The following is a 97,710-nucleotide window of genomic DNA, read 5'->3' as shown; positions in this document are numbered from 1 at the left end:
TAATCAGTAATCAGTAATCAGTAATCAATAATCAGTAATCAATAATCAATAATTACTTTATTCTGGCAACTAAAAAATCTACTGCTGCTTTTACTTTTGGTACTAAATAGCGTTGTTTTTGATATAACAAATAAACTGCCATATCAGAATGTTGAGTTATCGCTAACTGATGCTCAAACTTAAGTTCTTGCAATTCTCCTGATTCAAGATAGGAAGATAACGCCCATCGTGTTGACATTAAAATGCCTTCACCGTCACACGCTTTTTTCGCTAACCATGGTCCGTTATTTGAAATTGCTATCGCTGGTCCCGAAACATCATGCCATTGACCGTTCATATTGCATAACCAAGGCGTTGGTCCTGTTGGGGTTTTAAAATAAACGCCATTATGTTCTTTGAGTTCCATTGCGTTATTAGGTACGCCGTGCTTTGCTAAATAACTTGGCGAAGCGACAGGAATAAAGCCATTGTCCATTAACCTTATGGCTAACACGCGCTCATTTGGCGCGTAACCACCGCGAATAGCAATATCGACATCATCACGCCCTAGTGTCGATAACTCGTCACTTAAACTAATATCTAAGACAATTTCAGGGTATAACGCACTGAATTCATCAAATAAAGGAAGTAATATTTTTTCGCCAAAACCGACCATTGAACTGATAGATAAACGACCCATGGGGGTTGTTTGATAACTACGAACCGTTTCATTGCTTTGTTCTAGTTGATTCAATATTTGCTGGACATCGTTATAATAAATTTGTCCTACTTCTGTCAGTTTAACGATTCGAGTTGAACGCTTTAATAGCGTTGCTCCTAAACTCTTTTCTAAATCAGCAACGCGTCTCGACAACGATGAGGGCGGCACATTTAAAGTATTCGCCGCTTTGGTAAAACTGCCCGTTTCGACGACTTTACTGAAATAGCGTATTGCACGTAGTTGATCCAACTGGCTTCTCCATTAAATAAATACTGAATGCTTTTGCTTGATTGTTGCTTTAAAAGCAATAGTGATTCGCATTTTCCCTTATATATAACCAAATTAAAACCAGTAATAATACGTTTAACTTAAACATTACCACCCTGCTCTTATGACAAGGTATTAAAAACAGAGGCTTTAATTGCATTTTCGGCAACTGAGCATAATTAAACACAGTTAAACACAGTTAAATACAGCTAAACACAACTTTCACGTTAATGACGGGACACTTACTTATGATAACTTTGCACGGTTTTGCCGCTAGTAATTACTACAACCTAGTGAAACATGTATTGCTACACAAAGAATTGCCATTTAAAGAAAACCTACTGTACGCGGGTAGTGAAGAATTACTCGTAATGAGTCCTGCTGGCAAGGTACCCGTTATCACAACGGCTGAAGGCCTTGAACTTTCAGAGTCGAGTGTTATTTGTGATTTTATCGAAGAGACTTACCCTGCAATTCCGCTATACCCTGAAAATGCAGGAGAACGTGCTGTTGTCCGTCAAATGATGAAAATAGCAGAGCTTTATTTTGAACTGCCAAGCAGACGACTGATACCTTATGCATTTTCAGGCACAGCAGTGCCTGATGCGATTAAAGCTGAAGTACGTCAAGTATTAACGCGTGGCATTACAGCTTTAAGTCGCTTGTGTCAGTTTTTACCTTGGGTTGCAGGTGAACAATTAACCATGGCAGATATCTATCTTTATTATGTAAACACTATTGTTAGCGCTTTTGGCTCTAGCCAGCTTGAGTGGGATGTACTGGCAGAAGTACCAGGAATGAAAGAATGGAACAATGCCATGAGTCAATCTGCCATTGCCCAAGAAGTAGAGGCCGACCGTCAGGCAAACATACCTGAGTTTATACAAAAGGTGACCGCTCAAATTAAAGCGGAAAACGCGAGATAACATGTAGTTAGCGATCAAAAAAGTCAATACCACATTTTTACGTGAATTCAATTACGAACAAAGTATAACCAATACAATAAAGTTATTGGTTGAAAAAATTCATTATTTGCAGGAGCAAACATTATGACAACGTCAAATATCCAACTTACTTCAACCATCAGTGAAGACAATAAATTAACACTTGCCTTAAAAAACATCGAAATACCACAACCTGGTGCCGATGAAGTGGTTATTCGTCTTGAAGCTGCGCCATTAAACCCGTCTGACTTAGCCGTTCTTTTTAGCGCTGCAGATATGACAACCGCGCAGCAATCAGGCACTGAACAAAGCCCAGTGATTACGGCAGATGTACCAGCTAAATTTATGCCTGCGGTTAAAGCGCGTGTTGGTAAAGCAATTCCTGTTGGTAATGAAGGCGCAGGAACCGTTATAGCGGCGGGTTCATCAGCTGCGGCACAAGCATTAATGGGGAAAACCGTTGCCGTTATTGGCGGTGGCACGTATCGTCAATTTATCTCCGCCAACATACAAAGCTGCTTACCATTAAAAGAAGGTACTACAGCTAAAGAGGGCGCATCTTCTTTTGTTAACCCGCTTACGGCATTAGCTATGGTTGAAACTATGCGTGCTGAAGGTCATAAAGCCATTATTCATGCGGCGGCTGCGTCTAACCTTGGCCAAATGCTAAACCGTATTTGTATTGCTGATGGCGTTGATTTAATTAACATTGTCCGTAAAGCCGAACAAGAAACTTTATTACGTGATATGGGCGCAAAATATATTGTTAATTCTAGCAGTGCTACTTTTCTTGCTGACTTAACGGCGGCAATTATTGAAACAGGCGCAACTATTGCGTTTGACCCTATTGGTGGTGGTAAGCTAACAAGTGACATTCTTAATTGTATGGAAGTTGTTGCGGTTCGTGATATGAAAGAACACAGTGTTTATGGCTCTGACACGTTCAAACAAGTGTACATTTATGGCGCATTAGACCGTGGCCCTATAACACTCAATCGTAACTTCGGTTTTGCTTGGGCTGTCAATGGCTTCTTATTATTTAATGCGCTAGGTAAGCTAGGCACTAAAACGGTAATAGCGATGCGTAAACGTGTTGCAGATGAAATCACGACAACATTTGCTAGTCACTACACACATGAAGTGTCGTTAGCAGAAGTATTACAATTAAAATCGATGGCAGCTTATTCAAAACAAGCGACAGGTGAGAAGTTTTTAATCACGCCTCAAAAGTAATTGTCCCTCAAAATTAATTAATTTAACTGATTGATTTTAAGGTACGTAAAAGCAGATGCTGATGATGGTATCTGCTTTTTATTTACTGGCTCGTAAGAGAAAGCATCAAGCTATACATCGTTTACGCTAATAGTTAATTGATTAGAAAATATATGACAAGATTTTTAGCTAGAATGTCAGGAATGCGCACAAAGTGACTGATAATAATTTAAAAGTGTATGACATTGATGGTGGTTAAGCGGACTATTTACAGTGTTGAACTTTAGTCAGCTGACCTAAGAAAAGGGCTATAGCTAACTTACGTTTAACGGATAGCATTGTGAGCTTCCAGCTTTAGTTTATTTTGCCTATTGGGTGTTTCCATGTTTATTTAGATTCTTTCAGCTTTATTCAACTTTATTCAGCTTCTACATCGAGCTTCATATATTGCTTTGTGTATTTTTTTTCAACGGTGAAAAAGTACTGCGGTGTAATTGCCAACAGAGTAGATAAATCAAACTATAAAGCACCATTCCTCCAGTAAGTACGCCATGCCAAGTGCCATACTGCCAGCAGGCAATTAAGTAAAAACCACCTAGGCTACCGCCAATATAATAGTGTACAAGGTATAACGCAGTGGCAGTAGCTTTCGCTGTACTCGCTTTTTGACTTACCCATGCATAAGCAAGTGAGTGGGTGAAAAAAGCGCCAGAACTAATAAACAATAAACCCATAAGCATTGCTGGTAATGAGTCATAAGCTGAAACCCACATGCCTATCGCACTGATTGTGGTTCCTAATACTATGCCACTAATCGGGCTGTATATTTGGCTCCAACGGCCACTTAGCTTTGCGGTAATTGTACCGGTGAGATAACATAAAAAAATCATCGAGGTTAAGCTGATTGATAGTGAATAGGGCGGTGCGACAAGACGAAATCCCATGACCGTATAAAGGTTAACAAACAATGAGAAATTTAGTCCACCAATCATCATAGCCAACCATAATTTACGCTCTTTCAAATGACCAATAACACGACGACTATGAAGGTTAAATTGCCCCTTTGTTGGAGTGAAATTTTTCTGCTCGGGTAATAGTCGGTTAACGAGTAACGCACCGAATAAACTGAAAATAGCCATACCTATTACCGCGAGTTCCCATCCCCAATATTCAGTGATAAAACCACCATATAAACGCCCAAAAATCCCCCCTAATGAATTAGCACTAATATAGCCACCGATCGCAAGTATTAAAGCTGTTGGGCTAAATTCTTCAGCCATATATGCCACGGCAACTGCTATAAAACCAGCAAGAGAGATGCCCATTACCGCGCGTGTTAGCGTTAACATTAGCAATGAATCGGCTAGTAACATGGCTATACCCGTAAATGGCAATAAGAACAGGCTCAGTATCATGACCTTACGATGACCAATCATTTCTGAACTGATAGCCCATGGCACAAGAGTAAGCGCTAACGTTAACGTACATGCCGCCAGTAACCAGTTAATTTCAATGGCACTGGCGCTAAAGGTCTCAGCCATTAAGGGCAACATAGGTTGGAACATGTACAAGTTGCAAAATACGAGGAAAGACCCTAAGGCTAATGCAAAGCTTGCGCAGCGGTAAGCGGGTGTTTTTATTTCAATCATGGTGATGAGACTCAGACAGTGACATTTAATAACGATCACTATTAAAAAAATAATTAAACAGTAACAATACTATAAAGATAATAAGTGTGTATTGATAACGATAACTTTTATAACCAAGCTTATCGTTATTAAAATTAATAACGGCCATAGTTAATTGCAAATTATCAAGCCCTCTTTAGAATTAGCATATCAGCCAAGGTCGAGGGGGATTCTTGATAATTATCGCTAGAGAAAGCCTTGATAGATTTATGATGCACTAAAGGGGATTTCCACCTGATATTCGCTGTAGTTTTCTTTGCAGTGAAAGTAAACTTAGTCGCAAAATTGTGAATACCAAGGTGATAAGTGAGAAGGTGAAATACTGACTTTAGCTCCAGTTTTTTGATGTATGCGCTTACGGCAACTATGAATACACATTTGCGGTCACTATGCGAGCACTATGTGGGTGCTATTGGAGCAGTGGTGCATGATGAATAGTTCGAGTAATTTAAGCGAATAATATACTTGTGGTGAAGTTATCGTCGGTATTAATTTTTAGGGTGTATTATTTGCTTTATCAATGCCATGTGCTTAATAAAAATAAATAACGGCTATTATGTTAATTTTTCTTTAACTGCTTATCGGCTAATACTTGCTGCAACTGATTATTGGCCTCATCAGTGAAAAGTAATGAGGTAGATACTTCTTTAATATATTCATCATCAATGGCACTATGCGCGAGTCTTAGCTCAAGTTGGCTAATAATTTTTGCTTCATAAACATAACAGGCTAGGGGCATTTTATGGTGCAATGTGGGTAATAATGCTGCGCGTTTAACTTTTGCTTGTAAGGCTAGTGCGTCTAATATTGAATCAGGAAAATTCCAATGCTTAGCAATAAAATAAGTCAGTCTTTTTGATTCTTTAGCCATCAAATTTTTAAATAAAGTAGAATTTGGCTGACAATCTGGATGAACAATAGCAAACGCATCGGTGAGTAACTGATAAATGACAAGGTCGCCTAAATTACAAATTAAACCAATAAAGTAAGCTTGAGCTGCACTGTCTTTTATGAATGATTTAGCTACCAGTGCTTTTGCTGTTATGCCGGTAGATAAGCTATGTTGCCATATTTTCTGACCATATTGTCTAAAGTAGATAGTTGAATTTGGTACTAGCTTATTAACAAAGCCGTTAATAACGCCTTCTGATAAACCGTTGGCACCTAACAGCAAAAAAGCAGATTTAAGGTCCGTAATCTCTTTATTGTTACGATTATAATAAACCGAATTAGCTAGCTCGATAACCTTTGCGGCAATGGCAGGCTCTTGCTGAATTAATTGGATTAAAGCTTCGGTATCAAAGTCTTGGTTATTTATCTGCTCAATAATTTTTGTTAAAGATAAGGGTAATATAGGTAATACATCTAAAATTAATTTTGGGTTTTTCAATAAACTTTGTATTTTTGATGATATAAGTTGTGATAGTTCATGATCATTTGGTGACTCTACTCGGTTAGATTCGCCTAATAGATAGTCATAAAAATTTTGTTGATATTCATCTTCAAATGAATGAAACATGAGTCCGTCGTGGTTTATATTATGATTTGTATTAGCCTGTTTATTTTCAACTTCTTTATCTGAATCAACATCTTGTCTGCTTTCTTCGAAAAAATACACATTAGGAGTGCTACTTTCAGGTTTTTGAAATAATTGACTTAATAGTTTGTTGAACATAGCTATAAAAAACACTTAAAGGGTTAAAAGGATGTCAGTATTGAAAAAGGCCACTAAGTTAACATCCAAGTTTTGTCTGAGCTTTTTTCTTATTATTGTAATTTTATTTTGCTTGATAATAACTTAATTTTGTAAACAAAATTAGTTTTATTTACGCTTTAATAAACAAATATTTGCGTCAGATAAATATAAAATTTAGCCTGAGTTGATGCGGAAATTAATAGCTGACTTAATGAGTAAATTAAACAGTGAATTAAGCGCTTAAAAATCAGCCACTATAGCGATTAAAATCTCAACTGGAAACTGGCGTTAATTACATCATCACCCTGAAAAAAATTTTCTTGGCCCAGATGCTGTTGCACTAGTGCTTAATGCTAATTTTGGTAAAGCCACTGAGCTGAAACTATTGTTTAGTGGCGGCATTATTAGTGCTGTTACTAGTACTGTTAATATTAACGTCATCAGTGTTATTTTTAGCACGTTAGTGAACAGGAGAAAACATTAGCTCGAGCTCAAAGTTAGCCGCAAATTATTATTTTAATTACCCTGAGCAAGCTATGACAACATTATTGCTCCTATCTTGGACATTATCAGGGTATTTTTCTTGTCGCTTGTTTTTACCCGTGTAAAATACCGCTATTATTTCTTTCTTGTTTATTGTGTAAAACTTATCTATGTTCGAATTAAAATATCAAACCCCTAAAGCTTGGGCCGATGTAGTGCTGAATGACTTCGACACTTTCTTAACTGATCATGCCGCAGCAGAAAAAAAAGCTTCAGGTATGGCCATGTCGATGATCTCTCATTATCCAGATCGAAAATCAGTAGTGAAAGCGATGGCGGACTTAGCTATTGAAGAACTTATTCACTTTAAACAGGTACTAAAATTAATTTATGCCCGTGGTGGACAATTAGGTGCGGATGAAAAAGACCCTTACATTAACCAAATTAGAAAGGTTTTTCGTAACGGCAGCGATGTGTTTTTTATGGACCGATTAATCGTCGGCGGGGTCATTGAAGCCCGTGGTCATGAACGATTTTTTTTGATTGCACAAGCGCTACCAGAAGGCAAAGACAAAGAGTTTTATCAAACGATCGCTAAATCAGAAGAAAAGCATAAAAATTTATTTATTGAATTAGCTTATGAATATTTTCCTAAAGCAGAGGTTGATCAGCGTTTGGCCGAAGTTTTAGACATTGAAGCGGACATTTGTGCAGCGCTACCGTTTCGTGCAGCCTTGCATTGATGTGCAATGCGTATTTGGGGTATAGCTTTGAAACTGACTTTTCTTCCAGTATAAAGGCATGTAAGCTTTTAAGGTAATAAGTACCATGACTAACAACAGCGCTACGCAACATAAAACATGGGCTAAATATTTAGCCCATTATGCTGAGCCAGAAGTACTATTGCTGGCGTCGTTTCCAGAACAGGGCAACTATCAGCACGTGCTTGTTATTCCAGCGTTTGAAGAGTCTGCGCAATTTATTGACCGATTTATTGCCTCGACATTGGTCGAGCAACCGTGTTTGTTAATCGTCGTGGTTAATCAGCCCGACAGCGATTTTGGCCGTCAGCACCAACAAGCGCAAAGTGACTTAGCGCAGAGTATTACTGAACGCGGTGAACTGATTTGGCAGCAAGGTAATTTAAGCTTAATTAACTTGTGCCATTCGAGTCGCCATAACACGGTTAATGCGTCAATCTTAATAGTTAATCGTTACAGCCAACCTATTCCATCCGATCAGGGCGTAGGTTTAGCAAGAAAAATTGGCGCCGACTTAGCGATAAAATTATTTACTCAAGGTCATATTAATTCTTCTTGGGTACATTCAACAGACGCTGACGCCTATTTGCCGGATAATTACTTTACAGCTCATGCTGTTAATAATGTAGCGCTTAAGCATGCCGTTGCTACTTGCTGTGATTTTTATCATCACAGTGAACACCAAGCCATTCATCAAGCCAATTTACGCTACGAAAACGCTTTACGCTATTACGTTGCTGGTTTGCACTATGCGCAATCACCTTATGCTTATTTTACCATTGGCAGTATTTTATCTTTTGATATGCTTGCCTACTGTCAGGCGCGGGGTTTTCCTAAACGCAATGCCGGTGAAGACTTTTACCTGTTAAACAAGTTGGCTAAATTGGGAGAGGTGGCTTACTTAGACGAGGTAAGGATAAAGTTAGAGGCTAGACCTTCACAACGTGTGCCTTTTGGTACTGGGCCAGCAGTGCAAAATATCATGCAACTTGTCGAACAAGGGCAAGATTATCAATACTATAATCCAGCAGTTTTTGTGCAATTAAAAGCCTGTTTACAGGCATTTAAACAGCTATGGCAATATCGACAACAACCTGAACTATGGCTGGTTTTTTTACCTGAAAAGAGCCAGCAGGCTTTAATCAACATAGGCTTACTGAATTTTGTGGTTAAGCAACAAGTGAACAAGCAAGCACAATTTAACAAACAACTGACCGTATGGTTTGATAGTTTTAAAACTTTGAAGTTTATTCACGCGCTACGCGACTTAGGTTTAGAGGATATAGCCTTAGAACAAGCGATATCTGATGCACCATTTGGTATTGGTTAGTTACCTCAGGTTTTTTATCAATGACCTATTAATCAGCTTTATCAATAGGGTCAGAGTCGTTGATATGTTCAATCTAAAGAAGTAGACCAGTGTAAGCTAAAGTTTATTTTCTTGAGTTAAATGAAATCAGTGTTACCGCAAAAATATCAAGTTAAACATTAACGGCTTTATAGCGCCGCATTAATCCAGCGTAATCTGACTTTTTATCACGTTAATCAAACTGATAGTTATTTGCTAGTTATTGAGTAGTGATTATTGACTTATTTTTAGCAAAGATAGCTATGAAAGATAATTATTGCCGCTATTAACCACATAAAATAGGCAATCGGAACGGGCAATATGGCTTTGATTTGACGCCATGAAAATTTTCAAGTTGGTTGCACAGAGCAATTTATTATCAACCATTTTAAAGTACTGTTCGATCACGTTTACCCCCTGGTCGTTTAACATTTCAAGGTTTTCTAAACCCTCATCATCAAGCCAGCCTAATAGCAGTCCCTCACAGCATCCACCGTAGTTAAATTGTTCAATATTTTGTCGCAAGGTTACGCCACTATAGCCTTCGTCACGTTTGCTAAATGATAGTTTTCGCTCTGCTTTAATGACTAAGCGCAAAGGTTTGTAAAGAATTTGCACTGCCTTATCTTGTGGTAAAGTACAATGACCATCGAAAAGGGTAAATTTTTTGATACCATTATAGGCAACATCATGTGCTTGGTCATCAAAACTACCACCACACTCAATCATAACTACAGGGCAGGAGAAATTAAGCTCCATCATAGCGCCGATACTAATATCAGATAAAATCAAGGTATCGCAAAAATAAGACGTAATTGACAACACATTGGGGTTAATCAGCGTACTAACGGCAAAGGCAGGGCCATTACCTGAAGTATTATGTAAATCAATAATAGCTGTAGGGTTAACCTCGCGGATGGCATTTTCTATTAATTTCGCTCGTTGAATATAGCCGTCAATATTTTTATTTTTTCCATCAATACCGCTTCGGATACTTTTTTCGTTAAAACAGCGATTTAAATCAACCCCATCGGGCAGGTATCTGTGATGCAGTAAATGCTGATAAGTAGCCGCTTCAACAGATGAAATAACGATGCGAATATTCGTTTTAGGTCGAGGTAAAAAATTTTCTCTGGTCAGCCATCGATGTATGGCAATAAGCCCTGACGGTTCATTACCCTGTAATAATGTTGAAATAACTCGCCATTCATTATTGTTTTCGCCATGGATATCTATAACGGTAGGGCTAATTAATGATAACAAAAACTGCTGATGATCGGCATGTAATGTAAGATTAGATGGGTTAACTAAATAGCTTATTTCGCTAAAATCGACATCCATAACTTATCTCCGAAATGCGATCTATAATCGCGCATGTTTGCTGAGTTAGTTGCTGTTAATGATAAAGGTAAACTCGACCATTATTCTGCCACTATTCGACCTATATTTGAGAGTGAAAGCATAACTGAGCTAAAAAATAGCGATATATCAAAAGTAAATTTATGCTTATTTACTGTCTCTATTTACACATCTGGCTAGCATGCCACAAGGCCATATTGTCGTTTGTTGATTAAGGTCAAATAAGCGGCTTTTTTTTGCTCTATTCTTTGGCTAATGACAGTTTTTTTGATTTCAATACTATTTCCAGGGTTTTACTACTGCACTTACTGCTGCACTTACTGCTGCATCTACTGCTACATTTAGTGTACAGATAATCTAATGAGGGTTTATTTAACTGGGTATTCGTTAAATAATTAATTATGCTAATTTTTCAATAAGAAGGAACGACAAGTATGCAAACTGTGGTTGCCAATATTTTGGCTCAAATCGAATCTGTCGTTATTGGCAAACCTCATCAAGTGCAATTAGCCTTGGCGTGTTTGTTTGCTAAAGGCCATATTTTAATTGAAGACTTACCTGGTATGGGTAAAACTACCTTAGCTAACACCTTAGCCTTAACTTTAGGTTTGTCATATCAACGTATTCAATTTACTTCAGATTTGATGCCCGCCGATGTTATTGGTGTTGCTATTTTTGATAAAGCGACAAAGTTATTTCAATTACATCCAGGCGCGATATTTAATCAAGTGGTGTTAGCAGACGAAGTGAACCGCGCCAGTCCTAAAACCCAAAGTGCCTTGCTAGAGGCCATGGAGGAAGGGCGAGTGAGTGTTGACGGTGTAACCCATCTATTACCTGAGCCATTTTTTGTTATAGCGACACAAAATCCCATGTCACATGCGGGCACTTATCCGTTGCCAGAGTCGCAATTAGACCGTTTTATGATGCGAATTTCTTTAGGATTTCCTAGCATAGATGCCGAGCGTAAAATTTTACAATCCATAACATCACACCGTGATGTTATGGATATTAAGCCTTTTCTTGGTGTTGAGCAATTACGGGAAATACAACAGCATATTGCTACTATTTGTGTTGCGCCTGCGATTGTAGATTATGTGATTGCACTATGCAGAGTGAGTCGACAAAGTGAGTCACAAGCTAAGGTGTTATCGCCACGTGCAGGAAAATCATTGCTGGCTGCCGCCAAGTCATGGGCTTTTATACAAAATCGTGATTATGTTATACCCGAAGATATTCAAGCGGTATTCTCCCCAGTATGTGAACATAGACTAGCGCCACAACAACATCATATATTTGAGCAAGCGGATGAAATTTCTCAGCAAATATTGTCGCAGATTGACCCAACTAACCCGTTGTTTTAAATGTGCATTTCAAATCAGCGCGTTAAATGATAGCGTTAAATTAAGCAGTTTAATTATGAAGTTAAGTTATAAAGATAAGTGATTGCCATCGAGTAAAAAGGGGGCGTTAGTTATTAAGCAAAGGAAAAAAATCGTGTTCTCTTCGATAAGCTCAGGGTCGATAATCGCTAGCTTGAAAAGCGAAGTGCATAAGCACTTTAATGCTTGGCTAACTCGTCGAATTCCGCAAGCCAGCCGACAACAAATTAATCATCATAATATTTTTATTATTCCCACACGTTTTGGTGCGGGTTTGTTAATGTTTATGCTGTTGCTGTTTTTACTGGGCACCAACTATCAGAATAATGTCATTATATTGATCAGCTATTTATTAGTCAGTTTTTTCATTGTGGTTTTGCACCATAGTTTTTTTAATCTTTCTGGCTTAGAGTTTCAAGCGACAAATTCATTGCAAGGCTTTGTTGATTCACCACTATATTTTCCCCTAGTGATAACCAGTAAAAAAGTTCGTTTTACTATTAGCTTTTCTTTTGATCAAGCAAGGGTAAAGACCGAACAAGTACTTGATCACAGCGTGAACGAAAATAAACCAAGCAAGCGTAAACCAAGCAACAGTGCGCTTAGCAAAATAACATTGGCACAACTCGAAATAGGTGAAAACAACATTTGGATACCTTATCGGGTTTGTCAGCGAGGGCAATACCCACTGGGTCGCGTGTTAATTATCAGCGAATTTGGCTTTGGGTTATTTAAAACTTGGACCCGATTAGACTTTGCTCAGCAAGTTACCGCTTATCCAAAGCCTATCGCCAATGCTTGGACCGATAAGCAACAAAACCGGGCGATTGAAGAGGCGGAAAATAACCTTGAAAGTTACCAAGATAGTTTTCAATCGGGCCAAGATGAATTTCACCAATTGCAACATTATCAGCTGGGTGAACCCCTGAGTCGTGTGGCATGGAAGCATGTGGCACAAGGACAAGGTTGGTTAACAAAACAATATCAACAAGCCTTATCAGGTAAGTTGCAGTTAGACTTTGAGCGCCTGCCAAACGGCACACTTGAACAGCGTTTAAGTTGGTTAAGTTATGCGATTAAAGACTGTAGTACTAAGCAAATAGCCTTTTCATTGAAACTCCCTAACCAAGTCGTTGAGTATGACTATAGTGCACAACATACCTTAAAATGCTTAACCGCATTGGCACGTTATTGAGGGCACGATGACAAAAATAATTAAACCTAGCGTTGAACTAGGGCCTAAGCACAGCCTTAAACAAAAGCTTACACCTAGCAAAAGTAAAAGTTATAGCGAAAATAGTGCGCTACAGCTTACTAGTCAAATGTATTTTTGTTTATTAATTTTTCAGCTGCTTAACCTTGCAAGCTTAGTTTTACAGTTGCACCTGGTATATTTGTTGTTTGCCACTTTTGCCTTGGCGCTGCAGTTTATTGTGTATTTGAATATTGCCCGCAAAGGCGCTCTGGCATCAAAGCCGAGCCAATCGATAAAAAGCTATGTAACAGCTAAAATACTACCGTCTTGGTTGATTTTATTATTAGCTATTTCAGGCAGTGTGGCTATCGCTGTTGCGGGGCAAACATTAGGGATTTTGCTGAGCATGATGCATTTATTATGCTTCGCTTATAGTTTAAAGATGTTTGAAATACCGAGGCGAAAAGATTTATATCAACTGGTGGTATTAGGCATTTTTGTTGCCACCTCTTCATTAATTTTTATTCAATCTATTTATTTTTCATTGGCTGTTATTGTTTTGGTTTTTGGCAATTTCATGATTCTACTTAACTTATTTGCACCAACAATGGCGGTATTAGCACAAGCTAAATTAGTCGCTAAACTGAGCTTATATTCAGTGCCTTTAGCGGTGGCGTTATTTGTCGGATTTCCCAAGCTCAGTCCCTTTTGGCAAGTGCCAAGTGTTGAATCAGCAAAAGTGGGTCTGTCTGATAGTGTAAAAATTGGCGATATTGCGCAATTAGCTTTGTCGGATGAATTGGCGTTTCGGGTCAGTTTTCAAAATAGTAAGCCTAAACATGCACAGCTGTATTGGCGGGCGATGGTATTAGATGATTTTGACGGCGTAACTTGGCGACAAAGCCGTCGAGACGAAACTCAAAATAGTCAAAGTGCTCAAAGTAGTTATGGTTCAGCTACCTTGGAGCATGCGAACAGTTCAGCTGATATTGAATTACCTGGCAGAGGATTAACCTATCAGGTGATTGCTGAGCCTAGTTTTCAATCTTGGTTATTTGCACTCGATTTCGCCACCAGTGAGCAAGGTAATATTGGCCAGCGTAATGACTTTGCCTTGTTTTATCGCGGTATTATTAGTCAAACATTAAGTTATCAAGTCACCAGTTATCCAGCAGCCAAAATGTCAGCGACATTGTCTGATACTAGCCGTGCTTTAAATTTGCTATTAAGCACTGACAATAACCCTAAATTGCTCGCTAAAGGCCAACAATTACGTCAGCAGTATCCTGATGACCGCCAGTTAATTAATCAGGTGTTAACTGAACTTAATGAAGAAAACTATTATTATACCTTGCAGCCACCTCGGCTGAATAACCATAGTTTAGACCAGTTTTATTTCGACACTCGTGCGGGATTTTGTGAGCATTATGCTAGTAGCTTTACTTATTTAATGCGTGCTGCCGGCATTCCTACTCGCATGGTGGTTGGTTACTTAGGTGGCGAGTTCAATCTCAGCGGAAATTATTTAAGTGTTTATCAGCGCAATGCCCATGCTTGGTCTGAGGTTTGGTTACCCAACGACGGCTGGCAGCGCATTGACCCAACGGCAGCGGTTGATCCAGAACGTGTTGAAAGGGGATTTTCGACTAGCTTAATGCAGGAGTATGATGATTTATCTTCCGGATTTTTTTCGCTGCAAGCGTTACGCGCCATGTGGTGGTATAAGCAAGTTAAAATGCAAATTGACGCCATTGATTACCAATGGACACGTTGGGTTATTGGTTATACGGGCCAAAAGCAATCGCGTGTTATGGCGCAGCTGTTAGCGAGTTTAAAGCAGGGTAAAAATGTTTTATATTTTTTGCTGATATTAGCTGGCGCCGTCTTGCTGTTTTATGGCTATAAAGTTGTTAAGGGCAAGGCGAAAGGGAAACCTGAGGATAAAATTAAAGCCCTGTATTTAAAAACCTTAAAATTAATGGCGCAGCATCAATTGGTCAAAGCAAGGTCGATGACCGCACAACAGTTTGCTGATGTTATTGCGACAGCTCGACCTGAGTTGTCAGCGAACTTTTGTGCTATATCAAACGGCTTTGCACAACTAAGCTATCAAAAGTTTACTGATGATATTAGCCAACAAGAGCGTGATAAGCAGTTAATAAAACTACAACTTAGCTATCGGCGACTTCGTTGGCAATTATGGCTAGCCAAGCTGGGCATTGACTAGTATTCATTGGCTAATGTTAAGGGGCAATGTTAAAAGGCAATAGCTAATATTAATGCTGTTTTGATTTTAACCAAACCACTATGCCAACAATAACAAAGAAAAATAGGCTGAAAAATAATATCACCATGACCTGACGTTTTTGTTTACTGGTTAAATCTAAGCGTTCAACCTTTATAACCTTCGCACTTAAAAAAGTCTGATAATCTGTCTCAGCTAACCAGTTGACAATGTTTAGCCCCATTTGGGCATTACTGTATTGATTAATATACACATTGGTTAAAAAATCTGCATCAGTAAAAACAATCATTCGGGTGTCAGAACGGGGCGCTTGCACTTTATTCGGGCTAGCAGTTATCTCTTTATGCTCTTCAAGTACCACATAAGAAATGGGCACTGGACCAGGGGTGTCTATGCCTTGATCATACTGAATTGCTAAATTTCTGTTGGTTTCTGCCCAACTTTTTTCTGTTGATGCCGTCGCGGCAATAACCGCTAACTTAATGCTTGGCCGACGTTGGGCTAACATCTCAATGGAGCGCGGTCTAACGTAAAAGGTATAATCTAAACCTTGGGTAATAGCTTTATGTTTTTGGTAGTTTTTGGTGGCAGGACTGCCAACATCGTTACCGACATGGTTAGTTAAATCAACCACAATGTCGGATTTAACCTTAAGTCCCCACTGATTAATAATGTTATTTAATGACGGGTTTTGCTGTAGCTGTTCTGCGGTTAGTGGCTTATCAGGCGTGGTAACTGTGGTATGTTCAATCAGAAATAAGGCATCACCACCGGCGGTTAAATACTCAATGATTAACTTATCTTCTTGTGTGGTAAGTTCAGTGCGAGCACCGGCAATCACCAGCACATCGCAATCAGCAGGGATCGACTGAGTTATACCTAACATCAGTGGTTTACTGTCCATATTGTTCTCAGCCAATAACTGTTTAAAGGTCGATAAACCGACATTGTCGGTGTTTGCCAGTGAATATTCACCGTGGCCAGTGAGAAAGTAAAGCTGTCTTGGCGGGCTACTAGCGCGAGCAATGGCATTAGTGAGTTTTTCTTCTGTCAGTGCGTCATCGCTAAAATCAACATCTTTGCGGCCATGAATTGACTGCACAATAACTTTACGTTCGGCGCCACTGACCACATTGCCAAACTTAGCAGCGAATGAAATGTTCTCTATCGGGTCAATTATTTGCGTGCTGATCAAGCCAGCAGAAAGCCTTTCATATTCCTTAAATAAATCTTGTAAATATTTGGGTGGCAAACCGACATAAAACGCGGTTAATTCAACTTTTTCTTTCAGTGTGCGAATAAACTCGATAGTGTTTTTAGTTAAGGTGTGTTGTTGACTTGCCGTGACATCCCATCGCGTGGTTATGCTATTGGCCGCATAATGACTGATAGCCAGAAAACCTATACTCGCGATAATCATAGCAAAAATAAGGCAAACTTTTTTCCCTCGCGCGTCAATAAAACTGGGCTTAGTCTTGCCTTGATTAGTATCAGTTGAATTAGTGGCATTGAACGTGGCTTTTATCGCCTTAGCATCCGTATGATTAAGTTGACTGTTTAGCTTGAGCAAAACAAAAAATGCCATACTGCCACCTAATGTAAGGCAGCTAGCAAAGCTCAATGACAGCAAAGAAAATTGCGCATCGATATAAAATAACGCTAAACCTAATATAAATAGCAAGAGCGCTGCGCCAATCAAAGCAGGTAATAACTTTTTAAGGAGTAAATTTTTATTGTTTTTAATCATCATTTATTGCCACAACCTATGGTTGATGCTCAAGCCAGTTAATACCAAGCAGAGCACAATACCGGCTAAATAATAGATAACATCGCTGGCCGTGATAATACCCATAGCGAAATTTTCAAGATGGCTACGCGTGCTGAGTTGGATCAGAAAGTTTTCCGCAAAGCCGGTGAAATACTTGGTAAAGCTGATTGAAAAATACAGTGAGAATAGGATCAGGTATGAGGTCATCGCGGCAATAATTTGATTTCGTGTCCACGACGAAGTCAGTAAACCTATGGCGATGAAAAGTGCGCCTTCTAACCAAATACCCACATAACCCGATAAAATACTGTAAGGGTCGGGATTGCCATAATACTCAACAATAAAATAATAAATGCCAGTGATGCTAATTAACAGTGAGTAAAAAATTAGCATACTAAAGTATTTACCTAACACGATCATACTCGGTGTTAAGGGGGCGGTGAGCAAAAACTCCATGGTGCCATTAGCTTTTTCTTCAGCAAATAACTTCATGGTTAATAAAGGGATAATAAAAATAAACATAAACTCCATCACTTGAAAGATATCTCGTAATGACACTTCTCTATTTTGCTCTATCAGCATAAAAAAAAGTACATTAAATAACAACAAACAAGCAATAAGAATAATGTAGGCCACAGGGCTACTAAAGTAGCTATGTAGCTCTTTCTTGGTCAGTGCGATAATTTTATTCATCAGTAATTACTTACATTTTGGCTTGGCGTTTGTATGGGGGTTTTTGATGAGACAGGTGCTGACCCTTGGTGATGGTTAAAAAATATTTGCTCTAAAGTTAATGCTTGAACTTGGCTGTTTTCATTTTTGGCAGTGTTTTCATCAGTGCTATTTATACTGCCTTTCAGCAAGGTTTTTAATGACTGATCAATAATAAGTTGCCCAGATTTAATCATTAAAATACGTTGGGCTATTTTTTCAATTTCAGGCAAGGTATGTGTGCTCAGTAATACGGTTCTTTGTTCCTTTTGGTTGTTAATAAGTGCTAACACTTGTTGAACTTGCATGGGGTCAAGGCCGCTAGTCGGTTCATCTAAAATAAGTAACTTAGGTTCATGAATAATCGCTTGAGCAATACCGACTCTTTGTTTATAGCCTTTAGATAAGGTTGAAATAGTTTTGTGTTTAACCTGCTCTAATTGGCAGTCTTCTAATACTTTAGCAAGCTGAACGGCTTGTTTTTTCGGGGCAACGCCTTTTATTTCAGCCGCAAACTTTACATACTGCAACACGGTCATATTGGTATACAAAGGCGGATTTTCGGGTAGGTAACCAATTTTTTGCCGGATAGTTAACGAGTGTTTAGTGATGTCGTCGCCATCAATGAAAATTCTGCCAGAAGAAGGGGCAAGAAAAGCGGTTATCATGCGCATTAATGTCGTTTTACCCGCGCCATTTTTACCTAAAAAGCCAACAATATCGCCTTGGCTAATTTCAAAGCTAACATTATCTACTGCCTGCAGAGCGCCAAAGTTTTTACTAATATGCTCAACTGTTAAAATACTCACTCAATAGCCTTATATAATTACGCTTAATAAATCTGACTTCATTATTATTTGATCATAAATATTATTGTTAACACAGATTATCTATGACATTGCTCATGTCTGCTAGTTTTTATACTTAGGTCAATATAAGCGGCAGCCTCTAGTTTGAAGCTATTTTCTAACTGATCGTGTTTTACAAAATTATAGCGATGTAAACCAGCAAGAATACTCATCGTTGGACTTAGCCACTAGTAAAGTAGTATTAATAAAGCCCTGTCAAAAACGCGATTAACCAATAAAAAACACTAAAGCAGTGTAGCACGAACAAACTGTTTTAGTGTTTTATAAACAACACCTTGCTACTATTTACTAGATATAAGTATCAAGGTGTTTTTGCATGATTTTGGCGGTACATTCACTTGGCAATATTATCTATAAAAAGTGATTTTTTCATATTATCCAATTTTAGTCATTGTTGTTATGGACAGTTAGATATTATTTATTTTTGAGATGAAAAATAAGACAAATAGCTAGTTTATTTATAAGCGAGCATTGGTAATACTGGCAAAGTTTTGTTATTAATATATAAAATAAATCAGAGGAAAGTTTCCCCTGATTAAATGCTGAGGTGAATTTAATTATGAAGATAGTGTATTCCAACGAAAGTCTTTTACTGGTTAGTAATGTTAAAAACCTTATTGAAGCACAAGGAATAAGCACATTTATTAAAAATGAATTTTCTCAGGGCGCTATAGGAGAAATCTCCGCTTTCGACTCTTGGCCTGAAGTTTGGGTTACAGATGATGCCGACTTGGAACGTGCGTCAGAAATATTAAACTCATCACAGAGTGACATCGATGGCGAGGACTGGACCTGCACAAACTGCTCAGAGAAAAATGCCCAGTCTTTTGAAATATGTTGGAATTGTGCGTCTGAAAAATCATAATAATACGCCATGATGTGGAGCACACTTCTAGATTTCAACTTACAGCAAAGGTTAATAGTAGCGAGTCACTTGGTTTAATTGTGGCAAATTATTTTCTTAATAAGGTTAACTTACCTGGTCAAACTACCACGAAATAACAGACATTGTTTAATGAACCCCGTTACGATAAGTGTTGGGCTTAGCGCTAACACAGTGAGTCCAACTCGTTTGATAAAGGTCACAAAAGCAGAGTGCAAAGCATTAGCTTTATATTATTTACCTATTTGTACTTTTTAGTAGACGAATCTATATAATGCTATGTGGCAAGTAAATAAATTAAAGGTCGTTGTATGATGTTTAAAAAAGTGTTGTTGTTATTTATAGTCATGAGTTTAACCAGTTGTAAGAGCATACCCAACCTCAGTTCAATTCGTAGTGCTGAAAGCTTAATTAAACAAATAAATGCTAACGATACTGATTTTATTACCATTGCTCATCAAACGGTTGAAACTAATCGGCTTATTCAGCAAGATATTAATAATATCAAGGTGTTGCTTAAAGAGTTAAGTCATCATATAGGTGATGTGTGGGGCGAAGCTAAGCCTCAAATACCGAGTAATAAAAAACTGGTTAAATATACTAACGACTACCAAGCGCGTGCCATTGTTGATTTTGAAAAAGGTAGCATTTTAATTGAAACTTTAGCGGCTCAGTCTCAGGCTAAAACCTTGCACAATTTACAGCGTGCCATTGTGACTACTTTATTAGCAACATCAGATCCTCGAAAAACTGATATATTTTCAAGCGAAGCGCCACAACTCTCCGGCAAACCATATTTGTACCAACAGGTGGTTGATCGCGACAATAAGCCTATTCAATACCCATGGCGTGCTAATCGATTTTCTAAGTATTTAACAGAATTTAATTTACAGAAATATAACAAAAATAGAAAAAAAATTTATGCTGTTAGAATTAAAATGGTTGAAAAACATCAACACTTACGTGAACAAAAATACAGTAAACATGTGCTTGCGGCGGCTAATCGTTATCAAATATCACCAGAGCTGATCTACGGCATCATTGAAATCGAAAGTAGTTTTAACCCATTTGCTGTAAGTACCGCTAATGCCTATGGTTTGATGCAAGTTGTGCCTAGAACCGCTGGAGCCGATGTTTTTCAACGTATTAAAAATAAAAAAGGTATGCCAAGCAAGCAGCAACTTTTTGATCCTGAGTTTAATATTGATATTGGCTCAGCCTATTTACACATTCTCAATAACAATTATTTGAAAGATGTCAGCAATGCCACCAGTCGTCATTACGCCATTATTTCAGCTTACAATGGTGGCAGCGGCAATGTATTAAAAACCTTTCATGGTAATCGTAAAACCGCGATGAAAGTACTCAATACTAAATCGCCTAAAGTGGTTTATTATCTGCTCACTAAAAAGCACCCCAAGGTAGAATCTCGTCGTTATTTAGAGAAGGTAACTAAGGCTGAAAAAACGTATTTGTAAATAGCTTTTTGTACAACACTGCTACTAGGTGATGAAAGTTACTGTTTAGAGGCTTAGAGAGAAAATGAGTATGTTAGCCAAAATGGCTTTTACAGGTAATAATATAGCGTTAGGTGTTTTTTTGTAGGTCGGACTTTATTCCATTAACCGTACAGCCAGTGATTACTGTCATGTGCCAAAAAAAATTGCAGCGATGTATTACTTTTGTTACTCGGTATTTGAGCCAATAACTGTTAAATTTCATTTAACTTGATGGACTAAAGTCCAACCTACATAGTGCTTGCGAGTGATTATGCAGCGATAGGCGTTTTTTGTAGATCGGACTTTAGTCCGACAACCGTAAAGCGGTGATTACTGTCATGGGCCAAAGATAAATAGCTAACTATTTATCACAAGTTATTATCACTAGTCTAGTAAGACGTATGTGAAAAAGATATATTTTGGCAGGGAGTTTTGTTTCTGTGTGGATATCAGTATTAACACAAGCTATGGTTCGTTATAATGCCAGCTCAATAAGTTAGAGTCCCGCATCCTTTTATTTAAGTAATTTTAGGAGGGAATCAACACTAAAAAATACTTACGGGCAGGGCATAGAATTGACAATTAACTGGCATGATTTAATCGCAAAAGCATGGACGGATCGAAAATTTTTACATGAGTCTGATGAATTTGATTGTTGGCGTGTTTTTCATGGTTACGCTGAAGGCGCAAAAGGTGTTGTTATTGAAAAATTTGGTACGATGGCCTTGGTTGAATATAAAGAGGATATTCGTGAGGATCTTGATGCGATTAAAGATGCACTGCTACAGCACTTTCCCTTCACGCTCATTCTCGCCAAAGGTGACCAATTACTTGGGTTACGGTTGAAGGAAAGGATGTTTACGCTGCATGGTGATTTTTCTGACGCTCCAGAATTTGTTAAAGAATATGGTGTTTATTATAGTTTACTACCTGATGCGATGCATAACTGCGGTTTGTATCTTGACGCGCGTCCAGTGCGAAAATGGTTAGCTAATAACAGTGAGGGGCGCCGTGTTCTCAACTTATTTTCATTCACTGGTAGTCTCGGTATCGCTGCTTTAAAAGGTGGTGCAAAAGCCGCTATTCATTTGGATAAATCGAAAGATTTGTTACCCCGTATCGAAAAAAGCTACAAAAAAAATGGCCTTGACCTTGGTACTCGCAGCTTTATACAAGGTGATATCTATAAGCATTTACCTAAAGCGATAAAGCGTGGCCAGACTTTCGACGGTATTATTTTAGATCCGCCGCCAAAAGTGTATAAGTCACCTCATTCAGAGCATCAACCTAAAGGGCAAGATTTTTCGAGATTGGTCAGTCTATGCTCAAAGCTTTTAAACCCAGGAGGCTGGTTGATTTGCATGTTTCATCGCTTTGATGCAACGTGGGATCAGTCAGATGCCGAAATTATTACAGCATCGACTCATACGTTGAAAATGATTGATCGCTTTACCAGTGAGTGTGACTTTCCTGATGAGAATGTCGATCGAAAGCTCAGAGTGACAGTGTTTGAAAAAAATTAAGAAATGTATCGCTAGAGCATAGATCAAAAAATTGTGGCTAAATAAATGATTTTATTTTTTAGCTCCACTGTAAAAATAGATCATAACGGCTGTCGATAAATTAAGTGTATAACAAGGGAAATCAGTCTGATGGGTTTTCCGCTTATTTTATCATGGCTCATCACTGGCTCGGTACTAAGGCGTTGCTCTGAGTTTGGCAAAAAAATTTAGATTGATGTCTTTATAAAGCTAGCACAATAATATTTCAAACCCATGGTATATCTCATTACCGGAAAAATTAATGAGGGTATCTATAAATTAACTAATACATATAGTTAATTGAAAAACCTCAAACCCTCTACTAAAATTAATATACTAATTGAAAGCACCTAGTTACCGGCGTAGTAGCTGATAATTGTTATGCGTACGTTATATTTTTTCTGAAAAATTTAATGAAATTTATAAAGGCATGCGTAATGCAAAGTCAGATAGGCTGTTTAACAGTGCATCTGACATTTAATTTTCAACTTTCTTATTAGGTTTTTCAGGTTTGGACTCAAGCTTATTTAACGTTTCAGCCGTTCCAGAGATAATGCTTACAGTGGGAGTGACAGAACAGTAAATTGTGATTAATCGCTCCCAACAAACCAAGAAATTTTTTAACTTCTGGCTAGCTTATGTTCAGATTATAGCCAACTATGACCAGCCTTTATTTAGGTATTACTTCGTATAATCTAATTATTATTTTTACATGAGTTAACGACATGATGAGAAAAATTAAACGACATGTGCGCTTTAAAAAGTTCATTAATGATATAGCTATTCATACTCCCTTTAAAAAAATGGTGCTTTTATTAGTTGTGTTGTGGCTAATATTTTCTGCGGGTATATACCTGGCAGAGCAGGGTATTGAAGCAACATCAATTAATTCTTATGGGGAGGCGTTATATTGGGGGGTAGCCGCACTTTCTACCGCTGGAATTGCTGATGCACCAATATCTGGTAAGGCTCAGTTAGTTGGAGGCCTATGGATAGTTATTGGTTCTATGTTGTTCTTTGGAACCATAGTAGCAACGGTTACTACCTATTTTATGAGACCAATGCAGCGGCCCTATAAACAGATTATTGATACCATAGAATACAACCTCGAACAGTTAAATGACTTGACGTTTGACGAGCTCGATTTATTAAAAGATACAGTTGACACACTAATTGTTCATGTTGAACAGCTAAAGCAAAAACAGTCAAAAAAGTAATCAATATCTAACCTGACACTTCAGCCGAAATCTTATGTTGGCTGATAAATTTTAATGCTATATTTTTACATCGCTCTAACTCTAGCTGGAAGTGACACCCAACTGATTGATAATTAATGTTATTTTAATTTTAGATGTCAGGTGCAAAAAGAAAGTTTACTTGAAGTTTTGGCTCTGGAGTTAATTATTTTAACCTATTTTTGATATATGATCTGGAAGTATGATGCTGCTAATGACTCTGGTGTTTAAGTTCTGAGTGAGAGTTTTTTCGTATTATGCGCACCTATTGCTGATGGCGGTTTTATCTTAGTTTTTCCTACTTGATTATTATTTAACATTAAGATGACTTATACACAAATAGTGCTTTGGTTTGTTGCTTTAGACATCAATTTTTACATGTTTTCTCAGCACTCAAATATTTATGACTTGGCATTTTTTACTAAATTATTAAAGCATATTTTATTTGAGCCTTATCCATATTGGAGTATTTTACTCATTAGTGCGGTAGTTACATTTTTATCAATATTTTTTGGTGATGAAATAATGGATGCCGCTGCTCATAAAGACAGAACCATAGCGCACAGTGTTTTCTGTTCATTATTAAGGCTTTTTAGTAATAAAACTTGAGTTATTCAATTGAAATCATTTTTTAAAAAAGTCCTCAGTCCTCAGTCCTCAGTCCTTAGTCTTAAGTTTAATAATGACTGCTTTCACATCAACATGATCATAAGATTGGATAATTTTAACTGATGAATTATGTCGACTTTGTGGCAAAACTGAACTCATATTTGTACTATTATTTCTGCGACAATATTCAAAAGAGTAAGATCAGATATGAGCTACTATATACCTCACTGGACACTATGTTGACGTACTTTTCTTTGCTTGAAAATAAAAGTAGTGGCAAAAGCTTTACACACAGACAAGCTTGAGCACAGATAAATGCTTAGCTTTGACAAGTAGTTAACATTGGTGTGAGCGCTTATGTCATGATAAGTAAGTACAGCTATGTAGTGCTTTTTTATTGATGAGGCCAAGGCTATTTATGCTCGAATAAATAAGCGTTACCGCGATGATATTAATGCCCAAGGACATCTTATTAACAGCACCATATTGCGGCGGTGATCCTTGCCTAGTATTTACAGTGACGTTAAAATGATACCGTAAAATTCTCTCCTAGTTGGCTAATGGATATCATTTGGTTGATGCACTTACTTATCCCTATTTGACTAATAAAAATATCGCTAGAAAAGTTAATTAAAAAGCCAATTGCACTGGCAGGCTTTGGTAAGTAACGTAGAGGTTTATATGATTACTTAGCTAAATAAGTGTTTTATATCAGCACATAATAAGTTGATTAAAATACAGGGAATAGTTGGCCTTCGCTCATTTTTCGTTGGCTTTATTGTGCTACACTTTTTTTTAATGATATTTTAGTTTTTGATGAATTCATCTGGTCATAAAAATAGGTTATTTTTACATGATAAAAGTTGGTGTAATAGGATACGGATATTCAGCTAAAACATTTCATATTCCCCTGATAGAAGCATCAGAATATATGGAAATAGTAGCGATAAATAGTTCTCAAAAAAAATTAGTAAGGGAGCAACATCCTAACATTGCCATTTTTGATACGGCACAAGCGTTAATAACGAGTGCAAACCTTGAATTAATTGTCATCACAGCACCAAATAATGTGCATTATTCCTTAGCAAAATTGTGCTTAGAACATGGCATTAATGTTGTTATAGAAAAACCTATGGTTACCACCAGTGCAGAAGCGCAGGAACTAGTAGACCTAGCTAAAAAGCAGGCTTTATTACTGTCTGTTTTTCATAACAGGCGGTGGGATGGCGATTTTTTAACGGTTAAAAAGCTCTTAAAAAACAATCAACTTGGAGATGTTCGATACTTTGAATCTCATTATGATCGTTTTCGCCCAACCGTTAGGCAAAGATGGAGAGAACAAGCAGGAAAGGGCTCTGGAATATGGTTTGATTTAGGCTCACATTTAGTGGATCAAGCAATCAATATTTTTGGTTTGCCTGAGGCATTAACGGCAAGATGTTTACCATTAAGAGCAAACTCTCAAACCACGGACTACTTTCACGTGCAACTTCATTATGAAAATCTTGAGGTTGTTCTCCATGCAAGTTCATTTTCAGCGGCTCCCAATATGCGCTTTCGTATTGAAGGAACAAAAGGAAGTTTCATTAAATATGGTTTTGACCCGCAAGAAGAGCAACTAAAAAAGAGGATAAGCCCAATAAATTCCTTGTATGGTGTCGAAAATGAGGAAAACTATGGTCATCTATACACTGAATTTTCGAATGCAGCGATAGAAACTGAGCGGGGTTGCTACACCCGATACTACTTAGAAATTGCTCAAGCTTTAAAGTTAGCCGGTTTTAATCCAGTTAATCCAGCAGATGCAGTAGAGGTTTTAAACATACTTGAATTAGCAGGAATAAGCAGTAAGAGTGGTAAAAAAATTATGATATCTACAGCTAAAAACGATGAACGACTGAAATAGGACAAATAAAATTTGTTTTTTGCTGCCGTGTCGCTTACTTTAGCCAGCCATATTGTCCTGCTGAAATAGCTGTAAGGTTTAAAATGAATATTCTTTGTCCAAATTGTCAAAATGCACTTATTGCAAAAAGTGATGTAAACAAGTTGTTACCACTTAAACGGTTTGGACTCTCTGAGGTAAAGTGTAAAAGCTGTGGTAGCCTTTGTGTTTCAACAGGAAAGTCCAAAAGTATCTGGTTTGCTATTTTTTTAGCGACATTAATATTTTTAATGCTTACGGGTAAGCAACTAGTAGAATTTAGCGGCTATGACTCAGACGTTCGTATTATAGTACTGCTTGTGGTTTATTTCTTCGTAAATTGGCTTTTTTCTTATATCTGGCCAAAAGTTATCTCTATAGAGTTAAAAACAGGCACTGAGTAACACCAAGCTTACTAATTTTCTGATCATTTCACCTGGTTAAGACAAGTCACTACGGTGTTATTGATTTAATCACAAGCCGCTAAACGTTTGTCCCATTTAGGTTGGATTTCAGTTCATCACGTTAAATGAAATTTAACGGTTATTGGCAGAAATTCAGCTTTAGATGTTGGCTTGACCTATCACGTTAATTGACAGCTAAACGTTTGTCGGACTGAAGTTCGAACTACAAAAAAAATGATAAAACAATGTGTAAAGACAAAATTATCATCAGTAAAAGCAACTTTGGTTCAATACTCATTTTTTTTAACCCTTTGTAATTAGATTTCATAACCTAATAATCGTGTGGTGGAACAGAGAAAAATCAATAATAGTTGTTGTTAAAGCCGGTTATTCGCCGATTTGAATATATACCCATTCCACTTTAATAAGCAGGTTTGTGCAAATCGACAAAGGTTTATCGAAGGTATGGATGACTTCCAGTAATCATGCTTTTCTCCTATAGACTAGGTAAAACTGTTGAAAATTTTTGCTAGATTTTTGTTAAGAAAATAACCATTATCATCGTATCCCGACTTTATCTTATTTTCTCGTTTAACGCTGAAACTACACTTTGAAATGGCTTGGGTATCACACTGATCTTAAAAAATATCTTTGGTTTAACTTCAAATAAAGTGAAAGGTGTTTAGTTTATCTAATATGCTTATTATTCAATGATTTTCAATTCCTATGAGACAACAACCGCTAGTGTTATCGTGCGTGATGTGGTTAAATTTAACTATAAAAACCCTGGCTAAAAAGGCGCGCACTTGTTCTATCTTTATCCCGCTAACAAAATGGAAAATTTGTTAGTGCTACTTGATAAAATTCAGCAACTCTCCCCACTTCCTGTTTTCGCTCAAGACACTGTTATTGTGCAAAATGCCGGTATGCAACATTGGCTGAATATGTCACTGGCCGAGCAGCGAGGCATTAGCATGAATATGCGTTATGCCTTACCATCACAATTTTTGTGGAATTTAATTAGAAATTTAGCCAGCGATGAAGACGTGCCTGAGCAATCACCTTATTCACGAGAAGTACTTGCTTGGCGCATCGACACTTTATTAGCATCAAATGAAGTCATTGATGATGTCTCGTTTCAAGTAGCCAGTGATTATTGGCAGGCTGAACCCAATAACTCTGAAAATGTTAACAATACGGTTAATCGCTCTATTCCTAATAAAAGTGCGGCTAATAAAAACACCGCTGGTCAAAGGTACAGTGATGCTGAGCAGTTAAAACGTTATCAGTTGGCTTGTCAGTTAGCTGATTTATATGAGCAATATTTAATATTTCGTCCTGAATGGATCCACGCTTGGCACCAAGGTGAATTTATCGCTTTTGATCAACAAGCGACTGAGAATTCAACTGTATCAGATGATAATCAGCAACACATTGAAAGTAATGCTATTTGGCAAGGAAAGCTTTGGCATTTATTGGTGCGCGAACAACCTTATAATCCGCGTGAACTGGTCGCACTGGCGATAAAAAACTTAAATAACCTTGATCGATTAACAGCACAAGCGTTGCCGCATCGCTTATCATTTTTTGGCATTAATGCCATGGCGCCACTTTGGCTTGAGTTTATTAATGCCTTAAGTGAAAAAATTGATGTGCATTTTTTCCATTTAAACCCTTGTTATGCTTATTGGGGCGATGTGGTGACAGAAAAAAATGCCATTGAAGCTTGGCTCAAAGGTACAGACTTTTCGGTGGAACAAGTCAATGAGGTGAGTAATGAAAGTTTTGATAAGCAAGGTCTTAATGCTGATTTAGCTGATATAAACCAGCAAGTAGGTAATCCTCTTTTAGCCAATTTGGGCCAGCAAGGCCGAGAATTTATGGCGCTTTTATATCAGTACAGCACAATCAATATTGAGGTCTTTGAATCAGCCGTTGAAGACTTAAATAGTGCTGAGCAAGTCAATCCTAGCCCTGAAGAGATTTCACAGGTCATGTCACAAGCCAACATTTTAGCGAGTGTTCAGCAAGACATTTTATCTTTGTCAGATGCTCGCCATCAAGAGCCACAAAGCCCCGCACAAGCGCCAAAAGTTGATGGCTCAATTTTGATCACCAGTGCTCACAGTGCTTTGCGTGAAGTGCAGGGTTTACACGACTGGTTACTACATCAATTTAATCAAGATAAAAGTTTAACGCCAAAAGACGTATTAGTGATGTGCCCGCAAGTTGAGCAATATGCGCCTTATGTTAATGCCGTTTTTACTCGAGGATGGCAAGATGTTGCTGACGAAGTGCCACCGTTACCTTGTTCGATTGCCGATCGCATTAGTAAAGACGCCGAGCCATTAGTGGCCGCGTTTACCCAGTTGTTAAGCTTGCCCGATAGCCGCTTTCAAGTGTCAAGTTTAATTGCTTTATTACGCTTACCGGCGATGCAGTCTCGCTTTGACATTAACCTTGACGACATCGAAAAAATCACTCATTGGCTTGAACTTTCTTGTGTGCATTGGGGTTTAAATAAAGCTCATAAACAACAAGTGTTAAAGCAAAGCCAAGCAGCTGAGGTGAGGGAAGAGCATAATAAGCAAACTAGTACTGAGGAAGGCGAGCAAGAAAATGAAGCAGTGGCTTCAGATCTAAACAACGCCAGTAACAGTTTTACTTGGCAACAAGGTTTAAGCCGTTTAATGCGCGGTTTTGCTTTTGCAGATTATAGTGTGATTTACCAAAATCAGCTGTTATTGCCTACCATCGAAGGCAGCGACAGTGAGCTGCTTGGCAAACTTATGTTGATTATTGAGCAATTACAACTAACCGCTATTAGCATGTCAAAAGCACGCACAGCCGTGCAATGGCAGCAATTTTTGTTTGATCTATTGCAACAACTTTTTGACGACAAAAGCGATAATGGTTTGAATATTATTCGCACCGCCATTGAGTCGTTAGTGGAATATTGTCAGCATGGTGCTTACGACAGTGTGATTAGTTTGGCGGTTATTCGTGACTTTTTAAATAGTCACTTCAGTCAGCCCGATCCCGGTCGACAGTTTATGATTGGGCAAGTTACCTTTTGTTCTATGCTGCCTATGCGCAGTATTCCTTTTAAAATCATTGCGGTATTAGGCTTGAACGATGGCGAATTTCCACGCCAACGCCAACCACTAAGTTTTGATTTAATGACTACCACACCCGCGCAACTGGGTGACAGATCGCGCCGAGGTGACGACCGATATTTATTTTTAGAAGCGATGATTTCTGCCCGCCAAGCTTTGTATTTAAGCTATCAAGGTAAAAATATTAAGAATAATAAAGACCGTCAACCGTCGTTGGTATTAAAAGAGCTGATGGAATATCTTGCTCGCGGTTATGGTTGGCAGTTACTTGGTTTAAACGCCGAAGCGGCAACTAATGCAGAGGGCCAAATTAGACAATTACCTATGCAGGCGTTTAGCGAGAAAAATTACCTCGGTGCATTTGCCAGCTTTGATGCTAACTGGTTACACTTGCGCCAAGCAAAAGTTGGACTTGGTCATACAGCTACCCATGCATCAGAACATAGTGTTGTAAATATTTCGACAAGTATTCCGACAAATTTTTCAGCAAATAGCACAGAGCATAACCTAGAAGGCAGCGTAGAAAATAATATCACAACAGCCGTTGATACCAATACGGCTGGCAATCCTGAAAGTTTATCAGCTAATGATGTTATTCGCTTTTATCAGCATCCTGGGCGTTACTATGCTCAGCGAGCGCTTTATTTGTATTTAGACACCACCAATACATTGATTAATGACGTAGAGCCTTTTGTACCTAACCGACTCGATAGCTACTTACTGAGACAAGACTTGCTGAGCTATTACCTAGCACCGGCGCAAAGTAAACAAAGCTGTGATGAGATATTGCTTAGCGCTAAGCTGTCAGGAAACTTGCCCGACTTACCTAGTACTGACGAGCTAATACAAGGTTGGCAAAAAGACAGCGAAGACTTCAGCCAATTCATTATCACTGAATTAGCGCAACATGAAGGCTTAACCATTGACCCTATAGATTGTAGCGTCACGCTTAATTTAGCTGATGCTTTAACCAATAAAGTACTTTTTGATGACAGCCTATATTCAAGCAATGAACTAGCTAGCTTAAAAACTGTGTTACCTAAAAGCTTAACCCTTGATAGTAAATTGACTATTGTTGATAACAAGGTGGTGTTTTATCGCAGCAGTAGTGCGAAAGCGAAAGACTTATTTACCCTTTATTTACAACAACTTATTGTTCAAGTTGCACAGGTTGAGGCTTTACAAAGCAAGTCAGCACCAGCGAAAACCCCATTATATACCAATGTGGTCGCTACACATGGTTACTATTTTGACACCAAAAGCCAAAAGCCAAGCCAATTCTACTTTAGTGATATTAATGATGCCAAAGGGCAATTATTACGCTTAATCGTAACGTTTTATTTAGGCCAGCAGCAACCACTATTACTTAATGGTGATATTGCAGAGAAAATACGCAAGAGCAAAATCTTTGAACAAACACAGTTTGAACAGTTTTGGTCTGACAGCAATAGCTTTCAAGCCTTTGGTGACGAAGCCTATGTACAATATTTTTGGCCACAATGTCCTGATTATCAAAAAATTTCACCCAGATTACTTGCTTTGTATCAGCCAATGTTCGATGCCCTGCAGTCAGTAAAGTTAGCAGCAAAAGGGCAGGGAGCTAAAAAATGAAAAATTTAAACGCCAATACTATTGAGCTGCAAGGCAAACATTTAATTGAAGCCAGTGCTGGTACAGGTAAAACGCATAATATCACCCGAATATTTTTACGCTTATTGCTAGAGCGTGAATTACCGATTGAACAGATTTTGGTGATGACTTTCACCAAAGATGCGACAGAAGAAATTCGTGGTCGTATTGATGATTTTATTCGAGAAAGTTTACACAGCTGGGATAGGTTAATTGTTCAGGATGCTTATTTTAAAACCTTGAACCAAAATTTGGTCAATAAAAACATTGGAAGTCGTGAGGTAAAAGCGCGCTTAAGCCAGGCCTTATTGTATATCGATGAAGCCGCTATTTTTACCATTCATGGTTTTTGTAAGCGTGTACTAAACCAATATGCTTTTGCCAGCGGTATTAGCTTTAATGCCCAAATGGAAACTAACACCCAAGATATTACCTTAGAAGCCTGCCAAGACTGGTATCGCGTGTTGGCATTAGGTGCCAAAAATAACAGCCAAGCCTTTAAGTTGGTCAGCGAATTTTGGCCAGAGCCAACTACTTTTATTAATCAGTTTTCTAAAGCGTTAGCGACACAAAACGCCTTGAACGTGCAAGACCCAGAAAATATTAGTATTGAATTTAAAAGCTTAGTTGAACAAGCCATTGCTAGTTTAGATACCAATATAGCCATGTTAACCACCTCACTCATTGAGGTTAAAAAGGGCGTTGAACAAGAAAAACGCCAACAAGAATTAACGCTATTACTCAATTGGTTAGCAGAGCTGTCTGCTGATGTTGCAGGTAAGCACGGCAAAATGCCAGATGCTTTTATTGATGGTCGACGTTATGCCCGATCGAAAGTGAAAAGCGAATTAATTGAAATTTTTACCGCGGTCAATAGGGTTAAAAAACAACATCCTGATTTAGCAAAACAGATTAATCGCGCACAAGCCTTGTTGGTGGTGAGAAAGGGCATTTATCATATCCGCACAGAAATCACCCGAAAAAAACTGCAAGCGAATGTGATGGGCTTTGACGATTTAATTAGCACGTTAAATGATTGTTTGACGCCTAAATCAAGGCAGGAACCTGATCAGGTGTTGGCCAATAGTATATTTTCTCAATTTCCTGTCGCGCTGGTTGATGAGTTCCAAGATACCGACCCGCAACAGTTCTCGATATTAAAAGCGATTTATTATCATCAGCCAAGTGCTGCACTTTACATGATAGGCGATCCGAAACAAGCCATTTATGGTTTTCGTGGTGGCGATATTTTTGCCTACCTTTCAGCCCGAAACGACTGCGACCATCAGTGGTTAATGGATACCAACTGGCGCTCAAGTGCTGCCATGATCACCGGGTATAATCGTTTGTTTTACGGTAATAAATTATCTGATGATGCGGTTGATGTTTTTGGTTATCAAATTCCTTATTTACCGGTTAAAGCCTCAGTCAAGGCACACGAAAAAGTCTTTTCAGACAACGAATTTAATGCCCTACAGTTTATTCATTTTAATGTTGAAGCTGATGCTAAAAGCAAAGATGGTAAGGAAAAAGCGGTTAAACAAGGCTATCGCACGCAAATGTCGGCTTGGTGTGCCAATGAAATTGTCAGGTTATTAGCTTGCCCTGAACTTAACATGGCGAGTGGTGATATTGCTTTATTGGTCCGCGACGGTGCTGAAGCGGCTGATATTAAATTTGCCTTAAACCAATGTGGTTTAGCTAGTGTGTTTATGAGTAATCGCGCCAACTTATTGCAAAGTGATGAAACCAAACATTTACTGCAATTATTAAAAGGTATTTTGTTTTTAGAGAATGACCGTTTATATACCGCCGCATTAGCGAGCCCATTAATGGGCTTTAATCGCGAAAAATTATTGCAACTACAGCACGACGAACAACAATGGCAAGCATTAAAAATTAGCTTTGAAAAATTGCGTAATGAATGGCAGTTTAAAGGCTTTATCAGTATGGCATTGCAGTTAATGCATCAACATTTTCATATTGAGCTTAGCGCTGCAGATAATAGCGCTGACGATAAGCATAATGCGGATAGAATATTAACCAATTTATTGCACTTGTTTGAATTGTTACAAGGGGCAAGTCAACGACATCGTCAACCGCAAGAACTGCTATTTTGGTTTGAACAACAAAGTCAGATAGACAACCCAGAAGTTGAAGCTGAGCTACGTTTGGAAAGTGACGAAAACCTGATCCGTATTATTACGCAACATGGCTCTAAGGGCATGGAATATCCTGTGGTGTTTGTGCCGTTTGCCACGCGTCATAAAGATCCGCTTAAGTTCGGTAATCGTCAAGTCAGTTTTATTGAGTTTCATGATGAAAACGGCGTGCTACAACAGAGTCTAGACGGTAACGACGATGCGAAAACCCGCATGGCATCAGAAGCTTATGCTGAAGCTATTCGGCTGTTATATGTAGCGGTTACTCGCGCGGAAAAACGCTGTTATATTCTCAGCACGGCTTTCGACCATTATGAAAATTCTCCATTAGGTAAAACACTAAAATGGTTGGCAGATACTGATATTGCAACCAACTTGCAGCAATTAGCGCAAGACAATCCTGATGAAATAGCACTCGCAGTGTTAGACAATTATTTAACTGAAGAAAGCTTATCACAAGAAAACTTATCAAATGAAACCTTAGCTAAGCAAATTTCAGTCACTGGTAATACCCATACCCAAAGCACTAATGATGAAATCAATGCCAAGGTTATCGTTGAAAACCAAGCCCAAGTAGCCCGTTTTAATGGTAAAATTGAGCGTGATTGGTGGTTAAGTTCATTCTCCGCTTTGAGTAAAAATTTACGTCATAATGGTGTTTCTTCGCCTGATCGAGATAATCAAGAAACCGAACTTACTGATCAAGCAGATAATACTTACAACGCACTATCAAGTCATGTTAACGAGTTACGTTTTACCTTAACCAAAGGTGCACAAACTGGTAACTTACTCCATGATATTTTGGAACAAACCGACTTTTCAGCCCCTGATTGGCAAAAAAGCTGCCATTGGCCACTGGTAAAATATGGCGCTATAGATGGCATAATAGAAAAAGCGGCAGATAGCACTTTAAATAGTTCAGGAGAAAGTGGCGAAAATACGGCGCAAAGCCATGGCCAAATACGATTAATCAAATGGTTAGAAGAGGTATTACACACGCCACTTAACACTAATAACTCTTGGTCTTTAGCTCAGCTTGAGTGGCAAAATACGTTACGAGAAACCGAGTTTTATTACCCCATGCGCTCGGCAAGTAGTAGCTTATTAACAAAACTGCTGACCGAACATAGAAATAGTAATGCCAGTAGTAAAATAGCTAAAAATCATCGAGTGCATCTGCCTTCTTATCACCAACTTAAAGGTATGATGCATGGTTTTATCGATTTGATTTTTCAGGCCGATGGCAAATATTATGTTTGTGATTATAAGTCTAGCCATTTAGGCGATCACTATAGTGATTATAACGATTTGGCTATGCGTCATAATATTGAGAAAAATCATTACGACTTACAATATCTTATTTATGCTCTGGCATTACATCGTCATCTAAAATATGCCTTGGCTGATTATAATCCCGAGCAGCATTTTGGTGGTATTTATTATTTCTATTTACGTGGTATGAGCAACCTAACTCAGCATCAAAATTGTGGTGTTTATTATCGCCAAATTACCCTCGCAGAATTAGATCAACTTGATGATATTTTTGCTGGAGAAACCACTAATGCCTGAAATCATGATTAATCATAAAGCACAAAGTGAAAATATTTATGCATCGTTTCAACATGCATCAAGTCAACTTGATAGTTTGGTTGCCGTGGATTATTTTTTTGCTAAAGAAATCAGCCAATGTCTGGGTTTTTACCTGACTAATAACTTAGCTGATAAACAGACTGATGACATGTCGAGCGAAGAGCAACTGTTATCAAATCAACAACAATGGTTTCATTTGTTAATCGCTTTAAGTGCGAGTCTGCGAGACGGTCATAGTTGTTTACCTTTAGCGCAAGTAGCAGGTAAACGACTCTTTAATGATGGCACAAGTCAAAGTGCTGATGTAAACGAAAACCCGATAAACAACTTAGTGGTTACAACAGATACTAAGGGCTTTATATTTGCAGACCTTAAAACCCTAACGGCGCTGATGGAAAAACTGCCTTTAGCAAGCTTGGAGCAAAAGATAGAGGCTGAGCAGCAACCGATAGTGTTAAGTCATGAACGGCTTTATTTACGGCGCTATTATCAATTTGAGCAAGAGCTAAAGCAGCTAGTGCGAGAGCGACGTAACAGTCGAGAAAGGCAAGTTGAATCAGCGGAGAATTCCCAGCAAGTAAAATGTGAAATTGATACCATCAAAAGCATTGTCAACACTTTGTTTCCTGATTTAGCCGCACAGAATGAGTTACCAAATAGCGCGATTGACTGGCAAGGTGTTGCTGTAGCCAATGCGATGAATAAAGACTTTGCCATTATTGCCGGTGGTCCGGGTACAGGCAAAACTTATACCGTGACTAAACTGCTTGCTGCCTTGGTAATGTTAGCCATAGCTGATAGCGAAAACTCAAGTCAAGGTAGCCAAAATTTAACGGATGAAAGCTCAAGCGAAATAAACGTAAATAGGGCAAGTTTTACGGCACCACGAATCGCCTTAGTAGCGCCAACAGGCAAAGCGGCACAACGCTTATCAGAATCAATCACCAATGCGGTTCAAGGCTTTCGTGGTAGTATTGCTGACAAAGTATTAGACCTTATTCCAGAGCAAGCACAAACCCTACATAGATTATTAGGCGTTATTCCTGATCAGGTTAACTTTCGCCATCACCAAGAAAATAAACTCGCGATAGATATTTTACTGATTGATGAAGTATCCATGGTCGATTTACCTATGATGACGCGAATTTTTCGCGCCTTACCGGCCACAACTAAAGTCATTTTATTGGGTGATGCTGATCAATTACCCTCAGTGGCAGTTGGCAGTGTTTTAGCTGATTTTGCACCACGCCCACACTTAGGTTACAGCGCTTTAAATCATCAATATTTAGCCCAGGTAACCGGTTATCAAACGCTGACAAAAGATAACAGCGCATTAGCGGCCAATGAGCAATATAGTACCGGAGATTGCGTCACCTTTTTAATGAAAAGTCGTCGCTTTGATGGCGAAGGTGGCATAGGTAAAATCGCCAATTATGTTATTAAAGGCCAATATCAAGAAAGTTGGCAGTTATTGCAACCCAGCGAACCACTGAGTAACGATAAACAACTAACCTTATTATCGGGCACTATTGAAACTTGGCTTACACCCTTGGTTGAGCAGTATTACCTTGGCCTTTGTCAATGCGACAAGGTTGAAGAGGCTTTTGCCTTGTTGGCTAAATTTAGAATTTTATCGTCAACTCGTAAGGGTCCACAAGGGGTCGAAAGCCTAAATGCCTTAGTGATTGACATATTACGTAATAAAGGTGTAATTCCTTTTAATCGCTTTGAATCAGGTAACACCTTATACGCCAGTCAACCGATAATGATCAGTGAAAATGACTATCGCTTAGGTGTATACAATGGTGATATTGGCTTGCTATGGCATAATAGCCAAGGGCATTTAATGGCAGTATTTGAGAATACACAGGGCGGTTATAACTGGATAATGCCATCGCGTTTACCTAAATTTGAAACGGTTTATGCGATGACTATCCATAAAACTCAAGGTAGTGAGTTTGAACATGTCGCTATGGTACTACCCGAACAAAAAGACAATAGATTATTGTCGCGTGAATTATTATATACTGGCATTACTCGAGCGAAGCTGCAGTTAAGTATTGCTAGCAGTCATAGCGTTTGGCAAAGTGGCGTAAGTCAGCAAGTTAAACGCCATTCTGGCTTGGCAATAAATTAGCCTTTATCACCCTAGTTGTTCATCTTTATTGAAATTATAGAAGTAAGTTAAGAAATGAAATTAAAAGACATTGAAAAACCCGTTTACCGTAAACACCTCAATATTATTATTGTCAGCTTTATTGCCAGTCTGCTTATTTTAGCTTTGGCTTATGGACAAGCTTTGATTATGCTATTTGCTGATGTTGGCAATATAACCCCAGAGCCCGCAGTTAAAGCGGCAGGTGATTTGACAAATGATGGTGCAGCATCAGAAAGTAATTTTAGGTATAATTTTATTGGTGTATTATTCGCATTATTAACCTGTGTTTTTGCTTTGCATCGCCTACGAGCCAGTGCGTTTTTTAGTGAAGTGTATTATGTTTGGCAAATTAAGCAGCAACAAAACGCGATATATCGTAAACTGAAAAAAATAAAAGCTGCTGCTGATGACGATGTTAATGCACTGATTATTTTAAATTTTTATTATACCAGTTTAAAGCAAATTTATTTATTAGATGACAACACCTTAACCATGTCTAAACTTGATAAAGATATTAGTGAATTGAATACGCGAATAGAAAATAAAAATTTAACACTCTCTACCGATCAGTTTAATAAATCACTGTTGGTAGATTATTAAAATACCCATGTGAGTGATATGTCATGAGAGGTTAGCTTAGGTCGCAATCTCGTAGTTCAAGCCGTAGCCTTTTACCTTATTATAAGGTCGTAGCATAATTTACAGTAAGGGTTTTAATCTCAGTGCGGTAAATTATACGAATTGATTAAATGACGACTCAGTATGAGTAAGGCTCATTTTTGATCTTAAGGTTAACACCTGAGCTTGTTATTAAATAAAAATACAGGAAAATATACCGCGAATGAAGAAGTTAAAAAATGAAGCTGAATTATTGAAAAAAGCCATTGTTATTGGTGAAGGTTATGCAAAAAACCGTGGCTATAAAGGCTTTTCAACCACTAACGCTGCAAAGGACAAAATTGAAAGCCTATATCGATTGTTGGTCAATGATAAACTTATTCAACCTTTGCCAAAAGATGCTGAAGACTTGGCCAGCATGAAACATAAGTTATCGTTATGGATTGCCAAACAGTTACCCGCAGATCATCCGTTACTAAAATAACGAAGCATTTATCTCAGGTGCTAACTTAGCGGGCATAATGCTTAGCTTAGCTTAGTGGCTTTGATATGAGTGCCGTGTTCATCGTAACGTTTTTACAGTACATTTTTACAGTACTTTTTTATAGTACATCCTTGATAGTCATAGAGAAGCAAACAAGTTATATGAATCGTAAAAAGAAAATTAACCAAACCTTAAAATCAAAAATTAAGAAAATGAATGCTAAGCTGCAAAACTCAAGCAAGCCTAAGTATGTTTCTAAGGCCGACCGCGTGGCTGTTGCAGAAAAAGAAGCTGAAACTCATTTAGCTGATTGCGCAGAAAACTCGCCTGAAAGTGTTGTTGATAGTGCTGTGGATAGCGTTACTGATAGTGGTTCATAATAAACTATAAATTATTAACAAGTGCACAAGATTAGCAAGGTTAAAACCGACTAAAGTCCAACCTACATAGTACCCAAGGCGATACCATCACTTTTAGGTAATATGTAGGTTGGACTTTAGTCCATCAAGTTAAATGAAATTTAACCCTGTTCGCATAGATACAGAGCGATAAAACAATACACCACTGTAAATTTTTACTGGTCCATCAGATTATCACTCGCTTAACTATTGGCGGAGTGAAATCCAAACAACAAAAAATCAGCCAGCACTTTACCACTTTTTACGCGCTGAAAATGGCTTGTGCTGTTCAGCTTTATGGGTTTGATTATGAATTTTTTGATGAACATTTTTTCCCATTAAAATTCTAATTTGATAATAAGATTCACGAAATAGCGCCCAACCTTTGCTACCTTGCCAACTCTTGTTATAAAGCTTTTTATTGGCTGCGATCGCGTCAGGTGACTGTTGCATTAAAGCAAGGGCGAATTCTTGTGCATCGTCTAGAGGGGTTGCTGTGATTTCAGTGACTAAATTTAAGGCCAGTGCCTGTTGGCCGGTAAACGCTTCTGCCGTCATAGCGAGCTTTTTTGCTTGATCAATTGCGAGGAGGTCGCGCAATGCTATTGTGCCACCCATATCAGGTATTAAGCCCCATTTACCTTCTAGGATAGATAATGAGCTGTCTGGTGTAGCAAACCTAAAATCTGCTCCTAAGGCTATTTGTAAGCCGCCGCCCCAACATCGGCCATGAATAGCGCAAATAACGGGTACGGGAATATCCTGCCAACCGGTAGACACCACTTGCGCTAAGTTAGCATGCCAAGGTAAGACCTTAAATAGTAGTTTGATCATGCTCATTGGCGATTTCATGATAGATTTAACATCTAAGCCAGAGCAAAAGTCGTCGCCATTACCTGATAAAATAACCGCACGAATGTCACGGTTTTTACGCAGTGTTTTTATCGTCTGTCGAATGGCGATAAACATTGGCATATCTAAGGCATTAAGCTTATCCGCACGATTAAGTTTAACGTGGGCAATATTATGGGTGATCTCTACACTTACGCGTTGCTCAGTCATGGCTATCCTAGCTCAATAGCCTATTAGGCTATAAATATTATGCTAACGTTATTTGATGGTATGACCAGTACCATAGCGAAAGCGTTTATTAATGTCTACATTGAGTTAGCGTGGTCTAGGCTGAAAACTTGTAAAAGTAGAGAATTTATCGCACATTATTAGCTGAGATGGTTAGCCGATAGGGTTAGCATATATTTTTAGCACCTGATTATTGTGGCAATATTATACAAAGCGTTGCAGCGATATTACATTAAACATTACGGCGAAATCACATGAAAAACAAATTATTGTTATCAACTGTTTTAACCTTAGCAAGCGTGCCGCTATTTATGCATGCTGCTGCGCAAGCTCACCAAGAGCCGGTTTTTGCTATCGCTATACACGGCGGTGCAGGCACAATAAATAAAAGTAAAATGACCACAGAAAAGCGTAACGCCTATGAAACTAAGTTAAAACAAGCGCGTGATACCGGTTATGCTCTGTTAGCAGATGGAGAATCTAGTCAAGCGGCTGTTATTGCTGCTATTCAAATATTAGAAAACTCGCCATTGTTCAATGCCGGCAAGGGTGCAGTTTACACTTTTGATGGCGAGCATGAACTTGATGCGTCGATAATGAACGGTAAAACCTTAAGTGCCGGCGCTGTATCAGGAGTGAAAACCATCAAAAGTCCAATAGCGTTAGCCGAAGCCGTGATGGAAAAGTCGGTTCATGTCATGCTCAGTGGTGAAGGGGCGGAAGTTTTTGCGAAACAACAAGGCTTAGAAAGTGTTGAAAATAGCTATTTTGATACCGATGCGAGATACCAGTCGTTATTAAAAGCTAAAAAGCAGTTAGTAGAGCAAGAAAAAACACTGAAAAACTTTCAAGCTGCTCATCAAACACTGGGTAATGAATATAAATTTGGCACAGTGGGCGCGGTTGCACTGGATAAATCAGGTACATTAACAGCAGGGACTAGCACAGGCGGCATGACCGCAAAACGTTTTGGGCGTATTGGTGATGCACCCATTATTGGTGCGGGTACATACGCGAATAATGACAGCTGTGCTGTTTCAGCAACGGGTCACGGTGAATACTTTATTCGCTATCATGTCGCCGCAGATATCTGTGCGCGTATGCAGTATCAAGGCATTAGTCTTGAGAAAGCCGCAGACGTAGTGATAAATGATGTTTTAGTTCAGGCGGGTGGCTCAGGTGGTATTATTGCGATTGATACGGCGGGTAATATTACCATGCCATTTAATAGCACAGGTATGTATCGCGCGAGTAAATCGTCAAATGGTGCAGAATTTATTGGGATATTTAAAGATGATTAGAAGGTTGATGATTTTGAAAGGTTCAATTACCTTAAGGCGTTTTATTAATGGGTCTCACATAAGCCACATGAAAAACTTTCTAGGCTTATCTATCGCTATGATACTTGTTGGCTGTTCAGATGACGTGGGTAAAGTTAGCCTGGGCTTATTTACCACAAAAGATGTGGTTATCAACGCTAAGCAAGATCCGATTGTAACTGGGGTAACCTGTCATATTAGTCATGTGGAAGCTGATTTAGATTTTTCTGATCCATCAGATATGAGTATTGCTTGTCGACAAACGGGTGAAATATCCGCGCAAGCCTTAGCAAAAATTGATCGCTCAAAAAATGGTGAAGTAGTCTTTAAAGAGTCAAAAAGTATTTTATTTAAAAGCTTAAAAGTCAGACGTATTTATGATGCTGAAAACAAAACTCTTATTTACCTGTCTTACTCCACGAAAGAGTCGTCTGGTAGTCATCACCATTCATTATCAACAGTGCCTTTATACAAGACTAAAGCTTGGCAGTGGGCCTTGGCTCAAGATGTGAAGAATTAGGTGTTTAAGGCCTTTAACTGATGAAAGTTAAGCATTAACCTGTGGGTTATAATCCATGTTTACTTTTTGTGTTGTTAACTTTATAACCCATAAAATCAAAAATTTAAAAAGTAGTATAAATTATGTTAGCAAAACTTTTTAGTCCAAAAGAAATTATTGATGAAAACACCCAGAATTGGATATTTGATACCTTTGCATGGGCTATTGAAAATTTTGAAATTAATGTGCTTAAAAATGATAGTCGTTTAATACTACCGACCAATGAGTTCTATCCTGGCACAGTCAGCAGTATTGATGAAATGGCTCAAGCTATGTTCATAAATACCAAAAACTATGCGGGCATGCAAAAGTGGCCGATACAACTTTCATCGGCCACTCCGACATCAAATACCGCCATTGAAGATTTGAGTTTAGGGCCAATTATTAGAGGCGATCATGCTGAGGTTGCCATCAGCAATGGAGCCTTAATACTGGGATTTACGCCAAATCAGGTGAATCAACCACAAGACTTAATTGCCGCTATTAGCCAAACACTGGCCAGTATTTTGGTGATTTCAAACAAGGTTATGCCGCCAGGAGGTAAAGAGTATTTACCACAAGCGACAGATCTTGTCGCTTGTTTTATGGGCTTTGGTGTTATTTTTGCCAATACAGCCTATCAATTTAAAGGTGGTTGTGGCGCTTGTAATAATGCTAGTTTAAACCGCCAAGCGGCATTAACCGAGCCTGAAACTTTATATGCATTAGCCCTTTTTTGTGTTTTAAAAAAAGAGCCAATGAAAAATGTTAAAGGCCATCTAAAGTCTCATTTGAAAAAAGATTTTGTTAACGCTTATAGAAGCATTGAACAATCGCTTTCAAGCACTACACAACCGGCATTATTAGCTTTGGTAAGTGAATAGTTTACAAAAAATAAAAAACTGTAAATTTTTAGCTATATAGCTCAATAGAGTTGTTAGGTTATGAAGTCAACGCTTAGGGTTAGACAGAAAGTGAGTACTTTAATTAAAATTTTTTTTACGGGTAATTATCAACGTATAGCTATTTTTTTGTCCTTTCTGTAGGTCGAACTTTAGTCCGTCAACCGTTTAGCCAGCGGTTAATCTGATAGGTTAACTCAGATCTGCCACGGGTATTTTTTATTTGGCTATGTGTTAAGCACGGTTAAATTTCATTTAACTTGATGGACTAAAGTCCAACCTACAAAGGCCCAGATAAAACTTATGGGTAATTGCGTAGCGTTTGGCAATTGTTTTGTAGGTCGGACTTTAGTCCGTCAACCGTTTAGCCAGCGGTTAATCTGATAGGTTAACTCAGATCTGCCGCGGGTATTTTTATTTGCCTATGTGTTAAGCACAGTTAAATTTTATTTAACTTGATGGACTAAAGTCCAACCTACAAAGGCCCAGATAAAACTTACGGGTAATTGCGTAGCGTTTGGTAATTTTTTTGTAGGTCGGACTTTAGTCTGTTAACCGTTTAGCCGGTGGTTAATCTGATAGGTTAGCTCAGATCTGCAACGAGTATTTTTATTTGGCTATGTGTTAAACAAGGTTAAATTGCATTTAACTTGATGGACTAAAGTCCAACCTACATCGAGCCTATGGGTGATCAGATAGCGTTGGGCAATTGTTTTTTAGGTCTAACTTCACTCCATCAACCGTTAAGCGGGCAATTTTCAAGTACAGTGGGTATATACTTATTCATTTGCCATTGCTTACCTGTTAATATAGTTTTTTTGTTATCTGTTTTGAGTCTGTCTTGTCTACTGCAATCACCGCAACTTCCACTGCTACTAAAAAAGCTAATAAAAACGTCACCGTAAAGTCACTTTTCAACCTTTTAGAGCAGGTTAAATTATCTGATAAAGCGCGCATTAAAAAGCGCTTATTGGCTGTTAAAAGTATTACTGATCAGAGTAAGCAAGAAAAAAGCTTACAGCAAATAGCGGCATTGATTGAACAATCGATAGAAAATAAACAACTTCGTCTCGCTAACGTACCTAAATTTAGTTACCCAGAAGCTTTACCGGTTTCACAAAATGTTGATATTATTGCTAAAGCTATTAATGAAAATCAAGTGGTTATTATTGCGGGCGAAACTGGCTCAGGTAAAACCACCCAAATTCCAAAGATATGTTTGCAGCTTGGCCGTGGCATTGACGGTATTATTGGTCATACTCAACCCCGACGCATCGCTGCTAGAACGGTAGCAAACCGTATTGCAGAAGAACTCAACACCAAGTTAGGTGACGCCGTTGGCTATAAAGTGCGCTTTAATGACCAAGTAGGCAAGCAAAGCTATATCAAGTTAATGACCGACGGTATTTTGTTGGCAGAGATGCAAAAAGATCGTTTGTTACGGCAATACGACACCTTGATCATCGATGAGGCGCATGAACGTAGTTTAAACATTGATTTTATTCTGGGTTATTTACGCCAAATTCTCCCTAAACGTCCTGATCTAAAAATCATTATTACTTCGGCAACCATTGACCCTGAAAAGTTTGCCAAACATTTTGCCAGTGCTACTGGTGTTCCTGCGCCCATTATTGAAGTATCGGGTCGAACTTTTCCAGTTGAGATGCGTTATCGGCCACTGAACGAGGCAAGTGATGAAAGCAATGATGATGGCGATGTTATTTCAGGCATTCTTAATGCGGTTGATGAGTTAGGCGCCGATGATAGTGGCGATATATTAGTGTTTCTCAACGGTGAACGAGAAATTCGAGATACCGCACGGTCATTAGAAAAAGCAAACTTACGCCATACTAATGTGCTACCGCTATATTCTCGTTTAACCGTTGCCGAACAAAATTTAATATTTAAACCCCATAGTGGCCGTAATATAGTGTTAGCCACCAACGTTGCTGAAACTAGTTTAACCGTGCCAGGCATTAAATATGTTATTGACCCAGGCACCGCAAGAATTTCTCGCTATAGTTACCGCACAAAAGTGCAACGCTTGCCAATAGAGGCTATTTCTCAAGCCAGTGCTAACCAGCGTGCTGGTCGTTGTGGCCGTGTATCGTCAGGGGTCTGTATTCGTCTTTATTCAGAAGAAGACTTTTTAAACCGCCCTGAGTTTACCGATCCTGAAATACTTCGCACTAATTTAGCGACCGTTATATTGCAAATGTTGGCTTTAGATCTCGGCGAGATTGCTGACTTTCCGTTTGTTCAACCACCTGATAAGCGCAATATTACTGATGGGGTGAAATTATTAGAAGAGCTGGCAGCGATAGACGCGAAGGCAAATAAAGTGACCTTAACGCCAATAGGGCGCTCGTTAGCAAAATTTCCTATTGATCCACGTTTGGCTAAAATGATTTTAACCGCGTCAGACTTAGGCTGTATTGAACAAATATTCATTATAGTCAGTGCCTTAAGTATTCAAGACCCACGTGAACGTCCACACGAAAAGCAACAATCAGCAGATGAAAAACATAGCCGGTTTAAGAACAAACAATCCGATTTTGTTGGCTTATTAAAACTGTGGAGTTATGTTGAAGAACAACAAAAGCAACTAACCAACAATCAATTTCGTCGCATGTGCCAAAAAGAATTCTTGTCCTATGTGCGTATTCGAGAGTGGCAAGATATTTACAGTCAACTAACGCATTCGTTACGCGAGTTAAAAATTCCGATGAGCCGCATCGAAGTAGACCTATCGGAAGAAGCTGAAAAAAGCGCTACTAATCCAAATTTAGATATGGTCCATCAAGCAATATTGTCAGGCTTACTCAGTCATTTAGGTCAACAAGATGAAAACCGAGAATATAACGGTGCACGTGGCAGTACCTTCTTTATTTTCCCAGGTTCTGCTTTAGCTAAAAAATCGCCCAAATGGTTAATGGCAGCAGAGCTAGTTGAAACCAGTCGTTTATTTGCCCGTATGGCAGCAAAAATTGACCCTTTGTGGATTGAACCCCTTGCTCAGCATTTAGTTAAACGCAGCTACAGTGAACCGCATTGGGAGAAAAAGCAGGGCGCTGTGATGGGGTTTGAGCAAGTATCACTCTATGGTCTGATTATTGTTGCTAAGCGTAGTGTGCACTTTAATCAAATTGAACCTGATACCTGTCGTGAAATTTTTATCCGCGAGGCGTTAGTTAACGGTGAAAGCACGATTAAAGAGGTATTTTTAAAAGATAATTGTCAATTAGTTAATGAAATTGAAGCATTAGAGCAAAAAGCTCGACGCAGAGATTTTTTGATTGAAGAGCAGCAGTTAGTCGATTTTTATAGCGAAAAACTACCAGAAAGCGTCACTTGTCAACGCAGCTTTTTAGCTTGGTGGAAAAAGCAAAAACAAGCCGACGCCAAACTATTAAACTTTACTAAAGCCTTTTTGTTAAAAGAAAGTGCGGTTAAATTATCCGCCACTGAATACCCTGAAACCTGGCAGCAAGGCAGTTTAACCTTACCGCTGAGTTATCATTTTAATCCGGGCGATATCGACGACGGTATCAGTGTTTTGATACCGCTAGGGATATTAAATCAAGTGGAAAATATTGGTTTTGATTGGTTGATTCCTGCTTTACGACTTGAACTTATTACGGCATTAATTCGAGCTTTACCTAAAGCATTAAGGCGTAATTTTGTGCCTGCGCCTAATTACGCCGAAGCTTGTTTAGCGGCAATCACTAATGCTGATGTGGCATTAACTACCTCCATTGAAAAACAGTTGTTAAGAATGACCGGTGCCCGTCTACCTGAAGACGCTTGGCAAGGTTTAGAGCTAGTACCGCATTTATCGATGAATTTTAAAATTGTTAATGAACATGGAAAATTGATCCAACAAGGCCGCAAGCTTGACGAATTGAAAGACAGTTTACAAGGTAAAGTGCAAGCGTCGATTAAAAAGGTCGCTGACAAAGGTATTGAACGCAGTAATATCGACCAGTGGGACTTTAAAAGCTTGCCAAAAAGCTATGAAAAGAAAGTCGCTAATATCACCATAAAAGCCTTTCCAGCTTTGGTGGATAAAAATAAGTCTGTTGCTATTGAGTTATTTGAACATGAAAGTTTAGCAGAACAAGCCATGCTTGATGGGGTCAGTCGACTTGTTTTACTGAGCATACCGTCGCCAATAAAATATTTGCAGGAAAAGTTACCCAATAAAGCTAAATTAGGGCTGTATTTTAATCCCTTTGGTTCGATAACTGATTTGTTAGATGACTGCATTGTTGCTGGCTGTCAATTCTTAGTTAACGAATACGGCGACTTACCGCGTGCTCAAGCAGAGTTCGAAGCCTGTAAAGAACATGTTCGTGCAGAAATTGCGGATTGTGTCTTAAGTGCGGCGATTAAAGTCGAGCGAGTATTAAGTCTGGCGCATGATGTTCGCAAAAAAATGAAAGGTAAAATGTCATTAAATGTTGTGCAATCTCATGGTGATATTAAAAGCCAATTAGAGACCCTAGTTTTTAAGGGCTTTATCACTAAAGCCGGATACCAACGTTTGGATGATATTGCCCGTTATTTAAGTGCCATGTTACGACGATTAGAAAAGTTGCAAATAGATCCTAATCAAGACAGATTGAAAATGTTAGAGCTTGAAAAAGTGCAAAAATCACTAGATACAGTCATTGCTCAACAGCCTAAGGGTCAACCAATAAGTAAAGCCTTAATGCAAGGTTATTGGATGATAGAAGAGTTGCGGGTATCACTTTTTGCACAAAATTTAAAAACACCTTTTCCAATTTCAGCTAAAAGAATATTGAACTACATCAAAGAATATGCATAATATTAGTCAATAATTTGACAGTTATCGTTAATATAAATAAAAGTGTACTAACGATAAAAATATAATGGAGTAGTGATGACTAATTACGATAATAAACGGAACTTTTATCGCATGATGTTAAACAGTGAAGTAACCTTGACCATCATTGACGATGAATCTAATAGCAAGGCGTTAGTCACATGTCGTGATTTAAGTGCTACGGGAATGGCGATTGAGATGCAGCACCCATTAGAAATAAACACAGCGGTGCGTATAAGTGTTCAGTCGCTCAATAACGCTGTGCAGCACTTAAATGCTATAGGCAAAGTAGTGAGAGTGACGGAAGATAACGCAAACTGTTATCTGATCGGTGTTAATATTACTGAGGTTGATTAAGTTTAGCCACTAATATCTAATGGCTAAAGATTGCTTTATATAGCCAAGTTACTCAACTTGGCAGACCAAACCTTTAAGATAGTAACCTTCAGGGTAATTTGACGATACCGGGTGATCCGCGGCTTGGTGTAATCTATCAACAAAGTAAGCATTTCTTTTCGCGTCTAATGCTCCATCAGCAACCACTTTTTGAAATAAACTTGATTCCATTAAACCTGAGCAAGAAAAAGTTAACAAAATACCATTAGGGTTAAGTAACTGCATTGCTAACATATTGATATCTTTGTAGCCACGACATGCACCCGTCAGTTGGGCCTTTGATTCAACAAACTTAGGTGGGTCGAGAATTATCATGTCGAAAGTACGTTTTTCTTCACGGTATTGACGCAATAATTTAAAAACATCCGCTTTGACGAATGAGATGTTTTTATCTTCTAACTGATTAAGCTCAACGTTTTTCTTGGCTAAGTCTAATGCTGACTCAGAAACATCAACATTAATGACTTCTTTAGCGCCACCCGCGGCACAATGTAGCGCAAAAGTGCCGGTATAAGAAAAACAGTTTAATACACTCTTATCACGGGCATACTTACCTGCGGCAAGACGAGATTCACGTTGATCTAAATAAAAACCTGTTTTATGGCCTTTAGCCACATCAACATGAATTTTAATACCGTACTCTTCAATAATACACTCGGTTGACGCTTGTGGTTCAGTTAACCAACCTGTTACCGGCTCTAAACCTTCTTTTTTGCGCACATCAACATCTGAACGCTCATAAATATGGCAACCAGGATAAAGTTCTTTAAGACATTCAACTAAGGTATAGCGGTGCAAGTCTGCTCCAGCGCTCAGTAATTGGCAAACAATTAAGTTGTCGTATTTATCTATGGTGATACCCGGCAGACCATCAGACTCGCCAGCAATAAGTCGATAGCCGGTTAAACCATCTCTTTCAATAAACCAGTCGCGTCTTTTTTGCGCACTTAACAATTTATTACGAAAAAAACTGCTATCAATTTCCTCATCAATATCAAAACTCCAAACCCGAATTCTAATTTGAGATTCTGGAGAATATGCGCCTTTAGCGAGCCAGTTGCCTTTGTTGTCATAGACATCAACCGTGTCACCAAGTAATGGGTTACCTTTGATTTTGTTAATTGCTTGAGAAAAAATCCAAGGATGTTTTCGGCGTAATGATTTCTCACGAGCAACTTTTAAATAAATTCTTGCTGACATAGGCCTATACTTATAATTACAATAATAATGGCGCGAGTGTAGTCAATGCATGGCGAGGGTGCAATGGTCAATTTTAACTATTTTTCATTTCAAAATTTTGGTGGGAATGAAAGTTAGAAATAACAATAACAATAGCAATAAGCTTATTTTAAGGTGAAAAATAATGGATGTAAGTTACATGGCACATGTCAGTGGCAAGGTTCAAGGCGTTTACTTTCGAGTTTCTAGCCAACAGATTGCGATTGAACATAGTTTAAGTGGTTACGCGCGTAATTTAACTAATGGCGATGTAGAAGTGCTAATGTGTGGTGAAGAGAAAAATATTGATAAAATGCTAAAGTGGTTAGCAAAAGGTCCTCCAGAAGCACAAGTGGTGAAGGTTGACGCTAAGCAAGTACCATTTCAGGAACATAATTTTTTTTCAATTAGCTGATTTTATACCTTTATCACGTTGGTATTTAAGGTTAATTAAGGCAAACTAGCTATTATAAAAGACCGTGGATAAAAGGAAATAAATTGCGTTATATAGCTATTAATGATCAACAGCAGTTAAGTTTTGATGAAATTGACAAGCCAGCAATAGGTAACGATGAATGCTTAATTAAAGTCAGGGCTATTGGTGTTAATCGCGCAGATATTTTGCAAAAAAAAGGCCAGTATCCACCACCGCCTGGTGAATCAAGCATACTCGGCATTGAGGCTTGTGGTGAAATTTTTGCTATCGGTGGGCTACAAGCCGGCTGGAATGTTGGCGATAAGGTTTTCGCTATTGTGCCTGGTGGCGCCTACTCAGAATACGTTAAAGTCAAAACCGATCACTTAATAAAGTTGCCTGAAAATTTAAGCTATGCTCAAGGTGCGGCAATAGCCGAAGTTTATTTAACCGCTTATCAATGTTTATTTTCCATCGCTAACTTACAGTCAAATGCTAATGTACTTATTCATGCCGGCGCTAGTGGCGTAGGCACGGCGGCTATTCAACTAGCTAAACAGCTTAATTGCTCAGTAACCGTTACTGTCGGTCATGAAGACAAAGTATCGGCCTGTAAAGCTCTAGGCGCGGATGAAGCGATTAATTATCACCAAACTGACTTTGTGACTTGGGCAGAACAACAAAAACAAAGCTATGACGTGATTATCGATGTGGTTGCCGGCGAGTATGTTAATAAAAACATTAGGGTATGTGCGCTAGATGGTCATATTGTTATCTTGTCAATGTTAGGTGGCCGTTTTGCGGAAAGTATTGATGTCGCTAAAATGCTTGCTAAGCGAGTAAATCTTCATGCCACCACACTACGTAGCCGAAGTAATGAATATAAAACCAAATTAATTAAAGCATTTACGCAAGACTTTTATCACTGCCTTGAAATAGGCTTAATCAGCCCGGTTATTTACCAGCAATATAGCTGGCATGATGCAGAAGTTGCCCATCAAGTTATGTTGAATAATGAAAATATTGGCAAACTAATACTCATTATAAATTAGTGCAATTAGCATTAGTTCTCGACCGTAAGTTCAGTGCTTAAATTTCGTACTTTAACATTAACACCTGTTGTAACTAGATTTTTAAAAAAGTTATAAATTTGGCAAGATGAAAGTTGTTTGCAAACAATTTCATACTTTAAAATGGCTGGTTTGTGACTTTGCAGTGCCGCCTGATTCAGTCAATAAAGTGCTTTTTTGAGGCTTTTTTCTACATATCGTCCATTAATATACATTTGTGCAAGGTTCACTTGTCCTTGTGCAAAGTTGTAGTTTGCAGAGGTAGTAAATAACTCAAATGCCTGTTTTAAATTGGTTTCACTAAACCGCTGTTTAAGGAAAGCCTCACCCGTTAAATTCTCTCGTCGACCTTTAATAAAAATATTACTACGATATTTTCTTGGCTCAGGCCCTACGCGCTGTCCCAAAATTTTGTTGTTAATAGGTCACATCGCTTGATAAATAGCACTGGGCGCCAATTGCTGTTGAATTTCTTGATGTTCATAATCAAAGCGCTTAGCTTCGAAATAGTCTTTATAAGTTAGCTGGCCATAATAAATACTGTTGATTGTCGCGTGTTGGTTAGGATAACAAAAATTGCCATAAACTAAGGTAATAATGTCACCCGTTATGTCAACTATTTTGGCAATACGATATTTTTCATTGGGTCTTAGGTTGTGGCTTACTATACGAAAATCAAAAAAATAAATATCATTGATTTTTGGTGTTGCTACTATTTGGCGAGTTTTTTGTTGATCACGATTGGTTTTATAAATGACATAATAGCTGTAATAGGTCAGACATAATAATACTGGGATTAATCATGATTTTTTTGAAGATATAAAGTGTTTAAATGATGATATAAAAGCCGATAGCTTGAGTCGCTGAACTTGCCCGTTGTTACTATTTTTGACCCTACTTGCTTTAAACATTATATATCCCTAGAAATATGGGTTTTTTTCCGAGTTCACATTAACTCTAACATCTTCAATGGCAATATTATTAACATCTTGGAAATGCAGGCTAAATAAATCAATAGAGTCACGACAGTAAATGATAGCTGGCGTAAACCCGACACTTTGGACTAGTCTGAAACAATCTAATCTCCATCATTAAACAATTATTATCTTCAAATAGAGCCTTGATTTGATTTCCTCACTTAGTATTGGATGGTTTTTTGTCGGGCGGACTTTAGTCTGTCAACTGTTAAGCTGGCTATTAACGTGATGGGACCAACAAATATTTACAGCAGGGATTATTTTTTGGTCGTTCGCATCGATACTCAAGGAAGTTAAATTTCGCTTACGTGATGGACAAATGTCCAATCTATATTTTTAGTTAACTATCTTAACCAACATATTGAAAGCGTTTGAGCTGCTTTCCATCTCTTTCAATGATTTCATCAAACATAGCAAGTGGCCTAACCCAAATGGCTCTTTCACCGTATTCAGGTTGATAAACCACCATGGTTTCTTCAGTTTCACTGTGCGTTGCTAAGTGTAGTACTTGGTAAAAATTACCTTTAAAATGTTGATAACGTCCAATTTTTAACATGAATAATCTCATTGTTTCTAGTTTGTTAGTTTTGTCGACCATTGTTGTGAAATTTTACTGTCACTGGCTTTGGCTTCTAACCATTTACTGCCTTCACTGGTTAACTCTTTTTTCCAAAATGGGGCTTTGGTTTTTAAAAAATCGATAAGAAATTCGCAAGCAGCAAAGGCCGCTTTTCGATGCGGACTCGTGACACCAATAAAGACAATTTGTTCGCCAAGGGTTAAATCGCCAACACGATGAATAATAATCACCTTATTAAGCGGCCAGTGCTCGTGTGCTTCAGCCTCTATTTCACCCAATACCCTTTCTGTCATGCCAGGGTAGTGCTCTAGCGATAATCCTTGCACTCCAAGCCCTTCATTAAAGTCTCGGACTTTACCAACAAAAGTTACTACAGCGCCATCTTGGTTGTCATCTGCGAGTTTTTGGTACTCATCTGCAACAACAAAATCTTTCTGTTGTACGTTGATCATATTAGCCTCCGGTAACAGGAGGGAAAAAAGCGACTTCATCACCGGTATTGACACTATGTGACCAATCGGTGATCTGCTGATTAACCGCAACAAGTAAGCTATCAGCCGACATAACCTTGGCCCATAAATCATCCGTGTTAGCGAGTTGTTGTCGAATTAGCTCTGTTGTCATATTTTCACTGGCCGATATTTGCAAGCTATCGGTGGATAACTGTTCGCGTAGGCGAGCAAAAAACAAAATTTTTATCATGATTAGATCCTTTCTTGAGTCGCAGGGTTATGAAGGTAGCTACCTGATTTTCCACCTTGTTTTTCACATAAATGGATATTGGTAATAATCATGTCTTTTTGTACCGCTTTACACATATCGTAGATCGTCAAGGCGGCGGTTGAAGCGGCAGTTAATGCTTCCATTTCTACCCCTGTTTTACCTGAAAGCTTACAAAGCGCAGTGATTTTCACCCGGTTTTGCTTTGGCTCTGCGATTATGTCGACTTCTATTTTTGTCAGCATAAGCGGGTGACAAAGCGGAATAAGCTCACTGGTTTTTTTTGCCGCCATAATGCCAGCAATTCTGGCGGTCGCAAATACGTCACCTTTATGATGTTTTCCTTCGACAATCATTGCGAGGGTTTGCGCAGACATTTCAATATAGGCTTGAGCAATGGCGGTACGTTCAGTAACAATTTTTTTAGTTACATCAACCATATGGGCATCACCATTAGCATTGATATGAGTAAATTCGTCGCTCATCAAAAATATTCTCTTAATTATTAGCTATTCAGCTTTATGTAAATTCACCGTTTATAGTACCTTATCTGAAGGTTTATTTAGTGATTTATATTAAGAAAAGTGATTTGATATTAGTATCAAGTGATTAATAAAATATGTAGTAAAAATTGCAGTGAGTTAATTAAATTTAAGGTGTCAGCAGGATGATATTGATTTAGCTACTATTTGAAAAATTCATCGCTGTTACATTAAAATAATATCGAGCTTGGAAAAAATATAAGGGTATGTAAAGTAGGTATATTAGAAGGGTATATAAAATTGGTTGCGGGAGCAGGATTTGAACCTACGACCTTCGGGTTATGAGCCCGACGAGCTACCAGACTGCTCCATCCCGCGTCCGAATGGTTTAAGTAAATACTTAAACAAGCCAAGTTGTTTTAATTCAAACTTAAGAATTGGTTGCGGGAGCAGGATTTGAACCTACGACCTTCGGGTTATGAGCCCGACGAGCTACCAGACTGCTCCATCCCGCGTCCGAATGGTTTAAGTAAACACTTAAACAAGCCAAGTTGTTTTAATTCAAACTTAAGAATTGGTTGCGGGAGCAGGATTTGAACCTACGACCTTCGGGTTATGAGCCCGACGAGCTACCAGACTGCTCCATCCCGCGTCCGAATAGTTTAAGTAAACACTTAAACTAGCCAAGCTGTTTTAATTCAAACTTAAGAATTGGTTGCGGGAGCAGGATTTGAACCTACGACCTTCGGGTTATGAGCCCGACGAGCTACCAGACTGCTCCATCCCGCGTCCGAATGGCTTAATACATTAGCCAAGACAACTTTTTTAATTCTAGCTTAAGAATGATTTAAAATTGCGGTTAGCTGCTTGCCTTAAATCGAGGCGTATAATAAGGATACATCATCTTATTTGCAACATGTTTTATACTTATTTTAGCGATTAATCTCATTTATTTATTACTTGTTGTTTTTTTGCGCGTGAATGACTCGTATTTCAGACGATTAGTTGAAATTAGGCTGAATTTAAAATAAACACCGCTTATCTTGCCAGATATTGTTAGATAGTTTGCGCTAATTTGTAAAAGACCTATAAGTAGCCCGTGTCTTTGTTTATAATCGCGGCATAAATTAGATTGGGAAACCTATATGCAGCAATTTTTAGCATTAACCTCACCAGGTATAGAAATATTACTGGCACAAGAACTTAAAGATTTGAAAGCCGAACAAGTTGTTCAAAAGCCTGAGGGCGTTTATTTCACTTCAACGATTGAACATGCGTATCACATTTGTCTGCGCTGTCGCTTATCCACTCGCATACTGCTGAAGTTGGCTGAAGGTGACGCTAACAATAAAGATGAGCTTTATGCGGTAGCAAAGTCCATCACTTGGTCGGAAATGTTCTCTGTTGATAATACCTTTGCCATTGATTTTGTCGGTACAAGCGACGAAATCAGAAACAGTCAATTTGGTGCCTTAACGGTTAAAGATGCGGTTGTTGACCATTTTCGCGATTTAAACCAAGAACGTCCTTCAGTTGATAAGTCAGCGCCACAGGTAAGTTTTCAAGCACGTTTGTTAAAGCAAAAAGTTGTTATTTATTTAGACTTCTCTGGCCGTAGCTTATTTAAAAGGGGCTATCGAGAGCATTCGGGTGCTGCGCCATTAAAAGAACATTTAGCGGCCGCTATTATTACTCGTTCTGGTTGGTTAGAAGATACCTCTAAGCCTTTAGTTGACCCTATGTGTGGTTCTGGAACTATAGTGATAGAGGCGGTATTAATGGCAGCAGGTTATGCACCTGGCATTGATAGAGCGCAATGGGGTTTTGATTTTTGGTTAGGGCATCAGCCTGCCGCCTGGAAATCAGCAAAGTCTGCTGCCATTGAACAATCACATGTTGGTTTAACGCAGCTTAAAACTAAAGTATTTGGTCTTGATCTTGATAGCCGAGTATTACAAACCGCCCAGCAAAATGCTAAAAATGCTGGCGTGCAAAGGTTTATTGAATTCTCGTGTAAAAATGCTAATGACATAAAAAATGCCTTTGGTCCTAAAGGTACTATCTTATTTAACCCACCCTACGGCGAACGAATAGGTGAGCTACCTGAACTGGTAGAAAGCTTTGCTTTACTAGGGCAGAAGTTTAAATCTCATTTTGTTAATTGGCGAGTGGCGGTGTTAACAGCCAATACTGAATTGTTAGCCATGATGAAAATGGTGACTTTAAAACGTTATAAGTTTAAAAATGGCCCATTAGATTGCCAATTTGCACTTTATAATTTAGATGATAAGCAAGTATCAAGCAGCAATGTTGATACTGAATTTGATGGTAAAGACTCAGACTTTGGTAATCGCTTATTAAAGAATAAGAAAAACTTGAAAGGCTGGCTTAAGCAAGAAAACATAGAATGTTATCGCTTATATGATGCCGATATTCCTGAGTATAATGTAGCGGTTGATGTTTATGGCGATCACTTGGTTATTCATGAGTACACGGCGCCAGCCATCATTGAACCTGAGAAAGTGGCGAAAAGATTACAAGAAGTTGTTTATTTTGCTCCTAAGGTACTTGGCGTTCCTACCGATAAAGTTATTATTAAAACGCGGGCAAAACAAAAGGGCAAAGATCAGTACCAACGGGTTGAACAAACCAAAAAATCCATGGTTGTGCATGAATATGGCGCGAAATTAAAAGTAAACCTTTGGGATTTTTTAGATACTGGGCTGTTTCTTGATCACCGTAAAACCCGCCAAATTGTTGCGAAAAAATCAGCGGGTAAATCATTATTAAATTTGTTTGCCTATACCGGTTCGGTTTCTTTGCAAGCGGCATTGCATGGCGCGGATACGGTAACCACGGTTGATATGTCGAAAACTTATTTAAGTTGGGCACAAGATAATTTTGTACTGAATAATCTCAGTGGTCATAAATATGACTTTATTCAAGCGGACTGTTTGCAATGGTTGAAGAAAAATGAGAAAAAATTTGATCTGGTGTTTATTGACCCACCCACTTTCTCTAATTCAAAGCGCATGGGAGAAAGCTTTGACGTGCAACGAGATCACATCAGTTTAATTACTGATGGAGTAAAATCACTCGCTACTGGTGGTGAATTAATTTTTACCAATAATAAGCGTAATTTTAAAATGGATTTTGACGCTATTTCTGCCTTAAATTTACAGGTGCAAGAAATAAGCGAGAGAACACGAGATAAAGACTTTCAACGCAACAAGCATATTCATAATAGTTGGTTGATTACACTTAAGGTGTAAGGTGAGTTAATATGTCAGTAAAATTTAACCTTTATGGCAGCGAAGGCTGTCATTTATGTGAAGAGGCTTTGGCATTATGCCTAGCTGTTATGCCTGCAACAGATATTCGCGTGGTCGATATACTCGATGATGATAAGCTAGTTACGCTGTATCGTGTTCGCATTCCTGTTTTAGAGCGTCTTTCGAGCCAAAAAAAATTATTTTGGCCATTTGAACAAGCACAAGTTTTGGAGTTATTGTAGTTTATGGAATTAATTCGTATTTCCCAAGGTGAATTAGCCTTCGGTGAAGACAAAGTCTTAGATAAAGCGGATCTGAGTGTACAAACGGGCGAAAGAATTTGTTTGGTTGGCAGAAATGGTGCTGGAAAATCGACATTAATGAAAGTATTAATGGGTTTTCAAACCTTAGATGATGGTCAAGTGCTTAAATCTAGCACCATGCAAGTCGCGATGTTAGAGCAAGATCCTCCAGAAACTTCAGATATCAGTGTTTTTGATCATATTGCACAAGGTGTAAAGGAAAATGCGGATTTAATTAAGCGTTATCATGCAATTATTCATGATGTTACTGAAGACCCATCAGACAAAAACCTTAATAAATTAGCCAATGTTCAAGATCAACTTGAAGTGGCAAACGCTTGGCAAGACGAACAACGTATCGAGCAAGTGATGACCACTTTGGCGCTGAACCCGGACGATAAGATTTGTGACCTTTCAGGCGGTTGGTTACGTAAGGTTGCGTTAGCTAAGGCCTTAGTGTCAGCACCAGATATTTTATTGCTTGACGAACCCACTAACCATTTAGATATTAAAAGTGTTTTATGGCTAGAGTCATTTTTAAAAGACTTTGCTGGCACGATACTTTTCATTAGTCATGATAGGGCATTTATTCGTGGCGTATCGACACGTATTATTGACCTTGATCGTGGTGTTTTGAAAAGTTACCCAGGCAATTATGATCTGTACATAGAGCAAAAAGCGCATGACTTGCAGGTTGAATCACAACAAAACTCGCTATTTGATAAGAAGCTGGCAGAAGAAGAAGTCTGGATTAGACAAGGTGTAAAAGCTCGTCGTACACGCAATGAAGGTCGAGTAAGAGCACTTGAGAAACTTCGAGGTGAACGCCAAGCTCGTCGTGAGGTTCGTAATCAAAGTACGATGAATATCACCCAAGGCGACCGTTCAGGTAAGCTGGTATTTGAAGCGGAAGACATAACTATCGCTTTTGATGATAAAGTTATTATCAAAAATTTAGATTTATTGATCACCCGAAATGACCGCATCGCCTTTATTGGTGCTAACGGTACGGGTAAGTCGACCTTGATTAAAATGATTATGGGCAATCTTGAAGCTACCAGCGGTAAAATGCGCTCAGGTGTTAATTTAGATATTGCTTATTTTGATCAACATCGTGAAGCCTTAGATCTTAACCAAACCGTGCAAGAAATTGTCGGTGAAGGTAAGCAAGAAGTTGTGGTAAACGGTAAACCAAGACATGTATTAGGTTACCTACAAGACTTCCTCTTTAGTCCTAAGCGTGCACGAACACCCGTTAGAGCCTTATCGGGCGGTGAAAAAAATCGCTTGTTACTTGCTCGGTTATTTTTACGCCCCAGTAACCTATTGATTTTGGATGAGCCAACCAATGATTTGGATATTGAAACTTTAGAGCTATTGGAAGAAGTCGTTGCAAATTATGCAGGAACAGTTATTTTAGTTAGCCATGATCGCGACTTTGTTAATAACTGTGTCAATAGTTGCTTGTATTTTGATGGTACCGGTCACGTTTCACAAATCGTTGGTGGCTACGATGATGTTGATGATTACTTAGCTTATAAAGACAAACAACGTGAAACAGCGACTAAGGCCGTTGCTAAAGTCGCTGTGGCTGAAAAAGCCAATAGTAAGGTTAATACCCCGGTTAAGAAAAAACGCTCATTTAAAGAGAAAACAGAGTTAGAAAACTTACCTGGGATTATTGATGAACTTGAAACATCAATTGCTGACTTGCAGGAAAAAGTTAATCACGCTGACTTTTTTAGTCAAAGCCAAGAGCAAAGTAATAATATATTGAACCAGTTAGCTATAGATGAGTCAAAACTCGAAGTTGCCTACGCTAGATGGCAAGAATTAGATGATTAATAACAAAAGTGAGTTTAGTAGTTACATGAACAAATTTGTAAAATCAATTTTAGCATTAGGTATCACTAGTGCATTAGGACTATCCGCGGTTAATGCTGCAACTTACCAAGTTATTGATAAAGGTAATGTTTCCTCATTAAAATACACTTATTCACAACAGGAAAATAATAACGGTGAAGCTGCTATTTCAGGCACTGACATCTATAACTTTCCCGTACAGTTTCAATACCTTGATGAAGATGACTATGACTTTATCGTTCTTTTAGCTGAGCGAAGTCATGAAGGTGTGCACGACCTAGTTAATATTGAAGATGAAGTGGCTTTACGCGCAGGTAATCCAACGGCTAATGATCTTTCATGGGTTATAAGGTTTTTAAGTTCAAGAGCGGGTAATAGCCTTTATCAAGAAATTGGTGATGTTTTTGCCATGACTAACTTTAATGGTCAAACAGAATTATTTAATGTATTTGATGAAAATATTCCTAATACAGATATTCTGACCCGCTCGACAAAAGAATTTATTAGTGGCATTACCAATGAAGGCTGGGTATACGGCAATGCCTCAGCGCCTTACTTACCGCTTGATTTTACTAAAAGTGATGCGGAAGAAGTAACACACTGGTTACGTGCATTTACCACCCGTGGTTTTTTCTCCTCTGACGGTGGTGCCAGTATCATCGAAGTCATTCCTCCTAGTGAGATAGATTTACCTGAAGATCAACGTTTTGGTGGTGAATCAGCCATATTAGATATTAGTGAGTCTCACTTTGCGGTTGGTTATGCTAGTACGAGTATTGATCAAAATGCCATTGACTTTATTAACGATGAAACCGGTGGTTGTGCTGATCCAGACGTACTTGATGATTTACCGTTTAAGATCTGTGTACAGCAGATTATTGCTGAGGTTTATAATACTGAAGCAATAAAATGGTCTATTGATGAACAAGGTATCATTAGCTCAGAAATATTAGGACAGTTAGTTACTCCTCATGTTGATGATGTTCGTGAATATGTTAACTATGCTCAAGCTATTAATAATCAAGGTGTAGCCGTCGGTTATGCTCATGGCTGGGTAAATGAAAATGTAACTGAACCCAGTGCAAGAGAACGTCGTAGTTTATATGCGGTAGTATATAAAGGCGGTGAAGTTATGGACTTTACTGAGGATCACGGCAAGTACTTTGATTCGCGTACTTATGGCATTAACGATGCCGGTATAGCAATAGGGCATGTTAATGCTTTTATTAATGGTAACCAAAGAACTAAGTTCTATCATGTTGATACCAATGCTGAAACGATGGAAATGATTTTACCAACAGACTTTTTTAACGGTAGTTCGAGTACAGCTCGCGCTATTAATGAAAGTGGTAAAATAGTAGGTGAAGGTGAGGTTGAAACGCATAACGACAACACCAGCACCCCGAGAAGAACACATGGTTTTTTATATGATATTACCAGTGAAACTTTTACCGATCTTAACGACTTTTTAGCCTGTGGCAGTGATTATACGATTATTGAAGCACGTGATATTAATGATGCCAATGAAGTTTCAGCAACCGCATTGATCAGAGTTCCTCGCCGTGATTCAAAGGGTGTATTAATGCTTGATGAGCAAGGCGAACAACTACTTGAAGATGTAGTTCGTGCAGTCACCTTGAAGCCAATCGCGGGAGAGCTTGAGGATTGTAGTGCTGTTGAAGAGAAAGTAGAACGTCAGGGTGCCGGTTTTGGTTCGAGTAGTATTTTATTGTTAATATTTGCCGGTTTAGCTCGCAGATTGACATGGAAGAGAAAGCTTAAGCATTAAATAAGTGGAGGCTTTTTAAAAACCCGGTGATAGATTTTGTTACCGGGCTTTTTAGATATGAATATTAAAAAAAATTGCCGAAGGCTAAATGTTCACTGACAACCATATGTAGGTGATATGTTACCTATGCCAATTCACTACAGGTTGGGCTAAATACCGAGCAATAATAACAATATATGGTTGCATATTATTGCTGGTTCATTAGATTCAGCGCCGGCTAAACTTTTGACAGACTGAAGTCCGGCCTACAAAACCATTGTCCAAGATTACATGATCATTTGTAGGCCCTATTTAGGTTCAATGTAGATTTGACTTTAGTCCATCAAGTTAAATACTTAAAGTCCCTCAGAATTGTCTATATAGCAAAGTATATTCTTACTTCACGCTTAACGCTTTTTCACCGCGAGCAATACCGACACAGCCAGATCTAACTGATTCTATGATTTCTGTTTCGTTGGCGAGTGTGGAGATAAAAGCATTGATTTTCTCTGCATTACCCGTCAGTTGAACAGTGTAAACCTGCTTACCAATATCAATAATAGAGCCTCTAAAGATATCAGTTATACGTTTTACTTCACTGCGTGACTTTTCGTTCATTGCCAAGACTTTAATAAGTAGTAATTCACGCTCGACATAACTTCGCTCGGTTAAGTCAGTTACTTTAATAACATCGATAAGTTTATTTACTTGTTTAACTATTTGCTCAAGTATTTTGTCATTACCTTTGGTGACAATAGTGATACGAGATAAGCTATCATCATCAGTGGGGGCAACGGTTAAACTTTCAATATTAAATGCTCGTTGAGAAAACAACCCAACAATACGTGAAAGTGATCCTGCTTCGTTCTCTAATAATACTGCTAAGATTCTGCGCATTAACCTTTCACTCCTTTTTTGATCCACATTTCATCAATAGCACCAGTACGTATTTGCATCGGATAGACATGCTCATTTTCATCAACCAGCACATCGACAAAAACTAGTCGGTTTTTAATCGCAAAAGCCTCTTTAATTTTTTCGTCTAATTCATCAAGCTTATTAATTTGCATACCTACATGACCATAGGACTCAGCCAATTTGACAAAATCTGGTAAAGAATCCATATACGAAGAGGAATGACGTCCACCATAGACCATATCTTGCCATTGACGGACCATGCCTAAAGAGCGGTTGTTCAATGAAATAATGACCACAGATAAATTATATTGCAAACAAGTTGATAGTTCTTGTATGTTCATCTGTATTGAACCGTCTCCGGTAATACAGATAACATGACTATTAGGAAAGGCTAATTTTACGCCCATTGCAGCAGGTAAGCCAAAGCCCATAGTGCCTAGACCACCTGAATTTATCCACTGACGTGGCTTCGCATACGGATAGTATTGCGCGGCAAACATTTGGTGCTGTCCAACATCAGAACATACGTAGGCATCACCTTGTGTTGCTTTATACATAGATTCAATAACACGCTGTGGTTTTATTACACCATCAGTTTGTTCGTAGCTAAAACTTTTAACTGCTCGCCATTGTGCAATTTGTTGCCACCATGTTTTGTTTTCTTCTTTGTTAACACTAAATTGCTTTTCTTCCAGTTCAACAAGCAACTGTTTAATTACAATATCAAGTAAGCCAACAACAGGAATATGAGCATTAATAGTTTTAGATATCGAGGTGGGATCAATATCAACATGCACGATAGTAGCATCTGGACAAAACTTCTTAACATTGTTAGTAACACGGTCATCAAACCTTGCCCCTAAAGCGAGAATAACATCAGCATTTGCCATAGCTCTATTAGCTTCTAAGCTACCATGCATGCCTAACATACCAATAAAGTTTTCATGTAAACCTGATATAGCGCCTAATCCCATTAAAGTATTGGTAACAGGTGCGTTAAGTTTCTCTACTAATTCGGTTAGCAATTCTGCGGCATTTGCTATGATTACGCCGCCACCAGCATAAACCACAAGACGTTTTGCTTGGCTTATAGCTTCTACCGCTTTCTTAATTTGACGGTGATGGCCTTTCACGTTTGGATTGTACGATCGCATGTTCACTTCTGCGCTTAATTTAAACTCTGCAGTGTATTGCGGCATTAAAATATCTTTAGGTAGCTCGATAACCACAGGACCAGGTCGACCGGTACTGGCAATATAAAATGCTTTTGCAATAGTGTTAGGTATGTCGACAACACTACGGCAGTTAAAGCTATGCTTTACTATTGGCCGAGAGCAACCAACAATATCGGTTTCTTGAAAGGCGTCGTCTCCAATCAGTCCGGTAGGCACTTGGCCTGAAAGCACCACCATAGGAATAGAGTCCATATACGCGGTTGCAATGCCGGTAATACAATTAGTAGCACCTGGCCCTGATGTCGCTAACACAAAGCCTACTTCACCAGTAGCGCGGGCAAAACCGTCTGCCATGTGAGTAGCGGCCTGTTCATGGCGAACAAGAATGTGCTCAACATCATCTTGTCGAAAGAGTGCATCATAAATATCTAAGACAGTACCTCCCGGATAGCCAAATAAATATTTTACCTTAAGTGCTGCTAGGGTTTTCACCACAAGTTCGGCACCTGAGAATTGCTCTTTTGTCATATGTAATCCCTTTAATAAATAAAATTTGTTCTGAATAATATCAATTGAAATAAATAGCGATAAAAAAACCCCCGTTCTTTTCAGAGCGAGGGCTTATTGTTGTTATTTTTTTACTTTATTTTTACACACAATATCGCCCACACCTTGGTTTTGAGACCAAGACGAGAATGAGGAGAGATAGCAGCGTATTAACGAAATTCATATTAAAAAATGTTTGTGTAAAAAATAGTGACTACAGTTTTAAGGGGTTTGTCTAGATGTGTCAATATAAAGTTTATAATTTATGATTATTAATCATAAATTATACCAATTAAAAACAAAATTTGTCATTAATTGGTTGTTAATCTGACCATGCAATTATGGTTTTTGTTGCTTAATAGTTCAAGGTTACTTATACCAATCTCACTAATTTTTGATTATTTCTCCTCGTTTAAATAACCTACTAGCGCGTTATTTATTTAATAATTAGAACAAATAGTTGTTAAATAAATGCCTTATGTTTGGCTGTGTTTCCTGAATATGAAGTAGAGCCACTAATTAATGAAACTGGTATTAATAGTTAGGTTGAGTTATTAAAATGCTATTATTTTTATCTATACTTTATTGTTAAATTAATAATTTTATTAGTAAATGATCTGTTATTAGTCGTTATTTATTATTATGTATGTAGTGTAATGTCATTACATTTTTCAGTAGCGGACTAACATTTTTATGATAGGCTGTTATCTTAAGTTTTAAATACATCAAAGTTACTTGGAAGGATTTATGTTAAAAAATAAACTAATCATAATGTTAGCACTTGTTGGTGCAATGGCTGGCTGTGTATCAAACCAGCAAGCTAGAGTTGACTTTGATCGCAATAGTGATATTACTACCGCTGATTATAAAACATTTGCCTGGCTGAACGAGAGCAAGATTTTAGCGGAGTCTGTTGACGCTAACCCGGTGATGAAAGTAAGAATTGATAATGCCATTGAACAAGCTTTCATCGCTAAAGGCTATCAGTTAGTTAATGATGCAGAGCAGGCTGATTTCACCATTTCATATACCATGGGTAGTCGAGATAAAGTAAAAGTTGATACTTTACCTGTGATGTATCGTACCAACTTTATGTGGGGTAGTCGTTTTTACGGCGGCATGGGTACTGATACGCGCGTGCGAAATATTACTGAAGGAAAATTGGCAATAGATGTATATGATGTCAAAAGTCACCAACCGGTATGGCACGGATGGGCAGTCAAGCGTATTAAGTCGTCTGAACAAGACAACCCAAGTAAAGCCATTAAAATGGTTGTTGAACAGGTTGTTGCTCAGTTTTAGGCAACCTTATTTAGCATTGAGCAACGAATAACCTCTTTAAAAAGCGCAGATGATCTGCGTTTTTTTATTTAAAAAAATTTTAATAGTCTGTTGGTGTTACTTTTATTTTGCTGGGGTATAGGTAAACTCGATGCGATTACCGCTAGGCTCACGACTCATCATATGTATACTTTGGCCTTTACCGTTGAACTCAGGGAGAAATTCTATGATTATGCTTGGTATCGACTTACATCGCTGATGTAGCCCCTTTAGTCTTTCTTCATTTGAACATTCGTGTATATATACTAAGTAAACTACCCGTGCTTTGAAATTATTAAATCAGTAATGGCTTTTGCTGTTTCCAAGGGCTGCTCCATAGGAAAACAGTGATGTCGGCCAAATTTTTGCCATTGAATATTTTTATTGATTTTTGCTGCTCTTTTCACTGCTTTTGGAATAAAGAAATAACTTTTATTGGCCATTAATATCTCTACGGGTATCTTTATATTGTATACCGCTCGCCAGAGTCCCTTTGGATAAGAGCCAAAAATTGAAGCTTCCCAACTTGGCTGACAACTGAGCGTCACTGAATGTTGATGACTAACATGAGTGGAAAACTCGCAATAATCGCTTATTACTTGTGGATGCCAAGCTTTATAAAAAGATTTGCCAGCAATATTTTCTTTCATATTAGCCAAGCTTGGCCATATCGCTGTGCGATTAGCGACCGATCTGACTAATGAGCTTCTCCGCCATGCGCCAGTTGCCCGCATGAGTTGCTGCGCAATAATGATTTCAGTTTGAAATAAAACGGGATCGAGTAAAATAATTTCGCTGAACAAATCTGGATATTTAATTGCGGCTAGTAGCGTTATAACACCGCCCATTGAATGTCCAATACCCACCAAAGGACCATTTTCTTTAACATTGGCCTGAAGATAAATCGCATCAGCGATGGTATTGGCCATTTTTTGCCAGTTGGGCATTTGCGTTGTTGGCTGTGTTGAATAGCCATGACCTGGTACATCGGTTAACCAAATTGACCAATCTTTGGGTAATTGTGATGCCATGGCGGCTAAGGTCATGGCTGAAAAGCCAGTGCCGTGTAACAAGTGAATACGTTTAGCGTCTTTAACACCTGCGCGATAATAACCATTTACTGTCATTGCGCTGTTAGATTTTTGTTGCCATTGTTGAGTATTTTTCAGCAGTAAACTGTTAGATAAAAGTATTGTTTCAAAAGATGAGCATTCAGACATTAATATGGTTAACGATAAAGGAAAATTATAAATAACATAGCAATATACTGATCGGATGTGAATGTATTTTGCCTAGGTATTACACTTTTGATGATATTAAGCCGGGTATAAGTATTGGTGTTAACTAAGTGGAAGCTAGTGTGAAAACCATCCTTTAAGTGGACAAGTTCGATTATATTTCCCTTTCATCGCAGAATATATATTCTTTAGGTGGGCTCTGGTTAATTCTATTGATATAATATCTTTAATTATATTATTTAAACTTTAATCTTTTAGGGGTTCTGTGGATGTCGGAAGTAGAAAACCGTCCAACAAATTTTATTCGTCAAATTATTGATGCCGATCTTGCTAGTGGCAAGCATAGCCAAGTACAAACTCGTTTTCCACCTGAGCCAAATGGTTATTTACACATAGGTCATGCGAAATCAATTTGTTTAAACTTTGGTATTGCTCAAGATTACCAGGGTTTATGTAACTTGCGTTTTGATGACACTAATCCTGAAAAAGAAGATATTGATTATGTAAATTCTATTCAAGCAGACGTTAAATGGTTAGGTTTTGAATGGGCGGGTGATATTCATTATTCTTCAGATTATTTTGATCGTTTATATGGTTATGCTGTCGAGCTTATCGAAAAAGGTTTAGCCTACGTTTGTTTTTTAAATGCTGAAGAAACACGTGAATATCGTGGCACGTTAAAGCAAGCAGGAAAAAACAGCCCTTATCGTGAAACTTCAGTTGAAGAGAATTTGGCTTTATTTGAAAAAATGAAAGCAGGTGATTTCAAAGAAGGACAGTGTGCGCTGCGCGCTAAAATCGACATGGCGTCAAGCTTCATGTGTATGCGTGATCCCATTATTTATCGAGTTAAGTTTGCTCATCACCATCAAACCGGCGATAAGTGGTGCATTTATCCAATGTATGATTTTACTCATTGTATTTCAGACGCTATTGAAGGTATTACGCATTCAATATGTACGCTAGAATTTCAAGACAATCGTCGTTTGTATGATTGGGTTATTGACAATATTTCAATTGAAACTACCCCGCGTCAATATGAGTTTTCACGTTTAAATCTCGAATATACTGTGATGAGTAAACGTAAGCTGAACAATCTTGTGGAAGAGAAGTTAGTCAGTGGTTGGGATGATCCTCGTATGCCGACCATCGCAGGTTTTCGTCGTAAAGGTTTTACGCCTGGCTCGTTACGTGAATTTGCAAAGCGCATCGGCGTAACGAAAATGGATAATACAGTTGAAATGAGCGTTTTAGAAGCTTGTATTCGTGAAGACTTAAATGACAATGCCCCACGTGCTATGGCAGTGCTTGATCCTATTAAGTTAGTTATTGAAAACTATCCTGCAGATACAGTTGAAAACCTAAAGGTTAAAAACCATCCTAGCGATGAGAGTTTTGGTTCACGTATTGTGCCATTTGCTAAAGAGCTTTTCATTGAAGCGGAAGATTTTCGTGAAGAAGCTAATAAAAAATATAAACGTTTAGTGTTAGACAAAGCGGTACGTTTACGTGGTGCTTATGTAGTAACTGCCACCCGTTGCGATAAAGATGAAGACGGTAAGGTAACGACAGTTTATTGCCAATATGACACCGAGACTTTAGGCAAAAACCCCACTGATGGCACTAAGCCTAAAGGTGTTATTCATTGGGTTGCGGCAGCGCAAAGTCTTGATGCAGAAATTCGTTTATATGAGCGTTTATTTTCTGTACCAAATCCAGGTGCAGTAGAAGACTTTCATAGTGTAATGAACCCTGATTCCTTGACCATTATCACTAACGCAAAAGTAGAGCCACATTTGGCAACAGCGAAGCCTGAGCAAGCATTTCAGTTTGAACGCCAAGGTTACTTCTGTTTAGACAATAAAATATCAGCACAGGATGCAGAAAAAGGTAAGTTAGTATTTAACCGTACGGTAGGTTTACGTGATACTTGGGCAAAAATTTCTGACTAGTGGTTAGCTATTAATAAATGGCTCTGCCCCACAATAGGATTGTTAGGTTATAAAGTATACTTTTAAAGGGTGATTGTTTTGTAAGTTGGACTTTAGTCCGTCAACTGTTTAACCAGTGGTTAATCTGATGGATTAACTTTAATTTGCAATGGGTGTTTTTTTATCAGTATTTGTGCCGAGCACGGTTAAATTGCATTTAACTTGATGGATTAAAATCGAACCTACAAAGGCCTACATAAAACTTATGGGTGAACGCTTAGCGTTTGGTGATTTTTTTAGGTCGGACTTTAGTCTGTCAACTGTTTAGCCAGCGGTTAATCTGATGGGGTAGCTCAAATCCGTAACGGGTATTTTTGTCTATCGGCATTTGTTAGGAGCGCGGTGAAATTGCATTTAACTTGATGGACTAAAGTCCACCCTACAAATGCCAATATAAACCTTACAGGTGATCGCTTAGCGTTTGGAAACTTTTTTGTAGGTCAGACTTTAGTCTGTCAACTGTTTAGCCGGTGGCTAACCTCATGGGTTAACTCAGATCTGCCGCGGATATTTTTTATTTGGTTATGTGTTGAACACGTTTAATTTCAACTGACATGGAGCTTAATAAATAGTTATCCACCATGTTAGCAAATTAAGTAATAAAGAATAAAAAAGCTCATAAGGCAATCCTTATGAGCTTTGTTTAAAATTAATCGTTATTTTGAACTTTTAACTTTTAACTTTTAACTTACAGCTTAGTAGCCAGTTTCATTGCACTAATAAATTGCGTTAATTCTTTAAGCATATTATCGTTATCATCAATATTTTTTTCAATGATTTTAACAACGGCAGAGCCACTAATAGCGCCTTTTGCACCTGTTGCTAAAGCAGCTTTTACTTGTTCAGGTTTCGATATACCAAAGCCCATAACGGCTGGTGCAGCTTGGTATTTCTCCAAGATATGAATAAGTTTATGACCGGTCATTTCTGCCTCAGTTTCTGTGCCTGTAACACCCACTCGACTCAAAACATAAGTATAACCAGCGCCATATTGTGCCACTTTTTCTAAGGTTGCTTCGCTAGCATTAGGTGGCGCGATAAAAATAGGGGCAACACCATTTGCTATGGCCGCTTGTCTAAATGCCTCACTTTCACGTATCGGTAAATCAGCGATAAGGACTGAATCAACACCTGCCGAGGCTACATCACGATAAAAATTGTTGATGCCGCGGGCAAAGACTAAGTTGCCATAAAGTAACAAGCCAATAGGTATGTCAGGTGCATAGGCGCGAACTTTGGCTAAAACATCTAAACAAACATCAGTGTTAGTATTGGCTTTTAATGACCGTAGTGCTGCCATCTGAATGACAATACCGTCAGCGCTGGGATCCGAAAACGGCATACCCAGTTCTAAAGCATCAGCGCCAGCATCAATCAGTGTTTTAATTACAGCAAAAGATTGCTCAGCATTGGGGTCGCCGATGATAACAAAAGGGATAAAAGCCCCTTCATTTTTTTTGGCTAATTTTGCAAAGGTTTGGTCATAACGACTGCCAATTTCAGTTGCTTGCTTCATTATGCTTCTCCTCGATGTTTTACCGTACTTTTTTCAGCAGTCTCTGGCGATATAATCGCGTTTACATGAGCTAAATCTTTATCACCTCGACCTGATAAGTTAAGCAAAATGATGGTTTCTTCGGTCGCTTGCTCGGCTAACTTTAAGGCGTAGGCTAAGGCATGAGAAGGCTCTAATGCGGGAATGATACCTTCACTACGTGCGAGTAATTGAAATGCTTCTAACGCTTCATCATCGTTTATGGCAACATATTGTGCACGACCAGAATCTTTCAATTGTGCATGTTGTGGACCAACAGCAGGGTAGTCAAGGCCAGCTGATACAGAGTAAGACTCTTCAATTTGCCCAACTTTGTCTTGCATAATATAGGTATAGTTACCATGTAACATACCTTTAGTGCCAGCCACCAAGGTTGCACCATGGAGCGAAGTATCAGTACCCTTGCCGCCAGCTTCAACGCCAATAAGTTTTACACCTTCATCACCGATGAAGTCTTGAAACATACCAATAGCATTTGAGCCACCGCCAACACATGCAATAACGTAATCGGGTAATCGACCTTCTTCAGCTAGTAATTGCTGCTTAGCCTCTTCACCAATCATTTTTTGAAACTCACGCACAATGGTTGGGAACGGATGAGGACCCGCAGCAGTACCTAATAAGTAGTGCGCATTTTCATAATTAGCTGACCAGTCGCGTAAGGCTTCATTCACTGCATCTTTAAGTGTGCCGCTGCCCGCTGTTACGGGTATAACTTCAGCACCCATTAATTGCATGCGAAATACATTGGGTTGTTGACGCTGACAATCTACAGCGCCCATGTAAACTCTACATTTCAAGCCTAATAATGAGCAAGCTATGGCGGTAGCAACACCATGTTGTCCAGCGCCTGTTTCAGCGATTATTTCAGTTTTCCCCATGCGTTTTGCTAATAAAGCTTGTCCTAAAACTTGATTAGTTTTATGGGCACCACCATGGAGTAAATCTTCACGTTTTAAGTACATTTTAACTAATGGGTTTTTAACAATATTACGACACAAGCTCAGTGGTGTTGGGCGGCCGGCATAACTTGTCAGTAGTTTATTGAACTCTTGTAAAAAAGCTTCATCAGTTTGTGATTCAATAAATGCTTGCTCAAGTTGCTCTAAAGCGGGTACTAGTAATTCACCGACAAACATACCACCAAACTCACCAAAGTAGGCGGGTAAGGTTTTTTTAATCTGATTTTCAGTTGTTGCTTTTAACATGTTAATAATTCCGTATTTTGGCGAAAATTTGTTGAAGTTTATCGCGACATTTAATGCCTGGGCTTGATTCAACACCTGAGTTGATATCTAAGCCAAATAATTCTTGATTGGTCAGTTGCTGACAAGCTTGGGTGATATTATCGAGTGCTAATCCACCAGCTAAAAAGCAACAAGATAAGTCTTGTTCGCTACTCGTTAACGCTTGCCAATTAAAAGTTTCTCCACTACCGGCACTTTTACCGTCTAGCACAATATGGTCAACATTTTCTGCTAGTGTTGGCACCGTTTGCTCTACAGCTAATGCTTTAAATATTTGACAATTACTGGCCAGGTTTTCCCGCAAGTTATCAATGTATTCTTGATTTTCTTGGCCATGTAACTGAACGGCACTAAGCTGTAAGTCATGGGCTAATTCAAGTACTTTTTTCTGTGGATGATTAACAAAAACACCAACATACTTCATGCTTGGGTTTTTGTTAATAATGGCTTTTGCTTGAGCTTTATCGATACATCGAGGTGATTTTTCAGCAAAAATAAGGCCACCAAATTCTGCGCCCGCATCAATAGCAAAACTCGCATGATCTGGGCGGGTTAAGCCACAGACTTTATTATGACCAAATATTAATTGTCGACAAGCTAGGTCAATATCGTCTTGAGCCATGACAGAACTACCGACTAAAAAGCCATCAACGGCAGGCGCAAGTTCTCTTACTTGTGCGTTGTGATAAATGCCCGACTCAGAAATAACGATACGATCATCCGGTAATGTAGGTGCTAAGTCAAAGGTACGTGAAATATCGGTAGAAAGATCACGTAAATTACGATTATTAATACCAATAAGTTTTGCGTTTAAGGTAATGGCGCGTTGACATTCTTCTTCATCTGACACTTCTGTTAAAATAGCCAAATTCAATGACCGAGCAACCGCTGCTAGTTCATTATATTCTTCATCATTTAGTACACTTAACATCAATAATACGGCGTCAGCACCATAGTGTCTTGCCAAATAAACTTGGTAGGTGTCGAAGAAAAAATCCTTATTCAGTACTGGGCAGCTTACCAAGTCACTGACTGTTTTGAGATAACTAAAGTCGCCTTGAAAATATTTATGTTCGGTCAGTACTGAAATGGCGGCGGCATATTTATCATAAATAACGCCAATTTCCCCAGCATTAAAATCTGCTCTAATTATACCTTTTGATGGAGAAGCTTTTTTACATTCTAAAATAAAGCCTGCCTGCGGTTTCTCTGCTGTGCGTGTTAATGCCTGATACATGTCTTTTTTTGATGGCGTTAAGCCATCAATAAAGCTGGCTAAAGGCAGATCTTTTTTTAATTGTGCTATCTCAATACGTCGATTAGCGACGATTTGCTCAAGAATATTACTCATTATGCTGCTCCGGAATTTGATAGTCGAACTAAGTCTGCTAAGGTTTTGGTTGCGGCACCAGAGGCCAGCACTTGGGCAGCATGTTGCGCCGCTAATAATAAGGTATCTGCTTGGCCATTTAATTGCTCACGATGCAAATAAAGTAGCGCGGCGCAGTTAATTACTACTGCACTCTTGTGTGCTTCTAGGCCTTTACCAGCCAATATGGCTTGAATAATATCGGCGTTTTCTTGTGGTGTTCCACCTCTAATATCAGCTAAGGTATAATTTTTCAGACCAAAATCTGTAGGTGATATTTCTTTTTCAACTAACTCACCATGATTGATCTCAGTAACCTTTGTTTTTCCGTGTAAAGCTATTTCATCTAAGCCGCTACCGTGAACTACCCATGCGCGCTTAACACCTGTGAGTAATAAGGCTTGAGCTATCGGGTTAATTAGCTCAGGGATATAAACACCGAGTAACATAATATCTGGTTTTGCAGGGTTGACTAATGGGCCTAAAATATTAAACAGTGTTCTAATCGCCATGGCTTTACGAACAGGAGCAGCATGTTTAAAGCCACTATGGTAAGCCGGCGCATATAAAAAGCAGATATTGGCTTGTGCCAAACATTGACTAGCCACTTCAGGTGACATGGTTAAATTAACGCCCAAAGCTTCGAGTAAATCAGCAGAGCCCGACATACTCGAAACACTTCGATTACCATGTTTGGCCATTTTCAAACCACAAGCCGCTGCTAAAATAGCTGCTGTGGTGGAGATGTTAATGGTATTGGCACCGTCACCACCAGTACCCACACAATCAGCAACGCTGTTGGTTTGGCTTGGAAAAACGGTAGCATTTATGCGAATAGCAATAGCCGCGCCAGCAATTTCAGCTGGTGTTTCACCTTTTATTTTTAATGCAGTCAGTATCGCGGCTAATCGTTCAGGGGCAACATGGCCGTTGATCACTTGTTCAAATACATTTTGGCTTTGCTGTTGCGTTAATGAATGACCGTCGATTAAGGTATTAAGTGCACTATGAGTCATGTCATCGTTACTTACTGCCTGAGAATTTTGTAAAGCTGTGCTACTAAGTTCAGTGGTTGTCATGAGTATTCCCCTGTGCTTTATAAAGGCTTTTATTCGCTAAAGCTGATAAATGACGTAGGCTTTGCGCTAATAAGTTGGTGCCAAATGTGGTGAGTATCGATTCAGGATGAAACTGAAAGCCAATGGCGGCATCAGTGCTATTTTCAATGGCCATAGGTAAAATAATTTCTTCATTGTTGTACAGTAAACTCACCTGTGCGGTCATGGTTAATTTTTTAGGCATAACACTAGCAACCAGCGAATGGTAACGCGCCACAGGTAAAGGGCTAGCAATATTGTTGAAAGCGCCTAATTGGTTGTGGATGATGTTTGATGATTTACCATGGACTACTTCAGGTGCACGCGTTATAACGCCGCCATAATGTTGAATTAATGCCTGATGTCCCAAGCAAATACCTAATATAGGGAATGTTCCCGCGCAAAGTTTTAGTAACGCCATTAAACAACCGGCATGTGTTGGATCGCCTGGCCCAGGTGATAGTACAAGAATAACACCTGCGCTGTTGCTTTGCTGCTTCTCTTGCAGCTTTTTAAAAATAAAGTCAGCACTTAAGGTATTGCGATAGATGGTGTGTTGATAGCCCAAACAGCGAAATTCATCCACTAGGTTATAGGTGAATGAGTCAAGATTATCTAGCATGACTATCTCTGGCAGAGAGTCGCACAGAGACTCTGGTAAAGAGCTGGATAAAACGTCAGATGATTTCATGATTTAACCTCCGGCTGTAATGCTTCGCTATTCACTATCGTTTTAGGCCTTTTTTGATGAGAAATTATCAAGACTTTACCTTCTGCTTCCTTAATTGCACTGATCACCGCTTGCGCTTTTTGTCGGGTTTCGTTGGTTTCTGATTGCGGATCAGAATCAAAAACTACGCCGGCACCGGCTTGAATTTGTGCACGCTTATTTTTCACAAATGCTGAGCGAATAACAATGCAGGTATCCATATCACCTTCACCCGTTAAATAACCCACGGCTCCGCCATAACTACCACGGCGCTTGCCTTCAACTTCACGTATTAATGAGGTTGCTTTTACTTTTGGTGCGCCTGACAAGGTGCCCATATTCATACAAGCTTGATAAGCGTGCAGCGCATCTAATTCATCTTCTAATGTACCGCAGACACGAGAAACTAAGTGCATAACATGGGAATACCGATCAACCTTTAATAATTCAGCTACGTGACGAGTGCCAGGTTGGCTAACGCGTGCAATATCATTGCGGGCTAAATCAACCAACATAATGTGCTCGGCTAACTCTTTTTTGTCTAATCGCAAGTCTAATTCGATACGGCTATCCAAGTCAGGTGATAAGCTGCCATCAGGATTAAACCCCCGTGGTCGGGTACCGGCAATAGGATAAATTTCTACTTGTCTGTTACTTTGTTGATATTTAAGTGCTGACTCTGGAGAAGCACCAAAAATACAAAATTCACTGTCTTGCAAATAAAACATGTAAGGACTTGGATTACTCTGTTTTAAGGCTTTATAAGCATTAAGGTTATTTGAGCAAGTCAGGCTAAAGGTGCGAGAGGGAACCACCTGAAAAATATCACCGGCTAAAATGTTCTCTTTTAAGTCATTCACTATTTGGCAAAAAGCGTCATCGTCGATGTCACATTTTAGTGTATTATCCTGACTTGCACTGACTGTTGAATTAATGTCTGGAGCTTTAAGCTCAAATGTCGCTGTTATATCAGTACATAAAGTGGCTTTTATTTGTTTGATTCTAGCTAATGCGGCTGTTTTGGCTGTTTCATAACCTGTGCCGGTAAATTGGTTAGTAATTACTTCACTTGAGCGTTTTTCATGATCAATAATAATCAGAGTTTCTGCAAGGTAATAAACAAAGTCAGGACAGGAGTTTTCGCTATCCTCAACTTTGGGCAACGATTCACTTATGGCCATCATATCGAATGCAAAGGCGCCACCAAGAAATACGGCGAACGGGTGTTTGTTGATATTTTTCAGCTGATTAAACAAGCGCAAACTTTGAAATGGGTTAACAGCCAATAGGCGTGAACGTTCATCGAGTTGTTCAGTTACTTGTGCAAAGCTTGCGGTGAAAGCCTGGTTGTCACCGGTAATCGACGCGACTGATGCTAAGGCTTGCTTGGCAAAGGTAAGAGCATTTTCGCCGTTTTTACTTAAGGCAGTAAAGCTGACTATATGACCATGACAAACAATTTTAACTGCGGTATCGGTTAGCAGTAAACTTTTCAGTTGATGCTTTTTATCAACTTCTGCTGACTCTAGTAATAGGGTGTTTTCTTTGTCAGCGCAAAGTGTGTGAAAGACCGCAAGTGGATCATTTTGATAACTTAACGTATCGGTAATTGTAACTACAGCACCAGACTCTTGATGGTCGTGTGCAGTTTTTAATGGTATTTTTTTAGTATTTGTTTCAGTATTTGTTTCAGTATTGTTTTGGGCGTTTTGTTCGATTGTTTTTTCGGTGTTACTTTCTTGGGTATTGCTCATGGGTATTCCTACAAATAATCTATTTAAAAAAAGTCATCCAGCGTAAATAGGCAGAAGCCACCATAAGAACCAACGTTTAGCTTTAATGCGCAACATAGTCATTCTCTTGTCATGTTAATTAATTCAAAATTTTTTTAAAAAAAAACCCGCAATAAGGTGCGGGTTTTCGAAGTTTTTACGTACAAGTAAACATCACAACCCAGTTATCTAGAGTTATGCCACCACCAAATCAAAGAAATAGTTTTTTTTACTTGTATCATTATCTGTTTTATCTCAGTAAAATCGTTGTCATTCACTTGCCTAATTAGCGACTTGCACTTGTTTTAAACAGTTTTAAGTCCCTATAGAAGAACCGATTCACGTAATGATGTCAACTACTGATTCTACAAATGAGAAAGATTTTTCAAACTTGCGCGTTGATCTGCACAGCCATACTAATTGCTCTGATGGCGCATTAACGCCAAAAGAGCTAATAGAACGGGCAGTTAACTTTCAAATTGACGTATTAGCCATCACTGATCACGATACAGTTAAAGGTCTTGATAGTGCAAAACAAACTATTATAGACAAAAATATTCCATTAACTTTGATTGATGGCATTGAAATATCGACGCAATGGCAGGGTTTTGAAATTCATATTGTTGGTTTAAATATTAATACTGACCACGAGGCATTACAGGCGTTAATTTCAGCACAACAGGAACGTCGAGAAGCGCGCGCTATTTCGATGGGCGAAAAATTAACAAAGTGCGGTTTTAACGACGTTTACAGCCAAGCTAAAGCATTAGCGGGTGAAGGCTCTATCACCCGAGCACATTTTGCTAAAGTACTTTTGCACCGCGGTATTGTTAGTAAAATGCAAGCAGCCTTTGATAAATATATTGGTAAAGGTCAGCGGGCCTATGTCAATCCAAATTGGTGTAGTATCGAAGAAGCTGTAACAGTTATTCATGCTGCTGGTGGTGTTGCTGTGATGGCGCATCCGATCCGTTACGACTTAACTGCTAAATGGTTACGGCGCTTAATTGTTGATTTTAAAGCGGCACAAGGTGATGGTTTAGAGGTGGTTTTACCACAAATGAACAACGAACAGCGTAAAATAATGTTAAGCTATTGTGCAGAATATGATTTACATGCTTCGATGGGATCTGACTTTCATCAACCAAGTCGCTGGAGTGACTTAGGGCGAAATTTAGTGATGCCTGAGCAGGCCAAACCTATTTGGCAACTGTGGCAAACACAAGCAATAAGTTAATTGTCTATTTTAGTGCTTGGTAGTTAATCACCTTTAAAGTACGTGAGAAATTTTAGTCACAGGTCAGTTTAATTAAGCGCTATAGCTAATTTTAATTAATCACTTAATTTAACGCTACCTTATCATGACAAACCTGTTATTTAGTTGGAGCTCATTATGAGTCAGTTTTTTTATGTTCACCCTGATAACCCGCAAGGTCGTTTAATGAAACAAGCGGCTGCTATTATTCGCCAAGGTGGCGTCATTGTTTATCCAACCGACTCTGGTTACGCTTTAGGCTGTCATATCGGTGATAAAAAAGCCTTAGAGCGAATTTGTAATATTAGAGATATTAATAAAGATCATAATTTCACCTTAATGTGCAGCGACTTATCCGAATTATCCGAATATACTCGTGTTGAAAACAGTGTTTTTCGTTTGCTGAAAAATAATAGTCCAGGGCCTTATACCTTTATTTTTAAAGGCTCTAAGGAAGTTCCTAAACGCTTATTAAATCCAAAACGTAAAACTATAGGTATTCGCGTCCCTGACAATAATATTGCCCAAGCACTATTAGCTGAATTAGGTGAGCCAATAATGTCGACCACCTTGATCATGCCCGGTGATGCAACCGCAGAATTTGACCCTGAGCATATCCGCGATATTTTAGAACACCAGGTTGACTTGATTATCAATGGTGGGCATTTAGGCGAAAAGCCAACCACTGTGATTGATTTTTCTAATGATGAAGTTGAAATCATTCGGTTTGGTGAAGGCGATCCTACACCGTTTCAATAAAGCGGCTTAGCATAATTAACGATTAGCCATGATCTTTTGAGCATGAGCCTTTCCCGGTTAATCTATGAAACAAAAATCTTTAATGTTGAAAGCTACTGATGTCCGATAGTACAGATAAATTATCTAATAAGATTACGCAAGGTAATAGTCCAGCGTCTGGTGTTATGTTGCAGCAAGTATTACCCTTTGCCTTGTTACGCGGTGAGGCCATTATTGAAAAACCACAAGATTTATTTATTCCGCCTGACGCTTTAGAAGTTATTCTAGAGTTGTTTGAAGGGCCGCTTGATCTTTTACTGTATTTAATTCGAAAACAAAAATTCGATATTCTAGATTTACCTATTTTCCCTATTACCACGCAATATATGGCTTATGTCGATTTAATGAAAGATATTAAGTTGGAACTAGCTGCTGAATATTTAGTTATGGCAGCGATTTTAGCCGAAATCAAATCACGCTTATTATTACCCAAACAAGCCGTGATAGAAGACGAGGGTGATCCAAGAGCTGAATTGGTTAGAAAGTTACAAACATATGAAGTAATCAAAAAAGCGGCTGAAAACCTTGATGCATTACCGCGAGTTGATCGCGATAACTTTGTTGCCAATGTAGAATTAGCCGAAAAATTGGTCCCTGAAATACTCAATAGCCAAGTGGATCTAGCCGAGTTAGTAACAGCCCTGCAAGGTGTAATAAAGCGCACCCAAGCTTATGAACACCATCATATTCATAAAGAGTCATTATCGACTAGAGAGCGTATGGCAGATATTTTGGCAACACTTACACAGACTAAAAATGAGCAAGCTTATAGAAATTTTAGCGACTTATTTACCGTGAAAGAGGGTAAGCAAGGTGTTGTGGTGACATTTTTAGCCATTCTTGAACTCATCAAAGAGTCGTTGATCGAGTGTGTTCAAACGCAAGTTTATGGTGAAATACGCGTTTGTCTTCCTCGGTATGCTCAGTTCTAGCAAAACCTAATGCAGAACTTACAGCAAAATTTATAACAGAATTAAGGTCGAGATTAGCCGCAATGATAACCGATAAAATACGCCACAAAGACATCGATGATGCCAAGCTACAACGCTTGGTTGAAGCCGCATTATTTATTGCAGATAAGCCGTTGTCTGTGCAATTACTTAAACGTGATTTTTTAATTGAATATCGTATTAGTAATCTTCGTATTCGTGATATAATCATCGCTATTCAGGCCCAATATAAAGGCCGTGGTGTTGAGCTTAATAAAGTAGCCTCAGGCTATCGTTTTCAAACACCCACAGAATTTAGTGATGATTTAGCGCATTTATATAAAGAAAGAGCACCGAAATATTCACGTGCTATTTTAGAGACATTAGCGTTAATTGCTTACAAACAACCGATAACCCGTGGTGAAATAGAAGACATTCGCGGTGTTGGTGTTAGTAGTCAAATCATTAAGACATTAACGGAAAGAAATTGGATTAAAACTGTAGGTCATAAGGAAGTGCCAGGTCGACCTGTATTGTATGCAAGTACGCAAGAATTTCTTGATTACTTTTCGCTAACATCACTGGACCAATTGCCAGAACTAATGCCTATGGCAGATTTTACTAGTTAAGGTGTTTAACACTTTAGCTATAATCACCATTATAATAATTAAACACCGGGGTTATTTACCCTAAACTTAAAGAGACAGAGACGTAATAGTAGCCGGTTTTATACCCTGTTATCTGTGAAGTTACTGACGTAAGAGAGTTAAGACCTATGTCTGAAAAATTGCAAAAAGTATTAGCACGAGCAGGTGCTGGTTCACGTCGTGAAATGGAAACCTACATTAGCGCTGGTCGTGTGAGTGTTGAAGGTAAAACTGCTTATTTAGGCGATCGTGTTGAAGGCAATGAACTTATTCGAGTTGATGGCCATCAAATTAAGCTTAAGGCATTAGAAGAAGACTTTTGCCGGGTACTGATGTACAACAAGCCGGAAGGTGAAATGTGTACCCGTAAAGATCCTGAAGGTCGCCCAACAGTGTTTGACCGTTTACCTAAGTTAGATGGTAGCCGCTGGGTTGCGGTAGGTCGTTTGGATATTAACACCTCAGGCATGTTACTTTTTACCACTGATGGTGAGCTTGCCAATCGTTTAATGCATCCTTCAAAACAGGTTGAACGTGAATACGCTGTACGTATATTTGGTGATGTTAATGAAGCCATGTTACAAACCTTGCGCCATGGCGTTAAATTAGAAGATGGTACTGCGAAGTTTCAAAAAATTACTTATCGAGGTGGTGAAGGTCGTAACCATTGGTTCCATGTTGTGCTGTCTGAAGGACGTAACCGTGAAGTTCGTCGTTTGTGGGAAAGCCAAGATGTACAAGTAAGCCGCTTGATCCGTGTTCGCTACGGTGACATGGAAATGAAGCGTCAGTTACCTTTAGGTGGTTGGACAGAATTAAACTTAAAAGATGTTAACTACTACAGAACACTGGTTGATTTAGCGCCTGAAATACAAAGTAAAGTTAAGGTTGACGAAAAAGCCATGGATAACGCAAAAAGTCGCAGAATTCGTCGCTCAGTGAAAAAACATCAACACCGCAGCAAACAAGTAACTAGACGTAAACGTTAAAAATCGTACTATGCTAGTGTTGAAATTTAGTGCTGAAAAAAATGACAAGTTCAATTAACTCTCGAACTTGTCATTTTTATTTGTGCTGAGCCATTAAATATCATCTTAGCAATCGTTAGAAAACAATTAGAAAATAGGCTATGGTACGCTTAATATCAAGTTGATTAATTATCTGCTTATTTTTAATAGTTAAAATGAAAAGTTACCAGGTTATAAAATTTATAAGGTGAATAACTACTGACTAAATTTTAGGCCTCATATTTATCCATTGTGCCTGATGAGCAAGGTGATTATTTAATGAGTCAAATTAGTATAATGCAACTTCCCGTTACCCGCTGTTAACGTTTCAATGTAACAACAAGCGATTTTCTTAGTATTTGGTTTATATAGGATATTACGTGCAAGCAACTCTTGAAAGAATTTATGTCGAAGACTCCGAGCAATTACATCTAGTTTGTCAACGCTATTCCCAAGCAAGTATACTGGCTATCGATACTGAGTTTGTGCGCACACGAACGCTCTATCCAAAATTAGGGCTGATTCAAATAAACGACGGTAAAACCTTAGCCTTAATTGATCCAGTTGCTTTGCTAGACCTATCGCCTTTTTGGCAATTACTTGAAAATCCGAATGTGCAAAAAGTGCTGCATGCGTGCTCCGAAGATCTTGAAGTTTTTCTTACCGCAGGTAACTGTCAGCCTTTAAACTTAATTGACAGTCAAATTATTATGTCATTTTTAGGTCATGGCATATCAATGGGCTATGCCGCTATGATTGCGCATTACACAGGGATAGAATTAGACAAGTCTGAATCTAGGGCCGATTGGATGAAAAGGCCGCTAACACAAAAGCAACTTAGTTATGCGGCGGCTGATGTTGAGCACTTGTTTGATATTCTGCCTAGATTAATGGCCGATATTGAACAGTCTGGTTGGCTGGCGGCAGTAAAAGAAGAAAGTGATGTCATGGTTGAACGTAAGTTTAAAGTCATTGATGAAAGCCAGTTGTATCTCAATGTTAAAATGGCTTGGCGTTTAAATCCACCACAACTTTATCGATTACAGCAATTAACCATTTGGCGCTATCAACAAGCTAAACTAAAAGATCGGCCGATTGGTTTTATTGCCAAAGATCATACCTTATTCGCCTTAGCGCAAATTAATCCCAGTAATGTCGGTGCTATGTCGAGCATTGAAGGTGTTGAATTACTTGATATTCGCCATAAAGGTAACGCTATGCTGACGGTATTAAAACGTGTAGCTGAAGCACAAGATATTAAATTACCTAAGCAAATTACTCGTCTGGACGAATATCCTGGATATAAACAGAACTTTAAAAAAGTTAAAAATTATATTAACGAATTAAGTACACAAACCAACTTACTGACAGAGAACTTAGCGTCTAAAAAACAAATAAATCAATTTCTTTCTTGGCATTTCAAGCTCAATGATGCAGAGAACAACCCCAGCATGGTTGATATTATGCGCGGTTGGCGTAAGCCCTTGTTAGGTGATCAATTGCTAGCATTTGTTGAGAATGACTTTCAATAACTTAACTATCAGTTAGGGATAAATTGCGCATAACTGATGCTTGAATTACGCAGAGTAAAACATCATATAACAAGTAAAGGCGTTGTCGTCTTGTGATAATAACTTTACTCAAAGCTTGCTAAGATAAAGCCAAGTTAGCAACATTTCATAATCCATTTTTAATCATAGGTCTCCATTATGCTGTGTAGTGTTTATAAAAGTTCCAAAAAAGTACAAACCTATCTCTTTATTAATAAACGAGATGATTTTTCTGATGTGCCTGAAGCCTTAATGAAAATGTTTGGTAAGCCCGTGTTGGTTACTGTGCTTAACCTCGCAACAAAAGTAAAACTGGGCTTTTCTGACCTTGATAAAGTAAAAGTAAGTTTAGTTAAACAAGGTTATTACTTGCAATTAACGCCGCAGGAAGAAGACATGCTAAAAGCGCACAAGGTTAATATGCAAGGTAGTGATGAGAGTCAAGGAGATGAATCATAATGCGCTCTATCAACGCGATAAAATCAGTAAAAATATTATTACTTTCACTTTGTTTAGCCCTGTGTTCACAAACTAGCTTTGCTGCTGACAAAGCACCGACAGCGTCAGATACTAAAGTCAGCTTTGAGCAATACATTGTTAAGCTCAAGCAAGAGGCGCTAGCTAAGGGTTTTGAACAAGCATTAATTGATGACGCTTTTGCTAATGTTGTGTTTCATCAACGTGCGGTAAAAGCCGATCGCAATCAGCCGGAAACGGTTGAAACACTTGATACTTATTTACCAAAGCGCTTACCGGATTGGAAAATAAAGCGTGCTAGAGCAAAATATAAAGAACACGAAGTGCTGCTAAAAAAAGTAGCCGCAAAATACGGTGTGCAACCGCGTTTTATTGTCGCGCTTTGGGGGCTAGAAACTAACTTTGGCAAAATAATGGGTAACTATAATGTTATTTCTGCGTTATCAACTTTAGCGTATGAAGGACGCCGCGAAGTCTTCTTTAAAAAGCAGCTTTGGGCCGCGTTACAAATATTAAAAGAGGGCCATATTGATAGTGTCAATATGAAAGGCTCTTGGGCCGGTGCTATGGGGCAAAATCAGTTTATACCCACTTCTTTTGTTGGCTATGCCGTTGATGGCGATGGCGATGGTAAAAAAGATATTTGGGCCAACCAAGCGGATGTTTTTGCTTCAATGGCAAATTATTTGAATAAACAAGGCTGGAGTGATCAACTTACTTGGGGCCGCCAAGTTAAGCTACCCAGTGGTTTTGATACCTCGTTAGCGATTCCTAAAAATACTGGTGGTCGTAAAAACTGGTTAAAAGCTTGGGCTAAAAGTGAAAAAACCTTGGCACAGTGGCAAGCTTTAGGCATTCGACGCAGCGACGGTACTAACTTACCTGTAGTTGATATTAAAGCCGCCTTAGTTTTTCCTGATGACAAAAAAGGTCGTGCTTACTTGGCTTACAACAACTACAAAAGCTTAATGCATTGGAATTTATCTTATTACTTTGTCAGTTCAGTTGGACATTTATCAGATCAGATTAAATATCCACCTATTCAATAAAAGTATTAAAAATACAGTATTAAATAGCACGTATTAAAAAATAATAGAAAGTAATAAACAGCGATAATTAGCCCTATGAGTAAAAAAAGTAACCGTTCGATAATAAAATCAAAAAAAGTGCCAGTCGAACGTTTTTGGGAAACCAAATCATTAGATGAAATGAGCAGACCCGAATGGGAGTCATTATGTGATGGCTGTGCTAAATGCTGTTTACATAAATTTATTGACGATGAAAGCACCACAGACGAAATGGATCTGATGCCGACAACACATATTACTGAAAGCGAGCAAATGAGTTACTCGAGCATTGCATGTCATTTACTTAATGATAAAAGTTGTCAATGTTCTAAGTACGAGCAACGTACTGAGCTTGTGCCAGATTGTGTGCAGTTAACCCAAGACAACTTAGATGATGTGTTTTTTATGCCAACAAGTTGTACTTATCGTCGTTTAAAAGAGGGCAGAGGCATGCCCTCTTGGCATCCGCTGCTTCACAATGGTAAAAAATCAGCTATGCATCAGGCGGGCATGTCAGTTCGTGGCAAAATTGTTAAAGATAACGAGGTTCAATTAGAAGACTTTGAAGACTACATTGTTCTGTGGCCGCTACACGATATAGATTAAAGCGGATAATACTTGGCTATTTATATTTTTCCTATATAGGTTAATAGTCAGTTAAACAGTTAAACAGTTAACGGACTAAAGTTAGACCTACAAAAGATCACAAAAAAATTTAACACAGCATGATCACTCTTAGGCATTATTTAGGTTAAACTTTAGTCCATCAGGTTAAATGAAATTTGATCTTTTTCTGGTTTAAATGCTGAACAAAAAAACAATACTTGCTGTAGACAGCAGTGATCCCATAACATTAACCGCTCGCTTAACGGTTGACGGACTAAAGTCCGAGCTACAAAAAATCGCTGAACAATAGGTTACACACTATTGTAGAAGCTAAATAAAGACAGAAAAAATTTGGCAGTAAGTCTTATTTATTAAAAAAGTATCAAAAACATTCCAAATAAAGTTGGAACCTGCCTTCTTGGTGCGCAAGAGTGGAAGAAAAATTTTGAAATTTTTTGTATAGATAGAATTCGATTGCACACTCTTTAGTTGATTTCAGAAGGTCGAAGGTTAACTTGATAATTATTAGCATAGCAGCCATCCCTAAAATTGATTTTTAGACTAATATCATGATCAAAAAATCAAATACAGTTGTAGAACGAGAATAATTGCTATGACTCTTGTAAGCTCATGATGCCTTTGGCGACTCATATCTGAACATTCAATTTTTCCAAATAGCCGATCTAATTTAGACACATATTTATCACAATAAATAGTCCACTTCGCCACCTCAACAGTCATTCGTCATTAAACTAGTAATCTTCAATGGCAAAGTGCGTAAGTAAGTAAGTAAGTAAGTAAGTAAGTAGTTCGCTTCTGCTGTTGATCTCAGAGATGGTATTAACAATTTTACCCATCCGTATTATCCTAACTATAATAGGAGTTAACCTGTTGAAAAATGATAGTTGGATTATAAAAGTTAATTTCATCATCTAGTACGTTATAAACATTGGAACTAACCAAAACAGATTTTTGACAATCAATTAAACTTTGTGTCCTATTAGCATATTTTCCCCAAGCCTGCCTTGGTTGAACGTCACGTATATGCTTATAGGATGATTCTCAAAGCAGCTATATGCTTCTCCTGAAATCTGAATGAGATAATTCATGGTAGCTTTCAAGAAACGTAATTATATTTCCTTCTCGTACACTGTTGCTTTGTTTTTATTTTGATTAAAATGTAATGTGCGAGTCACTAACCTATCTTAAAGTTGAAGTCGTAAAAGCCTTAAAGAACGCATTAAATAATTATGATTACTAAAAGTAAGGTAAAGAACCAAGCAATGACTAAAAAACCACAATAGGATTAAATAAAAATATGAGCAAATAACCTCATATTTTTACCTAACATTTGAAGAAGATTTAAATTGGAAAAATTAGAGTGAAACATCAGAACCGCCATAAACTTGATAAATAACAAAGGTGATCTATAGTTAACGAATCAAGGAGTGAATTATCAAAGAGCGGTTATAAGTAAACACATTGTAGGAAGGTGATATTTTGTCGTGAGAACAGACTAAATGGAGGCTAACTACGCTTACTTAATTTAATGAGATCACTACCATGATAAAAATCCTAAATTACCTTGTTGTATCATTACTCACTATTGGACTTGCTGGCTGTGCTTCACCAGAGCCACCTAGAGATGTATCATCAGTGTCAACATCGAATACTAAAACATTAACCGATCCCAAAATTGGCGAAGCCAGCAGTGAAGGACTAACGATTACTTATGCCGAAATGTCCATGGGGTTCGATGCTGGCTGCAATCCCTATAAATCGTTTAGCTCTGAGCTAAACGAATGTAGTCAACTGCCATCAAATGTTGCAACTATGGCTATAGAGCATTGTCAAAAGTACAACAAAAAAGCGGTATTTCACGGAAACGGAACTAACTTCATACAAATGACAGTTTCTAATTTTACCTGCGAAAACAAACAGTAAAGTTATGGGGTGATGCTAATGGCTAAGACTTGGGTGCTATTTGGTAAAAGCAACAGAGGTAATTTATGTGCAACATCACTATTTAGGTTAGTGAGTAGCGCTAAATTACCATTTCGTTGGTGATTACCAGAATCAAATCCTTATCTTAGAGATGAAATTAGAAACACGGTTACGTCTGGCTATAACGATGTTGCAATGGCTGTTAGCCACAATTAAGTGGAGAGCCGTATGCGCTGAAAGGTATACGTACGGTTCGGGGAGGAGAAACAGAGAAATAGTTCAACTACGCTCCGCCTCTTACTCTACATCATATTTGCAGTCGAACCGTCCGCAAAGCTTTTTTATGTGGTGTTGATAAAGAAGCGGGTGTTAGCTATGAGCATAGACGTAGTTGGATTTAAAACGTATTTTTCAACTATATCAAGTGGTTGTGATTGATATTTGTGCCCATGCGGTCATACATAATCATTTGAATTCAGAACTGCATGTGAATAGTGAACCAATAAAAAACGAGTCTACATTAGATCTGCTGACTCGTTAGCATAAGTTGTTTAAAGGCACCATCCTGACCAAGAGATATTAATACAATCACACTGTAGATAAATTCGAGCTAGGAAGGGTTAAAGCAGCAGCCTTTGCCTATAAACAACGCTTAATCGATATTAGTTGCTTTGTGCGCTCATAAAACGAGCCTATTACCCGCCAAGCCAACACAGAAGATAAGTGTACAGGACATTTTTGAGAAGAGCGTTTTAAACGCTCAAGCTTTACTGGACGAAGGTGCATTACTAGCATGTATGGCTAGTGTTGACTTAAACCCCATACGTGTAAGGATTGCCACTACACCAGAGCAATCGAGCTTTACCCGTATTCAGCTGGGTATCAAAGCGGCCATCAAGGGTGAGCAACCCTCAATGTTATTGCCTTTCACAAGTAATGAACACCAAGAAAAATCAGTAGGCATCTCTTTTAGCTGAAAGGATTACTTGACCCTCGTTGATGAAACCAGACGAGTGATAAGAGAAGACAAACGGGGTGCGATTAACACTAACACCGCGCAAATACTCTCAAGACTGCACAGTAGTGATAAAAGTGGGTTAAAAAGCTCACCTCAAATTTTGAAGGTGTTTTCACCGGTGCTGTGGGTACTGCTGAGCATGTGGGTTTAAAACGTACACAGGGTATTGCTAATGCTCAGGCTTGTTTAAATAGCGCTTAGCTTATTTTCATTTCAAAAAGTACCATAACGCTAGGTTATCCGCGTATAACAAGAGCAACTCGCCTGAAACTCTTCAGTGTCGCCAATAATAGTCATATTCGAAAGTGAGGAAGTGACTTGTCTGAGTTTGAACATATTTCTTGTGCTAGTAGAGGGTCTCATCCGAGGTGGCCTGCACTGAGACCTTTTAATGATTTACCTTGGTGGGCAGGCTATCTATTTACTTACTTTGGCAAAAAAATGGCCAGACTATAACCGTCTGACCATCAACTCTGAGAAATGGCACGTATTACATACAGTGCGTCATTATTGCTAATTAATCGAGTGTCTCCAGATAAGTGAAGACAGCATCTGAATTTTCACAAGTGGCTGGACTACCGTCACTCTCTACACCAATGCTACCTATACTAATGGCGCCCGTCGCATACAAGTGACCGCAACTAACCGATGAAGTCGCCGCGTTAACCGCGCCTCCTACAAATCTCTCTTTGATGATGGTCATCTTCTTTGCCATGTCGTCATTAGACTGAATTCCTACACCATCTTCGCAGCCGTCTCTCTAGTTACTATCGTTATAGGTCCCAGCGCCAAAGGTGATTGTGGCTAATTGCTCGTCTGTAATAAATTTCGACCACGCATCAGCGCCCAAGGTAATGGCAGCGCCCGCGATGATGTTGTGAGCGATGGCATTTGCCCCGACTCCCACGGCAGCGCCAGCATAGATGTCATTTACCTCACTATTAGCACCGATAACAACGACCGCTTGTGCAGCGAGATGTCCGCCAACATTATTACCTGAGAATGGGGTTTGCCCTGCTATACTCAACTCACCACCCGATATTGCAGAGTACGTGAGCATATCGGCATCTTGTGCATTTGCTAAACCAGCGACAGACAAAGCCAAAGCGGTTAAGCAGATTTTTAACACTATATTTTTATTTTTCATTATCTACTTCTATTTTATGTTGTGTTGTGTCGTGTGATAATCCTATAGTTGGGGTACCCAAGGTGTAAGGTAACAACTACCTATTAATCAACCCCCATGATGTGAAGTGAATGCACGTTGCTTTCCTGAAGAGGCAATGGCCTATATGTTCATATTATGAGCAAAAAATCATACGGAGTCTGCTGAGTTAAAAGCAAGCATTACGCAAAAAAAATACTTTATATAATACATCGCGTTAATTTATTTTTCCTGTTGCCAATATATGGCCGTGTAAAAAGCCCTGACTCATTCATTTGGATTAAACCGACAGGACAGTTGTGCGTGACATCTACGGGCTCTGCCCTCACTGGGTTTTCCGTGGTTTGCTAATAAGGCGTTGAAAGGGTGGCGTTTGATGGCATGTTAGTAAAGATGTTGACTTCCCGGTATTTGCTCGGTTGAGTCAGTTATCATTTTACTGTGAACGGCTGCAATAAACGAAAAATAGCCATAGGATTGAATGCCCCCGACTATCTGCAAGTCGCTCTAAGAAGACATTAAGCTTTTCAATACCTAACGTTAACTAAGCGCACTTTGAAGTCATGCCAACGCTACGATATGAATGACCGCTTTGGTAGCTTATTTTTCTGTCAGCCTGACAAAAACTTCCATCAAAAAACATATGTTTCAATCTATCGGAAACGTTGGCTAACATACTCATTTTCTCCCTAAAGCTTTAAGCCATTCACTTTATAATTGAATAAGCGTGTTGTTCAATAGAGCCAAATAAGTCGACCCTGTTTGCTATGAAAAAAGTCACCTAACGCAAGATAACAACAAAGTTTGTGAGCATATCGGTCAACTTTATCTTGCATAAAAAGTGCTCATTTTCCGTGCTAATCAGGAGTTAAGCGCTGGTATACTTGCACATAATTAACCGCTAGGCTGGACGTTGTAGACCAGGTTTTAGTGAATAAGTTATATGTCATGCCAATGCCGGTTACTAACTGTAATCGCCCGTTTTCAGCCATGTTATTTAATTCAATTGGTTTAACAAAGGCATGCCAGCTGTGGGTGCCAATGGGTAAATATCGCATAATATATTCAGCACCTACAATGGCGACCAGATAAGATTTAATCGTACGATTTAGCGTTGCCATGATGACACAGCCATTTACTTTACATAATTGACTACATTGCTTCAGTAAGTCTTGTTGATTGGGTATATGTTCAATGACTTCAGCATTAATCACCACATCGTAGCGATTTTCATCGTTTTTACTGGTGTGTTGAGCATGCTCGTGACGATACTCAATATCAAGTTGAGATGTTAAAGCATGACGTTTTGCGACTTCAATACTCATTTCGCTGACATCGATGCCCACCACGGTAGCGCCTGCTTTTGCCAAAGGCTCACAAACTAAACCACCACCACAGCCCACATCTAAAATATGTAAGCCTTGCAGAGGATTTAGTTTGTTGGGATCGCGATGATAAAATTTGCAAATTTGCGCTATAAAATAAGCTACTCGCACTCGATTAAATTCAAGTGCGGTTTTGTACTGACCGTTTGAATCCCACCAACTTTCAGCTAACTTATCAAATTTGGCGATTTCTTTAAGACTATAATTACCGGTAGAAGTGCGTTCAGTGCTATCATTTTGGACGGGATTAAGCTTACTTTTGTCTAGCATGGTAATATTATCCTTTTAATCTAATGTTAATTAACACAAGGCATATTCATGGAAAATCAATTCAATGTATTAGGCACGCGTTTAGAGTTATGTTGTAGTAATACGGGTTTCACCCGAAAAGGGTTCTGTTATGTACCCGAAAATGATTTTGGTAACCATAGTGTCTGTGCGGTTATGACCGACGAATTCCTAGAATTTTCAAAAGCACAAGGTAATGATTTAATCACGCCTAATCATATGTATAACTTTGCCGGCTTAAAAGCGGGTGACAAATGGTGTTTGTGCGCTGTTCGCTGGTATCAAGCGATTGCAGACAAGGTTGCACCACCGATTATACTTGCGTCTACTAACCAAAAAGCGTTAAAAGTCGTGTCATTAGAGGCTTTAAAAGCTCATGAATATGTTGAGTAATCCTCTATGCTCAATATTCTTCTCTTTTGCTATTTGACACTGTAATTGAGTGAATGATCCAGCGCTTATCACTTTAGTTATTTTCAGACCTAAACAAGGAAGTTTTTATCTATTTAAAACCCTATTTGTTGACTTGTAAATCCCCAATAAAAAATTTCAATGCTTTTTTCTGACCTTTCGATAGCTTCTATCAAACAGTTTACGCTATTTTAAGCCGGTAATCTTCGCCAGTTTCTTGATGAGAAAATACATAGTGGTAAGCGACTTAATATTAGTTGAAAGTTAATTAGCCAACTTAGCGCAAGAGTAGTGAGCTTAGTACAAGAAAAATGTGTTACAAATATCATAGGCGAGCAATGAATAGCATTCATCTGATTGCTATTCATTAGTCAAGGTCGATTTATAACGCTTATAGGCGTTATTATTGATTGTCTCTAGCATTCATAAGGCCTCAGGTTATTAGGGATTAGGCTGTCGTCGCAGCACCAAGCATAAGCCTTATTTTTATAACAATGTTATCTTAAAATAAAAGCCTATTTAATAGGTGAGGTAAAGCCTATAGGTTTTAACGTTAATACTGAACATGAGACTTCACTTAATATTGACTCAGCCGTGTTGCCAATAAAAAGTCCAGCAATACCGGTTCGACATACCGTGCCCATTACGAGCAAATCAATGTCTTGCTCGGCGATGTATTTAGGGATTTCTTCTTGAGCAATCCCCTCAATCAATACTGTTATGGGCAAGTCGCCATCAACAAAGTGATTGTTGATGTAGTGATCAAAACGTTTTTTTCTATCCAATTGCTGCTTCATGATTAATTCAAGGCGATCAACTGCAGAGTTATGGCCCCAGCTTTTTAAATAATCTTCATCAGGCAATTGCCAAGCATGTATAACATGTAATTCTGCTTTTTCTGACACCGCTAAATGGGCGGCCCATGTTAAAATGGTATTGTTAAGCGCGAGCCCTTCTTTGCTTGGCGCATAAACATCTATAGCCGCCACTATGCGCTTAATTGGCTCATCGGCTTTTGTACCAACCGCTAGTAGCGGACAAGGGCATTTCCTCATGAGGTGAATAGTGGTACTACCAAAAAACCTTCTACGACTTTGCTCACCCGTTCTTGCGGCTAATATCACCAGATCATAGTTTTCTTGCTGTACTTTTTTAATCACGGCAATAAAAGGTACGCCGATTGTATTTTGTGCGTCAACAGCAATAGCGGGGTGATAAAACTTTTCAATATTCTTTTTTAAAACTCGCTGCTGATCTTTTTGTAAATTGTCCATTAGCTCTTTCGAAGGCAATAGGGTGACCAATGCGAGCTGATCTTTAGGAAGTTCTTCTACCACACTAAAGAAGGTGATGTGTGAGTGATGACTTTTTGCTAATTTAATTGCTTGTGAAACAACTGAAGCTTGAATTGAGTTTGCTGGGGTTACGAGTAATAACTTATTTAAAGAAACCATTGTCTTCTCCTATTATGATCAAATTCAGTAACACTGTGGTTAAGTTGTCGCTATATCTTTGGTGCTTATACTATTTCTTAACTTGTTTAAATCTCCAGCTTGTAGTGAAGCACGTATATATACCCACGCTTAATATATGGGTGAGACCCAATTCTCGGGTTTTAAGGTGATGACTGAGGAATTAATCGCTTGAAGTACCGACTCAGAGGTATTGCCAATTAAAAATCCAGGAATGCCAGAGCGGCCAATAGTGCCCATAACAACAACATCGATACCCTTGTTATTAACAAAAGCAGGAATAATAGTTTTTGGGTTACCTTTGGCTAATATTTGCTCAAACTTACACTGCGTATACTCGTTCACCAAGATATTAAGACTCTCTTGGTATTCGCGTTCTTCATGCTTTAATAAGCTTTCAACTTTAGCGGGAGACACTCTGGTGAATGCGCCATGTCTAAGAGCTTCCTCACCATATAACGACCAGCATGACAAAATTGTTAATTCGGCACCTTTATACTGACTTAATGATGAGGCGATATCGATTATCATGCGATTTTGCGCACGACCTTCTGCATGCTGTTCCATTGAAAGGTCGACGGCAGCTAATACCTTTTTAACTGTATCCTGCTGCGCTTCTTTAATTAACCAAACAGGTTTAGGGCATTTACGCATGATATGAAAATCATTGCTGTCAAAGCTCTTTTCACTTTTATTTGCTACTTTGATCAGTAAATCAGCTTTGTTTAAAATAACGGCTTTAACGATTTCAATAAAGTTTTTACCTTTGGCGACATTGACTGAAACGTCTAAACCAGTGCTTTGTAATTGCTGTGCTAAATCAGTTAATTGGTCGAGCCGTTGGGCGACAATAAATTCGGTTAGCTCTGCAGGGCTGACAATATCGGCATAACTACTGAGGATAGTTTCATGCGGTTCAACTACGTCAAATAAAGTTATTTTTGCACCAGTTTTACTGGCCAGTTCAATGCCTCGCAATACGGCGATATCTAGTTCAGGCTTAGTTTGATCATTAACTTTTATGATTATATGTTTAAAACGTTTCATAGGGTTATCTCCTGCTGTTGATTAGACAAATTGGCTTAAGTTAAAAAGGCATAGAGTAGAGTGGCTAGCATAACAACCATGATAGTGCCTGGCCTATCAAGCGTTAATTGTTTGCTTAAACGCCTTGATACACTTAGTGACCATAGGTGTAAATGACCCAGCATCATGTCGATATATAGAGCGATACTGGCATTTAAATTAGCAATTATTTGCCAAGTTTTAGTGCTTAAACTTGCTAATGCTTGATAGACAATTAATAGATCGCCAGCCGGAGGTACGGGTAATTTAGCGCGTAGCTTTTTGGTGACAAAAATGATCAAAAAACCGATAAACGCTGGCCAAACAGCAGACCAACTTAGCGTTGAAACGATTGTCTGAAACTGCTTGAATTCAAATGGCGGTGTGTAAAAATAGCTTAAACACATCAAGGCTGAAAGCACTGTTGGCAAGATAAGTCGCCAATTGGGTTTAGCACTCGATGCATTTAATATCGCCTGCTCTCTCATCAGTTCGATAAACCGGCCCATCAGCAATGTGGTACCTATAGCTGACATAACCAGTAACGTGGAGAACAATGGCCAGCTTGAAGTGGCATCTTTGAGTGCTGCTTTGGCTAAGGCACCACTGCTTAGTGGCAAGCCGATTAATGATAGCGCTGGAACTAATACTAGTAGCCACAAGAATGGAGTGAGCTTATGGCCGGGTTTTAATGCTGAACTGAGCCCAACACAAAAAAATAAGCTTGCCTTGGCAAAACCATGATGCATAGCAAAAAGTACTATGGCGGGCAACAATAATGCCCAGCTGTCAGGGTTCGCTAAAGCAAACCCAATACTGGCAACTATAATGCCGAGCTGACTAACCGTGGAGTAAGCTAATACGGTTTTAGCATTGTCTTGCAATGCGCCATAAATGGCAGCCAAGAAAGTGGCGGTAAAACCAAGCACCATCATAGGTTGGGCCAAGACATTGATGCTTGCATCTCCTAAGGGCAGAAAACGTATCCAACCTAACAAACCTACTTTCACCATAACCGCACTGAGCAGGGCACTAGCGGGTATTGGTGCCACAGGGTGCGCTTTGGGCAGCCAGACATGCAAAGTGGCCAAACCGGCTTTAACGCCAAAACCGATAATCAATAATGTTGCAACCCAAACAACAGGTAACTCGTTTGTGCTAAATTCAGCGTAATAAGTTTTCCCCACTAAGCCAAGAAATAACACTATTTCTGAAAATATCACCCACCGGATATAAGTTGTTGCCGCCGACTTTGCTTCGTCACTTTCTGAATGCAAGATCAGCGGGTAAGCAGAGAAACTCATCAGTGCAAAAAAAGCAATAAAGGATGAAATTTCTTGCGCTAACACCACGCCAAGGTTACCTATCATGGTTATGATAAAGAATAAGTAAAAACGGTGTTTTTTGTTATCGTTAGTCATATAAGTTTGGGCATAAAGCGCGGCAATAAACCAAATGGCTGCGGTTAATAGTAAAAATGACTGCTCCACTTTATCTTCATTAACCACAAGTATCGCCCCTAATAATGCCGGTAGTGGGGCAAGCGGGATCAAACGAATGACTTTAGCGCGTAAAGTTTTAAACACCATCGCGAATAATAATAAAGTGGGTAAAATCAATACCCAAAGGTGACCCGTACTGTATTTAAGTGCTATGTCTGAAATATCTGGGAAAATGGCTTGGTACTCCCGCGAGGCAATTAAGGCAGACCAAGTGAGTGGGCTATAAGCACTTGAGGCAAATAACCCAACGGCTAAGGCGAAAAAAGCGGTAATCAAAGGTGGTAGTAGTAGCATCCAATGTGTTTCTAAACGCAATTTAGCTACTTCTTTGGGCCACGGCTGATCTTGCTCTTTAAACCAAATGGCATGAATGATCGGTAAAAAATAGCTGGCATTTAATAGACTACTAATGGCCAGTACGCCGAGCACCCAATAGGCCTGTGCCTCTAATGCACCCACACCTAAATACCATTTAGACACAAAACCGGCGATAGGTGGCACACCAATCATGCCAAATGCAGCAATGGTGAACGCTGCCATAGTAAGGGGCATACGTTTACCTGCACCATTCATTTGGCTGATTTTATGAACGCCTAGGGTTTCTGCAAGATTACCTGCACAGAAAAATAGCGTGATTTTCATTAAACCCTGATGCACTAAGTGCACTAGGCCACCAATAGTAGCTATTGGCCCTGCAATCGCAGTACCGAGCGCGATATAAGAGACCTGACTTACGGTTGAATAGGCTAAGCGCCTTTTAAGATCATCCTGACTCAAAGCTTTAACTGAGCCATAGATGATGGTGAAGCCAGCAATAACGGCCAGTAAAACGGTTAGTCCTAAATCACTGGCAAATTCGATACCATAAATATCATAAACAACGCGCACGATACCAAACGCGCCAGCTTTGACAACGGCAACTGCATGCAACAAGGCACTTACCGGTGCCGGTGCGGCCATTGAAATAGGTAACCAAGCATGCAAAGGGAATAGAGCGGCTTTAACACCTAGCCCTGCTATGAGTAAGAAAAAAATGATCTGTAAATGGCTGTTGTCTAATCCAGGCAACTCAGCTAACAAACCTGCTGAGGTAAAGTCGAGTGGTCCAGCTAGCACTTTTAGCCAAACCACACCGGTTAGCAGCAATACACCGCCTATCATGGTATAAATAAGATAGGTGCGGGCAGCTTTAATTGATGCCACGTTGCCTTTGTGGGCAATTAGCGGGTAGGTAACGAGTGTCAGTAATTCATAAAAAATTAAAAAGGTGACTAAATTGCCAGCAAGCGCTAAGCCTATTGTGGCACCAACACATAAGCTAAAAAAGGCAAAAAATCGGCTGCGATTAGCGCTATTTTTAAAATAGCCGATGGCATAAATAGTTGTAAACAACCATAACAGCCCTGACAAGCTGACAAATAAAAGTGACAGTGCATCGCCGTGAAGAACAAAGTCAATATTAGGTAACAGTGGCAGGCGTGTTTCAAAGTCTAAGCCATTGACCACACCTGACAACAACATGGCGATTAGGGCAAGTGTTATCAGTGCGCCGCCAATATTTAGGCTTCGACGCTGCAAGACTCTATGCTCAGGTGTCGCCATAACGGCCAAACCAACTAAAATAGGACAAATGACAATGAATGCAGGTAATAGTGTGCTCATGTTCATATATCATTTACCTCACTGACTGTATTACTAATATTAAGAATAAACTCTGCATTAAAACCTAACGCTAGGGTGATCAGCGCAAGTATTAGGGCGACTGTTGTCATAACGTTTGACACTGGTACTGACGATACTGACGATACTGGCGCTGTCGATTTTACTGCGCGCGACTCAATAACAGCGGGGTCTGTAGAAAAGGCCAAACTTAATACCTTGAACAAATACATTGCCCCTAAGAGTCCGCCTGTAATGACGACGATTACCCACCACCACTGACCACTTTCGATAGCCGTGGTTAGTAGTAACCATTTGGCGATAAAGCCAGCACTCGGCGGTAAACCAATAAGGCTGATGCCCGCAATAGCAAAGACTAAAACATTAAGTGGCTCGCGCACCGCGATACCCTTGAGTTGAGCAATCTCGCCATCACCTTGCGCTAAGATTAAATTGCCAGCTGCTAAAAACATTGCCGCTTTTGCGCATGCATGTGCAACGATGAAATAGACTGCTGCTTGTGATGCAGAGCCAGTAAACGAGCTAACCCCCATTGAGTATTCACTTAAGGGAAACAATAAAAATATGTAGCCAAGTTGGGCAACCGTAGAATAAGCAATAAGCAGCTTTAATTGTGTGGCACGAAATGCGCACCATGAGCCATAAATAATGCCTGCACCACCCAAAGCACCTAACACTTGAGAAGCACCCAAGGTGGTGGTTTCGCCTAATACGTCGAACCAAAACTTTATTAAGATATACAATGAAGCCTTAACTACTAGCGCAGAAAGTATCGCGCTAACGGGTGTTGGGGCATTTGCATGTGCGGGTGGTAACCAAAAATGCAGTGGAAACAGAGCTATCTTGAGCAGAAGTCCAATAGTGATTAGGATCATCGCGACCTTATCAGGAAAACTATGGTTGGTTGTCTCAGCTATTTGCATTAAATCTAGCGTGCCATGGCTACGATAGAGAATGGCAATGGCGAACAAGTAAAAAAGTGAACCTAATAGACCGACTAACAAATACCTTAATGCGGCTTGTAAGGCGGCGCGATTGCCTTGCAGGGCAACCAAGGCGGCGGCAGAGAGTCCAATAATCTCTAGACAGACATAAATATTAAAAGCATCAGCTGACATAAACAAGGCACTAAGCCCTGAGATTAATAACCACCACAGGGGCCAAAAACGTAAGCTTTTGTCGCTAGCACTATATTTACCTGAAAAATATGAGGCGCTATACAGGGTTATTAATAGCGTAAGCAAGCCTGTTAGTGCGAGCATCAAGATTGAAAAACCATCAACAATGAGATCGATGCCAAGAGGGGCTCCCCAACCTCCAATGATATAGCGCTCACTTTGATCAGTTTTTTCATGTAAAAACAGTAGCGTTGTTAACCCAATCAGCAAAAATTGCGCCAGTGAAAAACATATATTTATCGGGCCTTGTAGCCGATTTTGGCCGATAAGATACGCTATTATTGCTGCCAATAAAGGCAAAAATACTATGGCTGGCAAGAGTAGCGATGAGCTTAGGTCATTCATCACTTGCTTTGCTCTTGGCTAGACTGATCAATGTGATGAATTCGCACCATTAGATTAAGGGCGAGTGCGGTGCCTGCTACGGCGATGACAATGCCGGTCAACACCAGAGCATGAGGCAATGGGTCAACCACCAGTGGATTGCGTTTAGCTAAGGCAATCAAGAACATAAAGATACCCACACCCATGACATTGAGCGCCAGTATTTTTCGCATCACATGGCTAGCCACCACCACACCAAAAAAGCCAATAGCAAAAAGTGCTAAGCCAGCCATAGAGTAAAATAATGCAGAGGTCATTCTATAGTCCGGTGTTTATTGTCGGTAATTGATAAATTTTCATTAGCAATAAAGCTGCTATA

At 38.9% G+C, this 97,710-nt stretch carries 75 protein-coding genes, 4 tRNA genes and 1 pseudogene (1 of these 80 cut by a window edge); 45 read left to right on the top strand and 35 right to left on the bottom strand.

Translation table 11 applies throughout. The annotated features are described in order from the left end of the window. Positions 1-52 precede the first annotated feature (52 nt). Positions 53-949 (bottom strand): LysR family transcriptional regulator, encoded by an 897-nt coding sequence (locus tag H4J46_RS00880; RefSeq protein ID WP_182231702.1) that lies wholly within the window; start codon positions 947-949, stop codon positions 53-55. Positions 950-1,215: 266 nt separating this feature from the next. Here H4J46_RS00880 and H4J46_RS00875 point away from each other — a divergent pair, with 266 nt between their 5' ends. Together H4J46_RS00875 and H4J46_RS00870 are read left to right on the top strand one after the other, a co-directional pair. Further along, entirely contained in the window at positions 1,216-1,893 is a 678-nt protein-coding gene (locus tag H4J46_RS00875; protein WP_182231701.1) for a glutathione S-transferase family protein, read from the top strand. 123 nt (positions 1,894-2,016) lie between these two features. Then, positions 2,017-3,144, top strand: a complete 1,128-nt coding sequence (locus H4J46_RS00870) for a zinc-binding dehydrogenase (RefSeq protein ID WP_182231700.1) — start codon at positions 2,017-2,019, stop codon at positions 3,142-3,144. Positions 3,145-3,563: 419 nt separating this feature from the next. Here the strand turns inward: H4J46_RS00870 and H4J46_RS00865 are convergent, their stop codons facing one another. Continuing rightward, the gene (locus H4J46_RS00865; protein WP_182231699.1) at positions 3,564-4,772 is read right to left on the bottom strand and encodes an MFS transporter; all 1,209 of its coding nucleotides are present in this window, start codon (positions 4,770-4,772) and stop codon (positions 3,564-3,566) included. Positions 4,773-5,370: 598 nt separating this feature from the next. Next, positions 5,371-6,486, bottom strand: coding sequence for an HDOD domain-containing protein (locus tag H4J46_RS00860; RefSeq protein WP_182231698.1), 1,116 nt, complete (start codon positions 6,484-6,486; stop codon positions 5,371-5,373). Between the two features lie 674 nt (positions 6,487-7,160). Between H4J46_RS00860 and H4J46_RS00855 the strand changes: the two genes are divergently transcribed. Both H4J46_RS00855 and H4J46_RS00850 read left to right on the top strand, forming a co-directional pair. After that, on the top strand, positions 7,161-7,733 hold the full coding sequence (locus tag H4J46_RS00855; RefSeq protein ID WP_182231697.1) for a tRNA-(ms[2]io[6]A)-hydroxylase: 573 nt from the start codon (positions 7,161-7,163) through the stop codon (positions 7,731-7,733). Positions 7,734-7,818: 85 nt separating this feature from the next. Then, complete coding sequence (locus tag H4J46_RS00850; RefSeq protein WP_182231696.1) at positions 7,819-9,081, top strand: hypothetical protein; 1,263 nt, start codon at positions 7,819-7,821, stop codon at positions 9,079-9,081. A 279-nt stretch (positions 9,082-9,360) separates the two neighbouring features. Here the strand turns inward: H4J46_RS00850 and H4J46_RS00845 are convergent, their stop codons facing one another. Further along, the gene (locus tag H4J46_RS00845; protein ID WP_182231695.1) at positions 9,361-10,440 is read right to left on the bottom strand and encodes a succinylglutamate desuccinylase/aspartoacylase family protein; all 1,080 of its coding nucleotides are present in this window, start codon (positions 10,438-10,440) and stop codon (positions 9,361-9,363) included. Positions 10,441-10,892: 452 nt separating this feature from the next. On the opposite strand from H4J46_RS00845, the gene H4J46_RS00840 reads away from it, so the two are divergent. From H4J46_RS00840 to H4J46_RS00830, 3 genes are all read left to right on the top strand, one after another. After that, positions 10,893-11,822 carry a MoxR family ATPase gene (locus H4J46_RS00840; RefSeq protein WP_182231694.1) on the top strand — a complete coding sequence of 310 codons (930 nt, stop codon included), beginning with the start codon at positions 10,893-10,895 and terminating at the stop codon, positions 11,820-11,822. A gap of 133 nt (positions 11,823-11,955) precedes the next feature. After that, positions 11,956-13,035: a DUF58 domain-containing protein gene (locus tag H4J46_RS00835; protein ID WP_182231693.1), complete on the top strand. Its 1,080-nt coding sequence runs from the start codon at positions 11,956-11,958 to the stop codon at positions 13,033-13,035. A 7-nt stretch (positions 13,036-13,042) separates the two neighbouring features. Next, positions 13,043-15,262 carry a DUF3488 and transglutaminase-like domain-containing protein gene (locus H4J46_RS00830; protein ID WP_182231692.1) on the top strand — a complete coding sequence of 740 codons (2,220 nt, stop codon included), beginning with the start codon at positions 13,043-13,045 and terminating at the stop codon, positions 15,260-15,262. Between the two features lie 49 nt (positions 15,263-15,311). Here the strand turns inward: H4J46_RS00830 and H4J46_RS00825 are convergent, their stop codons facing one another. The 3 genes from H4J46_RS00825 to H4J46_RS00815 are packed head-to-tail and all read right to left on the bottom strand — an operon-like array spanning position 15,312 to position 18,568. Continuing rightward, positions 15,312-17,030 carry a GldG family protein gene (locus H4J46_RS00825; protein ID WP_259365622.1) on the bottom strand — a complete coding sequence of 573 codons (1,719 nt, stop codon included), beginning with the start codon at positions 17,028-17,030 and terminating at the stop codon, positions 15,312-15,314. Further along, positions 17,031-17,741 (bottom strand): ABC transporter permease, encoded by a 711-nt coding sequence (locus tag H4J46_RS00820; protein ID WP_182191926.1) that lies wholly within the window; start codon positions 17,739-17,741, stop codon positions 17,031-17,033. Then, positions 17,741-18,568 (bottom strand): ABC transporter ATP-binding protein, encoded by an 828-nt coding sequence (locus H4J46_RS00815; protein ID WP_310650189.1) that lies wholly within the window; start codon positions 18,566-18,568, stop codon positions 17,741-17,743. The genes H4J46_RS00820 and H4J46_RS00815 overlap by 1 nt, the downstream gene beginning before the upstream one ends. A gap of 619 nt (positions 18,569-19,187) precedes the next feature. Between H4J46_RS00815 and H4J46_RS00810 the strand changes: the two genes are divergently transcribed. From H4J46_RS00810 to H4J46_RS00750, 13 genes are all read left to right on the top strand, one after another. Next, positions 19,188-19,493 (top strand): DUF2007 domain-containing protein, encoded by a 306-nt coding sequence (locus tag H4J46_RS00810; protein ID WP_182231691.1) that lies wholly within the window; start codon positions 19,188-19,190, stop codon positions 19,491-19,493. Between the two features lie 329 nt (positions 19,494-19,822). After that, a complete protein-coding gene (locus H4J46_RS00805; protein WP_259365621.1) occupies positions 19,823-20,989 on the top strand; it encodes a murein transglycosylase domain-containing protein in 1,167 nt (388 codons plus the stop codon). Between the two features lie 596 nt (positions 20,990-21,585). After that, a complete protein-coding gene (locus H4J46_RS00800) occupies positions 21,586-22,533 on the top strand; it encodes a class I SAM-dependent methyltransferase (protein WP_182231690.1) in 948 nt (315 codons plus the stop codon). Between the two features lie 743 nt (positions 22,534-23,276). Then, positions 23,277-23,768 carry an ion transporter gene (locus H4J46_RS00795; RefSeq protein WP_259365620.1) on the top strand — a complete coding sequence of 164 codons (492 nt, stop codon included), beginning with the start codon at positions 23,277-23,279 and terminating at the stop codon, positions 23,766-23,768. Between the two features lie 342 nt (positions 23,769-24,110). Beyond that, a complete protein-coding gene (locus H4J46_RS00790) occupies positions 24,111-24,395 on the top strand; it encodes a hypothetical protein (RefSeq protein ID WP_182231689.1) in 285 nt (94 codons plus the stop codon). Positions 24,396-25,248: 853 nt separating this feature from the next. Further along, positions 25,249-26,301: an oxidoreductase gene (locus H4J46_RS00785; protein WP_182231688.1), complete on the top strand. Its 1,053-nt coding sequence runs from the start codon at positions 25,249-25,251 to the stop codon at positions 26,299-26,301. Between the two features lie 83 nt (positions 26,302-26,384). Next, positions 26,385-26,723 carry a hypothetical protein gene (locus H4J46_RS00780; protein WP_182231687.1) on the top strand — a complete coding sequence of 113 codons (339 nt, stop codon included), beginning with the start codon at positions 26,385-26,387 and terminating at the stop codon, positions 26,721-26,723. 806 nt (positions 26,724-27,529) lie between these two features. Next, positions 27,530-31,450: an exodeoxyribonuclease V subunit gamma gene (locus tag H4J46_RS00775; RefSeq protein ID WP_182231686.1), complete on the top strand. Its 3,921-nt coding sequence runs from the start codon at positions 27,530-27,532 to the stop codon at positions 31,448-31,450. Beyond that, the gene (recB, locus tag H4J46_RS00770) at positions 31,447-35,199 is read left to right on the top strand and encodes an exodeoxyribonuclease V subunit beta (RefSeq protein WP_182231685.1); all 3,753 of its coding nucleotides are present in this window, start codon (positions 31,447-31,449) and stop codon (positions 35,197-35,199) included. The genes H4J46_RS00775 and recB overlap by 4 nt, the downstream gene beginning before the upstream one ends. Beyond that, positions 35,192-37,357: an exodeoxyribonuclease V subunit alpha gene (recD, locus tag H4J46_RS00765; protein WP_259365619.1), complete on the top strand. Its 2,166-nt coding sequence runs from the start codon at positions 35,192-35,194 to the stop codon at positions 37,355-37,357. Before recB ends, recD begins: the two co-directional genes overlap by 8 nt. 54 nt (positions 37,358-37,411) lie before the next feature. After that, the gene (locus tag H4J46_RS00760; RefSeq protein ID WP_182231684.1) at positions 37,412-37,978 is read left to right on the top strand and encodes a DUF3087 family protein; all 567 of its coding nucleotides are present in this window, start codon (positions 37,412-37,414) and stop codon (positions 37,976-37,978) included. A gap of 241 nt (positions 37,979-38,219) precedes the next feature. After that, the gene (locus H4J46_RS00755) at positions 38,220-38,480 is read left to right on the top strand and encodes a DUF5062 family protein (protein ID WP_182135519.1); all 261 of its coding nucleotides are present in this window, start codon (positions 38,220-38,222) and stop codon (positions 38,478-38,480) included. Positions 38,481-38,641: 161 nt separating this feature from the next. Next, the gene (locus H4J46_RS00750) at positions 38,642-38,860 is read left to right on the top strand and encodes a DUF2986 domain-containing protein (RefSeq protein ID WP_182231683.1); all 219 of its coding nucleotides are present in this window, start codon (positions 38,642-38,644) and stop codon (positions 38,858-38,860) included. A gap of 270 nt (positions 38,861-39,130) precedes the next feature. Here H4J46_RS00750 and H4J46_RS00745 read toward each other — a convergent pair whose 3' ends face one another. Continuing rightward, positions 39,131-39,940, bottom strand: a complete 810-nt coding sequence (locus H4J46_RS00745; protein WP_182231682.1) for a crotonase/enoyl-CoA hydratase family protein — start codon at positions 39,938-39,940, stop codon at positions 39,131-39,133. 272 nt (positions 39,941-40,212) lie between these two features. Between H4J46_RS00745 and H4J46_RS00740 the strand changes: the two genes are divergently transcribed. The 5 genes from H4J46_RS00740 (at position 40,213) to H4J46_RS00720 (ending at position 47,920) form a co-directional block, all read left to right on the top strand. After that, positions 40,213-41,259, top strand: coding sequence for an isoaspartyl peptidase/L-asparaginase family protein (locus H4J46_RS00740; protein ID WP_182231681.1), 1,047 nt, complete (start codon positions 40,213-40,215; stop codon positions 41,257-41,259). A gap of 67 nt (positions 41,260-41,326) precedes the next feature. Beyond that, the gene (locus tag H4J46_RS00735) at positions 41,327-41,797 is read left to right on the top strand and encodes a CreA family protein (protein WP_182231680.1); all 471 of its coding nucleotides are present in this window, start codon (positions 41,327-41,329) and stop codon (positions 41,795-41,797) included. A 122-nt stretch (positions 41,798-41,919) separates the two neighbouring features. Beyond that, positions 41,920-42,699, top strand: coding sequence for a hypothetical protein (locus H4J46_RS00730; protein WP_182231679.1), 780 nt, complete (start codon positions 41,920-41,922; stop codon positions 42,697-42,699). Between the two features lie 859 nt (positions 42,700-43,558). After that, positions 43,559-47,545, top strand: coding sequence for an ATP-dependent RNA helicase HrpA (gene hrpA, locus H4J46_RS00725; RefSeq protein ID WP_220462891.1), 3,987 nt, complete (start codon positions 43,559-43,561; stop codon positions 47,543-47,545). Between the two features lie 75 nt (positions 47,546-47,620). Continuing rightward, entirely contained in the window at positions 47,621-47,920 is a 300-nt protein-coding gene (locus tag H4J46_RS00720; RefSeq protein ID WP_182231678.1) for a PilZ domain-containing protein, read from the top strand. 48 nt (positions 47,921-47,968) lie between these two features. Here the strand turns inward: H4J46_RS00720 and H4J46_RS00715 are convergent, their stop codons facing one another. Continuing rightward, on the bottom strand, positions 47,969-49,159 hold the full coding sequence (locus H4J46_RS00715) for a class I SAM-dependent methyltransferase (protein WP_182135525.1): 1,191 nt from the start codon (positions 49,157-49,159) through the stop codon (positions 47,969-47,971). Between the two features lie 163 nt (positions 49,160-49,322). Here H4J46_RS00715 and H4J46_RS00710 point away from each other — a divergent pair, with 163 nt between their 5' ends. Together H4J46_RS00710 and H4J46_RS00705 are read left to right on the top strand one after the other, a co-directional pair. Next, positions 49,323-49,592 carry an acylphosphatase gene (locus H4J46_RS00710; protein WP_182231677.1) on the top strand — a complete coding sequence of 90 codons (270 nt, stop codon included), beginning with the start codon at positions 49,323-49,325 and terminating at the stop codon, positions 49,590-49,592. Positions 49,593-49,675: 83 nt separating this feature from the next. After that, positions 49,676-50,644, top strand: coding sequence for an NAD(P)H-quinone oxidoreductase (locus H4J46_RS00705; protein WP_182231676.1), 969 nt, complete (start codon positions 49,676-49,678; stop codon positions 50,642-50,644). Between the two features lie 179 nt (positions 50,645-50,823). On the opposite strand, the gene H4J46_RS00700 is transcribed toward H4J46_RS00705, so the two are convergent. From H4J46_RS00700 to H4J46_RS00660, 9 genes are all read right to left on the bottom strand, one after another. Beyond that, the gene (locus tag H4J46_RS00700; RefSeq protein ID WP_182231675.1) at positions 50,824-51,069 is read right to left on the bottom strand and encodes a sel1 repeat family protein; all 246 of its coding nucleotides are present in this window, start codon (positions 51,067-51,069) and stop codon (positions 50,824-50,826) included. A gap of 919 nt (positions 51,070-51,988) precedes the next feature. Then, a complete protein-coding gene (locus H4J46_RS00695) occupies positions 51,989-52,195 on the bottom strand; it encodes a DUF1653 domain-containing protein (protein WP_182135529.1) in 207 nt (68 codons plus the stop codon). Positions 52,196-52,212: 17 nt separating this feature from the next. After that, positions 52,213-52,671: a molybdopterin synthase catalytic subunit MoaE gene (moaE, locus tag H4J46_RS00690; protein ID WP_182231674.1), complete on the bottom strand. Its 459-nt coding sequence runs from the start codon at positions 52,669-52,671 to the stop codon at positions 52,213-52,215. Between the two features lies 1 nt (position 52,672). Beyond that, positions 52,673-52,921 (bottom strand): molybdopterin synthase sulfur carrier subunit, encoded by a 249-nt coding sequence (moaD, locus tag H4J46_RS00685; protein WP_182231673.1) that lies wholly within the window; start codon positions 52,919-52,921, stop codon positions 52,673-52,675. A gap of 2 nt (positions 52,922-52,923) precedes the next feature. Next, entirely contained in the window at positions 52,924-53,424 is a 501-nt protein-coding gene (gene moaC / locus H4J46_RS00680; protein ID WP_182231672.1) for a cyclic pyranopterin monophosphate synthase MoaC, read from the bottom strand. A 298-nt stretch (positions 53,425-53,722) separates the two neighbouring features. Then, positions 53,723-53,799 (bottom strand) — tRNA-Met (locus H4J46_RS00675). A 60-nt stretch (positions 53,800-53,859) separates the two neighbouring features. Next, positions 53,860-53,936 (bottom strand) — tRNA-Met (locus H4J46_RS00670). Positions 53,937-53,996: 60 nt separating this feature from the next. Further along, positions 53,997-54,073, bottom strand: a tRNA-Met gene (locus H4J46_RS00665). Positions 54,074-54,133: 60 nt separating this feature from the next. Then, positions 54,134-54,210 (bottom strand) — tRNA-Met (locus tag H4J46_RS00660). A gap of 356 nt (positions 54,211-54,566) precedes the next feature. Here H4J46_RS00660 and rlmKL point away from each other — a divergent pair. The 4 genes from rlmKL to H4J46_RS00640 are packed head-to-tail and all read left to right on the top strand — an operon-like array spanning position 54,567 to position 60,647. Next, positions 54,567-56,693: a bifunctional 23S rRNA (guanine(2069)-N(7))-methyltransferase RlmK/23S rRNA (guanine(2445)-N(2))-methyltransferase RlmL gene (rlmKL, locus tag H4J46_RS00655; RefSeq protein ID WP_182231671.1), complete on the top strand. Its 2,127-nt coding sequence runs from the start codon at positions 54,567-54,569 to the stop codon at positions 56,691-56,693. An 11-nt stretch (positions 56,694-56,704) separates the two neighbouring features. Continuing rightward, on the top strand, positions 56,705-56,935 hold the full coding sequence (locus tag H4J46_RS00650; RefSeq protein WP_182231670.1) for a glutaredoxin family protein: 231 nt from the start codon (positions 56,705-56,707) through the stop codon (positions 56,933-56,935). A 3-nt stretch (positions 56,936-56,938) separates the two neighbouring features. Continuing rightward, positions 56,939-58,840 (top strand): ATP-binding cassette domain-containing protein, encoded by a 1,902-nt coding sequence (locus tag H4J46_RS00645; RefSeq protein WP_182231669.1) that lies wholly within the window; start codon positions 56,939-56,941, stop codon positions 58,838-58,840. Between the two features lie 25 nt (positions 58,841-58,865). Continuing rightward, positions 58,866-60,647 (top strand): DUF3466 family protein, encoded by a 1,782-nt coding sequence (locus H4J46_RS00640; RefSeq protein ID WP_182231668.1) that lies wholly within the window; start codon positions 58,866-58,868, stop codon positions 60,645-60,647. A 375-nt stretch (positions 60,648-61,022) separates the two neighbouring features. Here the strand turns inward: H4J46_RS00640 and ilvN are convergent, their stop codons facing one another. Both ilvN and H4J46_RS00630 read right to left on the bottom strand, forming a co-directional pair. Continuing rightward, a complete protein-coding gene (ilvN, locus tag H4J46_RS00635) occupies positions 61,023-61,523 on the bottom strand; it encodes an acetolactate synthase small subunit (RefSeq protein WP_182231667.1) in 501 nt (166 codons plus the stop codon). Further along, entirely contained in the window at positions 61,523-63,247 is a 1,725-nt protein-coding gene (locus tag H4J46_RS00630; protein ID WP_182231666.1) for an acetolactate synthase 3 large subunit, read from the bottom strand. Before H4J46_RS00630 ends, ilvN begins: the two co-directional genes overlap by 1 nt. Positions 63,248-64,012: 765 nt before the next feature. Here H4J46_RS00630 and H4J46_RS00625 point away from each other — a divergent pair. Further along, positions 64,013-64,567 (top strand): DUF4136 domain-containing protein, encoded by a 555-nt coding sequence (locus H4J46_RS00625; RefSeq protein ID WP_182231665.1) that lies wholly within the window; start codon positions 64,013-64,015, stop codon positions 64,565-64,567. A gap of 293 nt (positions 64,568-64,860) precedes the next feature. Here the strand turns inward: H4J46_RS00625 and H4J46_RS00620 are convergent, their stop codons facing one another. Beyond that, positions 64,861-65,805 carry an alpha/beta fold hydrolase gene (locus H4J46_RS00620; protein WP_182231664.1) on the bottom strand — a complete coding sequence of 315 codons (945 nt, stop codon included), beginning with the start codon at positions 65,803-65,805 and terminating at the stop codon, positions 64,861-64,863. A 287-nt stretch (positions 65,806-66,092) separates the two neighbouring features. On the opposite strand from H4J46_RS00620, the gene glnS reads away from it, so the two are divergent. Continuing rightward, positions 66,093-67,775 carry a glutamine--tRNA ligase gene (glnS, locus tag H4J46_RS00615; RefSeq protein WP_182231663.1) on the top strand — a complete coding sequence of 561 codons (1,683 nt, stop codon included), beginning with the start codon at positions 66,093-66,095 and terminating at the stop codon, positions 67,773-67,775. A 727-nt stretch (positions 67,776-68,502) separates the two neighbouring features. Here the strand turns inward: glnS and trpA are convergent. From trpA to H4J46_RS00585, 6 genes are read right to left on the bottom strand one after another with little or no spacing between them, the layout of a single operon-like run. After that, positions 68,503-69,330 carry a tryptophan synthase subunit alpha gene (trpA, locus tag H4J46_RS00610; RefSeq protein ID WP_182231662.1) on the bottom strand — a complete coding sequence of 276 codons (828 nt, stop codon included), beginning with the start codon at positions 69,328-69,330 and terminating at the stop codon, positions 68,503-68,505. Further along, a complete protein-coding gene (gene trpB / locus H4J46_RS00605; protein WP_182231661.1) occupies positions 69,330-70,577 on the bottom strand; it encodes a tryptophan synthase subunit beta in 1,248 nt (415 codons plus the stop codon). Before trpB ends, trpA begins: the two co-directional genes overlap by 1 nt. A gap of 1 nt (position 70,578) precedes the next feature. Beyond that, positions 70,579-71,967 (bottom strand): bifunctional indole-3-glycerol-phosphate synthase TrpC/phosphoribosylanthranilate isomerase TrpF, encoded by a 1,389-nt coding sequence (trpCF, locus tag H4J46_RS00600; protein ID WP_182231660.1) that lies wholly within the window; start codon positions 71,965-71,967, stop codon positions 70,579-70,581. Further along, positions 71,967-73,001: an anthranilate phosphoribosyltransferase gene (gene trpD, locus H4J46_RS00595; RefSeq protein WP_182231706.1), complete on the bottom strand. Its 1,035-nt coding sequence runs from the start codon at positions 72,999-73,001 to the stop codon at positions 71,967-71,969. The genes trpCF and trpD overlap by 1 nt, the downstream gene beginning before the upstream one ends. Before the next feature lie 49 nt (positions 73,002-73,050). Then, entirely contained in the window at positions 73,051-73,773 is a 723-nt protein-coding gene (locus H4J46_RS00590) for an aminodeoxychorismate/anthranilate synthase component II (protein WP_182231659.1), read from the bottom strand. After that, entirely contained in the window at positions 73,770-75,545 is a 1,776-nt protein-coding gene (locus H4J46_RS00585) for an anthranilate synthase component 1 (RefSeq protein ID WP_182231658.1), read from the bottom strand. The genes H4J46_RS00590 and H4J46_RS00585 overlap by 4 nt, the downstream gene beginning before the upstream one ends. A gap of 364 nt (positions 75,546-75,909) precedes the next feature. On the opposite strand from H4J46_RS00585, the gene H4J46_RS00580 reads away from it, so the two are divergent. From H4J46_RS00580 to H4J46_RS17595, 11 genes and pseudogenes are all read left to right on the top strand, one after another. Then, positions 75,910-76,800, top strand: coding sequence for an RNase RNM (locus tag H4J46_RS00580; RefSeq protein WP_182231657.1), 891 nt, complete (start codon positions 75,910-75,912; stop codon positions 76,798-76,800). A 156-nt stretch (positions 76,801-76,956) separates the two neighbouring features. After that, the gene (locus tag H4J46_RS00575; protein ID WP_182231656.1) at positions 76,957-77,577 is read left to right on the top strand and encodes an L-threonylcarbamoyladenylate synthase; all 621 of its coding nucleotides are present in this window, start codon (positions 76,957-76,959) and stop codon (positions 77,575-77,577) included. 98 nt (positions 77,578-77,675) lie between these two features. Continuing rightward, positions 77,676-78,548 carry a ScpA family protein gene (locus H4J46_RS00570; RefSeq protein ID WP_182231655.1) on the top strand — a complete coding sequence of 291 codons (873 nt, stop codon included), beginning with the start codon at positions 77,676-77,678 and terminating at the stop codon, positions 78,546-78,548. A gap of 62 nt (positions 78,549-78,610) precedes the next feature. Further along, positions 78,611-79,174, top strand: coding sequence for an SMC-Scp complex subunit ScpB (gene scpB / locus H4J46_RS00565; RefSeq protein WP_182231654.1), 564 nt, complete (start codon positions 78,611-78,613; stop codon positions 79,172-79,174). Positions 79,175-79,320: 146 nt separating this feature from the next. Continuing rightward, complete coding sequence (gene rluB, locus H4J46_RS00560) at positions 79,321-80,181, top strand: 23S rRNA pseudouridine(2605) synthase RluB (protein ID WP_146880085.1); 861 nt, start codon at positions 79,321-79,323, stop codon at positions 80,179-80,181. Between the two features lie 398 nt (positions 80,182-80,579). Then, positions 80,580-81,731, top strand: coding sequence for a ribonuclease D (gene rnd / locus H4J46_RS00555; protein ID WP_310650188.1), 1,152 nt, complete (start codon positions 80,580-80,582; stop codon positions 81,729-81,731). A 177-nt stretch (positions 81,732-81,908) separates the two neighbouring features. Then, positions 81,909-82,208, top strand: a complete 300-nt coding sequence (locus H4J46_RS00550; protein WP_182231653.1) for a YcgL domain-containing protein — start codon at positions 81,909-81,911, stop codon at positions 82,206-82,208. Then, complete coding sequence (locus H4J46_RS00545) at positions 82,208-83,275, top strand: lytic transglycosylase domain-containing protein (protein WP_182231652.1); 1,068 nt, start codon at positions 82,208-82,210, stop codon at positions 83,273-83,275. The genes H4J46_RS00550 and H4J46_RS00545 overlap by 1 nt, the downstream gene beginning before the upstream one ends. A 75-nt stretch (positions 83,276-83,350) precedes the next feature. Then, positions 83,351-83,899, top strand: a complete 549-nt coding sequence (locus H4J46_RS00540) for a YcgN family cysteine cluster protein (RefSeq protein WP_182231651.1) — start codon at positions 83,351-83,353, stop codon at positions 83,897-83,899. A gap of 1,563 nt (positions 83,900-85,462) precedes the next feature. Continuing rightward, on the top strand, positions 85,463-85,843 hold the full coding sequence (locus H4J46_RS00535; RefSeq protein WP_182231650.1) for a hypothetical protein: 381 nt from the start codon (positions 85,463-85,465) through the stop codon (positions 85,841-85,843). A 311-nt stretch (positions 85,844-86,154) separates the two neighbouring features. Next, positions 86,155-87,062: pseudogene (locus tag H4J46_RS17595) on the top strand (transposase). 559 nt (positions 87,063-87,621) lie between these two features. Here H4J46_RS17595 and H4J46_RS00525 read toward each other — a convergent pair. Together H4J46_RS00525 and ubiG are read right to left on the bottom strand one after the other, a co-directional pair. Further along, positions 87,622-88,008: a hypothetical protein gene (locus tag H4J46_RS00525; protein ID WP_182231649.1), complete on the bottom strand. Its 387-nt coding sequence runs from the start codon at positions 88,006-88,008 to the stop codon at positions 87,622-87,624. An 875-nt stretch (positions 88,009-88,883) separates the two neighbouring features. Beyond that, positions 88,884-89,681, bottom strand: coding sequence for a bifunctional 2-polyprenyl-6-hydroxyphenol methylase/3-demethylubiquinol 3-O-methyltransferase UbiG (ubiG, locus tag H4J46_RS00520; RefSeq protein WP_182231648.1), 798 nt, complete (start codon positions 89,679-89,681; stop codon positions 88,884-88,886). Between the two features lie 48 nt (positions 89,682-89,729). Between ubiG and H4J46_RS00515 the strand changes: the two genes are divergently transcribed. Beyond that, a complete protein-coding gene (locus H4J46_RS00515; RefSeq protein ID WP_182231647.1) occupies positions 89,730-90,092 on the top strand; it encodes a DUF2237 family protein in 363 nt (120 codons plus the stop codon). A 533-nt stretch (positions 90,093-90,625) separates the two neighbouring features. Here H4J46_RS00515 and H4J46_RS00510 read toward each other — a convergent pair. The 6 genes from H4J46_RS00510 to H4J46_RS00485 all read right to left on the bottom strand — a co-directional run. Continuing rightward, entirely contained in the window at positions 90,626-91,564 is a 939-nt protein-coding gene (locus tag H4J46_RS00510) for a universal stress protein (protein WP_182231646.1), read from the bottom strand. 129 nt (positions 91,565-91,693) lie between these two features. Next, positions 91,694-92,629, bottom strand: a complete 936-nt coding sequence (locus tag H4J46_RS00505; protein WP_182231645.1) for a universal stress protein — start codon at positions 92,627-92,629, stop codon at positions 91,694-91,696. 35 nt (positions 92,630-92,664) lie between these two features. Further along, the gene (locus tag H4J46_RS00500; RefSeq protein ID WP_259365618.1) at positions 92,665-95,811 is read right to left on the bottom strand and encodes a complex I subunit 5 family protein; all 3,147 of its coding nucleotides are present in this window, start codon (positions 95,809-95,811) and stop codon (positions 92,665-92,667) included. Positions 95,812-95,813: 2 nt separating this feature from the next. Then, a complete protein-coding gene (locus H4J46_RS00495; protein ID WP_182231643.1) occupies positions 95,814-97,352 on the bottom strand; it encodes a complex I subunit 5 family protein in 1,539 nt (512 codons plus the stop codon). Next, the gene (locus tag H4J46_RS00490) at positions 97,352-97,648 is read right to left on the bottom strand and encodes a cation:proton antiporter subunit C (protein WP_182231642.1); all 297 of its coding nucleotides are present in this window, start codon (positions 97,646-97,648) and stop codon (positions 97,352-97,354) included. The genes H4J46_RS00495 and H4J46_RS00490 overlap by 1 nt, the downstream gene beginning before the upstream one ends. Next, on the bottom strand, positions 97,645-97,710 hold the 3' end of the coding sequence (locus tag H4J46_RS00485) for an MnhB domain-containing protein (RefSeq protein ID WP_182231641.1). The gene runs 684 nt beyond the window's last position; only the last 66 of its 750 coding nucleotides appear in the window; its start codon lies off the right edge, out of view — the gene reads right to left on this strand; its stop codon occupies positions 97,645-97,647. The genes H4J46_RS00490 and H4J46_RS00485 overlap by 4 nt, the downstream gene beginning before the upstream one ends.

The organism is Colwellia sp. MB02u-6, from assembly GCF_014077095.1.
Classification (GTDB): Bacteria; Pseudomonadota; Gammaproteobacteria; order Enterobacterales; family Alteromonadaceae; genus Cognaticolwellia.
Note: the sequence above shows the minus strand (reverse complement) of the source record. Positions and strands in the feature narration are given on the sequence as shown.

What these genes read in the sequence shown, in the direction of transcription:
- H4J46_RS00875 (WP_182231701.1), top strand. Translation starts at nt 1,216, where the DNA reads ATGATAACTTTGCACGGTTTTGCCGCTAGTAATTACTACAACCTAGTG.
- H4J46_RS00870 (WP_182231700.1), top strand. Translation starts at nt 2,017, where the DNA reads ATGACAACGTCAAATATCCAACTTACTTCAACCATCAGTGAAGACAAT.
- H4J46_RS00865 (WP_182231699.1), bottom strand. Translation starts at nt 4,772, where the DNA reads ATGATTGAAATAAAAACACCCGCTTACCGCTGCGCAAGCTTTGCATTA.
- H4J46_RS00860 (WP_182231698.1), bottom strand. Translation starts at nt 6,486, where the DNA reads ATGTTCAACAAACTATTAAGTCAATTATTTCAAAAACCTGAAAGTAGC.
- H4J46_RS00855 (WP_182231697.1), top strand. Translation starts at nt 7,161, where the DNA reads ATGTTCGAATTAAAATATCAAACCCCTAAAGCTTGGGCCGATGTAGTG.
- H4J46_RS00850 (WP_182231696.1), top strand. Translation starts at nt 7,819, where the DNA reads ATGACTAACAACAGCGCTACGCAACATAAAACATGGGCTAAATATTTA.
- H4J46_RS00845 (WP_182231695.1), bottom strand. Translation starts at nt 10,440, where the DNA reads ATGGATGTCGATTTTAGCGAAATAAGCTATTTAGTTAACCCATCTAAT.
- H4J46_RS00840 (WP_182231694.1), top strand. Translation starts at nt 10,893, where the DNA reads ATGCAAACTGTGGTTGCCAATATTTTGGCTCAAATCGAATCTGTCGTT.
- H4J46_RS00830 (WP_182231692.1), top strand. Translation starts at nt 13,043, where the DNA reads ATGACAAAAATAATTAAACCTAGCGTTGAACTAGGGCCTAAGCACAGC.
- H4J46_RS00825 (WP_259365622.1), bottom strand. Translation starts at nt 17,030, where the DNA reads ATGATGATTAAAAACAATAAAAATTTACTCCTTAAAAAGTTATTACCT.
- H4J46_RS00820 (WP_182191926.1), bottom strand. Translation starts at nt 17,741, where the DNA reads ATGAATAAAATTATCGCACTGACCAAGAAAGAGCTACATAGCTACTTT.
- H4J46_RS00810 (WP_182231691.1), top strand. Translation starts at nt 19,188, where the DNA reads ATGAAGATAGTGTATTCCAACGAAAGTCTTTTACTGGTTAGTAATGTT.
- H4J46_RS00805 (WP_259365621.1), top strand. Translation starts at nt 19,823, where the DNA reads ATGATGTTTAAAAAAGTGTTGTTGTTATTTATAGTCATGAGTTTAACC.
- H4J46_RS00795 (WP_259365620.1), top strand. Translation starts at nt 23,277, where the DNA reads ATGATGAGAAAAATTAAACGACATGTGCGCTTTAAAAAGTTCATTAAT.
- H4J46_RS00790 (WP_182231689.1), top strand. Translation starts at nt 24,111, where the DNA reads ATGACTTATACACAAATAGTGCTTTGGTTTGTTGCTTTAGACATCAAT.
- H4J46_RS00785 (WP_182231688.1), top strand. Translation starts at nt 25,249, where the DNA reads ATGATAAAAGTTGGTGTAATAGGATACGGATATTCAGCTAAAACATTT.
- H4J46_RS00780 (WP_182231687.1), top strand. Translation starts at nt 26,385, where the DNA reads ATGAATATTCTTTGTCCAAATTGTCAAAATGCACTTATTGCAAAAAGT.
- recB (WP_182231685.1), top strand. Translation starts at nt 31,447, where the DNA reads ATGAAAAATTTAAACGCCAATACTATTGAGCTGCAAGGCAAACATTTA.
- recD (WP_259365619.1), top strand. Translation starts at nt 35,192, where the DNA reads ATGCCTGAAATCATGATTAATCATAAAGCACAAAGTGAAAATATTTAT.
- H4J46_RS00760 (WP_182231684.1), top strand. Translation starts at nt 37,412, where the DNA reads ATGAAATTAAAAGACATTGAAAAACCCGTTTACCGTAAACACCTCAAT.
- H4J46_RS00755 (WP_182135519.1), top strand. Translation starts at nt 38,220, where the DNA reads ATGAAGAAGTTAAAAAATGAAGCTGAATTATTGAAAAAAGCCATTGTT.
- H4J46_RS00750 (WP_182231683.1), top strand. Translation starts at nt 38,642, where the DNA reads ATGAATCGTAAAAAGAAAATTAACCAAACCTTAAAATCAAAAATTAAG.
- H4J46_RS00745 (WP_182231682.1), bottom strand. Translation starts at nt 39,940, where the DNA reads ATGACTGAGCAACGCGTAAGTGTAGAGATCACCCATAATATTGCCCAC.
- H4J46_RS00740 (WP_182231681.1), top strand. Translation starts at nt 40,213, where the DNA reads ATGAAAAACAAATTATTGTTATCAACTGTTTTAACCTTAGCAAGCGTG.
- H4J46_RS00735 (WP_182231680.1), top strand. Translation starts at nt 41,327, where the DNA reads ATGAAAAACTTTCTAGGCTTATCTATCGCTATGATACTTGTTGGCTGT.
- H4J46_RS00730 (WP_182231679.1), top strand. Translation starts at nt 41,920, where the DNA reads ATGTTAGCAAAACTTTTTAGTCCAAAAGAAATTATTGATGAAAACACC.
- H4J46_RS00720 (WP_182231678.1), top strand. Translation starts at nt 47,621, where the DNA reads ATGACTAATTACGATAATAAACGGAACTTTTATCGCATGATGTTAAAC.
- H4J46_RS00715 (WP_182135525.1), bottom strand. Translation starts at nt 49,159, where the DNA reads ATGTCAGCAAGAATTTATTTAAAAGTTGCTCGTGAGAAATCATTACGC.
- H4J46_RS00710 (WP_182231677.1), top strand. Translation starts at nt 49,323, where the DNA reads ATGGATGTAAGTTACATGGCACATGTCAGTGGCAAGGTTCAAGGCGTT.
- H4J46_RS00695 (WP_182135529.1), bottom strand. Translation starts at nt 52,195, where the DNA reads ATGTTAAAAATTGGACGTTATCAACATTTTAAAGGTAATTTTTACCAA.
- moaE (WP_182231674.1), bottom strand. Translation starts at nt 52,671, where the DNA reads ATGATCAACGTACAACAGAAAGATTTTGTTGTTGCAGATGAGTACCAA.
- moaD (WP_182231673.1), bottom strand. Translation starts at nt 52,921, where the DNA reads ATGATAAAAATTTTGTTTTTTGCTCGCCTACGCGAACAGTTATCCACC.
- moaC (WP_182231672.1), bottom strand. Translation starts at nt 53,424, where the DNA reads ATGAGCGACGAATTTACTCATATCAATGCTAATGGTGATGCCCATATG.
- rlmKL (WP_182231671.1), top strand. Translation starts at nt 54,567, where the DNA reads ATGCAGCAATTTTTAGCATTAACCTCACCAGGTATAGAAATATTACTG.
- H4J46_RS00650 (WP_182231670.1), top strand. Translation starts at nt 56,705, where the DNA reads ATGTCAGTAAAATTTAACCTTTATGGCAGCGAAGGCTGTCATTTATGT.
- H4J46_RS00645 (WP_182231669.1), top strand. Translation starts at nt 56,939, where the DNA reads ATGGAATTAATTCGTATTTCCCAAGGTGAATTAGCCTTCGGTGAAGAC.
- H4J46_RS00640 (WP_182231668.1), top strand. Translation starts at nt 58,866, where the DNA reads ATGAACAAATTTGTAAAATCAATTTTAGCATTAGGTATCACTAGTGCA.
- ilvN (WP_182231667.1), bottom strand. Translation starts at nt 61,523, where the DNA reads ATGCGCAGAATCTTAGCAGTATTATTAGAGAACGAAGCAGGATCACTT.
- H4J46_RS00630 (WP_182231666.1), bottom strand. Translation starts at nt 63,247, where the DNA reads ATGACAAAAGAGCAATTCTCAGGTGCCGAACTTGTGGTGAAAACCCTA.
- H4J46_RS00625 (WP_182231665.1), top strand. Translation starts at nt 64,013, where the DNA reads ATGTTAAAAAATAAACTAATCATAATGTTAGCACTTGTTGGTGCAATG.
- H4J46_RS00620 (WP_182231664.1), bottom strand. Translation starts at nt 65,805, where the DNA reads ATGTCTGAATGCTCATCTTTTGAAACAATACTTTTATCTAACAGTTTA.
- glnS (WP_182231663.1), top strand. Translation starts at nt 66,093, where the DNA reads ATGTCGGAAGTAGAAAACCGTCCAACAAATTTTATTCGTCAAATTATT.
- trpA (WP_182231662.1), bottom strand. Translation starts at nt 69,330, where the DNA reads ATGAAGCAAGCAACTGAAATTGGCAGTCGTTATGACCAAACCTTTGCA.
- trpB (WP_182231661.1), bottom strand. Translation starts at nt 70,577, where the DNA reads ATGTTAAAAGCAACAACTGAAAATCAGATTAAAAAAACCTTACCCGCC.
- trpCF (WP_182231660.1), bottom strand. Translation starts at nt 71,967, where the DNA reads ATGAGTAATATTCTTGAGCAAATCGTCGCTAATCGACGTATTGAGATA.
- trpD (WP_182231706.1), bottom strand. Translation starts at nt 73,001, where the DNA reads ATGACTCATAGTGCACTTAATACCTTAATCGACGGTCATTCATTAACG.
- H4J46_RS00590 (WP_182231659.1), bottom strand. Translation starts at nt 73,773, where the DNA reads ATGAAATCATCTGACGTTTTATCCAGCTCTTTACCAGAGTCTCTGTGC.
- H4J46_RS00585 (WP_182231658.1), bottom strand. Translation starts at nt 75,545, where the DNA reads ATGAGCAATACCCAAGAAAGTAACACCGAAAAAACAATCGAACAAAAC.
- H4J46_RS00580 (WP_182231657.1), top strand. Translation starts at nt 75,910, where the DNA reads ATGATGTCAACTACTGATTCTACAAATGAGAAAGATTTTTCAAACTTG.
- H4J46_RS00575 (WP_182231656.1), top strand. Translation starts at nt 76,957, where the DNA reads ATGAGTCAGTTTTTTTATGTTCACCCTGATAACCCGCAAGGTCGTTTA.
- H4J46_RS00570 (WP_182231655.1), top strand. Translation starts at nt 77,676, where the DNA reads ATGTCCGATAGTACAGATAAATTATCTAATAAGATTACGCAAGGTAAT.
- scpB (WP_182231654.1), top strand. Translation starts at nt 78,611, where the DNA reads ATGATAACCGATAAAATACGCCACAAAGACATCGATGATGCCAAGCTA.
- rluB (WP_146880085.1), top strand. Translation starts at nt 79,321, where the DNA reads ATGTCTGAAAAATTGCAAAAAGTATTAGCACGAGCAGGTGCTGGTTCA.
- H4J46_RS00550 (WP_182231653.1), top strand. Translation starts at nt 81,909, where the DNA reads ATGCTGTGTAGTGTTTATAAAAGTTCCAAAAAAGTACAAACCTATCTC.
- H4J46_RS00545 (WP_182231652.1), top strand. Translation starts at nt 82,208, where the DNA reads ATGCGCTCTATCAACGCGATAAAATCAGTAAAAATATTATTACTTTCA.
- H4J46_RS00540 (WP_182231651.1), top strand. Translation starts at nt 83,351, where the DNA reads ATGAGTAAAAAAAGTAACCGTTCGATAATAAAATCAAAAAAAGTGCCA.
- H4J46_RS00535 (WP_182231650.1), top strand. Translation starts at nt 85,463, where the DNA reads ATGATAAAAATCCTAAATTACCTTGTTGTATCATTACTCACTATTGGA.
- H4J46_RS00525 (WP_182231649.1), bottom strand. Translation starts at nt 88,008, where the DNA reads ATGAAAAATAAAAATATAGTGTTAAAAATCTGCTTAACCGCTTTGGCT.
- ubiG (WP_182231648.1), bottom strand. Translation starts at nt 89,681, where the DNA reads ATGCTAGACAAAAGTAAGCTTAATCCCGTCCAAAATGATAGCACTGAA.
- H4J46_RS00515 (WP_182231647.1), top strand. Translation starts at nt 89,730, where the DNA reads ATGGAAAATCAATTCAATGTATTAGGCACGCGTTTAGAGTTATGTTGT.
- H4J46_RS00510 (WP_182231646.1), bottom strand. Translation starts at nt 91,564, where the DNA reads ATGGTTTCTTTAAATAAGTTATTACTCGTAACCCCAGCAAACTCAATT.
- H4J46_RS00505 (WP_182231645.1), bottom strand. Translation starts at nt 92,629, where the DNA reads ATGAAACGTTTTAAACATATAATCATAAAAGTTAATGATCAAACTAAG.
- H4J46_RS00500 (WP_259365618.1), bottom strand. Translation starts at nt 95,811, where the DNA reads ATGAGCACACTATTACCTGCATTCATTGTCATTTGTCCTATTTTAGTT.
- H4J46_RS00495 (WP_182231643.1), bottom strand. Translation starts at nt 97,352, where the DNA reads ATGAATGACCTAAGCTCATCGCTACTCTTGCCAGCCATAGTATTTTTG.
- H4J46_RS00490 (WP_182231642.1), bottom strand. Translation starts at nt 97,648, where the DNA reads ATGACCTCTGCATTATTTTACTCTATGGCTGGCTTAGCACTTTTTGCT.